At 39.2% G+C, this 115,343-nt stretch carries 128 protein-coding genes, 1 other RNA gene, 1 pseudogene, 1 riboswitch and 1 other annotated feature (1 of these 132 only partly in view); of the genes and pseudogenes, 94 read left to right on the forward strand and 36 right to left on the reverse strand.

Going from position 1 to position 115,343, the window contains the following annotated elements; all coding sequences use genetic code 11:
• The 4 genes from J2S05_RS01875 to J2S05_RS01890 all read left to right on the forward strand — a co-directional run.
• Positions 1–350, forward strand: the 3' end of a protein-coding gene (locus J2S05_RS01875) for an MFS transporter (protein ID WP_306979352.1). 943 nt of this gene lie to the left of the window's left edge; only the last 350 of its 1,293 coding nucleotides appear in the window; the start codon falls outside the window, past its left edge; its stop codon occupies positions 348–350.
• Between the two features lie 49 nt (positions 351–399).
• Positions 400–580: non-coding RNA, 6S RNA (gene ssrS, locus J2S05_RS01880), on the forward strand.
• Positions 581–642: 62 nt separating this feature from the next.
• Complete coding sequence (locus J2S05_RS01885; protein ID WP_306979354.1) at positions 643–2,796, forward strand: peptidoglycan D,D-transpeptidase FtsI family protein; 2,154 nt, start codon at positions 643–645, stop codon at positions 2,794–2,796.
• A gap of 221 nt (positions 2,797–3,017) precedes the next feature.
• Entirely contained in the window at positions 3,018–4,349 is a 1,332-nt protein-coding gene (locus J2S05_RS01890; RefSeq protein WP_306979356.1) for a CitMHS family transporter, read from the forward strand.
• A gap of 99 nt (positions 4,350–4,448) precedes the next feature.
• On the opposite strand, the gene J2S05_RS01895 is transcribed toward J2S05_RS01890, so the two are convergent.
• Positions 4,449–4,982, reverse strand: a complete 534-nt coding sequence (locus tag J2S05_RS01895) for a hypothetical protein (protein WP_306979358.1) — start codon at positions 4,980–4,982, stop codon at positions 4,449–4,451.
• Positions 4,975–5,361, reverse strand: coding sequence for a hypothetical protein (locus J2S05_RS01900; RefSeq protein WP_306979360.1), 387 nt, complete (start codon positions 5,359–5,361; stop codon positions 4,975–4,977). Before J2S05_RS01900 ends, J2S05_RS01895 begins: the two co-directional genes overlap by 8 nt.
• 303 nt (positions 5,362–5,664) lie before the next feature.
• On the opposite strand from J2S05_RS01900, the gene J2S05_RS01905 reads away from it, so the two are divergent.
• From J2S05_RS01905 to J2S05_RS01950, 10 genes are all read left to right on the forward strand, one after another.
• Positions 5,665–6,264 carry a DUF4912 domain-containing protein gene (locus J2S05_RS01905; protein WP_306979361.1) on the forward strand — a complete coding sequence of 200 codons (600 nt, stop codon included), beginning with the start codon at positions 5,665–5,667 and terminating at the stop codon, positions 6,262–6,264.
• A 22-nt stretch (positions 6,265–6,286) separates the two neighbouring features.
• A complete protein-coding gene (locus J2S05_RS01910; RefSeq protein ID WP_306979362.1) occupies positions 6,287–9,055 on the forward strand; it encodes a 1,4-alpha-glucan branching protein domain-containing protein in 2,769 nt (922 codons plus the stop codon).
• A 22-nt stretch (positions 9,056–9,077) separates the two neighbouring features.
• Entirely contained in the window at positions 9,078–9,830 is a 753-nt protein-coding gene (locus J2S05_RS01915) for a hypothetical protein (RefSeq protein WP_306979364.1), read from the forward strand.
• Positions 9,831–9,929: 99 nt separating this feature from the next.
• Positions 9,930–10,079: a 50S ribosomal protein L33 gene (rpmG, locus tag J2S05_RS01920; protein ID WP_054712094.1), complete on the forward strand. Its 150-nt coding sequence runs from the start codon at positions 9,930–9,932 to the stop codon at positions 10,077–10,079.
• 59 nt (positions 10,080–10,138) lie between these two features.
• Positions 10,139–10,702: a 5-formyltetrahydrofolate cyclo-ligase gene (locus J2S05_RS01925; RefSeq protein ID WP_306979367.1), complete on the forward strand. Its 564-nt coding sequence runs from the start codon at positions 10,139–10,141 to the stop codon at positions 10,700–10,702.
• Positions 10,699–11,487: a DUF92 domain-containing protein gene (locus J2S05_RS01930; protein ID WP_306979369.1), complete on the forward strand. Its 789-nt coding sequence runs from the start codon at positions 10,699–10,701 to the stop codon at positions 11,485–11,487. The genes J2S05_RS01925 and J2S05_RS01930 overlap by 4 nt, the downstream gene beginning before the upstream one ends.
• Before the next feature lie 15 nt (positions 11,488–11,502).
• On the forward strand, positions 11,503–12,522 hold the full coding sequence (locus J2S05_RS01935) for a ThiF family adenylyltransferase (protein ID WP_306979371.1): 1,020 nt from the start codon (positions 11,503–11,505) through the stop codon (positions 12,520–12,522).
• 139 nt (positions 12,523–12,661) lie between these two features.
• Positions 12,662–13,546: a helix-turn-helix domain-containing protein gene (locus J2S05_RS01940; RefSeq protein WP_306979373.1), complete on the forward strand. Its 885-nt coding sequence runs from the start codon at positions 12,662–12,664 to the stop codon at positions 13,544–13,546.
• 397 nt (positions 13,547–13,943) lie between these two features.
• A complete protein-coding gene (locus J2S05_RS01945; RefSeq protein ID WP_306979375.1) occupies positions 13,944–15,473 on the forward strand; it encodes a rhomboid family protein in 1,530 nt (509 codons plus the stop codon).
• Between the two features lie 76 nt (positions 15,474–15,549).
• Complete coding sequence (locus J2S05_RS01950) at positions 15,550–17,010, forward strand: spore germination protein (protein ID WP_306979378.1); 1,461 nt, start codon at positions 15,550–15,552, stop codon at positions 17,008–17,010.
• A 2-nt stretch (positions 17,011–17,012) separates the two neighbouring features.
• On the opposite strand, the gene J2S05_RS01955 is transcribed toward J2S05_RS01950, so the two are convergent.
• Positions 17,013–17,414, reverse strand: coding sequence for a YueI family protein (locus tag J2S05_RS01955; RefSeq protein WP_306979381.1), 402 nt, complete (start codon positions 17,412–17,414; stop codon positions 17,013–17,015).
• Positions 17,415–17,513: 99 nt separating this feature from the next.
• Between J2S05_RS01955 and J2S05_RS01960 the strand changes: the two genes are divergently transcribed.
• The 13 genes and pseudogenes from J2S05_RS01960 to J2S05_RS02020 all read left to right on the forward strand — a co-directional run bounded on the left by J2S05_RS01960 (position 17,514) and on the right by J2S05_RS02020 (position 27,367).
• Positions 17,514–18,026, forward strand: coding sequence for a hypothetical protein (locus tag J2S05_RS01960; protein ID WP_306979383.1), 513 nt, complete (start codon positions 17,514–17,516; stop codon positions 18,024–18,026).
• 17 nt (positions 18,027–18,043) lie between these two features.
• Positions 18,044–18,235: a YqgQ family protein gene (locus tag J2S05_RS01965; protein ID WP_306979385.1), complete on the forward strand. Its 192-nt coding sequence runs from the start codon at positions 18,044–18,046 to the stop codon at positions 18,233–18,235.
• A 12-nt stretch (positions 18,236–18,247) separates the two neighbouring features.
• On the forward strand, positions 18,248–19,219 hold the full coding sequence (locus J2S05_RS01970; protein WP_306979387.1) for an ROK family glucokinase: 972 nt from the start codon (positions 18,248–18,250) through the stop codon (positions 19,217–19,219).
• A gap of 66 nt (positions 19,220–19,285) precedes the next feature.
• On the forward strand, positions 19,286–20,698 hold the full coding sequence (gene aspA, locus J2S05_RS01975) for an aspartate ammonia-lyase (RefSeq protein ID WP_306979389.1): 1,413 nt from the start codon (positions 19,286–19,288) through the stop codon (positions 20,696–20,698).
• 130 nt (positions 20,699–20,828) lie between these two features.
• Positions 20,829–21,899, forward strand: coding sequence for a YqgU-like beta propeller domain-containing protein (locus J2S05_RS01980; RefSeq protein ID WP_306979391.1), 1,071 nt, complete (start codon positions 20,829–20,831; stop codon positions 21,897–21,899).
• Between the two features lie 59 nt (positions 21,900–21,958).
• Positions 21,959–22,064: riboswitch (TPP riboswitch) on the forward strand.
• A 68-nt stretch (positions 22,065–22,132) separates the two neighbouring features.
• Positions 22,133–22,771, forward strand: a complete 639-nt coding sequence (gene thiE / locus J2S05_RS01985; protein ID WP_306979393.1) for a thiamine phosphate synthase — start codon at positions 22,133–22,135, stop codon at positions 22,769–22,771.
• Entirely contained in the window at positions 22,768–22,965 is a 198-nt protein-coding gene (thiS, locus tag J2S05_RS01990; RefSeq protein WP_306979394.1) for a sulfur carrier protein ThiS, read from the forward strand. Before thiE ends, thiS begins: the two co-directional genes overlap by 4 nt.
• Positions 22,966–22,967: 2 nt before the next feature.
• Entirely contained in the window at positions 22,968–23,747 is a 780-nt protein-coding gene (locus tag J2S05_RS01995) for a thiazole synthase (RefSeq protein WP_306981051.1), read from the forward strand.
• Between the two features lie 17 nt (positions 23,748–23,764).
• Complete coding sequence (gene thiO / locus J2S05_RS02000) at positions 23,765–24,874, forward strand: glycine oxidase ThiO (RefSeq protein ID WP_306979396.1); 1,110 nt, start codon at positions 23,765–23,767, stop codon at positions 24,872–24,874.
• A gap of 15 nt (positions 24,875–24,889) precedes the next feature.
• Positions 24,890–25,690, forward strand: coding sequence for a bifunctional hydroxymethylpyrimidine kinase/phosphomethylpyrimidine kinase (thiD, locus tag J2S05_RS02005; RefSeq protein WP_306979398.1), 801 nt, complete (start codon positions 24,890–24,892; stop codon positions 25,688–25,690).
• Positions 25,691–25,776: 86 nt separating this feature from the next.
• Positions 25,777–26,346, forward strand: coding sequence for a hypothetical protein (locus J2S05_RS02010; RefSeq protein ID WP_306979400.1), 570 nt, complete (start codon positions 25,777–25,779; stop codon positions 26,344–26,346).
• A 31-nt stretch (positions 26,347–26,377) separates the two neighbouring features.
• Positions 26,378–26,932 (forward strand): annotated as a pseudogene (locus tag J2S05_RS02015) (DUF1385 domain-containing protein); the annotation flags it as partial.
• Between the two features lie 126 nt (positions 26,933–27,058).
• Complete coding sequence (locus J2S05_RS02020) at positions 27,059–27,367, forward strand: MTH1187 family thiamine-binding protein (RefSeq protein ID WP_306981053.1); 309 nt, start codon at positions 27,059–27,061, stop codon at positions 27,365–27,367.
• Between the two features lie 415 nt (positions 27,368–27,782).
• Here J2S05_RS02020 and J2S05_RS02025 read toward each other — a convergent pair whose 3' ends face one another.
• The 3 genes from J2S05_RS02025 to J2S05_RS02035 are packed head-to-tail and all read right to left on the reverse strand — an operon-like array spanning position 27,783 to position 29,496.
• Positions 27,783–28,220, reverse strand: a complete 438-nt coding sequence (locus tag J2S05_RS02025; protein WP_306979402.1) for a GNAT family N-acetyltransferase — start codon at positions 28,218–28,220, stop codon at positions 27,783–27,785.
• 7 nt (positions 28,221–28,227) lie between these two features.
• A complete protein-coding gene (locus J2S05_RS02030) occupies positions 28,228–28,740 on the reverse strand; it encodes a 2'-5' RNA ligase family protein (protein WP_306979404.1) in 513 nt (170 codons plus the stop codon).
• A 24-nt stretch (positions 28,741–28,764) separates the two neighbouring features.
• On the reverse strand, positions 28,765–29,496 hold the full coding sequence (locus J2S05_RS02035; protein WP_306979406.1) for an esterase family protein: 732 nt from the start codon (positions 29,494–29,496) through the stop codon (positions 28,765–28,767).
• 138 nt (positions 29,497–29,634) lie between these two features.
• Here J2S05_RS02035 and J2S05_RS02040 point away from each other — a divergent pair, with 138 nt between their 5' ends.
• Both J2S05_RS02040 and J2S05_RS02045 read left to right on the forward strand, forming a co-directional pair.
• Positions 29,635–30,186 carry a phosphatidylglycerophosphatase A family protein gene (locus J2S05_RS02040; RefSeq protein WP_306979409.1) on the forward strand — a complete coding sequence of 184 codons (552 nt, stop codon included), beginning with the start codon at positions 29,635–29,637 and terminating at the stop codon, positions 30,184–30,186.
• 71 nt (positions 30,187–30,257) lie between these two features.
• On the forward strand, positions 30,258–30,446 hold the full coding sequence (locus J2S05_RS02045; RefSeq protein ID WP_306979411.1) for a hypothetical protein: 189 nt from the start codon (positions 30,258–30,260) through the stop codon (positions 30,444–30,446).
• 11 nt (positions 30,447–30,457) lie between these two features.
• Here J2S05_RS02045 and J2S05_RS02050 read toward each other — a convergent pair whose 3' ends face one another.
• Positions 30,458–30,778, reverse strand: a complete 321-nt coding sequence (locus J2S05_RS02050; RefSeq protein WP_306979412.1) for a helix-turn-helix domain-containing protein — start codon at positions 30,776–30,778, stop codon at positions 30,458–30,460.
• Positions 30,779–30,947: 169 nt separating this feature from the next.
• Here J2S05_RS02050 and J2S05_RS02055 point away from each other — a divergent pair, with 169 nt between their 5' ends.
• Positions 30,948–31,193, forward strand: coding sequence for a helix-turn-helix domain-containing protein (locus J2S05_RS02055; protein WP_306979414.1), 246 nt, complete (start codon positions 30,948–30,950; stop codon positions 31,191–31,193).
• A gap of 27 nt (positions 31,194–31,220) precedes the next feature.
• Here the strand turns inward: J2S05_RS02055 and fumC are convergent, their stop codons facing one another.
• From fumC to J2S05_RS02085, 6 genes are all read right to left on the reverse strand, one after another.
• Positions 31,221–32,609, reverse strand: a complete 1,389-nt coding sequence (gene fumC, locus J2S05_RS02060) for a class II fumarate hydratase (RefSeq protein WP_306979416.1) — start codon at positions 32,607–32,609, stop codon at positions 31,221–31,223.
• Between the two features lie 180 nt (positions 32,610–32,789).
• Entirely contained in the window at positions 32,790–33,230 is a 441-nt protein-coding gene (msrB, locus tag J2S05_RS02065; protein ID WP_306979418.1) for a peptide-methionine (R)-S-oxide reductase MsrB, read from the reverse strand.
• A complete protein-coding gene (msrA, locus tag J2S05_RS02070; RefSeq protein ID WP_306979419.1) occupies positions 33,230–33,766 on the reverse strand; it encodes a peptide-methionine (S)-S-oxide reductase MsrA in 537 nt (178 codons plus the stop codon). Before msrA ends, msrB begins: the two co-directional genes overlap by 1 nt.
• A gap of 133 nt (positions 33,767–33,899) precedes the next feature.
• The gene (locus tag J2S05_RS02075) at positions 33,900–34,061 is read right to left on the reverse strand and encodes a YvrJ family protein (RefSeq protein WP_370873595.1); all 162 of its coding nucleotides are present in this window, start codon (positions 34,059–34,061) and stop codon (positions 33,900–33,902) included.
• Positions 34,061–34,282: a DUF2922 domain-containing protein gene (locus J2S05_RS02080; protein WP_306979421.1), complete on the reverse strand. Its 222-nt coding sequence runs from the start codon at positions 34,280–34,282 to the stop codon at positions 34,061–34,063. The genes J2S05_RS02075 and J2S05_RS02080 overlap by 1 nt, the downstream gene beginning before the upstream one ends.
• Positions 34,283–34,317: 35 nt before the next feature.
• The gene (locus tag J2S05_RS02085) at positions 34,318–34,524 is read right to left on the reverse strand and encodes a DUF1659 domain-containing protein (RefSeq protein ID WP_306979423.1); all 207 of its coding nucleotides are present in this window, start codon (positions 34,522–34,524) and stop codon (positions 34,318–34,320) included.
• A gap of 136 nt (positions 34,525–34,660) precedes the next feature.
• Between J2S05_RS02085 and J2S05_RS02090 the strand changes: the two genes are divergently transcribed.
• Positions 34,661–36,358, forward strand: coding sequence for a BCCT family transporter (locus J2S05_RS02090; protein ID WP_306979426.1), 1,698 nt, complete (start codon positions 34,661–34,663; stop codon positions 36,356–36,358).
• A gap of 368 nt (positions 36,359–36,726) precedes the next feature.
• Here J2S05_RS02090 and J2S05_RS02095 read toward each other — a convergent pair whose 3' ends face one another.
• Both J2S05_RS02095 and J2S05_RS02100 read right to left on the reverse strand, forming a co-directional pair.
• Positions 36,727–37,098: a PilZ domain-containing protein gene (locus tag J2S05_RS02095; RefSeq protein WP_306979428.1), complete on the reverse strand. Its 372-nt coding sequence runs from the start codon at positions 37,096–37,098 to the stop codon at positions 36,727–36,729.
• A gap of 51 nt (positions 37,099–37,149) precedes the next feature.
• Positions 37,150–37,788, reverse strand: coding sequence for a LysE family translocator (locus J2S05_RS02100; protein WP_306979430.1), 639 nt, complete (start codon positions 37,786–37,788; stop codon positions 37,150–37,152).
• A gap of 204 nt (positions 37,789–37,992) precedes the next feature.
• On the opposite strand from J2S05_RS02100, the gene J2S05_RS02105 reads away from it, so the two are divergent.
• The 3 genes from J2S05_RS02105 (at position 37,993) to J2S05_RS02115 (ending at position 39,843) form a co-directional block, all read left to right on the forward strand.
• Complete coding sequence (locus tag J2S05_RS02105; RefSeq protein WP_306979432.1) at positions 37,993–38,163, forward strand: hypothetical protein; 171 nt, start codon at positions 37,993–37,995, stop codon at positions 38,161–38,163.
• Positions 38,164–38,313: 150 nt separating this feature from the next.
• Positions 38,314–39,297 carry an aromatic acid exporter family protein gene (locus J2S05_RS02110; protein ID WP_306979434.1) on the forward strand — a complete coding sequence of 328 codons (984 nt, stop codon included), beginning with the start codon at positions 38,314–38,316 and terminating at the stop codon, positions 39,295–39,297.
• Positions 39,298–39,321: 24 nt separating this feature from the next.
• The gene (locus tag J2S05_RS02115) at positions 39,322–39,843 is read left to right on the forward strand and encodes a L,D-transpeptidase (protein WP_306979436.1); all 522 of its coding nucleotides are present in this window, start codon (positions 39,322–39,324) and stop codon (positions 39,841–39,843) included.
• A 49-nt stretch (positions 39,844–39,892) separates the two neighbouring features.
• Here J2S05_RS02115 and prli42 read toward each other — a convergent pair whose 3' ends face one another.
• A complete protein-coding gene (prli42, locus tag J2S05_RS02120; RefSeq protein WP_306979438.1) occupies positions 39,893–39,994 on the reverse strand; it encodes a stressosome-associated protein Prli42 in 102 nt (33 codons plus the stop codon).
• Between the two features lie 95 nt (positions 39,995–40,089).
• Between prli42 and mce the strand changes: the two genes are divergently transcribed.
• Both mce and J2S05_RS02130 read left to right on the forward strand, forming a co-directional pair.
• A complete protein-coding gene (gene mce / locus J2S05_RS02125; RefSeq protein ID WP_306979441.1) occupies positions 40,090–40,536 on the forward strand; it encodes a methylmalonyl-CoA epimerase in 447 nt (148 codons plus the stop codon).
• A gap of 32 nt (positions 40,537–40,568) precedes the next feature.
• Positions 40,569–41,687: a M20/M25/M40 family metallo-hydrolase gene (locus tag J2S05_RS02130; RefSeq protein ID WP_306979444.1), complete on the forward strand. Its 1,119-nt coding sequence runs from the start codon at positions 40,569–40,571 to the stop codon at positions 41,685–41,687.
• 62 nt (positions 41,688–41,749) lie between these two features.
• Here J2S05_RS02130 and J2S05_RS02135 read toward each other — a convergent pair whose 3' ends face one another.
• Positions 41,750–41,956 carry a hypothetical protein gene (locus tag J2S05_RS02135; protein ID WP_306979447.1) on the reverse strand — a complete coding sequence of 69 codons (207 nt, stop codon included), beginning with the start codon at positions 41,954–41,956 and terminating at the stop codon, positions 41,750–41,752.
• 151 nt (positions 41,957–42,107) lie between these two features.
• Here J2S05_RS02135 and J2S05_RS02140 point away from each other — a divergent pair, with 151 nt between their 5' ends.
• The 7 genes from J2S05_RS02140 (at position 42,108) to J2S05_RS02170 (ending at position 48,391) form a co-directional block, all read left to right on the forward strand.
• Positions 42,108–43,343, forward strand: a complete 1,236-nt coding sequence (locus J2S05_RS02140) for a DNA polymerase IV (RefSeq protein WP_306979449.1) — start codon at positions 42,108–42,110, stop codon at positions 43,341–43,343.
• Between the two features lie 89 nt (positions 43,344–43,432).
• Positions 43,433–45,712, forward strand: coding sequence for a hypothetical protein (locus J2S05_RS02145; RefSeq protein WP_306979451.1), 2,280 nt, complete (start codon positions 43,433–43,435; stop codon positions 45,710–45,712).
• Entirely contained in the window at positions 45,709–46,005 is a 297-nt protein-coding gene (locus tag J2S05_RS02150) for an EscU/YscU/HrcU family type III secretion system export apparatus switch protein (RefSeq protein WP_306979452.1), read from the forward strand. Before J2S05_RS02145 ends, J2S05_RS02150 begins: the two co-directional genes overlap by 4 nt.
• Positions 46,006–46,057: 52 nt before the next feature.
• Entirely contained in the window at positions 46,058–46,477 is a 420-nt protein-coding gene (gene fliS, locus J2S05_RS02155; protein ID WP_306979454.1) for a flagellar export chaperone FliS, read from the forward strand.
• 23 nt (positions 46,478–46,500) lie between these two features.
• A complete protein-coding gene (locus tag J2S05_RS02160; RefSeq protein WP_306979456.1) occupies positions 46,501–47,313 on the forward strand; it encodes a flagellin N-terminal helical domain-containing protein in 813 nt (270 codons plus the stop codon).
• Between the two features lie 104 nt (positions 47,314–47,417).
• Positions 47,418–47,855: a YaaR family protein gene (locus J2S05_RS02165; protein WP_306979457.1), complete on the forward strand. Its 438-nt coding sequence runs from the start codon at positions 47,418–47,420 to the stop codon at positions 47,853–47,855.
• Between the two features lie 104 nt (positions 47,856–47,959).
• Positions 47,960–48,391 (forward strand): SRPBCC family protein, encoded by a 432-nt coding sequence (locus tag J2S05_RS02170; protein WP_306979459.1) that lies wholly within the window; start codon positions 47,960–47,962, stop codon positions 48,389–48,391.
• Between the two features lie 51 nt (positions 48,392–48,442).
• Here J2S05_RS02170 and cbpB read toward each other — a convergent pair whose 3' ends face one another.
• A complete protein-coding gene (gene cbpB, locus J2S05_RS02175; protein WP_306979461.1) occupies positions 48,443–48,880 on the reverse strand; it encodes a cyclic-di-AMP-binding protein CbpB in 438 nt (145 codons plus the stop codon).
• A 217-nt stretch (positions 48,881–49,097) separates the two neighbouring features.
• Between cbpB and J2S05_RS02180 the strand changes: the two genes are divergently transcribed.
• The 5 genes from J2S05_RS02180 (at position 49,098) to cysC (ending at position 52,109) form a co-directional block, all read left to right on the forward strand.
• Positions 49,098–49,349, forward strand: coding sequence for a hypothetical protein (locus J2S05_RS02180; protein ID WP_306979462.1), 252 nt, complete (start codon positions 49,098–49,100; stop codon positions 49,347–49,349).
• Between the two features lie 128 nt (positions 49,350–49,477).
• Positions 49,478–49,621, forward strand: coding sequence for a YezD family protein (locus J2S05_RS02185; RefSeq protein WP_306979464.1), 144 nt, complete (start codon positions 49,478–49,480; stop codon positions 49,619–49,621).
• Between the two features lie 19 nt (positions 49,622–49,640).
• Positions 49,641–50,351: a phosphoadenylyl-sulfate reductase gene (locus J2S05_RS02190; protein WP_306979466.1), complete on the forward strand. Its 711-nt coding sequence runs from the start codon at positions 49,641–49,643 to the stop codon at positions 50,349–50,351.
• 16 nt (positions 50,352–50,367) lie between these two features.
• Entirely contained in the window at positions 50,368–51,510 is a 1,143-nt protein-coding gene (sat, locus tag J2S05_RS02195; protein ID WP_306979468.1) for a sulfate adenylyltransferase, read from the forward strand.
• Positions 51,507–52,109: an adenylyl-sulfate kinase gene (gene cysC / locus J2S05_RS02200; RefSeq protein ID WP_306979470.1), complete on the forward strand. Its 603-nt coding sequence runs from the start codon at positions 51,507–51,509 to the stop codon at positions 52,107–52,109. Before sat ends, cysC begins: the two co-directional genes overlap by 4 nt.
• 36 nt (positions 52,110–52,145) lie before the next feature.
• On the opposite strand, the gene J2S05_RS02205 is transcribed toward cysC, so the two are convergent.
• Together J2S05_RS02205 and J2S05_RS02210 are read right to left on the reverse strand one after the other, a co-directional pair.
• Positions 52,146–53,906 (reverse strand): S8 family peptidase, encoded by a 1,761-nt coding sequence (locus tag J2S05_RS02205; RefSeq protein ID WP_306979471.1) that lies wholly within the window; start codon positions 53,904–53,906, stop codon positions 52,146–52,148.
• 126 nt (positions 53,907–54,032) lie between these two features.
• Positions 54,033–54,335 (reverse strand): MerR family transcriptional regulator, encoded by a 303-nt coding sequence (locus J2S05_RS02210; protein ID WP_143848559.1) that lies wholly within the window; start codon positions 54,333–54,335, stop codon positions 54,033–54,035.
• A gap of 176 nt (positions 54,336–54,511) precedes the next feature.
• Here J2S05_RS02210 and cobA point away from each other — a divergent pair, with 176 nt between their 5' ends.
• From cobA to J2S05_RS02225, 3 genes are read left to right on the forward strand one after another with little or no spacing between them, the layout of a single operon-like run.
• Positions 54,512–55,963, forward strand: a complete 1,452-nt coding sequence (gene cobA, locus J2S05_RS02215) for a uroporphyrinogen-III C-methyltransferase (RefSeq protein WP_306979475.1) — start codon at positions 54,512–54,514, stop codon at positions 55,961–55,963.
• Positions 55,960–56,733 (forward strand): sirohydrochlorin chelatase, encoded by a 774-nt coding sequence (locus tag J2S05_RS02220; protein ID WP_306979477.1) that lies wholly within the window; start codon positions 55,960–55,962, stop codon positions 56,731–56,733. The genes cobA and J2S05_RS02220 overlap by 4 nt, the downstream gene beginning before the upstream one ends.
• Before the next feature lie 6 nt (positions 56,734–56,739).
• Positions 56,740–57,366 (forward strand): precorrin-2 dehydrogenase/sirohydrochlorin ferrochelatase family protein, encoded by a 627-nt coding sequence (locus J2S05_RS02225; RefSeq protein ID WP_306979478.1) that lies wholly within the window; start codon positions 56,740–56,742, stop codon positions 57,364–57,366.
• 41 nt (positions 57,367–57,407) lie between these two features.
• On the opposite strand, the gene folE2 is transcribed toward J2S05_RS02225, so the two are convergent.
• Positions 57,408–58,301: a GTP cyclohydrolase FolE2 gene (gene folE2, locus J2S05_RS02230; protein ID WP_306979479.1), complete on the reverse strand. Its 894-nt coding sequence runs from the start codon at positions 58,299–58,301 to the stop codon at positions 57,408–57,410.
• Positions 58,302–58,707: 406 nt separating this feature from the next.
• Between folE2 and J2S05_RS02235 the strand changes: the two genes are divergently transcribed.
• Both J2S05_RS02235 and J2S05_RS02240 read left to right on the forward strand, forming a co-directional pair.
• A complete protein-coding gene (locus tag J2S05_RS02235; protein ID WP_306979481.1) occupies positions 58,708–59,349 on the forward strand; it encodes a hypothetical protein in 642 nt (213 codons plus the stop codon).
• A gap of 176 nt (positions 59,350–59,525) precedes the next feature.
• Complete coding sequence (locus J2S05_RS02240) at positions 59,526–60,896, forward strand: aspartate kinase (protein ID WP_306979483.1); 1,371 nt, start codon at positions 59,526–59,528, stop codon at positions 60,894–60,896.
• A 66-nt stretch (positions 60,897–60,962) separates the two neighbouring features.
• On the opposite strand, the gene J2S05_RS02245 is transcribed toward J2S05_RS02240, so the two are convergent.
• The 4 genes from J2S05_RS02245 to proB form a co-directional block, all read right to left on the reverse strand.
• Positions 60,963–61,766: an ion transporter gene (locus tag J2S05_RS02245; protein WP_306979485.1), complete on the reverse strand. Its 804-nt coding sequence runs from the start codon at positions 61,764–61,766 to the stop codon at positions 60,963–60,965.
• A 140-nt stretch (positions 61,767–61,906) separates the two neighbouring features.
• Complete coding sequence (gene proC, locus J2S05_RS02250; RefSeq protein ID WP_306979487.1) at positions 61,907–62,737, reverse strand: pyrroline-5-carboxylate reductase; 831 nt, start codon at positions 62,735–62,737, stop codon at positions 61,907–61,909.
• A 13-nt stretch (positions 62,738–62,750) separates the two neighbouring features.
• Positions 62,751–63,998: a glutamate-5-semialdehyde dehydrogenase gene (locus tag J2S05_RS02255; RefSeq protein WP_306979489.1), complete on the reverse strand. Its 1,248-nt coding sequence runs from the start codon at positions 63,996–63,998 to the stop codon at positions 62,751–62,753.
• The gene (gene proB / locus J2S05_RS02260) at positions 63,991–65,121 is read right to left on the reverse strand and encodes a glutamate 5-kinase (RefSeq protein ID WP_306979491.1); all 1,131 of its coding nucleotides are present in this window, start codon (positions 65,119–65,121) and stop codon (positions 63,991–63,993) included. The genes J2S05_RS02255 and proB overlap by 8 nt, the downstream gene beginning before the upstream one ends.
• 43 nt (positions 65,122–65,164) lie before the next feature.
• Positions 65,165–65,372, reverse strand: a binding site (T-box leader).
• 271 nt (positions 65,373–65,643) lie between these two features.
• Here proB and asnB point away from each other — a divergent pair.
• Positions 65,644–67,494, forward strand: coding sequence for an asparagine synthase (glutamine-hydrolyzing) (asnB, locus tag J2S05_RS02265; protein ID WP_306979493.1), 1,851 nt, complete (start codon positions 65,644–65,646; stop codon positions 67,492–67,494).
• 311 nt (positions 67,495–67,805) lie between these two features.
• Here asnB and J2S05_RS02270 read toward each other — a convergent pair whose 3' ends face one another.
• Entirely contained in the window at positions 67,806–67,997 is a 192-nt protein-coding gene (locus J2S05_RS02270; RefSeq protein WP_306979494.1) for a hypothetical protein, read from the reverse strand.
• 236 nt (positions 67,998–68,233) lie between these two features.
• Here J2S05_RS02270 and J2S05_RS02275 point away from each other — a divergent pair, with 236 nt between their 5' ends.
• The 13 genes from J2S05_RS02275 to J2S05_RS02335 all read left to right on the forward strand — a co-directional run bounded on the left by J2S05_RS02275 (position 68,234) and on the right by J2S05_RS02335 (position 80,232).
• Positions 68,234–69,211 carry a YncE family protein gene (locus J2S05_RS02275; protein ID WP_306979496.1) on the forward strand — a complete coding sequence of 326 codons (978 nt, stop codon included), beginning with the start codon at positions 68,234–68,236 and terminating at the stop codon, positions 69,209–69,211.
• Positions 69,208–69,891, forward strand: coding sequence for a response regulator transcription factor (locus J2S05_RS02280; protein ID WP_306979498.1), 684 nt, complete (start codon positions 69,208–69,210; stop codon positions 69,889–69,891). Before J2S05_RS02275 ends, J2S05_RS02280 begins: the two co-directional genes overlap by 4 nt.
• Positions 69,888–71,294 (forward strand): sensor histidine kinase, encoded by a 1,407-nt coding sequence (locus J2S05_RS02285; RefSeq protein WP_306979501.1) that lies wholly within the window; start codon positions 69,888–69,890, stop codon positions 71,292–71,294. The genes J2S05_RS02280 and J2S05_RS02285 overlap by 4 nt, the downstream gene beginning before the upstream one ends.
• A 115-nt stretch (positions 71,295–71,409) precedes the next feature.
• Positions 71,410–71,988, forward strand: a complete 579-nt coding sequence (locus J2S05_RS02290; RefSeq protein WP_306979503.1) for a copper resistance CopC family protein — start codon at positions 71,410–71,412, stop codon at positions 71,986–71,988.
• Between the two features lie 144 nt (positions 71,989–72,132).
• Positions 72,133–72,816, forward strand: coding sequence for a GntR family transcriptional regulator (locus J2S05_RS02295; RefSeq protein WP_306979505.1), 684 nt, complete (start codon positions 72,133–72,135; stop codon positions 72,814–72,816).
• Between the two features lie 53 nt (positions 72,817–72,869).
• Positions 72,870–73,877 carry a TRAP transporter substrate-binding protein gene (locus J2S05_RS02300; RefSeq protein WP_306979507.1) on the forward strand — a complete coding sequence of 336 codons (1,008 nt, stop codon included), beginning with the start codon at positions 72,870–72,872 and terminating at the stop codon, positions 73,875–73,877.
• Positions 73,874–74,353, forward strand: a complete 480-nt coding sequence (locus J2S05_RS02305) for a TRAP transporter small permease (protein ID WP_306979509.1) — start codon at positions 73,874–73,876, stop codon at positions 74,351–74,353. Before J2S05_RS02300 ends, J2S05_RS02305 begins: the two co-directional genes overlap by 4 nt.
• Entirely contained in the window at positions 74,350–75,624 is a 1,275-nt protein-coding gene (locus J2S05_RS02310; RefSeq protein ID WP_306979511.1) for a TRAP transporter large permease, read from the forward strand. Before J2S05_RS02305 ends, J2S05_RS02310 begins: the two co-directional genes overlap by 4 nt.
• 13 nt (positions 75,625–75,637) lie before the next feature.
• Positions 75,638–76,654 carry a zinc-binding alcohol dehydrogenase family protein gene (locus tag J2S05_RS02315; protein ID WP_306979514.1) on the forward strand — a complete coding sequence of 339 codons (1,017 nt, stop codon included), beginning with the start codon at positions 75,638–75,640 and terminating at the stop codon, positions 76,652–76,654.
• A 24-nt stretch (positions 76,655–76,678) separates the two neighbouring features.
• A complete protein-coding gene (gene uxuA, locus J2S05_RS02320; protein WP_306979516.1) occupies positions 76,679–77,770 on the forward strand; it encodes a mannonate dehydratase in 1,092 nt (363 codons plus the stop codon).
• On the forward strand, positions 77,754–78,602 hold the full coding sequence (locus J2S05_RS02325) for an SDR family oxidoreductase (protein WP_306979517.1): 849 nt from the start codon (positions 77,754–77,756) through the stop codon (positions 78,600–78,602). Before uxuA ends, J2S05_RS02325 begins: the two co-directional genes overlap by 17 nt.
• Before the next feature lie 17 nt (positions 78,603–78,619).
• Entirely contained in the window at positions 78,620–79,597 is a 978-nt protein-coding gene (locus tag J2S05_RS02330; RefSeq protein ID WP_306979519.1) for a sugar kinase, read from the forward strand.
• Positions 79,594–80,232 (forward strand): bifunctional 4-hydroxy-2-oxoglutarate aldolase/2-dehydro-3-deoxy-phosphogluconate aldolase, encoded by a 639-nt coding sequence (locus J2S05_RS02335; RefSeq protein ID WP_306979521.1) that lies wholly within the window; start codon positions 79,594–79,596, stop codon positions 80,230–80,232. The genes J2S05_RS02330 and J2S05_RS02335 overlap by 4 nt, the downstream gene beginning before the upstream one ends.
• 158 nt (positions 80,233–80,390) lie before the next feature.
• On the opposite strand, the gene J2S05_RS02340 is transcribed toward J2S05_RS02335, so the two are convergent.
• Complete coding sequence (locus J2S05_RS02340) at positions 80,391–80,816, reverse strand: MarR family winged helix-turn-helix transcriptional regulator (protein WP_306979523.1); 426 nt, start codon at positions 80,814–80,816, stop codon at positions 80,391–80,393.
• 118 nt (positions 80,817–80,934) lie between these two features.
• Here J2S05_RS02340 and J2S05_RS02345 point away from each other — a divergent pair, with 118 nt between their 5' ends.
• Positions 80,935–81,522 carry an NAD(P)H-dependent oxidoreductase gene (locus J2S05_RS02345; protein WP_306979525.1) on the forward strand — a complete coding sequence of 196 codons (588 nt, stop codon included), beginning with the start codon at positions 80,935–80,937 and terminating at the stop codon, positions 81,520–81,522.
• Between the two features lie 46 nt (positions 81,523–81,568).
• Here the strand turns inward: J2S05_RS02345 and J2S05_RS02350 are convergent, their stop codons facing one another.
• On the reverse strand, positions 81,569–82,468 hold the full coding sequence (locus J2S05_RS02350; protein ID WP_306979526.1) for a tetratricopeptide repeat protein: 900 nt from the start codon (positions 82,466–82,468) through the stop codon (positions 81,569–81,571).
• 484 nt (positions 82,469–82,952) lie between these two features.
• Between J2S05_RS02350 and catA the strand changes: the two genes are divergently transcribed.
• Positions 82,953–83,600, forward strand: a complete 648-nt coding sequence (gene catA / locus J2S05_RS02355) for a type A chloramphenicol O-acetyltransferase (RefSeq protein ID WP_306981059.1) — start codon at positions 82,953–82,955, stop codon at positions 83,598–83,600.
• Positions 83,601–83,655: 55 nt separating this feature from the next.
• Here the strand turns inward: catA and J2S05_RS02360 are convergent, their stop codons facing one another.
• The 3 genes from J2S05_RS02360 to J2S05_RS02370 form a co-directional block, all read right to left on the reverse strand.
• Entirely contained in the window at positions 83,656–83,889 is a 234-nt protein-coding gene (locus J2S05_RS02360) for a hypothetical protein (RefSeq protein WP_306979528.1), read from the reverse strand.
• Between the two features lie 143 nt (positions 83,890–84,032).
• Complete coding sequence (locus J2S05_RS02365) at positions 84,033–84,710, reverse strand: VOC family protein (RefSeq protein WP_306979530.1); 678 nt, start codon at positions 84,708–84,710, stop codon at positions 84,033–84,035.
• Positions 84,711–84,832: 122 nt separating this feature from the next.
• Positions 84,833–85,393, reverse strand: a complete 561-nt coding sequence (locus tag J2S05_RS02370; RefSeq protein WP_306979531.1) for an isochorismatase family protein — start codon at positions 85,391–85,393, stop codon at positions 84,833–84,835.
• 715 nt (positions 85,394–86,108) lie between these two features.
• Here J2S05_RS02370 and J2S05_RS02375 point away from each other — a divergent pair.
• From J2S05_RS02375 to J2S05_RS02430, 12 genes are all read left to right on the forward strand, one after another.
• Positions 86,109–87,011 (forward strand): DMT family transporter, encoded by a 903-nt coding sequence (locus J2S05_RS02375; protein ID WP_306979534.1) that lies wholly within the window; start codon positions 86,109–86,111, stop codon positions 87,009–87,011.
• Positions 87,012–87,040: 29 nt separating this feature from the next.
• A complete protein-coding gene (locus J2S05_RS02380) occupies positions 87,041–87,577 on the forward strand; it encodes a GNAT family N-acetyltransferase (protein ID WP_306979536.1) in 537 nt (178 codons plus the stop codon).
• A gap of 84 nt (positions 87,578–87,661) precedes the next feature.
• The gene (locus tag J2S05_RS02385; RefSeq protein WP_306979538.1) at positions 87,662–88,504 is read left to right on the forward strand and encodes a DUF1835 domain-containing protein; all 843 of its coding nucleotides are present in this window, start codon (positions 87,662–87,664) and stop codon (positions 88,502–88,504) included.
• On the forward strand, positions 88,501–88,971 hold the full coding sequence (locus tag J2S05_RS02390) for a hypothetical protein (RefSeq protein WP_306979540.1): 471 nt from the start codon (positions 88,501–88,503) through the stop codon (positions 88,969–88,971). The genes J2S05_RS02385 and J2S05_RS02390 overlap by 4 nt, the downstream gene beginning before the upstream one ends.
• A gap of 65 nt (positions 88,972–89,036) precedes the next feature.
• Positions 89,037–89,819, forward strand: a complete 783-nt coding sequence (locus tag J2S05_RS02395; protein WP_370873596.1) for a sugar phosphate isomerase/epimerase family protein — start codon at positions 89,037–89,039, stop codon at positions 89,817–89,819.
• A 47-nt stretch (positions 89,820–89,866) separates the two neighbouring features.
• Positions 89,867–90,568, forward strand: coding sequence for a nucleotidyltransferase domain-containing protein (locus J2S05_RS02400; protein WP_306981061.1), 702 nt, complete (start codon positions 89,867–89,869; stop codon positions 90,566–90,568).
• A 175-nt stretch (positions 90,569–90,743) separates the two neighbouring features.
• Positions 90,744–92,375: a hypothetical protein gene (locus J2S05_RS02405; protein WP_306979545.1), complete on the forward strand. Its 1,632-nt coding sequence runs from the start codon at positions 90,744–90,746 to the stop codon at positions 92,373–92,375.
• 177 nt (positions 92,376–92,552) lie between these two features.
• Entirely contained in the window at positions 92,553–93,107 is a 555-nt protein-coding gene (locus J2S05_RS02410; RefSeq protein WP_306979547.1) for an RNA polymerase sigma factor, read from the forward strand.
• A complete protein-coding gene (locus tag J2S05_RS02415; protein ID WP_306979549.1) occupies positions 93,104–93,850 on the forward strand; it encodes a hypothetical protein in 747 nt (248 codons plus the stop codon). Before J2S05_RS02410 ends, J2S05_RS02415 begins: the two co-directional genes overlap by 4 nt.
• A gap of 2 nt (positions 93,851–93,852) precedes the next feature.
• Complete coding sequence (locus J2S05_RS02420) at positions 93,853–94,725, forward strand: ABC transporter ATP-binding protein (RefSeq protein ID WP_306979551.1); 873 nt, start codon at positions 93,853–93,855, stop codon at positions 94,723–94,725.
• Entirely contained in the window at positions 94,722–95,981 is a 1,260-nt protein-coding gene (locus J2S05_RS02425) for a hypothetical protein (RefSeq protein WP_306979553.1), read from the forward strand. The genes J2S05_RS02420 and J2S05_RS02425 overlap by 4 nt, the downstream gene beginning before the upstream one ends.
• Before the next feature lie 10 nt (positions 95,982–95,991).
• Positions 95,992–97,134 carry a hypothetical protein gene (locus J2S05_RS02430; RefSeq protein WP_306979555.1) on the forward strand — a complete coding sequence of 381 codons (1,143 nt, stop codon included), beginning with the start codon at positions 95,992–95,994 and terminating at the stop codon, positions 97,132–97,134.
• Between the two features lie 42 nt (positions 97,135–97,176).
• Here the strand turns inward: J2S05_RS02430 and J2S05_RS02435 are convergent, their stop codons facing one another.
• A complete protein-coding gene (locus tag J2S05_RS02435; RefSeq protein WP_306979557.1) occupies positions 97,177–98,343 on the reverse strand; it encodes a DUF418 domain-containing protein in 1,167 nt (388 codons plus the stop codon).
• A 199-nt stretch (positions 98,344–98,542) separates the two neighbouring features.
• On the opposite strand from J2S05_RS02435, the gene J2S05_RS02440 reads away from it, so the two are divergent.
• On the forward strand, positions 98,543–99,433 hold the full coding sequence (locus J2S05_RS02440; protein WP_306979559.1) for a TetR/AcrR family transcriptional regulator: 891 nt from the start codon (positions 98,543–98,545) through the stop codon (positions 99,431–99,433).
• 24 nt (positions 99,434–99,457) lie between these two features.
• Here the strand turns inward: J2S05_RS02440 and J2S05_RS02445 are convergent, their stop codons facing one another.
• On the reverse strand, positions 99,458–100,138 hold the full coding sequence (locus J2S05_RS02445; protein WP_306979561.1) for a YdcF family protein: 681 nt from the start codon (positions 100,136–100,138) through the stop codon (positions 99,458–99,460).
• A gap of 401 nt (positions 100,139–100,539) precedes the next feature.
• Between J2S05_RS02445 and nirB the strand changes: the two genes are divergently transcribed.
• The 5 genes from nirB to J2S05_RS02470 all read left to right on the forward strand — a co-directional run bounded on the left by nirB (position 100,540) and on the right by J2S05_RS02470 (position 107,356).
• Positions 100,540–102,882, forward strand: a complete 2,343-nt coding sequence (nirB, locus tag J2S05_RS02450; protein ID WP_306979563.1) for a nitrite reductase large subunit NirB — start codon at positions 100,540–100,542, stop codon at positions 102,880–102,882.
• Positions 102,883–102,909: 27 nt separating this feature from the next.
• Complete coding sequence (nasC, locus tag J2S05_RS02455) at positions 102,910–105,054, forward strand: assimilatory nitrate reductase catalytic subunit NasC (protein WP_306979564.1); 2,145 nt, start codon at positions 102,910–102,912, stop codon at positions 105,052–105,054.
• 24 nt (positions 105,055–105,078) lie between these two features.
• On the forward strand, positions 105,079–106,293 hold the full coding sequence (locus J2S05_RS02460) for a nitrate/nitrite transporter (protein ID WP_306979566.1): 1,215 nt from the start codon (positions 105,079–105,081) through the stop codon (positions 106,291–106,293).
• A 149-nt stretch (positions 106,294–106,442) separates the two neighbouring features.
• Positions 106,443–106,913 carry a winged helix-turn-helix domain-containing protein gene (locus tag J2S05_RS02465; protein ID WP_306979568.1) on the forward strand — a complete coding sequence of 157 codons (471 nt, stop codon included), beginning with the start codon at positions 106,443–106,445 and terminating at the stop codon, positions 106,911–106,913.
• A gap of 35 nt (positions 106,914–106,948) precedes the next feature.
• On the forward strand, positions 106,949–107,356 hold the full coding sequence (locus J2S05_RS02470) for a cytidine deaminase (RefSeq protein WP_306979570.1): 408 nt from the start codon (positions 106,949–106,951) through the stop codon (positions 107,354–107,356).
• A 49-nt stretch (positions 107,357–107,405) separates the two neighbouring features.
• Here the strand turns inward: J2S05_RS02470 and J2S05_RS02475 are convergent, their stop codons facing one another.
• On the reverse strand, positions 107,406–108,287 hold the full coding sequence (locus J2S05_RS02475; protein ID WP_306979572.1) for a LysR family transcriptional regulator: 882 nt from the start codon (positions 108,285–108,287) through the stop codon (positions 107,406–107,408).
• A gap of 145 nt (positions 108,288–108,432) precedes the next feature.
• Between J2S05_RS02475 and J2S05_RS02480 the strand changes: the two genes are divergently transcribed.
• From J2S05_RS02480 to J2S05_RS02490, 3 genes are all read left to right on the forward strand, one after another.
• Positions 108,433–109,638, forward strand: a complete 1,206-nt coding sequence (locus tag J2S05_RS02480) for an MFS transporter (RefSeq protein ID WP_442319997.1) — start codon at positions 108,433–108,435, stop codon at positions 109,636–109,638.
• 28 nt (positions 109,639–109,666) lie between these two features.
• A complete protein-coding gene (locus tag J2S05_RS02485) occupies positions 109,667–110,116 on the forward strand; it encodes a pyridoxamine 5'-phosphate oxidase family protein (protein WP_306979574.1) in 450 nt (149 codons plus the stop codon).
• A gap of 243 nt (positions 110,117–110,359) precedes the next feature.
• Positions 110,360–110,992: a helix-turn-helix domain-containing protein gene (locus J2S05_RS02490; RefSeq protein ID WP_306979576.1), complete on the forward strand. Its 633-nt coding sequence runs from the start codon at positions 110,360–110,362 to the stop codon at positions 110,990–110,992.
• A gap of 107 nt (positions 110,993–111,099) precedes the next feature.
• On the opposite strand, the gene J2S05_RS02495 is transcribed toward J2S05_RS02490, so the two are convergent.
• Complete coding sequence (locus J2S05_RS02495) at positions 111,100–112,311, reverse strand: GNAT family N-acetyltransferase (protein ID WP_306979578.1); 1,212 nt, start codon at positions 112,309–112,311, stop codon at positions 111,100–111,102.
• A gap of 134 nt (positions 112,312–112,445) precedes the next feature.
• Entirely contained in the window at positions 112,446–112,946 is a 501-nt protein-coding gene (locus J2S05_RS02500; protein WP_306979580.1) for a membrane lipoprotein lipid attachment site-containing protein, read from the reverse strand.
• Between the two features lie 232 nt (positions 112,947–113,178).
• On the opposite strand from J2S05_RS02500, the gene J2S05_RS02505 reads away from it, so the two are divergent.
• The 4 genes from J2S05_RS02505 (at position 113,179) to J2S05_RS02520 (ending at position 115,217) form a co-directional block, all read left to right on the forward strand.
• The gene (locus J2S05_RS02505; protein ID WP_306979581.1) at positions 113,179–113,733 is read left to right on the forward strand and encodes a Rossmann-fold NAD(P)-binding domain-containing protein; all 555 of its coding nucleotides are present in this window, start codon (positions 113,179–113,181) and stop codon (positions 113,731–113,733) included.
• Between the two features lie 59 nt (positions 113,734–113,792).
• Positions 113,793–114,113, forward strand: coding sequence for a hypothetical protein (locus J2S05_RS02510; protein ID WP_306979583.1), 321 nt, complete (start codon positions 113,793–113,795; stop codon positions 114,111–114,113).
• 29 nt (positions 114,114–114,142) lie between these two features.
• Positions 114,143–114,694, forward strand: coding sequence for a YdcF family protein (locus J2S05_RS02515; RefSeq protein ID WP_306979585.1), 552 nt, complete (start codon positions 114,143–114,145; stop codon positions 114,692–114,694).
• 76 nt (positions 114,695–114,770) lie between these two features.
• Entirely contained in the window at positions 114,771–115,217 is a 447-nt protein-coding gene (locus J2S05_RS02520) for an 8-oxo-dGTP diphosphatase (RefSeq protein ID WP_306981066.1), read from the forward strand.
• Positions 115,218–115,343 lie beyond the last annotated feature (126 nt).

Here is a 115,343-nt window from a genome sequence, read left to right on the forward strand (position 1 = left end):
TTCTTATCTCAATCGCATACCCTATGCTACTAGTTCCCTACATCTCACTAACCTACGATGTAATCGGTAAGGCGTGGAATGCTGGTGAGATGCGTGTTGAATATATGGTCGTTCGTGAGTTGTATTTAAACAGTGGAAGAATTGTTTCCGTCCTTTCTTTTATACTCGCCATTCAATTCTTTACTGAAGCCTACTCGATTCCTGTCTTGCTTTTAATCCTTGGAGCTGGACATGCATGTATCTATTGGTGTGTACGTCCCATTCAATTTAATGTTTCTAAAGCTTCAACTAGTTCTGGTGTTGAGGCACAGGCAAAAGAAGAAGGAGGAACGGGTGGTTCCAATGCATAAAAGATTTCCATCCCTTTGACAGCGCCGTTCTATATGCTATAATTTATCTATTCACCTGCCATGTCCGTGAGCTTCATTTTTGTTTTGAACCTTAATCAAGAAAAGGGAGCCTTATATTGATCTTTAGACAGTATGCCGCTTCGTGCGGACACTGAAAAAAGCTCTGCGGGCACCCACCTGCGAGTAGTAGGTTCTTGAACGATGGGAGTAACGGCATACGCGGGGAATTAATTTTAAATAGAATTGTGACAAAGTAGTGAATCCAGACACCCTTGTTGAGGTGTCTATTGGTATGTATACATATAGAGATAAGGGAGCGGAAAATATGGGGAAAAAGAACAAGAAACGTCGTCATGTCCCGGTTCGATTAAATGTTCTATTTTTGATCGTCTTTCTGTTATTTTCAGCATTGATTCTTCGATTGGGTGTTGTACAGATTGTACAAGGGGAAGAGTATGAAAAGGAACTGACACAAACGGCTAATCAAACGGCACGAATTGATGCTCCACGAGGTGTCATGTACGACCGTTACGGTTATACCGTAGTTGATAATGAGATGGAGCTGTCGGTCACGTACACTAATCCAACCGAGCAATCATCGCAAACGAAAACGCAAGAAATGTTACGAATTGCTAATGAATTAGTGGATATGATTGAAGTAGATACTGAGAAAATTACTGAACGAGATCGAAAAGATTATTGGTACGAGAACTCAGAAGAAGAAGAACGAAAAGCTTTACTAGATGGCATTGATACGTCTGATATGGAACCAGGCGAAGAGTACCAGGAGATTATTAACCAAATTGGAGACGAACAGTTAAATACCATCTCTGATGAGGAACTTGAGGTCATTGCCATTTACCGTGAAATGACCCGTGGTTACGCAGGTTCGCCTCAACGTATCAAACGAGCTGTTACGGATGAAGAGGCGCATAAAGTGTCTGAAAATCTAGACAAACTTCCAGGAGTTGAAATCCTACGTGACTCACGCCGGAGCTATACCTATGGTGATACGTTCAGAAACATCCTTGGAAATACAAGCACAATTCCAGCTGAAAGTATTGATTCGTATCTAGCGAGAGGATATGATCGCTCTGATTTAGTTGGAAACAGCTACTTAGAGGCTCAATACGAAGATGTGCTGCGTGGTCAAAAAGCTGAGATAGAAAGAAGCTCAACTAGAAATGGCTCGGTTACAGAAAACACAGTCAATGAGAAGCCAGGAAGCCGTGGCAATGACTTAGTACTAACGATTGATATGGAAATGCAGCAACAACTTGAAGAAATTTTGGAAAGTACTGTGAGAGCTAATGCTGGAGCATTTATTGATAATCGTGAGGCATATGCTATCATGATGAATCCTCAAACAGGTGAGATTATTTCAATGGCCGGTTATAAGGATGATCCATCCAATCCTGATGCAGTTAAAGTAAATGATACCGGTGTAGTAAATGATCAATTTGAAATGGGCTCCTCTGTGAAGGCAGCATCTGTTTTAACTGGTTTTGAAACGGGAGTAATGAATCCAAGTTCTGTTATTTATGATCAACCACTTAATATTAAAGATACACCTCAGAAAAGCTCAATTGGTGGAAGATCAATGGGGAACGTAAATTATCTTACGGCATTGGAACGGTCTTCTAACGTTTACATGTACTATATTGCCATGCGCTTGGCACAGCATGAATATCAAGCTGGGGCTCCATTCCGTGATCTGAACGCAATTAGAGATGGGTATGAAAAAGCTCGATATAATTTTAATCAGTTTGGTTTAGGGGTTAACCCAGGTATTGACCTACCAAATGTATCAACAGGTTATGAGGGTGATAATAGAAATGGCGGGACCTTGATGGACTATTTTATTGGACAATACGATACGTATACACCTTTACAAATGGTACAGTATATCTCAACCATTGCAAACGATGGACAACGAATGAGACCTCATCTTGTGTCGGAAATTCGTGAAGCATCTACTAACGGAGAAGATGGTGCAATTGTTACGCAATTCAAGCCTGAAGTTTTGAATCAACTAGATGTAGATAAAGATGAAATTCAGTTAGTGAAAAATGGGTTAAGGCGTGTAGTTTATGGACAACAAGGCACGGGACGTCACCTCGTCAATAATCAAGGAGATGTACCTAGAGTCCAGTTTACAGATGAATTCCCTGACGTAGCTGCAAAAACAGGTACAGCTCAGGTAACTGTTAATGGGGCAAAAGGTAACAATCAGACTATTGTTGGTTATGCACCTACTGATAATCCTCAAATTGCATTTAATGTGGTGGTGCCTGGCGTATATGCAAGAGATGGAAACGCAAATATCGTTCAGCAAATCACTTCAAAAATGCTCACTAGCTACTTCGAAATCAACGAAAACCGTGAAGGTCCAGAAGATGTCGATACAGTTCTTGAAGATGTTGACACAGATCCTGAAGTTGAATAGATTCATAGCTTAATAAATTGTAGGTCGTTCCATATCAAATGGAGCGGCTTTTTTTATTGAATAACATGTACCAATATCGACATTCGTCTCACGTTAATCATTTTTATGGTTTTTATCGGCGTAAATTGTAATGCTTATATGAAATCGGTTACAGTGAGTGAAAGATAAATTAAAGCGCTTCCAATTTAAGGTGGAAGTATGGAGAGCAGGAGGATTTTAGAATGTTAACTATTATTGGACTACTTATTATTATAACAATCGTTGGACTATTAATGTGGGGCAAAATTAGTCCCGTTGTGGGTATGGTGTTAATTCCAATTATTGGGGCATTTGCTGCTGGTTTTAGTCCAACAGAGATTGCGACGTTTTTTGAATCGGGAATAGGTACAGTGATGAATGTTGTGATTATGTTTATTTTTGCCATTCTCTTTTTCGGGATTTTACAGGATGCTGGTTTATTTAATCCTTTAATTTCAGGACTAATAAAGGTATCAAAGGGGAACGTTGTAACCGTTGCGACCTGTACGGCCATTGTAGGAGCTGTAGCCCATTTAGATGGGGCTGGTGCGACTACATTCTTATTTACGATTCCGGCGTTATTACCGCTCTACAAGAAGCTGCATATGAGTCGGTATTTGTTGCTATTAATTATCGCAACGAGTGCATCTGTAATGAACATGGTACCATGGGCGGGACCAACAGGACGTGTGGCGTCTGTTCTTGGAGAAACGCCAGCTGATGTCTGGCGTCCATTGATTCCTGTTCAAATCATTGGTTTGGTAATGGTTATTATTCTAGCCTTTTTCTTAGGGATTCGAGAAAAGCGACGGATTGCTCGTAAGTTTGCAAATGGAGAAATTAAAGAATCAGAGCAGAATTATTCCAATGTATCTATGCAAGAACAGGCGGCTACAATGAGTGATGAAGAGAAAAGCTTGCTTCGTCCTAAATTAATGATCGTCAATCTAGTTATTCTACTTCTAACCGTAGCAGCTCTTCTTGAGGCTACTTGGGAGCCTGGTTTAATCTTTATGGTTGCATTAAGTGTTGTTCTTGTGGTGAACTATCCAAATGTAAATATGCAAATGGATCGTATCAAGGTGCATGCACCAAGTGCTTTGTCTATGGCATCGGTTATTCTCGCAGCAGGAGTGTTTTTAGGTATTATTCGGGAGACAGGCATGCTTGAATCCATTGCCTTATCTATGGTAGCTATTCTACCTGCTATGGTCGTTCCTTATCTTCACATTATTATCGGTCTTCTTGGTGTACCATTAGATTTATTAACAAGCACAGATGCATATTATTTTGCGCTACTTCCGATTGTGGATGGAATTACAACTGAATACGGAGTATCATCAGCATCTACAGCTTACGCCATGTTAATCGGAAATGTTATTGGAACGTTTGTTAGTCCGTTCTCTCCAGCATTATGGCTTGGTATTGGTCTTGCTGGCGCTGAGATGGGTAAGCATATTCGTTATTCGTTTTTATGGATGTGGGCTTTCAGTGTCGTACTTGTCCTTATTGCAATGGCGATTGGAGTCATTTAATAGATAGAAAAAAACCAGCGGAATTAAATTTCCGCTGGTTTTTTAAAATAATTGAAGGATATGAGTAGTTATTGACGAATAATAAGGTTTAGAGTCTACTTATGTAATTAAAGCAAAGATGTCAGCAGTAGACATTCCACTTGTAATTTCATAGGCGCCAGGCTTCAGAAAGCCAGCTAAATTTTGTTGCTCTGCTTGGACAACAAATTCTTGCTTATTATCAATGATGTTGCCACGAATGAGCTCATCTGCTACATCAAAGCTTGTCATACCATTGCGAATGATCAATAGAAAGACACTTTCTTCTTCCTGAGCTTCCTCTTCTTCAGCAGGTTCTTCCTCTTCTTCCTGACCTTCTTCTTCCTCATCAGCTTCTTCTAATTCAGCATACTCAGCTTCAACTTCTTGGCGGGTTGTGTCGATTACTGTATTCAGTTCATCTTCCCACTCTACAGAATTACGAACGAGATAGCCTTCATTTTCAAGCTGTAGGATCATTTCATCATTGGTGATGTCTTCTTCAGCCTGAACTCCATCAGCCAGTTGATCAGAACCCCCTACGTAATAAACAACTCCACACGAAACGGTTGCAACCAATAATCCAATGGAAAAGCTTCTTAGAGAATTAGCCATGTGTCATCACCTTTTTACCTTCTTCAGGACGGTCGAGAAAAGGGGAGAGAACACGATCTACTTCCATTGAAGTTAAGCCTGTTTCGGAAGCAATTCCTTCAGATGAATAACCTCGTTTGTGCAAATCTAGAACATCTCTCATAATTTGCAGTTGTGTTTCAGAACGGGTAGCAAGCGGTGTATGTTGTGCAATAATTTCCGCATCTAGTTCTAACGTTCGAATCTGATTTTTTAACTGATAAATCTCCTGCATGAATGAAATTGACATGTTCTCAATTTGTTGTTCATACTTGGAATTTCTTTCTTTGCGAAAGAAGGACAGTATGATTAGCAATACGGCTATTCCTAGCAGACTAGCTAATGTCCATTCCATCATCATGTTAACGCCTCCTTACATAGTTGAATCGTTCCTATTATACATGTGTTTTCGAGACATTTCGATCGATTCAACAATTTTTATAGAGAAAAGGGTGATAATTAGTTGAAATGTCACATATGAAAGCAGTAGTTGGCTTCGAAACGAGTAAGTTTGAATTTTTTTTGTAGTGTCTGCCTGCCTTTACTGACTTAAGACAAATTAAGACAATTTACCCTTCTTGTTCATAATGAGTGCAAGCGATATGATTTAATCACTACTTGAAGCATAGCAAAATGCTTACTACTAGAAAGAAGGGACAAGAGTATGGCAGATCAGTTAAAGCGAAAGTTTGTTCTATCGTTATATTCAGCAGCTAATGCCAGTCGCTTAGCTCGACCCTTCTTAATCAAGCGTGCGTTACATGATAATCAAATTGAAGCAAAGCGGCTAATCTCTTGGACGCCTATGAATAAATGGGTAGAAACCGATCAAGTATTTTTACTTGTTCAAGGACCTTATAACTTAACCATGAACTTCACTATCCAAAAAGAGACTAGGGATATGGTTACTCTACATTTTGGCAAGCGGTGGGATCAATTAAGTAAAAAAATTAGATTACATGATGTCACAGATATGATCTACAAAGGTACCTACTCACACAAATTTCTAGAAGTTACGTTACCTGAGATGACTAATAATTGGCACTTTCATGGGTTAGAGTGCAATCGTTCTTATTTAGCGGAGTTTGGAGTAGGAGCTGAAGAATCTCAATTTATCCCATTGTTTCGCACAGACCCTGTGCAAACACCCAATTCGAAGATTCATCAAACAGCACGTAGTGAAAATGAGTTAGATTGGAAGGAAATAAGCGATGTTGAGGAGAATTGGCATAGACATTTTAGTGCCTATACATTTTATGAATAGCGACTAAGAAAGGAGTGTTGTGATGAAAGAAGGATATTACTCACTGGTCCTACATGCCCATCTACCATATGTCAGGCATGAGGAGGATCATAGGTTAGAGCAGAATTGGTTGTTTGAAGCCATAACGGAATCCTACATTCCACTACTTGATGCCATTGATCGCTCGAATGTTACTCAAGCAGTAACCATTTCTTTATCACCTCCTTTAATGGAAATGCTTGCAGATTCATTATTAAAAAAAAGGTACCTCAATTATTTAAAGAATACTGAAAAATTATTAAAAAAAGAGCAGCGGTTTAAGAAACAACATAATGTGACAGATCAGTTGCTAGATTTTTATAGAAAACGATATGCCTTAATTAGAGACTTTATAAAAAAGTGGGAAGGTAATATCCTCGATGCTTTTGTTGATCTTCATCAAAGAGGAATAATCACGTGTATAACATCATCGGCCACTCATACGTTTCTTCCTTATCTGATGTCTGAGGAAGGAGTACGACTTCAAATTCAAGAAGGCATCTATTGTTTTGAGAAATACTTTGGATCCCGTCCCGGTGGATTCTGGGTACCTGAATGTGCATTTAATGAAAGAGTGGACAAGATACTTGCTGAAGAAGGAATAAGGTATACCTTTGTAGATGAACACGCTTTATTATCAGCCCGGCCAATCCCGGATAAAAGAAGTGGTGCACCGGTATTTAGTCAGTATGGAGTTGCATTATTTCCTCGACATACAGTGTTATCGGCTCAAGTATGGAGTTCAACGGACGGGTATCCTGGCGATGATTGGTACAGGGAGTTTTATCGAGACGTCGCTTACGAACGAGAGTGGTCTTACATAAAACCCCATATGCACCCTGAAGGAATTCGCTTAGACACGGGTTTGAAATTTAACCGCATAACAGGGAGTCAAGAGAAAAAAGACCATTATGAACCGAAAATTGCTAACCATCGTGCCAAAGAGCATGCGGATCACTTTATCCATAAGATAGTTGAACAAATTGAGAATTTTGGCGATCAGAGTTTTCCTCCATATTTAATGATGACCCCTTTTGATGCAGAACTGTTTGGACATTGGTGGTTTGAAGGACCGACCTGGATTGAATACTTGCTCACTGCGTCAGTGGACATATTAAAATGGACAACGCCTGAACAGTATTTAGAGATGCATCATAGGGATTTGCAATCTGTAAATATATCCTTTACTACATGGGGACGAGATGGCTACGGAAGTGTCTGGTTAAATGAATCTAACTCATGGATCTATCCAATTTTTCATCAAATGGAAGAAACACTTCTTACATTATCTAAACGATTTGAAAACGAAGCGACGGATTATGAACAACAAATATTTAAGCAACTTCTACGCGAATGGATGTTAGCGACGAGTAGCGACTGGGCATTTATTATGGATGGGGATACAGCGTCTCAATATGCAGAGTCACGTTTGAGGGAACACAAACAACGTTTTGAAAAACTATTAACCAGTTATAGTACGGGTACTCTATCTCAAGGGGATTTAACAAAAGCACAAAGAGCTTTCCCTTTTCTAAAGGAATTACGCGGTTCAGCCTTCTTACATGAGACAACACTACCTGTCGTTAAGGCAAGGCAGAATAACGAGCCGGTTATTCTTATGCTAAGTTGGGAATACCCTCCTGTCATTGCAGGTGGACTTTCAATCCATGTATACGAGCTGGCGCAAGCTTTAAGTAAGAAAGGCTATGAAGTACACGTGTTAACTAGTCACGTCAGTGGTCAACCCGATTATCAAGAAGAGGGTGGTGTATTCGTTCACCGAGTACAAAGCTTACAACCAGAAGCGGCAAGTTTTGATGATTGGATAGGTGGCTTAAATTTTGCCATGGTAAAGGCAGCAGAAGAGCTAGCTAAGTACCGAAGGATTGATGTTATTCATGCACACGACTGGTTAGTAGGCGTTGCTGCTATCGGCCTAAAGCATAAGCTTTCTTTGCCACTTCTTGCTACCATTCATGCGACTGAATACGGTCGGAATAAAGGAGTATTATCTTCTAGACAAAAGCTGATACAAACCAAAGAGCTACGGCTAATGCAAGAAGCCAAACGAATTATTGTTTGTAGTGAATCAATGAGAAAAGAACTCACACACTATTATTTAATTTCTAAAGTGAAAATTTTGATTATTCCGAATGCGTCAAGGCTTGTTCAATCAACGGATGATACGAATAAAGTTGAAAAGAGAAAAGAACTCGATGTATTTTGCTTTGGACGCTTAGTTCCTGAGAAAGGCTTTCAGTATCTCTTAGAAGCACTTCATTTAATAAACGATAGAGTTGATGGTTTTCATGTATCCATAGCGGGAGAGGGACCGTATAAAGAAATGCTCTTACAAAAGGTACAAGAATATAAGTTAACCAGCGTGGTTACATTTGTAGGATTTATGAATCCAGATGAATGTTTAATGAGTATGCAAAGGTCAGATATTGTTGTTGTACCTAGTTTGTATGAACCGTTTGGTTTATCTGCCCTTGAAGCTATGAGTGCAGGAAAAGCAGTGATCGCTTCAAAAGTAGGAGGATTGGAAGAATTGATCTCTCATCATCATACAGGCATTCATGTTCCACCAGGAGATGCTAAGTGTCTGGCACAAGAGCTTGAGAAGTTACTGGAGCATCCAGAGGACATTAGTAGACTTGGTCAGAAAGCAAAAGCTTATGCAAATGAGACGTTTAATTGGAAAAGAACAGCAGAGCTCACAAGTGTGGAACTTACAAATATACTTACTACAAAATCTTTATCAGTCAACTAAAATAGGAAAAGGAGTGCTTACAATGAATCCCATTCGCACAGAACATTTTTTATGGAGTGAAGAAAGACACTTATCTCGAATTCAACCAACAGCTATGGAGACAAGCGCGACGTTTAGTGTCGATGGACATCTGAAGCTGGGATCGAATCGACAAGCAATGTTAAAACATAAAGGTGATCTAGCAGTACCGAAGACGAGGCTTGGCATTTGGACAGAGCAAGGAACATCATGGTTTTCGGCGAATGAATGGGATCTGTATCCTGGATACTACCAAAGAGATTCCTTATTAGTGAGTCATGCTTATCATCGTCAGCAGCACTTACTAATTACGGCGTTTGATCGTCCTGATGAATTGGATTTTGGATTCATAAGAATGCTAACAATTAAAAATCAATCGAATTCACCCAAGTCTTTTAAGTTACTTCTACATCAACAATCTCTTCTACCTAATTCAGATGATCAGACGACATTCTACGTACCAGAAGAGCGAGCTCTTATACATCACCAGGAACATATAAGTACTCTAGTAGCAGCGCGTTTCGATGAGGATGTTCCTGTTCGATATGAAGCGGGATCATTCGATAAAAACTGGAACAACGAGTTAGGGACGATTCGTTTCTCACCACTTGCTGTTGGCTCAGCAGAGAGTATGATTGTTATCGAGATGAACATTAAAGAGAATCAGGAATTAAAAGGTGCCATGTGGGTCGTTCACAATCAAAGCCTTTCAGAGCTTGAAGACGCCCATTTTCACATCAAAAATGAATTTATTTAATGAATATAGGCAGTGTAAAGAAAAAACACTTGATTAGTTACCTGCGATTTGCTATCATAATCAAGTATGAAAGTAAGGAATGTTTGGAGGGATAAATTTATGCGTGTACAAGTTACTCTTGCTTGCACGGAAACTGGTGATCGTACGTACATCACTTCTAAAAACAAGCGAACAAACCCTGAACGTATTGAGCTTAAAAAGTATAGCCCGCGCCTTAAGCGCCACACACTTCACCGCGAGACAAAATAAGCAGGCGATTTTCGCTGCTTATTTTTTTTTGATTCCAAAAGTAAAGGGGAACGGGTTGAATGAAATCGGAGAAGCAGCGTATTCGGTCAGCTGTGTTGAATAAGCTTTCTACACTTTCAATGGAAGATCATCAACAGCTATCCGAACTCATTGCACATACACTTTATCAGCAACCTTATTGGAAGAAAGCGAGAACAGTTGCACTAACAGTTTCTAGGATGCCTGAAGTGGACACAGAACCCATTATTGATAGAGCGTGGCAGGAGGGCAAAAAGGTCGTTTTGCCTCGTATAAATAAAGAGACGAGAGAGATGCGCTTCTATGAAGTGGACACTACACAACAACTTGAAGAAACCATCTTTCAATTAAGAGAACCCATACCATCTTTAACTATACATAGATTACCTTCTGAAATTGATTTGATGATTGTCCCCGGAGTGGCTTTTACTGATGAGGGACATCGATTAGGACTTGGGGGAGGATATTACGATCGTTACCTCCCTTACTTCGAGGGAACAACGGTTTCCTTACTATTTCCTGAACAACATATTGATTCTATTCCAATAGAAGCGCATGATTCACTCATTCATCATCTTGTGTCTACGATGGGGGTCCTAAAATGACCGTACTCTTATATATTGGGGTTGTCTTGCTAGCTGTAGCTGCATACAAGCTGAAAAAACTCTCAAAATCGGGGGCTCTTACGTCTATTTTAGTTGGATTTTCGATTGCTTTAGGCATGGGATTAGGTGGATTGATCATCTTAGCTCTATTTTTTGTGAGCTCTTCGGCATTAAGTTCGATATTCAGAACGAATTCAGGGGCAGCAGTTGAAGCTAAGGGTAGTAAGAGAGACGCTATGCAGGTACTTGCAAATGGTGGAGTAGCGGCCATTATTGCCTTATTACATGCGATGGAGCCTTCTATCACATACCAGGCAGCCTTCATCGCAAGTCTTGCCGCAGCTAACTCTGATACATGGGCTTCGGAAATTGGAAAACTAAGCAAATCCAGACCGTTTCATGTGTTAACGTTTAAACGAGTTGAAGCAGGTACGTCTGGTGCAGTGACACTTTTAGGGACATTGTCTGCAGTGGCCGGAAGTGCTGTGATTGCATGTGGAGCGTTGTTTGTTCATAGTGAAGCAGTTGAATGGCAATTTCCATTGATATGTGGGATTATAGTGGCAGGATTTGTTGGTAATATAGCAGATACTGTTTTTGGTGCGACGATTCAAGTGACATATACCTGTGAAATATGTGGAGAATCTACGGAAAAACAGTTGCATTGTCAAGAAGAAACGGTTCACAAAAGTGGATTGACATGGGTCACAAACGACACGGTTAATGCACTATGTACTTTAATGGGAGCAGTAACGGGTGCTGGGTTTTCTTATATGATTCTGTAGTGTGGAGTGAGTCAAATGGATACGATTAATGAACGTTATTCAAGACAGATATTGTTTTCAGGAATAGGTCAAGATGGTCAATCTAAATTAGCTGGAGCATCCGTCCTCATTGTTGGAATGGGAGCACTAGGCACAGCCATTGCGAATCATCTTGTTCGTGCTGGAATAGGGCACGTAAGTATGGTAGATCGTGACTATGTGGAGATGAGTAATCTACAGAGGCAAATGTTATATGATGAAGATGATGTTCGTGATCACCTTCCGAAAGCTGAAGCAGCTAAAGCGAAGCTAAGTAAAATTAATTCAACAATTAAGATTACCTCTACGGTTGCAGATGTGAATCCACAAAATATTATGGAGCTACTTCAAGGTATCGATATTGTATTAGATGGTACAGATAATTTTCAAACGCGTTTTTTGCTTAATGATGCGTGCTTTAAATTAGGGATTCCTTTTGCATATGGTGGAGTAGTTGGAGCATCTGGTCTAACGGGGTTATTCATCCCCGGGGAAACAGCTTGTTTATCTTGTTTGATTGGATCAGGTAGTTCATCAGGAGAGACATGTGATACAGTAGGAGTAATTAGTCCTATTGTAGATATGGTTGCGTCTATGCAAAGCATAGAAACGTTAAAGTGGTTAACTGGTAGTCACGAGAAGCTCAATCATGTTCTTATGTCTACGGATGTCTGGAATAATAGACAGCATCAGATTTCTATCTTGAAGGCCAAATCTAACTGTCCCACTTGCCAGCTGAATGAATTTCCGCACTTGTACAAAGCGAGTGATGAAGCTACAACGATGTGTGGTCGTGAAACCGTACAAATTAATCGAGGGGTTCCAATTGATCTGGATGAGTGGAGTGAACGACTAAAACCGGTCGTAAGTGAATTAAAGAAAACACCATTTCTAATTCGAATACATTTGTTCGAAGGTGAAAGAATGGTTATGTTTCCTGATGGTAGAGTACTTGTTCAGGGAACGGAAGAGATTAGTAGAGCAAAAAGTCTCTTTAGTCGCTACATTGGGAACTAAGTGAAACGGATAGATAGTTGATGGAATACGTACAAATTACAATTTGTGCGTATTTTTTGTTTATTCAATTAAAACAAGTTCCTATATATGAACCTAGTGGTATACTATGAAGTATAACTGGGTTTAAGGGGGGATTTTTATGTTTCGTCAAATGGGGGAAAAAGTACGTGAATTAAGGTTATACCATCAATTCACTCAGAAGGAGTTAGCACTTGATATTTGTTCCCAGGCAACAATAAGCAAAATAGAAAAAGGAGAAATCCAACCTACGTCTATTATTGTTCATCAATTGGCTATGCGTCTTGGTGTCGATGCTAATTACTTTTTCTCAGACTATGAAGCGCCTCTTCTTAATGACGCTCAAAACTCAAGTGATCAAATACTTAGGATGATTAGAAAAAGTCAGTACAAACAAGCAATGCGTTTAATTGAGCATGAGATACATAATCCCTTATTTCAAACCAATCCATTAAAAAAATTTATACTTTGGGCACATGGTGTCTGTTATTATTATTTGGAGAATAGCGAAAGAGTCGCCTTAGCTTCACTTAATGAAGCACAACAAATTACTCTTCAACAATCGAGCCCTGACTTCGCAATGGAGGCAGAGATTTTGGTTTCAAAAGCTATTATTGAAAGTGACAAAAATAATCATCAACAGGCTGACCAAATGTTTTGTCAGGCATTAACAATTTCTAACCAGGTTTCTCCATCTCAATTGACTTTATTTGTGCGTATTCATTATCATCACAGTAAAACGCATATGAAACTTCAACAAACGAAACAAGCTTTTTCCCTAATTGATGATGCAATTGATGAAGTCATTCGTGCTCGCTCTATGTATATGCTTGGCGAACTATATGTTCAGAGGGGTTATTGCCGATATTTACTAGGTGAAAACCGAGAAGCGATTAATGATTATAAAGATTCTCTATGGGTCTTCGAGAAGCAAAAGAATGACATTCTATATGATGATGCAGTTAGATACCTGAATAAAATAGAAAAGAATGAGCAATTTGTCTAACCAAATGGATAAAATCGCTTCCTTTTTCACATCGTAATGTAAAAGGAGGGGATTCATATTCGTAACCTATTGACAGTACTAGCTCTTGTTACTGCATTGTACATTGTTATTACGTACAGATATCGAATGATTAACAGTATCTTTAAGTATCAGTTTCTTCGGAAAACCGTGATCCATTTGGCACTTAAGCTTCCTTTTGTTCGAGATAAATTGTCTGGCATTGTCTTTCAGAAAGAAAACGTACCTTCAATGGAATAGGAAACGTAGTCTGGTTATGATGGGACCCATTCATAATCAGACTTCTTTATGTTGTGAGTGTTTTAACTATTAACTATAGCTAGTCTCTTGTTATACTTATGTGAAAATAAATGCAGGATTCCTTCTAAGGAGTGCGGATATGAATGTAAAAAAATATGATGCGTATTATTGGAAACTGGTTTATACGTTAGTTGTCAAACAGCAATATCGTATTGTATCTCTTCAAAATCACGAAGTATGGTTAATAAATGAAAAATCTAAGTCTAAAAAAATGATACGGTTGGTTCGGACAGATCTTGATTGGGCGAATCGCCTTAAGCAGGAAATGGATCTGACTTTTCGAAAGCTAGACCCATTAAGAAGGCAGCTAAAGAGGCAGAACCTCCACGTGGATAACATCTATGTGGCTGTGCTCCCGCCGGTTGATGACTGGGAATATATCATAAATGAACGAATGAAGCATCCGAATGGAAAGACGTCGATGCACACATTTCTTTTGGATAGTGATTACCAACGTCAACTGAACCTTCTACAAGGAGAGCTGGCAGAGTATAAACTCCCAGAAATCCAGAATGATGGATCTGAAGATGCCTATGAGCAAGAAGTTGCAGCTTATCAGCATGCGGTTAAGCAGTTTGTAAAAGCAAAGCATGATGAGGAGCAGAAGACGTTTAGCAGAGGAAAACCAGTGGTCACGTTTACCATGCTAACAGCTATTTTTCTGATGTTTATCTGGTTAGAATATGTTGGGGGAAGTACCTCTACCTTAACGTTAATTGACTGGGGTGCTAAATACAATCCAGCTATTGTCGATGGCGAATGGTGGCGTCTGATTAGCTCGATGTTTTTGCATATTGGTTTTCTACATTTATTTATGAATTCATTGGCTCTGTATTTCTTAGGTACGCTTGTGGAACGGATTTACGGGTCTATTCGATTTTTTGTTGTGTATATGATTGCTGGGTTAACAGGGTCCTTAGCTAGTTTTGCTTATATGGATGCAGTGTCTGCCGGGGCGTCAGGTGCTATATTTGGTTGTTTTGGGGCTTTGCTTTATTTTGGGATCATTCACCGGGAACTTTTCTTTCGGACCATGGGCACAAATGTTATGGTCATTCTTGCTATCAATTTAGCTTTGGGGTTTATGGTTCAAGGAATTGACATGGGTGCTCATCTTGGAGGCTTGGCAGGTGGATTTTTAGCAGCTGCGGTAGTTCAACTCCCTAAACAAAAAAGTCATTGGTTGCGGTACATTGCAATGTTGGCGATACTAGCAGGCTCAATCTTTCTATGGAGCACTGGGGAAAGAAATTTGGCGTATCAGCCGGAAACAGATTTACAAATTGCCGCTGAACGAATTGAAAACGACCAGCTACAGGAAGCCATACCTTATTTGGAACGGGCCCTTGATAACGAAATTACCCAACCAGAGGCTCATTTCTATTTGGCTTATATCTACCTAAATGAAGATCGAGCTGAAGAAGCGATTCCATTGCTAGAAGAGGCGATAGACATTCGTCCTGATTTTCATGAAGCCATATATAACCTAGCACTTGCTTATGCGATCGAGGGAGAAGATGAAAAGGCGCGTTCTCTATTGGAAGATGCCCTTGAATTACAACCAGAAGAACAGCTGTATCTCGATCTACAAGAAGAATTGGAAGGCTAACTTCTTTATCATCTTTGGGCTTTATACATGTTTGTAGCAGTATCTGCAAATAATGTGTAAGGACAGGGGTGATAACATGGAGCATAAGGGAACACCAATCTCAGATGATTTTAATGAGAATCTAGCTTATCTAAAAAAAGAACTTGCCGTTGATGAAAGCTTTGATTTAATTTGTCTGGAGCTAGTCCATGGTGGACGTAAGATGGCGCTATTTCTTGTAGATGGTTTTGGGAAGGATGCAGCAATTACAGAGATTCAAAAGCAGTTACGCTATCTGGATGAAGACGAATTAGCAGATAAAGATGTAGAGGATTATCTAGTCAAACATGTAATTCCGTATGTAGAGCTTTCAAAAGCACAGGATCTTGATCAAGTAATCGAGGAAGTTCTAGCTGGTCCATGTGCCCTATTGGTGGAGGGTATTAAACATGTCATTATCATGGACACACGTGAATACCCTGTCCGGTCACCTGAAGAGCCAGATACGGAACAAGTGATTAGAGGATCAAAAGATGGTTTTGTTGAAACCATTGTTATGAATGCGGCGCTTATTAGGAGAAGAGTAAGGGATCGGACGTTGAGGGTTAAGTACGTCAAGGTGGGGCGCCGTTCAAAGTCTGATTTGGCCATAATGTATATTGAAGATATTGCCGATCCAGACTATGTAGAGAAGATACATACTGCCCTGCAGAACATTCATACGGATGGTCTCCCAATGGCTGATAAATCAATTGAAGAATTTGTGTTTGGTCAGCACTACAATCCCTATCCATTGGTTCGCTATACAGAAAGACCAGATGTTAGTGCCACTCATTTGTACGAGGGCCATCTCATTGTGTTAGTTGATGGATCACCAAGTGCTGTTATTACCCCAATTAGCTTTTGGCACCATTTACAGCATGCAGAAGAATACCGGCAGAAGCCTATAGTTGGGGCTATTCAACGAATGGTGCGCTTTATTGCTGTATGGGCCTCTTTATTTCTTCTACCACTTTGGTATCTATTGGCTGTCACACCGGACTTATTGCCCCCTGCGCTTTCATTTGTTGGTGCTGAGACATCCGGACAGATTCCATTGATTGTTCAATTTCTCATTGCCGAAACTGGGATAGAGATGTTGAGAATGGCATCCATCCATACACCGACGGCTTTAGCGACTGCATTAGGCTTAGTTGCAGCCTTATTAATCGGGCAAGTGGCCATCGATGTAGGGTTGTTTTCTCCGGAAGTCGTCTTGTACTTATCCATGGCGGCAATCGGTACATTTGCCACTCCAAGTTATGAGCTTAGTTTAGCTAATCGGATCATCCGGGTCGTGTTTTTAGCCATTACGGCTCTTTTTGGAGCACCGGGTTATATCATTAGCCTGACACTCTGGCTGTTATTGTTAACGGGTATGTCTGTGATCAATGTGCCTTATTTATGGCCGTTCATTCCATTTGATTATCGAGCGATGCGAGATGTTTTATTTAGAGCGCCAATGCCTTTAAAAAATCGACGCCCTTCTGTATTACACCCGAGAGATCCGGATCGTTAATCTTAATTAAATTCAGCCATATCTTTTTCGTATAAGGTGTCTTCAATAAAGACAGAGTTGACGGCCGGTGATAGCGCAGATTGGGAATCGGCTAGTACAAGACCAGTTGGAATTTTTTCTGTTGGTGTCACAATTGTAAAGGGGATATTTGCTTTTGTAGCTAGCTTCGTATAACGGGAATAAAACTGATAAGAAAGATGTCCATTTATATAAAGGTGGAGGTCTTTTTTTGTATTCATTACGTCTTCAACCTGCTTGTAGGTAGATCCTGATACCACTTGCTTAATGGTTAGAGCAACATGAATACGCTCTAAGATGGTAGAGAGAAACAATTTCCGTTCCTGTGGTCTAATTTCTGGCTTTCCATAAATGGCTTCTTCAAGAATGTCATTCACTTTTTTCATGATACGTAGTCCTCCTGTAAGATTGATTGTCCTTAATTCAAAGATGTCCACATAAACATACCATATACGTCTGTACTTTGTGAAAGGAGACACATAATAATGTGGACATTTTTAATCATTTTTTTATTTGTGTTTTCAATTGGGTTTGCAATTGGTGGATTATTGGCAGGTCCTAGAGTGTTACCTCCATTTACACAGCTATTTATTATGACAGGTTTATTTTTACTTTTTGCTTACGCAGGGATGTTTGTTGGTGTTGTTTTTCCTCCGTTTATTAGCTTTGGACTGGTGGATTTTTTTCTTGCTATAAGTTGTATACTGGTCGTTGTCTCTATCATTACTTGCTTTCATCCGATCTATGGATTTTTTCCTCCAAACGATAAAAAAATTATATTCTTATTATGTGTTTTATTCTTTTTGATGGGTTTTCAATGGGGTGTGATTGGCTATCGAACATTTTTCACACTATGTATGACCGTTGTTTTTTTTATCGCAGCATCGTGCGGTTTATTTGTACAGATACAAATACGTCAAAAATTGTGGAGATTTGCTTATATTTCTTTTGTTCCGTTAGTTTGGTTACTTTTCGTGACGCTATTTAAGCTGTTATAATATAATTGAGGTGGGCTATGTACACGTATTATGATTTGTTACAACAAATCAAAATTTATGGAACGTTTATTTATACGGGTGATCGTGAATCGGATTTAGCTTTAATTACGGAAGAAGTAAAAACATTAAAGTCAAATGGGCTATTCAGTTCAAAGGAATATAGCCAGGCTATGGTCATTATTATGCAGGAGAAAACTAGGGTACAATAGGGGGGATCAGTTTTGATTAAAGAGAAGTGGCTAGCGGGTATTGATATAGGTGGTACAACAATAAAACTGGCATTCTTAACAGAATCAGGTGAGCTTAAAACAAAGTGGGAAATTCCAACAGATGCCAATCAAGGTGGTTTGAAGGTTGTTAAAGATATTGGAGAGACCATTCGTGAAAAGCTACTAGATCTTAATAAAGAGGCGGATATCTTACAGGCTATTGGAGTCGGAGCACCAGGTTTCTTGGAGATGGAGACTGGTTTTGTATACGAAGCCATTAATTTAGGGTGGAAGGACTTTGCTTTAAAAGATGAATTAGAGCATGAACTTGGCGTTCCCACTGCCATAGATAATGATGCCAACTTAGCAGCGTTAGGAGAAAGATGGCTTGGTGCTGGTGATGGAGCAAAAGATGTTCTGTTCATCACACTTGGTACAGGCGTCGGTGGAGGTGTTATTGCTAATGAGAAAATCCTTCATGGTGCAAATGGAATGGCTGGAGAACTTGGTCATATTACGGTTATACCTGAGAACGGAAAGCAATGTAACTGTGGAAAGACCGGCTGTTTAGAGACGGTTTCATCGGCTACTGGAATTGTTCAGCTAGCAATGGAGATGATTCCTGACTATCCTTCTAGCACGTTAGCGCCGCTAATGAATGAAAATAAAATAACTGCACGAGATGTACTTGTTTTCGCTGGAGAGGGAGACGAAGGCGCAAAAGCAGTGGTTGCAAAGAGCATGTTCTATTTAGGCTTTGTTGTCGCTAATTTAGCAAATACGTTAAACCCAAGTCGAATTGTTATTGGTGGAGGCGTCTCGAAGGGTGGTCAAACATTACTTGATCCGTTAATTGAGACATATACTAAATTTGTCTTGAAAAGGGTCGGAGAAGCGGCTGATATTAAGATTGCAGAGCTTGGCAATGATGCGGGTGTTGTTGGTGCAGCATGGATTGCGTTAGCGGCAAAAAGGCAAGCATAAACATTCGTTACACATAAGATAAAGTATGATTTGGTTTATCGCAGAACAAAGGAGAACTGTACGTATATGGACTACCGAATTGAACGAGATTTATTAGGTGAGAAAGAAGTACCAAAAGACGCCTATTATGGCATTCAATCTATGAGAGCAAGAGAGAACTTCCCTATTACGGGCTATCCGCCACATCCGGAGTTAATCCGTGCGTTTGGTTATGTGAAAAAAGCAGCCGCGATGGCAAACCGTGATGTGGGAGTGTTACAACCGAAAATAGCTGATGCCATAATTCAAGCAGCAGATGAAATAATAGATGGACATTGGGTAGAGCAATTTGTTGTAGATTCCATTCAAGGGGGAGCAGGGACTTCATTTAATATGAATGCAAATGAAGTAATTGCTAACCGTGCAATTGAACTACTTGGAGGAGAGAAGGGTGAATACTTACGTGTTAGCCCAAATACCCATGTGAACATGGCTCAATCAACCAATGATGCTTTCCCAACTGCTATTCATATCGCCAGTCTACGTCTAGCTCATCAATTGCAGGACTCATTGTCTCGATTAATTCAAGCAATGGAAGTAAAAGAAAAAGAATTTGATTCCGTGTTGAAAATGGGTAGAACACATTTGCAGGATGCGGTACCCATTCGATTGGGACAAGAATTTGGTGCTTACAAGCGTGTGTTGATGCGAGACTTAGAACGTGTCAGACGTTCTGTTGGACATCTATACGAAGTGAACATGGGAGCAACGGCTGTTGGTACGGGACTCAATGCGCTTCCTGAATACATTGAGAAGGTTTCAAAGTATTTAGCTGATATTACAGGACATCCATTCAAAAGAGCAGAGAATCTTGTGGATGCGACTCAAAACACAGATGCTTACACAGAAGTATCAAGTGCGTTAAAAATACTTGCGATTAACCTATCAAAAATGGCTAACGATATTCGATTGATGAGTTCAGGACCACGTACTGGTTTTAACGAAATTAATCTTCCGCCAAGGCAACCAGGTTCATCTATTATGCCAGGTAAAGTCAACCCTGTAATGTGCGAAGTGATTAATCAACTTTCATTTCAGGTTATTGGGAATGACCATACGATTAGCTTAGCTTCAGAAGCTGGACAACTAGAGCTAAATGTAATGGAGCCTGTTTTAGTCTTTAATCTTCTACAATCGCTCTCCATTCTAGATAATGGGATGAAGGTATTTAGAGAGTATGCAATTGAAGGGCTCACAGCAAACGTGGAAAGATGTCTTGGTCTAGTGGAAGGTAGTGTCGGTATTGTGACCGCTATTAATCCTCATGTAGGCTACGAGGTTGCAACCAGAATTGCTAAAGAAGCGATTCAAACCGGGCGACCGATAAGAGAGATTTGCTTAGAAAGAGGCATTCTATCTGAAGAAGAATTAAATGAGATCTTGAATCCAAAGGAAATGACGAATCCTGGTATTGCCGGGTCTCGATTTATTTCAATGTAAAGTGATTTGATTGCTGAAAGGGATAATTTATCTCTTTCAGCTTTTTTTTGTAAATGTGAGAAATCAGTTGAGGGAAGGAAAGCTGACATGTCATAATAGAGACAGAGAGAGAGAAAAAGGTGGCCTATTAATGAAGAAGGTATGTGCCGGTTTTGTGTTGCTTGTTTTTGTAACTGGTTGTCAAGGCGAGATGAAACCTACATCGTTTGCAAGTGAACCAATTAAAGGGGAAAAGATTCATTTTATTGATTCAGAAGGAGACGGTCAATTAGAAGTGATTGGCTGGCTGGATGATCACACATTGCTCTACCTTTTATCAGAAGACGATTCATTTGAGTTACATACGCATGATATTTTTACTGGTGATGCAGAACTTTTCTATTCTGAAGATCGTACATTTTATAGTTTAGATATTAATAAAGACCAAAGTCTTTTTGCGTTGCAAACGTTGGATGATCAAGACCAAGCAGAGCTAACGTTTCTCGATTCGGATGGAGAAATTGAATTGAAGTCTGAAGTTAAAGCAGATGAATATACGATTTATTGGAGTCCATATGAAGTAGCGGAATGTATGGTCATTGCTTTTTTACCCGAATGGACCCAAGAGGTTTACCATGTGTCAGTTGACCGTGACGTCATAAACAGGACGTCCATTCCAAGTAGCTACATACAGTGGAATTCATCTGATTCGGTTAGCTATTTAGATTGGGCTATCATACCTGAGATTGAAGCGCCTTTAAAACAATATCAACTAAGTTCAAATGATGTTAGTGATTGGTATGGAACGGCGTTATTTTTTGCCAACTTATTTGAGGATCGATCGCTTTTAGTGAAATATGAACAAATCCATGCAAATGAGATCTTATACGAGTTTACAGATGGAAAAGAAAAGCTAGCTGCCATTACGATTCCGGTCTTAAATACATTCTCAGAGCAATGGTGGATTACATCTTTTGCTTTTGATGGGGCAAACGATTTGTTTTATTACTTACGTCCACATTTTTCAGCTGATTATGTGTCTTATAAGGATGGCTTTGAACTACTTTCCTATAATTTAAAAGATGATACATATACTCACCTAGGGCAAATGGACACACAGGATCCCCTATTAATTTCAACGGATGGTCAATGGCTTTTAACAGGACATAGCAAACAGAAGCTTGTTGATACAACGGATGGAACCGTTTTTACGCTTTTTTAAACCTCATGACTTTGCAAGGTTATTATTTTCTGTCATACTAATACTATAAGAACTTGATATGGATAGACTAGGGGTGCCGGTAGCGGCTGAGAATGAGGAGTACGTCCTTTTACCCTTGTACCTGATCTGGATGATGCCAGCGTAGGAAAGTCGACTAACTAAGCTTAATTACTTTGTAGCCGTACTCTAAACGTTGGAGTATGGCTATTTATGATGATACTAGGAGGATTTACATGAAAGATTTTAGGTTGTATGCAATTACAGGAGAAGAATTTCATTCTGGGAGAAGTATGGTGGACGTAATGGAGAAAGCCATTCTTGGTGGTGTCGATATCATTCAACTTCGAGATAAAAAAAGCAGCAAATTAGATGTCTTAAAGAAAGCCCAAAAGCTTCGAAAACTAACAGAAAAGCACCAAGTTACATTTATTGTGAATGATCATATTGATGTAGCCCTAGCGGTAGGAGCTGACGGCATTCATGTGGGGCAAGATGATCTCCCGCTTGATGAGGTTCGAAAAATAGTGGGTCCAGATATGATCATTGGGATTTCCACACATCATATCGATGAGGCGAAAGCTGCAGAGCAGGGAGGGGCTGACTACATTGGTGTTGGACCGATCTTCCCGACTAACAGTAAAGAGGACGTTGTAGACCCCGTCACAACAACGTATATTCAACAAATTGAAGAAGAGATTACCATTCCTTACGTAGCAATCGGAGGAATTAAGCGGCATAACCTGAAACAGGTAATGGAGGCTGGTGCGAGAAGAGTATGTATGATTACTGAAATCGTACAAGCTGAAGATGTACAAGCTCGTTGTGAGGAGATTATTCAAATCATGGATGAGCAAAAGGAGGCGTTATCATGACCATCCAAGTAAATGGGGAACAGGTTACAGTTGAAGAGCAAAGCCTACAGGACCTTTTGGAGCATTATAAGCTGGAGCCTCAGCTTGTGGTGACGGAAGTTGATGGCGTCATAATAGGTCTAGAAGAACGTAGTAACTTGCAAATTAAAGATGGTATGACCATTGAATTGGTTCATTTTGTAGGAGGCGGTTGATGATGAGACACGATTCTTTAGTAATTGCGGGTAAAACCTTTTCTTCACGTTTTTTATTAGGTACAGGAAGGTACCCGAATCCATTTGTTCAAAATGAAGCGATTAAAGCTGCGGAGGCAGAGATTTTAACCTTTGCGATTAGACGAGTGAATCTGGAGAGTCCCGATGAGGATGCCATTCTTCAACATTTAGATTCTGATGCATTTACGTATCTTCCAAACACCTCAGGGGCGAGTAATGCTGAAGAAGCGGTTCGGATCGCTCGCTTGGCCAAAGCTTCTGGTATAAGTGATTGGATCAAAGTAGAAATCAGTGCAAATGAAAAGACGTTACTCCCAGATCCAATCGAAACTTTAAAAGCAACAGAGATTCTCGTTAAAGAAGGATTTACTGTATTGCCTTATACCTCAGATGACCCCGTTTTGGCTAAACGTCTAGAAGAGGCCGGGGCAGCAGCTGTTATGCCTGGTGGGTCACCTATCGGAACGGGACTTGGCATTTTAAACCCTTATAATATCGGTTTAATTGTGGAAGAAGCGAATGTTCCCATTATTGTGGATGCTGGTCTCGGTTCAGCGAGTGATGTGACAATGGCAATGGAGTTAGGGGTAGATGGTGTCCTAATGAATACGCCAGTTGCAAAGGCGAAGGACCCTGTGCAAATGGCACGTGCAATGAAGCTTGCGATAGATGCAGGGCGTATGTCTTACAAGGCAGGACGAATCCCTAAAAAACCTTATGCAACCGCAAGCAGTCAATATGAATCATTAATCGTTAAATAGAAAAGAGTGAGTTATGGATGTCAGAGCGTGTGATCGTTCTCGGAGGCGGAGTCATTGGGCTCGCTACAGCGTTTGAATTACGGCAGCGGGGGATGGAAGTTGCTGTTTTAGAAATTAAATCATTTGGCGGTCAGGCATCTGGTGCGGCAGCAGGTATGCTTGCTCCTTACTCTGAAATTGGCGAAGATCCCGATGATTTCTTTCGCTTATGTTTAAAGAGTCTACGTCTGTATCCTGAATGGCAGGCCCAGGTGAAAGAAGCGTCTGAGTATGAATTTGAATATACGGAATCAGGCAGTCTTCATTGCGTTTATCACGAAGCTGATTTGCTGTCCTTATCTTCTCGTCAGGGCTGGCAGAAAGAGTTTGGCGTGGAAGCCACGATTCTTAATCAAACAGCAGTAAAGAAAATGGAGCCCGAAATTTCAGATGAAGTGATAGGAGCGATACACTATCCAGAAGAAAGCCATGTGTATGCCCCTGACTATGTAAAAGCTCTTGAGCTGGCATGTGCTAATAGCGGAGTAGAGCTCTATGACCATTTAGAACAAGTTGACTTAGAAGAATGGGAGTCTACCGTTCGACTAAGATCAAAAGATGGACGAGTATTCGAAGCTGATCAACTTGTCATTTCTTCCGGAGCTTGGGCAAAGGAGTACGAGGATGTGTTCTCTTTATCTTTTCCTATCTACCCAATACGTGGTCAAATTTGTGCATATCAGCTTGTTCCAGAACGCATTAACCATATTCTATATTCTAGCCAAGGATATTTGGTTGCTAAAGCAGATGGGACGCTTGTTAATGGGGCATCAGAAGATATTGCTGGTTTTGAAACAACAGTGACAGAGAAGGGCATCCATCGATTAACTAATTGGAATCATCACATGCTTCCTTTTCTTAAAAGTCTTACTCCCTTTCATCAATGGGCTGGCTTACGTCCGGCAACTCAAGATGGTTCTCCATTAATTGGACGCTTGCAGCAAGCTAAACGAGTGATTTTTTCCGCTGGACATTATCGCAATGGTATTCTGCTTAGTGCGGTAACAGCTAAAGCAGTGGCAGATATTGCGGTCAATCAAAAGCCGCTCATTTCACTAGATCGCTTTACACCAGAGCGTTTCTCATAAAGGAGGTGCATCGACTTGGCGGTAGCTAAAGTATTAACAATTGCTGGATCTGATAGTGGGGGTGGCGCAGGAATTCAAGCAGACCTTAAAACATTTCAGGAATTGGATACGTATGGTATGAGTGCAATTACTGCAATCACTGCACAAAATACACTCGGGGTTCAGTCGATCTACCCTGTTCAACCAGAAGTATTACGGGAGCAATTGGAATCTGTGTTAAGTGACATAGGAGCTGATGTCGTTAAAACAGGGATGTTAGTTTCGGCTGAGCATATTCAAGTGATCACAGAGATGCTCTCAAAATATGCTGTAAAGCAAGTAGTTATAGATCCAGTATTAGGATCAACATCTGGTTCAGAGCTGACTAAGAAAGAAGCCATCAGTGAGTTGATACATACTCTCTGGCCAATGGCGACTGTTGTGACACCAAATCTTATTGAAGCTGCACGAGTGCTTTCTTGTCCACCAATTGAAACGGTAGAAGCGATGGAAGAGGCAACTTATCGATTACACGAGCTTGGCTCAGCCAACGTCCTACTAAAAGGTGGGCACTTGCCTGGAGATGAGTCGGTTGATCTCCTTTATGATGGGAAAACCCTTCACCATTTCACACAGAAACGTTTAAATGGTACGAGTACACATGGGACTGGCTGTACGTTTGCCTCTGCCATTGCGGCAGAGCTTGCAAAAGGATCCTCTATGTATGATGCCGTACAAACAGCGAAAACCTTTATCACGTGCTCTATTAAAGAAGGACTTGCTATCGGAGAAGGAATTGGTCCTGTTTTTCATTCTGCTTATCGCCGTCGGAGGTAAAGTGCCGGCGGTTTTTGAAGGTTTTCTTTCTCAAACAAGCGTTTCGTGATAACGTAGAAGATAGAATGCAATTTGGGGGAAAAAGGATGAAGAGTCGCAGCAATCATTTTATCGTTTTTTTATTGCCTGTACTGTTGATGATTGTTATGGCAGTGGGTGGTTATCTCTATTTGAAGGATGATCAGACTGATGAGTGGAGTAATGCGGATCTAAAGGGCAATATGAACTGGTCTGGAAATCAAGACGCACAAACATTGGAGCTATCATGGGAGTGGCCAGCTATGCCTACGGACGGTATGTTTGGAGATGACTATATTGGTGTCACTGGGCCAGTAGAGGGTCTTAGCATAGAACTTTATTCTTCAGAGGACATTTTTTATGAAGCGGTTGGGACAGAAGTAGATAATGGATGGGTTGTTGCTTTTCCAACTGAATTAGATGAGAACCGAAGTCTTGGAAATAGAGGGCGTGTGTTTATAGAACTTAGTGATGATGAACAAGCGATGGAAGATGTTCAACTGTTCTTACTTCACACCTGGTCTCACCATTCACCTCTAGAATTCGAAGATGCAACATTTAGTGAGCCGACCTTTGGTCCAGCTACAGATGTTCCTTTTTGGGTAGAACAAATAGAGGCAAGATCCTATGTTAATTAGGGGTATGTCCTTCCAAGCAGGAGTCTTTTATATGACTGGTCGCTATGTGGCATGTGCTAGTCATAAAAAAGGTGAACTACGTTCTTGGGTGGAGCCTATCTCAATAAAAGCAGGAAGAATGATCGCTAAAGAATTACTTGGATCAGCACCGATTCGATTTTGGGTGTTACCGATTTTGTTGATGATAGGTATTGTTGCTCCTCCTATCCTCTGGGGTGCACAGGGGTTACCAATCTATTCCGTTTTATATCTGGCATTTGGTATGCATCTGCTTTTTCCGAAGTCCTTACGTCAATATCATGGCGCGGAGCACAAGGTCTTCAGCTATAAGGGTTTAATAACCCAGATCAGAATCAAAAGAATTCAAAAAGCCTCCATTGTGAACCGCGGCTGCTCGACGAATGTCATTGTCGTTTATTTTACTAGTGTTGTTTTAATCACTCTTATATTGTTGGCTACGCCAATAGGACTAGCTGATGCCATGATGATTGCTTCCTATTCCGCATTAGCCCCAGCAATCGTAACGGAGCGTTTAGTGAAGCACTGGCCAAAGCACTATATCTTACCTGCATCAGCTTTTTTGCAACGTCACATAACCACATCAGAGCCAGAAGACAGACATGTGAGGGCAGCTATTAAGTCATACGGCTTATTAGCGGAGAAAGAATTTCCACATCGAATACGAAGAATGAAGAAAGAGGGGAAGAAAAAGTTGGCTATAGTAGATGTTACAATTATTCCAGTTGGAACGGAAGGCCCAAGCGTAAGTGATTATGTAGCGAGTATTCAAGAGGTTCTTCAATCTTATGAAGGAAAAATTACGTTTCAACTTACTCCAATGAGTACACTGATCGAAGGGGAACTACCAGTTTTATTTGAAGTGATTCAAGCGATCCACGAAGTACCATTTAAAAATGGAATCAAACGAGTTGCAACAAACATACGAATTGATGATCGACGTGATAAACAGCAGACAATGGAAAGCAAGGTTGCTTCTGTTCAAAGTAAATTAGTACAGTAATTGTTTGTAAGAGTAGTCATGAAAAAGAGAATCTGAGAAATAACTAGTTACTTATTATAAAACCAGAGTCATTATGCTCTTAAAAACAGTATAATGATTCGGGTTTTTGTCCGATCATAACAAGAGAGTAGGGCTACCGCTCTGGACAGTCACTCCGCACCCGCGGGCTGGCTGGTGAGGCTCCTTGTGCTGAAAGTGGAGATTAGGTGTGCTTTATGTTCTTAATCATTTGTAGTCAATCGGCCGCCTACCACTAAAAAAGCGGATGAAAATGGAGGACCGACACCCTGAGCCCTTTTTTGTTGGCACTGCATTTGATTTTATTTATACAAAAGGCCGAAAAATGATGTGTCTTACGACGTCATTTTTCGGCCTTTATTGTGATAAAAGGGGATATGTCCCAAACTATTTTTAGTTAACCAATCGATTTCTCCATCGTGATGTGAGGCATTCCTGCATCCATAAACTCGTTGGAGCAAGCTGTATAGCCGAGTCGTTCGTAAAAGCCAGCTGCTTGAGTTTGAGCATTCAGCTTTGCCAGCTGGAAACCCTGCTTAGAAATTTCAACTTCAATGGCTTTCATCAATGCAGAACCTGCGCCTGTTCCTCTTGAATTGCGCAGTGTACATACACGTTCAATCTTTGCATAAGTATCTAGAAGCCGAATGCGTGCTGCACCCGTTGGTTTTTGATTATGATAAAGCACAAAGTGGATGGCATGCTCGTCTTCGTGATCACGTTCGAGTTCTATCGAGACCTTTTGCTCCTCGACAAATACTTGAGTTCTAACTGAGAACGCATCCTCTAATTCTTGATGGGTTGAAGCAGTAATAATAGTCTGCGTGTGAGTCATGGTGCAGTTACTCTCCTTTTAATTCGAAGGTCCGAACAATAACCCATTTCTCATCATCTTTTTTCTCAATAAGGTGAAATTCAGAAATCACTTCATTGTGTGAGAAGCCTCTCATTTTTAGCTGACCCATCAGATCATCATTTTCTGCTTTGGGCAAATCCTGAGCAATCGTGATATGGGGCACAAATGTATGAGTCATCTCAGAAGAAAATGGAGCAGTATGAAGTCGCTCGTGTAATGAAGTGAGGGTTTCGTGCTCACGTATCTTCAAAAAAATCTTATGATATAAAGGGATAAAAGAATCTGCTTTATACACTTCAATCACAACTTTTGGTTGTGTGTTTGCTAATTCTTCAAGAGATTGAAGAAAGCTTGCTAACGCCTCTTCGTCTAATTCAAAAGAGTCCGTCAGCGTAATATGCGGAGGAATGGATGCATAATGTGAATCAAACCTTTTTCTATACGAATTCGCCTCATCTTGAAGTTCATTAGATGGAAAAAGAGCAATACCATAAGTCATAGTTGTTCCTCCTCATTTGTCATGTTAAAAAGGCAGTAATGTTTTTAATCCTGTAGGCAAATCTTTCTGCCAATAGGTCCATGTGTGGTTCCCTTCGAATATCCTAAAGCTATAAGTAAACGATGAAGATTCTATTAGCTCTGATAATTCTTGATTCGGTGTTAGAAAATCAGCTTCTTGCCCGTTTGTCATCTTCACGGTTGTTTCCTCTGACCCAATCACATGGTAAATCGAAAGAGAGTGCTTCTGGTTATGTTCTCGGACAGCAGATAAGACGTGCTCATCAACATAGGGGGAATGCATCATAACTTGGCCGAACAGTGTTGGGTATTCCAGTGCGGTTAATAGAGAAATGGTTCCTGCAAGTGAATCCCCTGCTAGTGTCCGTGCCGATGGTAGCTGGTGAGTCGGAAAGTGCTCATCCAAGTACGGAAGCAATTCGAAAGCGAGGAATCGTCTGTAAGCTTCTGAACGTTCTCCTTCCGGATGATAGCGTTCTCTTCTTTCTGAGACACTCGGATAAGGGACACCTATAATGATGGTTTCACGAACTTCATACTCTGTTATTAGAGCTTCCATTTGTCTGGGTATTCTACCTAACTGAAAAAAATCCTTACCATCCTGACATATTAACAAGTCATAGGAAGAGAGAGGAGTGAAGTTAGGAGGAAGATAGACCAAAAGTGGAACTTCATCATTTAGATAGTTACTTTGAATCACAAGATCCTGTAATGTTCCTTGGAGTGTTGTGCTCATGATGAAATCACCTTTCTTCTAGAGGCATACAGCCTAATCATATAGTTATAGCGTACGTAAGCCTAGTTTATCATATATTGTTCAAAAAGCGATATTTATGCCTATATGGTAGAATAGAAAATAAGGGAGGCGGTTACAATGTTAGAAAGAGTTCCGTGTGAAACTGTTGAGATGGCTGCCAGAAAGAAGCTTATAGATCGTGGAGTCACAATTGAAGCCATTGCTGAGATTGTGTATGATCTTCAAAAGCCGTACGCAGCAAATCTTGATCTGGCTTCTTGTATAGAAAGTACAGACGCAGTGTTAAATAAACGTGAAATACAACATGCGATTCTAGTAGGTGTTGAATTAGATGAATTAGCGGAAAAAGGACTGTTAAGCGAGCCTTTATTAAGCATGGTTAAACAAGATGAGGGTTTGTTTGGTGTAGATGAAACGATTGCACTTGGATCTGTGTTTGGCTTTGGAAGTATAGCTGTCACAACATTTGGATACCTTGATAAACAAAAGGTTGGCATTATAGATGAGCTAGACAATAAGAAGCACCAAGTTCATACGTTTCTTGATGATTTAGTGGCCAGCATCGCAGCGAGTGCATCTGCAAGACTGGCACATCGAATTCGCGATCTCGAGGAGAACAGACGAGTAGTTGATATTCAGAAAAGAGAAGAAGAAGATTTAATTGGGTAACCATTTTCTTTGTGATTAAAATGAAAATTTGATTTAATTGTGGGTAAGATAAGGAAGAAAGGTATGGGAAGATGAAATCACAGCTGACAAGGTGGATCTATTATAAGCAGGTTTTTTATTCTAAGTTTCAAGCAGGTTGCTTGAAGGCGAAGCTAGAAGATAATTGGGACAACGGGTATGAAGTTGGTCCTCTGGTAGAGATAAAAAAGCTTAAATCAAACCGTTATGTCGTTAGATACACCTATGATGAAAAGTTTTAATTCTTTATAGGTTATCCTTGTCTGTATTTTCTGAATACGAGTAAGCTTTCTTTTAGATATTCCATTTCGTCCATACTAACAATTAATGTTTGATCGCTTGGTGCTTTAACAACTGCTGGAGGGGGTAGTTGAATATCGTTTGTTCGTCCAAGTAAATAATCAAGAGATACATTAAATGTATCTGCAAAAAGATATAAGGTATCCATATCTGGCTTTCGTGTTCCATTCTCATAGCCTGAAATGGTGGAGGCAGCCAAATTCATTCGTTCTCCTAATTGTTTCATTGTTAAGCGGTACTTTAATCTTTGTTCGCGCAGGCGAGAGGCAAACATGAATGCATCTCCTCGTTTCATTGTCTTATAGATACATTATACTTTGCGTTGTGCAAAGTGCAAATATTTTACGTGTTATACTCGTATTGAATTGACGATTACGCAAAATGCATTATAATACATTGAAGGAACGTTTCGATGATTATCAGGAGCAGGATGTGAACATGTGATGAGCTTGGTTAAAAAGGCGCGGCAAGAGCTTGGGTATAGTTTGGAATTGGCCGCAAGAAAAATTGGTATTTCTGCCGGATATCTTTCTCAAATTGAGTCTGGAAAGCGACAAATCAGTTCCGAACGAGCGCTCCTCATCGCCAACGTCTACAATGTGAGCCTAGAAGAAATTTTTACAGCAACTAGATACGGAAGAAAAGAGACAGAAACTACGATAGATACACAAAAAACAGGCGGTGACTAATCACGCCTGTTTTTTTTGTGTGTTAAATTATTTTGGGTGGATCATCTCTTCAGGACGTACAGCAGCATCAAATTCTTCCTCAGTTAAAAGACCTGATTGAATGGCCGCTTCTTTTAGTGTGGTACGTTCAGCATGAGCTGTTTTCGCAATTTTTGCCGCATTTTCGTACCCAATATGCGGGTTAAGTGCAGTTACGAGCATTAATGAATCATTTAAATACTGAGTCATTTTCTCTTCATCTGGTTCTAGTCCTACTAGACATTTATCATTAAAGCTTTGTAGGCCGTCCGTTAACAATCTTAAAGACTGTAACACGTTAAAAATAATGACTGGCTTAAATACGTTTAGCTGGAAGTGTCCTTGACTTGCGGCAAAGCCAACAGATGCATCATTACCAAAGATTTGCGTAGCAACCATTGTTAAGGCTTCGCTTTGAGTAGGATTCACTTTTCCTGGCATAATTGAACTACCGGGCTCATTAGCTGGGATAATCACTTCACCAATTCCACAACGAGGGCCACTTGCTAATAAACGAATGTCATTTGCGATTTTAAAAGCATCGGCAGCTAACGCTTTTAATGCACTGTGCAAATGAACAAGTTCATCATGGCTTGTTAAAGCATGGAAATGATTTTGAGCTGCTTTGAAAGTAGCTCCAGTCTGTTTAGAAATCTGAGCTGAAACTTGTTCAGAAAACTCAGGTGGTGCATTTAATCCAGTTCCAACAGCAGTTCCTCCAATAGCAAGCTCTCTAACATGGTCGGTACTTTGTTGAATCATCAATTTACATTTCTCTAACATTCTTCTCCAACCGCTAATTTCCTGACCAAAAGTCAATGGTGTGGCGTCTTGAAGGTGAGTACGTCCGATCTTGATCACTTGTTCAAATGCTTTTTCTTTTTCAGCTAGTGTGGCTGTAAAAGTATTCACAGCTGGAAGTAAGTGATTCTCTACATATAACACAGTCGCTACATGCATAGCTGTTGGGAATGTATCATTTGAACTTTGAGAACGGTTTACATCATCATTCGGATGAACCTTAACCCCATCATGTCCATTTTCATTCAGCCATTGGTTTGCTATGTAGGCGATAACCTCATTTACATTCATATTCGATTGAGTTCCGCTTCCTGTTTGCCAAACAACAAGAGGGAAGTGGTCGTCATGCTGTCCATCAAGAATTTGATCGGCAGCGACTGTAATCGCATCAACTTTCTCTTTTTCTAATCCTTTTAATGAGCCGTTAACAATAGCGGCGGCTTTTTTTAGATGAACAAACGCATACACTACTTCTAATGGAATTTTCTCCTGACCAATTTTAAAGTTCTCTAAACTACGTTGCGTTTGAGCACCCCAAAATCGATCTGCTGGAACTTGAATTTCACCAATTGTGTCTTTTTCTGTCCGTGTTTGCACAATGCGTCACCCTTTTTTCAAGTATTTATAACACTATAATCATAACAGAAAGATGATTTCACTTAAATGAAAACGTTATACTATCTCATAGTTCGTACCATTTATAGGATTCCGTCTGTACAAAGAGCAAAAATTAAAAAGCCACCTCTGCCATTTTACTGGCATAAGGTAGCTTAATTTTTATTCATCAAAGAGCTTTGTATACAGAGTATATCCTTCTTTTTCTAAATCTTGTTTGGGTACAAAACGTAGTGCTGCTGAATTAATACAATATCTCAATCCATTTGCCCCAGGTCCGTCATTAAACACGTGACCAAGGTGAGAGTCAGCTTCCTTGCTTCTTACTTCAGTGCGTACCATGAAATGACTACGGTCTTCTTTTTCGAGTACTTCTTCTTCTACGATCGGTTTTGTGAAGCTCGGCCAACCACACCCTGCATCATATTTGTCCGTTGAACTAAATAATGGTTTGCCTGAGATGATATCCACATAGATGCCATCTTCTTCATGATCGTGGTATTCATTTCTAAAAGGCTGTTCTGTCCCATTGTTTTGTGTAACTTCATATTGAATAGGGCTAAGCTTGGCTTTTAATTCTTCTTTAGATGGTTTTTGTGACATTATGATTCCTCCCAGTGCGATTGAATAAAGGCTTCACGCCCAGATCCTTTTCGATACATCTTATAACGAAGTGGATTTTTTTGATAATATTGCTGGTGATACTCTTCAGCTGAATAAAATGTGGAAGCAGGTAAGATGTCTGTAACGATTGGTTTTGAAAATCTTCCGCTAGCTTCTAGTTGCTGACGAGAATCGAGGGCAGCTTGTTTTTGATCTTCAGAGTGAACAAAAATCGCCGTTTTATATGAATGTCCTCGATCAAAAAATTGACCTCCAGCATCCGTTGGGTCTATTTGTTGCCAGAAGACTTCAAGCAGACGCTCATAAGAAAATTCTTCGGGATTAAATGTAATCTGTACAGCCTCAAAGTGACCAGTTGATTCACTGCATACTTCTTCGTAGGTAGGGTTCTCTGTATGTCCTCCCGTATAGCCTGATACGACTGATTCAATTCCTTGATAGGAATCAAAAGGTTTAACCATACACCAGAAACAACCACCAGCAAAAGTTGCTTTTTGAAAAGTTGACTCTGTCAAATTAAATCATTCCCTTCATACGTCTTCCAATGCTTTTCTGAGATTTTACTATAACATAGTGTACCTTTAATCTTCGAAGAATACGCCTATAACATGCAAATGCCCTTCCTATATATAGGAAGGGCGAGTGTATTTAAGCAGAAGGTGACTGATTTAGTTTGGCTGGCAGCGTTTCTACAGCTTCAGTAACCTTATCTAGCTTCCGTTCAAGACGGTTCAGCAGGTAAAGAGTTACCATGACCGGAAAACCATATTCACTTAGTAAAGGCACCCACAACTCAACACTACTCATCATTAAGTTCCAACTGGGATGGCTGTAACTTGGTGATCAACAAGGCGAGCTCCTTTAATTGCCGCCAAAGTTCCACCTGATGAAATAAACACATTCTCACTTAAAATGGATTCCATAACGGTTTGAACCAGTTCTGCATCTACAGGTTCAATTGGATTGTCAAGAGAAATAGTTACTTGATTACCTTGCTGGTTCTCAAATAATAAATCAATTTTTTTACTCATAATGAATCCTCCTTTTTTATCAATAAGTTAGCTGATTAATCGATTTGATACGTGTTCTGACGAGAGATGCTGAAAACTTGGTGCTGTTGAAGACTTATAAGTCCCTCAGCTACTGTTGTTAGAGAGAGATCACTGGCATCTCCGGCAATGTTTTGAAATGATTTTGATGAAATTAAATCTTTGCCATTCTCATCTTGACCTACATGAAATTGCAAGACTAATCGAGTGCGTTGGTTGTTCACATTATCACCTCCTATACTTTATAAATCGAAAGTGATTTGAAAAGAGGGGAGATAAAATTATAATTTCTGTTTTAATCACACAAAATTAAGGGTAAGGAGAAGAGATGTTTTGATGAAAAGGAGATGAATAGTACATATGGAAGGAAAAAACCATAACGATTCTAACCCTAAAAGTGTGCTATATGTCTCAACTGGTATTATGGCGTTACTTATTATGTGGGGTGCATTTTTTCCAGACCTTCTAGCGAGTGCAGCGGGTAATGCGCTAGATTGGGTCATTGAGACCTTTGGCTGGTTTTATATGCTTTTGTTATCTGCATTTGTATTGATTGGACTTGGATTAGCCGTTTCACCCTTCGGCAAAATTAAACTAGGGAAAGAAGAGGATGAACCTGAACACTCTTGGTTATCTTGGGTGGGGATGTTGTTTGCATCAGGATTAGGTGTAGGGTTTGTCTTTTTTGGTGTAGCTGAACCACTTCTTTACTATTTGGATACACCTGTTGGAATTCAGCCGGAATCAGTCGAATCAGCAGAAGCAGGATTACGATACGGTGTTTTTCATTGGGGACTACATGCATGGGGTGCTTTCTCTATAGTGGGTCTAACTCTTGCTTACGTACAATACCGTAAAAACAGACCAGCATTAATTAGTTCAGCTTTTTATCCGTTACTCGGTAATAAAGTAAATGGATGGGCAGGTCGCGTGATTGACATTCTAGCAGTAATCGCAACGTGTGCTGGTGTTGCAACAACATTTGGGCTAAGTGCACTACAAATATCAGGTGGTCTTTCCTATGTGACATCACTACCAAATAATATTTATGTACAACTTGTTGTTATTGCGATCGTAACGGTACTCTTTATCTTTTCAGCAGTCAAAGGAATTGATAAAGGGATTAAGAGGTTAAGTAATATTAATTTGGTCCTAGCAGGTTTATTGTTATTATTTGTTCTATTTACTGGGCCTACACTGTTTATACTTGAGAACCTTGTTAATACGTTAGGCGGATATGTTTCAAATATTGTATCCATGTCATTAACAATGACACCTTTTAGTGAAAGCGCATGGCTAGGAACAAATACAATCTTTTTCTGGGCGTGGCATATGTCATGGTCTCCATTTATTGGACTGTTTATCGCTCGGATCTCTAAAGGGAGAACGGTTCGTGAATTCATGGCTGGTGTTCTTTTGGTACCGACTTTACTTGCTGTCATTTGGTTTACAACATTTGGAGGCGCAGGCTTATTCTTTGAAATGTATGGAAATGCAGGTCTAGCGAATATCGTATCAGATGAAGTGGAAGTGGCAATGTTTGTTCTGCTTGAACAATTACCTTTAACAGCATTCATAAGCGGAATCGCCATTATTTTGATTCTAATCTTTTTTGTGACCTCAGCTGACTCAGCGGCCTTTGTACTTGGTTCTATGACTTCAGGTGGGAACTTGAACCCAAGCTTGAAGCTGAAAGTATTGTGGGGAGCATTAATTGCTGGTACTGCGGCAGTGTTATTAATCAGTGGAGACGGCGGACTAGACGCATTACAAACGGCCGCACTTACAGCTGCGTTACCATTCGCGTTTATCCTAATATTTATGATTGTCTCTGTATTTATCATGATGGGGCGTGATTTAGGATACGAGAAACGTAAAAGACGTAGCGAACAGCTTGATTATCTTAAGTCTGAAATTCGAGATGACTTAAGAGAAGATTTATATGATGAATTAAAAGAAGAAGTATTTGAAGAAGTAAAACAAGAGTTACAAGAGGAAGAACGTACTGAAACAGAAACGAAAACGGAAGAAGATCATAAAAAGAACAAAGACTCATAACGCTTAAAAGAGTTTGAGACACAATGACGCACAAACACTAACCGGTAAGTAACTAGTAACTGCTCTATTTACTAGCGATCAGCTTAAACCAGCGTAGGACATACATGGAGACTCCAATGGGAGTACAGGCCTGGGTGAGACTTCGCAGTGCGCCAGCACAAGAAGGCTCACCAGCCGCCCATGGAAAGCGGAATGTATGTCCGAAGCGGTCGGGTAGCTACTCTCTTACTATGATTAAACCAAAAACCGAAACATTTTGCTCTTTAAAAAGCATAATGTTTCGGTTTTTATAATAATTAAAACAGTTCTATCCCAGCTACTTTAATAAAATATATTACGCATAACAATACTACAGTCATACATAAGGGTTATATCAATTTTTGATTGGACGACTGACGTTTTAACAGGTTAATCATTTCTGTTTTTGACTGCTCAGGTAAAGAAAGCTCAAGACCATAACTATATCCAGTAGATAAAGGACGTTTCCACTGAATAGCCCCTTCAAAAGTTAAAGGTTGTTCTTCCAGTGTGCATTCAACTTGAAGAGTTACAGCATAGTTGTTTGGATCTGGGAGATCATATTGGGTTTCTATTCCAATCCCTTTAGGACTTAGGTTTGTAATGGAGAGTTTCCCGTTAGAAGCTTTCACTTCTTGATGATTTACTTGGACAATGCAAAACGTTCCATCAAGAACAGGCTGAAAATCATAACGAAAACTCTCATCACGTTTGTAACGCATAAAAGACCCTCCTGCGAATGGTTTGCTATATACCTCAATTATCGACAGACTTTACGAGGAAATCAAGTAATAAAATTGAATGCCAAAATGAATTGAAAAATACGCAAGCATACTAGCCGCTGAAAAGTTAAGCCATTTTAGAACCTTTGGTTTCATTAAAAAAGATGAGAAATGAGCAAGGAACGACAAGTTCAAGTTCCAAAGTAAAATACCGGTAAATATTAAGATACTATGTCCGATAATTAAGGTCTCACTTGAACTCTCAACTAATTCACTTAAAACGGATCCATATATACCAAACCAAAACATAATATTTATGGGGTTAATAAGAGCAATCATAAGACCTGTGTAAAAGCACTTCGCAAAAATAGTTTTCTTAGGACGTACTAAGTGTCGATCTTTCCATAAAGATTGTGGTGCTTTTTGAAAAGTACGGATACTTAAAAACCCTAAAAATAAACAACCACACAAATAGAGGATCAGCTGAGTCGTTTCGTGAGTAAGCAATGACCCAAGGCCAAAATAGATAGCCGCCATAAATAACGCATCCGCAGTCATGCCACCAATACCTACAGCAATACCACCTAAAAAACCGTTTCGTAACGTACGATTGATGATTTCCAAACAAATAGGACCAACTGGGGCGGCTAAGGAAATTCCTAACACAATAGCTGAGATTGCAGTTATCACATCACTCTTCCTTTCTATCGCAAGCAATTTGCTCTCTTACTAATACATGAACTTGTCCATAGAAATAGACATGGTATTTTTTTCTTAATGTGAAAAAAACTAAAGAGATCTCTAAAATCCATGTGAAAGCGATTACTTCTATGTAGGCCGGGTACAGATTAGTAAGCAAGAAATAATAATTACAATTTGAAGGAGGAAGTAAAAATGAGTAAAAAGTTAATGTACAGTATGATGGCAGGAATCTTTTCAGTTGGAATGTTGGCAGCTTGCGGTGATGGTGGTACAGATGAAATGGACCCAGCTGATCCGGTAGAACCAACTGAACCAATGGATCCTGAAGGTGATGAATTAGGAGAAGAAGATTCTGATATGTAATCAACGAAAGACCAAACATGATGTCATGATACAACCATTGGCTAACAAGCCGCAGCTTGTTAGCCAATTTTGTGTGCATTCAAGGCTATCCGTTATGTTTCGTTTACAGTCATGGTAAAATAATATCTATGACAAGGAGATGAAAAGCGGATGAGATTTAAAATTGGCTACCGTACGATTAAAACAGCTATTGGTGTCTTAATGGCAACCGCCATTGCCCAAGCTTTGCAATTAGATTCATTTGGTTCGGCGGCCGTTATTACAATTTTATGTATTTCAGTTACAAGGAAGAATTCCTTGCGTGTGTCCTGGCATCGGTTTGCGGCATGTATGCTTGGTATGGTTACGTGTATGGGGATGTTTGAATTACTGGGTTATCATCCAATCATCTTAGGTTTGTTTATGTTACTATTTATCCCTATCGTTGTTGCTCTTAAGTTGAGCTTAGGCATTGTGACTAGTTCCGTTATCGTGCTCCATATATACGCGCATGGTAATGCAAGTCTGGACTTATTTATTAATGAATTTCTATTAGTTGTCATTGGAATAGGAACTGCGTTATTAATGAATTTATATATGCCAAGCAGTGAGCGACAACTTCGTACGTATAAAAAAAATATAGAAGAGAATTTTAGTTTGATCCTTTACGAGTTTTCTACGTATATTCGGCAGGGTGATAGCGAGTGGAACGGAGCAGAAATTTCTGATACGGTTCGTTTATTAGAGCAAGGAAAGAATGTAGCGATTCGTGAAATGAATAATCAAATCCTTCGAGATGAAGATCAATACTTTCACTACTTTCAGATGAGGGAAAAGCAATTTGAAATTTTAGAGCGATTAATGCCATTCATTACGACGATTCATGGATCGGTTTCGCAAAGTATTGATTTTGCAGATTTCTTAGAGGAATTAAGTAAGGCGGTTAGTCCAACAAATCATGTACCGTATTTTCTCGGAAGATTGGAAGAAATGCGGGAGAATTTTAAACAAATGGAGTTGCCGACAACCAGAGAAGAATTTGAAGTCCGTTCAGCACTTGCTTACATGATGCACGAACTGCAGCAATATCTACTGATTAAAGACAGCTTATGGAATGATAAAAAGGATAAATTATTAAAAAAACGTGCACTCTAACCTTTATAAGAAGGGGGAGTTTGCATGTTACAGGCCGTGCTTGCCATCTTTATTTTGGCTGCCTCGCCTATCTGGCCAATTGGTGAGAACCCAATAGATGGCGATCCTTTTGTGATTGTGAATGTTGACCGGAATCAATTGGCTTTTATCGAGGATGGGCGGGTTAAAGAAGTGCTGCCTGCTGCAACTGGCAAGCAACAGTCCAAAACACCACTCGGTTTATTTACAATAACTGTTAAGGCGGAGCAACCGTATTATCGAAAAAAAGACATACCCGGTGGTGACCCTACAAATCCACTTGGAAGCAGATGGATCGGGTTTGATGCTGAAGAAACAGAGGGTAGAACATATGGAGTGCATGGAACGAATCAACCATCTTCAGTTGGTTATGCTGTCACTTCAGGCTGTATTCGTCTAACAAATGAAAATATAGTAGAACTTTATGATCGCGTTCCAATTGGCACCAAAATCTTAATAACTACTAAGCAGCTTTCCTTTGAAGAGCTTGCAATCGAATATGGAGCTATACGAAGTGCCCCTAAATAATAACGCAAAAAAAAGAAACGCCTAAGGGCGTTTCTTTAAACAGTGCGATTTATAATCCTCCTATACCAGCCACTCCCATAAATACTCCACTAAGAATAATGGCAACAAGCATGACATAGATAATCACTTTTTGAACACCTTTTCTTTGCAAAACAATCAACCTCCTCAAAATACTAATGACTTATCAACTATTTTACTTGCCTTTGCCTAATCGGACAAGGGTAACGAGTGAAAAAGGAGAAACTTATGTCAAATCAATGGCAACAGGCCGAGACCCATATTGCAATTGCTGTATACTCCATTCAAGCTGCAAGAGGTTTTTACGAGCATAAGCTGGGTCTGAGTTGGGTGAAGGAAGAGGTGGTCCAAGAGCAAGGGGTGAAGCTGGCTTTATTAAAAGCAGGATCTACTAACATTGAACTTCTCGAACCATTAACGGAGGACAGTCCTGTAGCGAAATTCCTTCAGAAAAATGGTGAAGGAATCCATCATCTTGCACTAGGTACGTCCGATCTTCATACACAGATGACTAGTCTGAAACATACTGGAATATCATTTGTGTCAAATCAGCCAGTAAGCGGGGCGAACGGAACAAATATTGCGTTTATTCCTCCTAATCAAACACATGGTGTGTTGTTAGAACTTTGTGAGAAACAAGGCTTTAAGCGTGAAACAGAGAATGAAATGCTGTAGGATAAGAATGGAAATGGAGGGTTACATAACAGATGGTGAATGAAAATAGACTAAAAGACGAATTTATAGAATTGGTACAAATTGATTCAGAAACGGGTTCAGAGGGAGAAATAGCAAAGGTATTAAAGCAAAAATTTGAAGCCCTTGGTTTAGACGTATACGAAGATGCAGCAGCGGAGAAAACGGGGTATGGAGCTGGAAATATCATTGCTACTTTAGCTGCTTCAGATGAAAACGGTACTAACTCACCGATTTATTTCACATCTCATATGGATACTGTATTACCGGGCATTGGTGTAAAACCTCAGGTTAAGGATGGATATGTCATAACTGATGGAACAACGATTCTTGGAGCTGATGATAAAGCAGGTATCGCAGCGATGTTTGAAGCCATTCGTTTGTTAAAAGAACAAGGTATGTCTCATGGGGTCATTCAATTTGTTATTACAGTGGGAGAAGAGTCTGGTCTGATTGGAGCAAGGGTGCTTGAGCGTGACCGCCTCCTTGCGGAATATGGCTACGCGTTAGATAGCGATGGCCCAGTTGGAGATATTATCGTAGCGGCTCCAACGCAAGCGAAGATTAACGCGAAGATTTATGGACGGACAGCGCATGCCGGAGTAGAACCAGAGAAAGGAATTTCGGCTATTACTGTTGCTGCAAAGGCTGTATCGCGTATGCCACTCGGAAGAATTGACAAGGAAACGACTGCGAATATTGGGCGTTTTGAAGGTGGAAGTCAGACGAATATCGTTTGTGATTACGTTGAAGTGTTGGCTGAAGCCCGGTCGTTAGAGGAGTCCAAATTAAATAAGCAAGTCCAAAAAATGAAAAAAGGATTTGAAGAGGCAGCTGAGCTTATGGGAACAAGTGTTGAAGTTGACATTCAAATCACGTATCCAGGATATAAAAAGTCTGAAGCAGATCAAGTGGTACAAACAGCTCAAGCTGCACTGACATCAATTGGCCGTAATCCTAAGCTGCTTGAAAGTGGTGGGGGAAGTGATGCTAATATCATTTCTGGTTTAGGCATTCCAACTGTGAATTTGGCAGTAGGGTACGAAAAAATTCATACGAAAGAAGAGCGTATGCCTCTTCTTGAATTAACGAAAACCGTTGAAGCCATTGTTGCAATTACGCAGCATGCATAAATTAGTTTTATCTAAAAAAGGACATGATCCGCTACCAGTCGGGCCAGTCCTTTTTTGTGGTTTTAATGCAGAATCGTAGGTGCTAATGCATCGGTTTGACCGAACTCGAGGCTCTCTAAAATCATTTCTTCGGAATCACCAATGTTATTTGCTATTTCAGGAATCGTTGGTGAATATCCTTTTCTTTGTTTGTGCAGTCGGAGATAGTTGAATACTTTTTGTAGGATATCATCATACCGTGTATTCATGTCATGAATAAAGTAGGTCATATTCTGCTGCACCTCCATTAATGCGGGACTTAATACGAATGGTAACTTTGTATAATACCACTTTATCGTAACAAGTATCAAGTTGCAAGACATCTATGTTTAAAAAACGAACATTCTTTCGTATAATAGAGAGAAAGGAGGTGGTGGTGCTATGCGAATTTTATTCCATGTCGACATGAACAGTTTCTTTGCATCTGTGGAGCTTTCGTTCAGACCTGAGCTAAAAGGGAAACCAGTTGCTGTAGCCGGAAGTGTTGAAGACCGTCGAGGTATTATCGTTACAAGTACATATGAAGCACGAGCACGAGGTGTTAAGACAGCGATGCCGGTATGGCAGGCCAAAAAGCTATGTCCTGAGTTGATCATACTCAAATCAAATTTTGAGCGCTATCGGACCGCCTCCAGGAACATGTTTGACGTGTTAAGGTCATACACATCGTTGGTCGAACCTGTTTCCATAGATGAAGGCTATATGGATGTGACTCAGTATCACGGGCAGATTCATCCATATAAGCTTGCTGAGCAAATACAAGAACAATTAATTCGGGATATGAGTTTACCTTGCAGTATAGGGATCGCCCCTAATAAATTTCTCGCCAAAATGGCAAGTGATATGAAAAAGCCTAATGGCATTACAATATTACGAAAAAGAGAATTGCCTGAAATGCTGTGGCCATTAGCTATTAGCGAAATGCAGGGCATTGGAAAAAAGACCATAAGCAAATGGGAAAAGGCTAATATCAATACGATTGGAGAACTAGCAACAGCGGACTCTGGTATGATCATTGAGAAATTTGGATCGAGTGGATTGAAGCTGCAAAATAGAGCGAAAGGAAACGATGATCGTCCTGTGAACCCAGACTCCGTTCATGATTTTAAAAGTATCGGACATTCTACAACCCTGCCTATGGATACAAAAAATGAGCAAAAAATAGACACGATCCTTCAACAGCTTGCTGATTCAGTCAGTCACCGCTTAAGTAAAAAAGAAGTGGTCGCCTACGGAATTCAGATGACGATTAAATATCACGATTGGAAAGTCACAAATAAGAGCGAAAAGCTACGAAACCCTAGTCATTCATCAAACGATATCTATCAAAGAGCTAGAGCACTTTTCAAGCGTGCATGGAATCAAGAACCAATTAGATTATTAGGCATCAGTACATATGATTTGGTAGATAAAAGGCATGCCTATAAACAACTAAATCTTTTTTCACAAGAAAAGGATGTAAAGGACCTTCAAATTGAGCAAGCTGTGGAAAGTCTTCAGAAACGCTTCGGCCAACATGCTCTTGTAAAAGGAGCAAATGGTTATGAAGCAAGGAGACGATGGATTGAGCAACGTTCATTGCGAGGAACTAGTCTTGAGAAACCAGATGATAAATAATACATGTTATTTTTGAAGTCGCACTGTTAATAGTGCGACTTATTTTACCGATAAAAGAGGTACAAAGAACGTGACCGGGAGTGTGTATCATGCAGATTAGTCAACTATTAAGTGGGAATAATGTTCAACCTGAGCGGCAAGTAAAGAAAGGTGAGATTATACGAGGGGCAACAATCGAACCGATTTCTAATTTCGAAGCTAAAGTGACGTATAAAGGAAAAGAAATGAAGGTCACGGTAGACGGTCAAATGCCAAAATCAGGTGCAGTCTCTCTTCAAGTAACTGAATCTGGTGAAAATGGAATTCGTGTAAGAGAATGGACCTCTGAGGATCGGAAACAAAAACCAGCTCAGATAGATCCATCAGTTGAATTGGCTCAAAAAGCAGGTATTAAAAGACCCTCTCCCCTATTAGTACAGGCGATAAAAGTCGCAGAAGCGAATGGTCAAGCTGTATCTAGTGAATCCATTCAAGCCTTAGATAGATTTATCGGCTCATCAAACGATCCGTCTAAATTGAATACGTTACGCGCGTTACTATCTAAACAGTTACCCATTACAGATAGTCACATTAAAGCTGTTCACGAAACGTTACATGGGAAGCCTTTAAATCAAGTATTAACTGAGCTTGATAAGCAATTAACAACTCAACCTGAACGCAGCCAATCAACGTTATCAAAAGATCAGGTTTTAAAGCTTATTAATCAGTTGACTGAAGGGAAAGAACTGAAAGGTCCAGAAAAACGATTTATCGATAATGTTCGAGATCGAGTTATTGAAGGTGCCTTGACGGGGAAATATGAGCAGTTACTTACTTTAGTGAAAGAAACAATAAGTGGGAAAACGGGCCCAGATATTACTGCGCCTCAAAACCGACCAACTATTGAAAAGCATCCTGAAGAACCAATGAACCAAAGGCCGGCAGGGGCAACCCAACCGAAAGACCAGTTACAGGCAGTTCTTCTTCAACTCAGTCAATTCGTGCAGACAGAGGGAAACCCACAGAAAGCAGTGGAAGCTATTCAAACTACACTTCAATCAAACAAAGACTTACCAGCTGAACAAGTACACAGAATGAATGTTGAAATTAGTAAAGCTGTGGAAAAAATTCATAGTGGCAGAGAGCTTGCTGCGAGGCAAATTCTATCTACTAGTATTGAAAATGAAGTAAATAGACTTTCACAAGAAGAAGCACAGTTAGTCATGCCTGCCGTATCATCATCCGTTCAACCATCTTCTCAACAACAAAGTAGTAAACAAATAGCCGTTACAACGGTGACAGAGAAAATGGCTAGCCTAACAACAGAATTTAGAGAGTTTCAAAGAGAGGCTTCTAGAACACTTAGACAACTAGCCATAGATTTAACGCCAACTAGACCAGTGGATACGCATCAAACTAAAAATCAACTTGATTCAATCATCCGCAAACTGGATCACTCCATTTTAAGAGGAGAATTGATGCAGTTTGCAGATATGAAAACGGAGAAAAGCTTGATGATGGCTAGTAGTAAGCTTGGTGAAGCGAAGCAACTACTTGAATCTGGTCAAGCACAGAAGGCTGCTCAAATGGTTTCACAGGTACAAAAACAAGTAGATCAACTTGTGTTCAAACCGTCTGAAACAAAGGTTGTGTTTGCGACGAATCAATCCCAACTAGACCTTAGCTCAAAACTTGCAACACAAGCATCGCCGTTACAGTTGTTTGAAGAAGCAGGATTAAAAGCACAAGAAGGCACAGCTCGTGGCGTCTTTGACATGGTAAGGAAGATGGGCATGAATCATGAAACAGAGGTTGCCCAACAACTTACAAGGCTAGATACAAGCAAAGATCCACAGGTTTCAGAACGAAATATAAAACAATCGTTGCTCCAATTAGTACAGCAACATGAAGAAGGTAGTAGAGCGTCTCAGTTGGCAAATCAAGCCTTAAATAATGTGACCGGACAGCAACTATTAAGTAAACAAGACGCCCAACCTATTCAGAGTTTGTTTTTTCAATTGCCTCTCGTATTAGAACAAAAGGTAGAGCAACTTCAATGTTTCATTCAGTCTAAAAAAGAAGGGGAACAGGTAGATTGGCAAAATTGTAGCCTTTACTTTCTAATGGAGACGAAAAAAATGGGAGACATAGGCATATCTGTGAGAGTAGCGCAAAGACAACTTTCTGTAACATTAAAAAATGACCAAGAAGATTTTAAACTTAAGATGGAGCCCCTTGTTTCAAAGGCGATAGCAAAGGTTGAAGATATTGGCTACACAATCTCTGGCATTTCTTTTGCTCCATTCTCAGATAATAAAGAACAAGAGCCCGTTCCTTCAACTGCCAAACCAGTCTATACGTCAGAGAAAGGATTTGATTTTAAGATATGAGTACCTTTCATTATTATAATGATTTAAAGAAGAGACAAACGAATGGGGCTTCAGCGGCCGTGATCCGTTATGAAGATGAAGGCTCTGTTCCGAAAATAGTGGCTCAAGGGAGAGGCCAAGTGGCTAATCAAATTATGGAACTGGCAAAGCAACATGATGTGCATGTACAAGAAGACGCCGGACTCCTCTCGAACTTACTAGATATGGATTTAGGTGATAATATTCCGCCGCAGCTTTATTCGGTCATGGCAGAAATTCTTTTATTAATAGAAGAGATGGAACAAAACTATTAATGAATAAGCCAATCCTGTCGATAGTATAAGTAGAAGTAAAGGAGTGAAAGTAGTGCCACTTATTTCACAAGAAACTCTTCATAAAAAAACATCTCAAGAATTAACATTGTTACTTTATGAAGCTGCATTAAATAATCTTGAATTAGCTAATGATGCATTGGAACAACGGCAGTTTGAAAAAGTTAACCATCATCTGCAAAAAACAAACGATATTTTGCACCGACTTGGTGTAGGCTTAAATTATGATGCGGGTATACTTTCTGATCAGTTGGAACAGCTTTATAACTATTTAGCTGATGAAGTCGTTATCGCTAATTTTTTGAAGGACAAACAGCGTATTAATCATGTACATGCTATCCTACACTCATTATTTATTGCTTGGATCGAAGCAGTGAAAGAAAAAAAAGAACCATCTGATCGAATGAATATAAAACAAACAAATGCCTATGAAAAAAATGCATTTTACGAATAAACCCTTATAAGGAGAGATTACTTTTGAAGATTAATAATAATATACAGGCACTTAATGCCTATCGGAACCTCAGTCAAAACCAAGTACATACATCAAAGAATCTAGAGAAGCTTTCATCGGGACTTCGAATTAATCGTGCAGCTGATGACGCTGCAGGTCTAGCTATCTCTGAAAAGATGCGTTCTCAAATTCGCGGGTTAGAAATGGCTGAGCGAAATGCATTAGATGGTGTTTCTCTTATGCAAACTGCAGAAGGAGCGATGCAGGAGGTTCATTCCATGTTACAGCGTATGCGGGAGTTAGCTGTGCAGGCATCAAATGACACAAATGACAGCTTTGACCGCGAGCAAATTCAAGCGGAAATCAAAGAGCTATCTGATGAAATTGATGAGATATCTAAAAAAACAGAGTTTAACTCTAAAAAGTTATTAAATGGTACGTTAAGTGGAATTCAATTTCAAATTGGACCTAACGCCAACCAATTCGTAACCTTTGAAATACCACAAATGGATTCTGGAACATTAGGTATTACTGGAATCGATGTTTCGACAAATGAAGCAGCTAATCAAGCGATTGAAGATTTGGATGAAGCAATTAAAAGAGTCTCACAAAGTCGATCAACACTGGGAGCCATTCAAAATCGTTTGGAGCATACGATCAACAATCTTCAAGTCACAAAAGAAAACCTGACGTCATCCGAATCAAGAATACGTGATGCGGACATGGCGCTTGAAATGACTGAGTTCACACGAAATAATATCTTAAACCAGTCAGCAACGGCTATGCTTGCACAGGCAAACCAGTTGCCTCAAGGTGTGCTTCAACTTCTACAATAAGACTTAGACGAAAAGGAGTAAGTCCTTTTCGTTTTTTCTCTCTCTACTAAGTAAATGTGGTAGACTAGAACGATATAAGTAAGTAAGGAAAGGCGTGAAACGCAGTGGATGTAGAGCGTATTATGCGTACTGGTGTTCAAAAGGTTGAGCGAAAGAAAACGGACATTCAGCCATCAACAAGCTTCTCAGAAGTCATCAATAAACAGCGATCAGATAAAGCAATGGAGCAGTTAACGAAATTGATGCAACAAGTTGAGGACCAGGGGAAGGTACTTTCTGAGTCACGGACAGTTGATGAACTTCGGAAGTACAAAAAGCTTGTGAAGGACTTTATGGAGGATGCTGTGGCGCACGGTCTTAGCTTAGAAGAGCGACGAGGATTTAATCGTCGTGGTCGGACGAAGATCTACAAGCTTGTGCAAGAGGTGGACAGTAAGTTAATTGATTTAACGAATGATGTATTAAATAAGGAAAAAAATAGTTTAGATATTTTGCAAAAGGTTGGCGAGATTAAAGGCTTACTGGTTAACATCTACGCTTAGACTAATTAGTTTGATGCACATCACGTGTATCAGACTTTTTCTTTTTAAATGTGAACATGATATACTGCATAGAAGAAAGTTGATTGAAAAGGGGGTTCGAGAAAATGGATAGACTAGTCTATACCTATAGGACAACCATCGATGCACCAATGAAAAAAGTGTGGGATTTCTTTCAAGATCCAACTAATCTCGCTCGAATTCAGAGATTTCCTAAGGTAAATGTGAAGGAATCAGGATCTGATGAAGGTAGTAAAGTCAAGTTGAAGATTGGTTACTTAGGCGTGGGGGTTAACTGGGATGCAACGATTGAAACAGTTAAGAAACCTCATTACTTTGTAGATACGGCAGAAAAACCTCCATTTCCGTTTACATATTGGCGTCATACGCACCGATTTGAAAGAGAAAATGGAAAGAGTGTGATCATTGACGAGCTAGAATTTGCAGCAAGAATTCCAAGTGCTATATCAAGTAAGCTTCTGACCTATATGTTCCAATCAAGAGAGAAACAAATAATGAAGGCTTTTCAAGAAAATTAAATAGAAAAGCAACAAAAAAGAATGACCACATGCATGTGGTCATTCTTTTTTTTATTTATGCAGATATTTACTAACTAATGCGAGGATAGAGCGCCTTGTTAGTATGCTAACAAACGAGCCTTGCTCATCTACGACACACATAAAGGGATGGTTGATTGAGAGTGTTAAAGCTCGGGCAAACGTCGCATCTTGTTGAATTGTTGGAACATCTTTTTCCATGATATCTGCAACCGTCTTATTTTGAAGCTTATCGACTTCAATGAATTCCAAGCCTAGCAAAGAGTCTAGAATGATCGATTTGCTAATTAATCCGTGTAGTTTATCTTTATTGTCTAATACAGGAATAGCTGTATAGCCTGACTTAACCAATACAAGCAAAGCATGTTCAAGTGGATTATTTAACTGAACATGAGCCACTTTCTCAGCAGGAATGAGTAGCTCTTCAATTTCATTATCCATAAGTTGTTGATTTTTTAAGATATCAAACAAAGAAATCACTTCTTTTTTAGGTTATTTTTTAGAGATTATACTCGCTGGGTAATCAGTAATTATTGAGGGGAAAAGCTTAGCAGCGGAATAGTTCTTTCTTTTATCCTACTAATAATTTAAGCTCTTTGTCAAGAGATCTGAAACGCTTCCAAGGCATATGTGACAGTCGCATAAAGCGAGGATAACGGGGCACACTGAAAAATAAAAGAGGTGTGACATGCATTCAAAACAAACCGTGAAATATATATGTGAAAGATACCCTTCTGGCCAATCATATTATTACAAACAAGAAATCATTACTCATGATAGTTGGGATAATATTGACTCGATCGCTTGGTCGACACCACGTCCAATTACAAAGAAGACATTTGAAAAAAGAAAGAAGGATCAGTACCGAGTGGAGATCAGAGTTAAGCATAAGCTACCTGCGGAGGTCATTCGTATAGAGAGCTATAGAAGTCAGTCATAAGTAGGGTTGGTTTTTCTTTTGAGTCATTGACATTAGAATATGAAACGGCTAAAATGACATTAATCTAATAAAGCATATGTATTTACAGGGAATTGTCTTTCTTGCTTTATATTCTAAGGAGGCAATACATGGATAAAACAGATGGCGAGGTTCTTGAGAAATTGTCAGATCTTTTAGAAAATCTTCAATATGGGTCTGTTACTATTTATGTGCAAGATGGAAAGGTTGTCCAGATGGAGAAAAATGAGAAGGTTAGAGTGGGTAAAAGGTAAGTGAAGGGAGAATAGGACGTTGAGTCAAGTACTCTATGAAAATACAAATAATCAAGGCTTTCAAGATATTAACGAATCATTAGTTAGCTTAGATAGTTTAGATGTTCTAAGATGGGCGTTTGATATGTATGGTGATGAACTTGTTTATGCCTGTAGCTTTGGTGCCGAGAGCATGGTACTGATTGATTTAATCAGTAAAGTGAAACCAAACGCTCACATCTTGTTTCTTGACACCCATTTTCATTTTATTGAAACGTATCAGCTTATTGAAAAAGTAAAAAAGAAATATCCCTCATTACAAATTGATCTGGAAGAACCTCAGCTTACCCCGTTAGAACAAGCTGAAAAACATGGAGATCAACTTTGGAAAACAAACCCTGATCTTTGTTGTAAGATTCGTAAGCTTGATCCATTAGAAGGTAGGCTAAATCAAAAAGCTGCATGGATATCTGGTTTACGCAGGGAACAATCACCTACAAGAGCGAATACACAATTTATTAATCAAGATAATCGCTTCAAATCAGTAAAAGTATGTCCCCTTATTCACTGGAAAGAAGACGAGATATGGATGTATATTAAGCTGCACAAACTTCCATATAATAAGCTTCATGATCAAAACTATCCTAGTATCGGCTGCACACACTGCACAAAGCAGGTAGCAGATGGTGAGGATAGCAGAAGTGGTAGATGGTCCAATACAGACAAAACAGAATGCGGATTGCATCAATAAAGGAGAGACAGTGACTATGACAAGTATTGCAGCACATGGTGGAGAACTCGTTCAACGATACCATCCAGAGTATAAGATCCCAAACGATCTAACAGAAATTGAACTAGACACATTTTCGTTATCAGATTTGGAACTTATAGCAATTGGTGGTTTCAGTCCAATCACTGGGTTTATGAATCAAGCAGATTATGAATCTGTTGTTTCTACTATTCGTCTTGAAGATGGAACGGTTTGGAGCATCCCAATCACACTACCTGTTACCGAGGAGCGAGCTGCTCAGCTTAGCAAAGGTGAAGAAGTGAAGTTAGTTTATAAGGGAGAAGTATACGGACTCATTACAGTAACCGACTGGTTTACTCCTGATAAGACCTTAGAGGCCGAACAAGTGTATCGTACATCAGATGCTGCTCACCCAGGTGTAAAAAAACTGTATGAGAGACCCTCTGTCTATGTATCTGGTCCCATTATCTTAACGAAAAGACTTGAACGAGAGCGTTTTGAACAGTACCATCTTGACCCTAAAGAGACAAGAGCGATTTTCAAAGAGAACGGATGGAAAACCATTGTAGGTTTTCAAACTCGGAATCCTGTACATCGAGCCCATGAGTATATTCAAAAGTCTGCACTAGAAATTGTGGACGGCCTTCTGCTGAATCCATTAGTTGGTGAAACGAAATCGGATGATATCCCAGCCGATGTACGGATGGAAAGTTATGAAGTCTTATTGGACAAATACTACCCAAAAGACCGTGTTTCTTTAGCTGTATTCCCTGCGGCGATGCGATATGCTGGACCACGTGAGGCAATTTTTCATGCATTAGTACGCAAAAATTATGGCTGCACACACTTTATTGTCGGTCGTGATCATGCTGGAGTAGGAGATTATTACGGAACGTATGATGCACAGACTATTTTTGAACAATTTATAGAAGAAGACCTTGGCATTCGACCATTATTTTTTGAGCATAGTTTTTATTGTAAGGCGTGTGGGAACATGGCTTCTACTAAAACATGCCCTCACGATGCTGACAGTCGCGTCATCTTATCTGGAACGAAAGTACGTGAGATGTTAAGTAACGGGGATGTACCTCCTCAGGAATTTAGCCGTCCAGAGGTTGTGGAAGTATTAATCCGCGGAATGAAGAAGGTGGGCGTATGACAAAACCTTCAGCAAATCTTTTTTGGCATGAAGCAGAAGTCACGAAGACTTCTCGCCAAGAGCAAAAAGGACATCGGAGCACAGTCATCTGGTTTACGGGTTTGTCCGGAGCGGGAAAATCAACTATAGCCAATGCAGTAGAACAACGACTAGCGCAAGAACAAAAGCATACGTATCTTTTAGATGGTGATAATATTCGATTAGGTTTAAACAAAGGGTTAGGTTTCTCGGAACAAGATCGTAAGGAGAACATCAGACGAATTGGAGAAGTGTCCAAGCTTTTTGTAGATGCTGGTGTAATTGTTGCGACGGCTTTTATTTCACCTTTTAGAGAAGATCGTGATTCAGTTCGTGCGCTATTAGGGAAGAATGAATTTATTGAGGTGTATGTACGTTGTTCAATAGAAGAATGTGAACAACGAGATCCCAAAGGATTATATAAAAAAGCAAGAGCTGGTGAAATTCCTGAATTCACTGGAATCAGCTCCCCGTATGAGGAGCCGAACCAGCCCGAACTCGTTTTGGATTCGGATAAAGAATCAGTAGATGTGCTTGTTGAAAAAGTCATTGCATACCTTAAAGCGAATCAAATTATCTAATGACACATGGAGGAGGGATGGTACTCTCCTCTTTTTTTATGGTTTCGCTTCATCTATAGCTGCTTGGGCATTAATTTCACCGTAACCATAATACTTATCTTTTCCTGGCATGCCAAGATCGGTTGCTGTGTTGCGAATAATTTCATACACTTCATCATTGGTTAGCTCTAGATTGACTGATCGAATTAAGGCGGCAAGTCCTGCAACATGTGGACTGGCCATAGAGGTTCCAGACATGACTACATATTGATTGTCGACAAATAAGCTGGGTATGCTTGTCCCTGGAGCGGCAACATCGACATGTTCACCATAATTAGAATAAAACGCCCGTTCCTTTGATTCATCTAGAGCGGCGACTGTAAGAACCTCAGGATAAATGGCTGGATACATTGGATCGTCGACATTGTCGTTACCTGAAGCCGTTACAATGATCACGTCGTTCTCGTAAGCGTATCGAATAGCATCATACAGAATTTTTGAATCATGATAATCACCAAGACTCATGTTAATTACATCAGCTCCGTTGTCTACGGCCCAGTAGAGACCTTTCGCAACGGCATAGGATGAGCCTTCTCCATTTTCATCTAATACTTTTATAGGAAGAAGCCTGCTGTTCCAAGAAACGCCTGCTATTCCATCCTGATTATCTGTAATGGCGGCTGCAATACCGGATACGTGAGTACCATGGCCATGTTCATCTTTAATATCATCGGAATCATCTATGGCATTAAAGCCTTCTTCTATTTTATCGCTTAGCTCAAGATGACTTGGATCAATGCCAGTATCAAGAATGGCGATCGTCACATCGGATCCATCGGAAGAATTCCATGCTTTCTCAAGCTCAAGCTGTTTTAAATTCCATTGATAAGGCTCAAAGAACTCATCATTTGGAATTGCATCCTGCTTCGCAATTCGATAATCGGGTTCAACATAAACAAGGTATGGATCGTCATTTAACCGTTCTATTAACTGTTGAGAAGTGACGTTGTTATGTTCGACAAGATAAAAGGGTGAATTGTTTTCAACAATGGTTAGGTCAGAGTGATTCTCAAAAAAAGCATGTGCATCATCAGCTTTTTTAAACTTAATAATCGCACGATTTTTGGTGTAGTGCTCAGAATTGATTTTTGGTTGCTGATCTTTTGAATGAACAACAATTTTCCAATCAAGTTCTGATACAGTTTCCACATGTTGTCCATTTGGTACATCATCTAATGTTGTCCATTCTACCGTTGCACTATCACTTGATGCAAAAAAGTTTCCACCTGCATCAGCAACAGATGCAAGGTCTTTTATAAACGTTCGAACAAATGATAAATCAATTTCTCCAACAACCTTGGACCCGTCATTTAACTTCTTTCCAAGGAGCATATACTGTGTTCCATCCTTTTCATAAGGGAGGGAATATTCATGGTCAGCTTTTGATTGATTTAATTTGGAATAGTCTGGAGTGTTCAAAAAGCCAATCCGTACTTGTTCATTGTTCTCCTTCAAATGTGCAAATCCAGTGATATGAGGATGTTCGTTGAGCTCAGCTTCCAATGAAGCTTTTGTTATTTGCTCAGAATCAGCCCACGTTTCAAGCTGATGGTTCATTTGTTGAATAAACAATGAGGTCGTTTGTTTTAAATCACTGGCCAACAATTTATCCATTGTGTGAGTGTCGTATTGTTGGTCAATGGATAATCCTTGTATATCAGCTGATTGATTTTTAGGAAAGGCATAACTTGCTACTATGATTAGCAAGGCGACACTTGCAATGATCATAAGTGGTTTAACAAATCGTTTGATATTCATGTTGTAGCCCCTTTTAATACGATAAAAATTGATTTATCCTTAGTAAAGGTAGTATAACTCGTACAACATAAATCAATCTTGGTAATACTAGGCACAAAAAAACAGGAAGCGGTCGCTTCCTGCTACTTATTTACGAATATTAAATGCTGCGTTAATTTGGCCTCGAAGCATACGTTCTCGAACTTCTTGCTTTTTGATGGCCTTCTGTTCCATTTTCCTGATTTCAAACGTCTGCATACCATCCTCCATCTTATTGGCGATGTCAATCAGGCGTTCAACATCAAGGAATGAATATTTACGAGTGCCGCCCTTTGAGCGCTCTGGAAACAATAGTTTTCGTTCTTCATAATATCGGATTTTTCGTTCAGATAAACCCGTAAGCTCACTTACGATTCCAATGGTGATGACTTTCTTATCTTTATAAGACAACTTCTCCACCTCACTAAAAATCACTAATACGATTTACTTTGTAATAATATATCACATTCATTTTGTACTGTCTGAGAAGTAGTTAGATTATCTGACATTATTTATGGGAATGCATTCCCAAATATCATCATAGCGGTCTATCATACGATTACGTGCATAGAGAAGGAGAGATTATTTTGGAAAGAGCTGGTTTCGTTTCCTTTGTAGGTGCAGGTCCTGGAGATGTTGGCTTAATTGCCGCAAAAGGATTAGATCGTATACAGGATGCAGATGTCATTTTGTACGATCGTCTTGTGAATCCTTTACTTCTCGAAACATGTGGTACTCACACTTCATTGGTTTATTGCGGTAAACTACCTGATCGCCATTTATTAAGACAAGAGGCGATTAATGACTTACTATTAACGTATGCGTTAGAAGGAAAAAAAGTCGTTCGTTTAAAAGGTGGAGATCCTGGAGTATTTGGACGAGTAGGTGAGGAGATTGAAGCTTTAGACAAACATAATGTAACATATGAAATAATACCAGGTGTCACAGCTGGTATTGGTGTACCATTATATGCAGGAATCCCTGTTACACATCGCAATCTTAGTACTTCGTTTGCAACAGTGACAGGTCATAATCAGAAAGGCACACAAACGATTAATTGGCAGGCATTATCTGAAGGGGTAGACACGCTTGCTTTTTATATGGGTGTAAAAAACCTGAAGGAAATCGCCACAAACCTCATGAAGTTTGGTCGAGATCCGAATGAACCGGTAAAAGTTATTCAATGGGGAACGATTGGCAAACAACGTACATTAACGGCGACCTTAGCTACTGTTGCAGAGCAAGTAGCGTCGGAGAATCTATCGAATCCCGCTATAACACTTGTTGGACAAGTTGCTGGGTTAGGTTCTGGTCAGAAAAGCTGGTTTGAGCGTCAGCTTTTGTTCCAAAGTCAGGTCTTATTAGCTCGAAGTTCCGCAGTGGAAGGCAATCTTGCTACGAGACTTCAACAATTGGGTGCAGAAGTTTTTCAGTATCCACGTTGGCACGTTCAATCTAATTCGTTTCCAGTTCAAGATGACATTAACGAATTTGATCAGATTTTGTTTCAATCTCATGATTCGGTCAATTGGTTTTTCGATTGGTTAAAAGAGATGAAAATCGATATTAGGCGAATTCAGGCAGAGTGTTTTGGTTCAAGCTTTTCCATTCAACAGTCACTTAATGAAAAAGGAATTCAATCGCAGCAATTGACAGAGTGGAAAACAGAGGGGAAATCACTTATCTTAGGTGAACAAAAACCGGATAAGCTAGATACAAATAGTACGTTTGTGAAGACGCATGATATGAAACGATACGATCAATCTAACCAAACATTAAAGCGTATGCTTGAAGAGGATCGAATTGAGGTCATTGTGTTTCCAAATGCAAAATCAGTAGCTGGTGTTGTGGATGGAGCATTGGAAGCGGGCATGACAGCGCAACAGTTGAGTCAAATAGCCAATGTTGTATGCTTTGGTGAAGCCTCTAAGAGGGCAGCAATCGAAGCTGGATTCTTAGTTTCTTATGTCATGCCAGAACCGAATTTTCAGTCACTTTTCAATTGGCTTATCGCGCAAAAAGAGGTGGTTTATAAATGAGGGGTATTCTTTATGTAGGGCACGGAAGTAGAGTGGAAGAGGGAAATCGCGAATTACGTACATTTATTGAAAAAGCAAAACAACAGTTTTCAGAAGTGCCTATTCAAGAAATTGGGTTTATTGAACTGACTAGTCCAACGATTGTAGAAGCTATAACAAACTGTGTAGAGCAAGGCGCCACTGAAATAGCTGTAGTACCTGTACTCTTATTAACTGCGCAACATGCTAAAGAGGATATTCCAGAAGAAGTTGAAAAAGCAAAAGAAATGTATCCTCATGTTCGGTTTGCTTATGGCAGACCTTTCGGAATTGAATCAGCCATTATCGATCTCGTTAAGAAAAGAACTGAACAAGCTGGATTAAAAAAGGTGAACGGACGCCCAAACATGGAAGAAAGAGAAGCAGCCACATTGGTTGTAGTAGGGCGGGGTAGCAGTGATCCCGATCAAACAAGTGATTTATTTAAAATCACTCGACTTGTATGGGAATATACACCAGTTACGGATATAGAAGTTTGTTTTATTGCGGCTACTCACCCGACTGTCGATGAAGGCTTAATGAAGGCAGCGAGGCTGGCTTCCGATACCATCTATGTGATTCCTTATATATTATTTACGGGAGTGCTAATGAATGGATTACAAAAACAGTTGACTGAGCTAAATCAGCAAACAGATAAAACATTTATTTTAGGTGATTACCTAGGCTTTGATGATCAATTAATTCACGTATTAGCGAAACGAACGAAGGAAGTCTTAGATAAACTGGAGTGAGGGCACGTGAGCGATTGGATGCCATTAATGATCAATGTTCAGGATAAAACGGTTACGTGCATTGGTGGGGGACAAGTGGCTGCGCGTAGAATTCCTTTATTGATAAAAGGCGGAGCGAAGATCACATTGATTTCTCCGATACTTCATGAGGACTTACTAAAATGGGTAGATTCTTTTCAATGGGAACAACAAAAACTCAGCCAGGCTAAAACGTTCCATAGTCATATCCTTTTTATTGCGACAGATGACCCGGTTTTAAATGACGAACTATTAATGAAAGCTCGTGATGGTCAATGGGTGTATGCAGCTCATAATGCTCAGAAAAGCGATATCCACTTTCCTGCCGTTGTATCTGAGCCGCCTGTTACATTTAGTATCAGTACAGGTGGGGCGTTCCCAGCTTACTTACCAAAGCTTAAGCAAATGATACATCAGGTATTCATTGATGCCCATGTAGCTGATGATCTGACATTTCTCGAAAAGATTCGTAAACAAGTCCTTGCGTCGCCTTTTACAGCGGATCAAAAAACGAGGCTACTCCGTTCCTGTGCAAAAGATGAGTTTCTAAGGAGTCCAAATAGAGACCAGCTATTGAACCAATGGATCGAAGAGTTGCAAAAGAATGACACGTAAAAAGCGTCCAGCAGCTACTTATAGCTTCTGGACGCTTTTTGTTAGTTCTGATCTTTATTATAGTGAAGTTTTGCTACTGCATCATGTTGGTGAATAGACTCTTCATTTCGGCAATGAATGGTGAATTCACGAACCTCGTCATGCTCATATAGGTCGGCTGCCACTAAACGAGCTAGGTCCTCAACAAAACGTGGATTCTCATATGCACGTTCCGTCACCGCTTTTTCATCAGGACGTTTTAGAACAGGATATAGAATGGAGCTTGCGTTAGATTCAGCAGCTTCGATAAGAGCTGTTTTCCAGTCTGTTTGTGAATCCTCTGTCGTGCGAATGGTCATGGTGACAAAACCACGTTGATTGTGAGCACTGTATTCGCTAATCTCTTTTGAACACGGGCAAAGAGTCGTAACAGCTGCTTCTAAGCTAATCTCCGTTTTCCATCCTGTTGCTTCATCAAATTCAACTCGATACGTAACCTCTGCATGAGCAAGTCCTTCTTTTTTAGAGGAAGGTGCTTCTTTAAGGAAAAACCAAGGGAAGCTCACTTCGATTTGGGCACCAGTTTGGTCCATTTCACGGGCCAAAATAGCTGCAAGTTCACGTAATGTTTCAGGTGAGAGCAGATGAACTTGATAAAAGGCATGAAGCTGTTCGGTTAAGCGGCTCATGTTAATCCCTTTATAGTCAGCTCCAAGATTTGTTGTTAGCTTAAACTCCGCTGTTGCCGTTTGTGTTTCTGGTGCCCATGTCGATTCTACCATCACGGGGTATTTTACTTTTGAAATCCCTACTTGTTGAATTGGGAAAAAGTAATCAGCTGGTTTGTTTTGCAAATCAGTCATTTCATCTTTAGTTTTTGGTTTGGTTCCTTCTATAGGTTCAACTGAGCCAAATAGACGATGGCGCTCAGCTTTTGATGGTAATACTCGTGTCATGTTGTTCACTCCGGTCTCTCAAATATTCCAAGTGTGCTTGGTCTCTTTTTTATATTTTACAACATCTTAGGAAGGACAAACAAGAAAAGGTGATTGAGTTCGTTTAATTCTTTCTAAAATCATTCTAAATAATCTGCATTAATGCGTACGTAAGGCGCTCATTCATGTAAAATAAGATGATGATTTCAAGGAGGAACGGAATGAAAAATAGTTTAAATAGGATCGTTCGCTTATTTTTTGAATCCGATAATAACGGTAGTAAAGAAAATAAGAACAACAAAAAAACGTTTCTCAGCTACTTCTTTGAAGAAAAAAGTAATAGGAAACAATCAAAAAAGTAGAGAAAATTTTGAGTTTGTCTTTTTAAAACCGGCTATTTAGCAGAAAAATGAAGGAGTTGTATGTATTGAAATTATTTAATTATATCTATTTAGTTGCTTTCGTTTTTATTTTAGCTGGTTGCTCAGAAGATGCGTCTCTCACGTTAAAAGATGCAGAGTTAACAGGAAATGAAGAAATTTTGTTTTCGGCCATTGCGAAGGAGACATACCTTTTTGACTTGGAAGGAACCATACCTCAAGGAACAGAAATGACAGTTGGAGTTGACTATTATGAGTTTGGTGAACTAAGCGAAGAAAATCAACTTTTTGGCGTTAGTCGTGCTATAGATGAGGAAAGCGAGTATACGGATGATTACCAAAAGCTATTTATTATGATGGAGGAACAAGAATATTCGTCTAATGTCATGCTAGATGTAATCTTAAACACTGAAAATGGTTCTTATTCAACATATGGTTCTGAACTAGAGGGAATCAATCTTCAAGATAGAGCTTACTCATCAGGGAGCATATTTCTTGAAGAGGAAGATCTAGATGAGATCATCTTGACTAATGAAACGATTAATGAAAAACAGTACATAGCTAGGTATATCATAAGTGCTGATAACTCATTTAGAAGCTTTGACCTTGAACATGCCACTCAGCCTAATCAAGATTATGAATTTCTCTATCTATTTTATGTTCAGCTTCAAGATATTGATGAGAACTAGTGGTTATAGTAGGGATTAATCAGCTCCTTTAGCTAGCGTCCTCTAACCGTTTGTAAGCGGCTCTTAAAGGGATCATTCCCTTTATAGCAACTTTGCGGAACATGCATAAGTATGCTATATTTGGAATGTTAAAAAAACGGATTAGAGAGAAAAAGTTAGGAGCTGGAGAGGCAGAGATGAAGGTTGCAAAATTTGGGGGATCGTCTGTAGCTAGTGCGGAGCAAATCCGTAAAGTTGCAGCAATCATAGCAGAAGATAGCGAAAGAAAAATTGTAGTTGTTTCAGCTCCAGGTAAGCGTGATAAAGATGATTCTAAGGTTACTGATTTATTAATCGAACTAGGTGAATTAAGTCTTGCATCAGGTGAGGCAGAGGCTGAATTACAAACAGTACTAGAGCGATATACGTTAATAGCTGAAGACTTAAATGTAAATCAAGAAATTATAAGTGTGATTGAAGCTGACTTGAGAGAGCGCCTTGCCACGAATCGCGATAAACCAGGTGTTTTCATGGATGCGATCAAAGCAAGTGGAGAAGATAACAACGCCAAGCTCATTGCAACTTTTTTGAAAAGTGAGGGCATGAATGCTACGTATCTAAATCCTAAAGACGCAGGGTTGCTCGTTAGTGATGAGCCAGGGAATGCACAGGTTCTTCCTGAGGCTTATGACAATCTTATTAAACTGAGAGAACGAGAAGAGATTATTGTTTTCCCTGGATTTTTCGGATACTCAAATGAGGGAACTCTTGTAACATTTCCACGCGGTGGTTCAGATATTACAGGGGCTATCCTTGCTGCGGGAACTAAAGCAGAGCTTTATGAAAACTTTACGGATGTGGACTCGGTTTATGCGGCGAACCCGAATGTCGTTGAGAACCCGGTTGAGATTAAACGAATGACATACCGTGAAATGAGAGAGCTATCCTATGCCGGATTCTCTGTTTTCCATGATGAAGCTTTAATTCCTGCGTTCCGTAATGGAATTCCGGTGTGTGTGAAAAATACAAATAATCCATCTTCATCAGGTACAATGATTATCGCGGAACGTGAATATTTCTTCAATCCAGTCATCGGTATTGCCGCTGATGATGGTTTCTCAACCATTTATGTTCGTAAATACTTAATGAACCGTGAAGTAGGGTTTGGACGTCGTTTGCTACAAATTCTTGAAGACGAAGGACTGTCCTATGAACATATTCCATCGGGTATTGATGACACGTCTGTTATCTTGCGCGAACATCAACTAACAGATGAGATGCAAGATCGAATTATAGAGCGAATCAAAACAGAGCTCCATGCAGATGATGTGTATATCGAAAAAGATTTTTCTATGGTGATGATTGTAGGGGAAGGTATGCATAATACAGTTGGTGTTTCAGCTCGTGCTACTGCCGCTTTGGCAAGAGCACATGTGAATATTGAAATGATTAACCAAGGATCATCAGAAGTGAGTCTTGTTATGGGTGTGCAACATGAAGATGCAGATCGAGCTGTACAAGCTTTATATGAAGAATTTTTTGGTGCGTCAGATGGTACGATTCAATAAAAGATCACTAAAAAAGATCCAATCAGTTCTGAACTGATTGGATCTTTTTTGTGTACCAGTTTTGGTTTATTTACTTTTGAGAAGTTCTTTAATCTCTTTTAATTCTACCCGCATTTCATCAATCGTTTGCTCCAAATCTTTTTCTTTTTGATTTGAGTCTTGATCAGCTTCATTTGCTTTCTCGACATTATTAACAATGACCCCGATAAAAAGGTTGAAGATGACAAATGTACCGATTAAAACAAATGAAATGAAGTAGATCCAAGCCCACCAAAATTCATCTAGAATCGGACGCATAATACCACTTGACCAAGAATCGAGAGTAACGATTTGGAATAAGGTCATAAGTGAAAGGTGTAGACTGCCGAAGAATTCAGGAGCAACTCCAGAAAAGAGCATCGTCCCTATAACGGCGAATATGTAAAAGAAAATCGACATAAGGATAAAGATGTTCCCCATGGATGGTATGGTAAGTAAAAGTGCGTCTACAAGCCTGCGTAATGAGGGAATGACAGAGATTGCACGTAATACCCGGAGGACTCTCAATACACGTAATACTGTGACAAAATGTCCACCAACAAAAATATGACCAGCACCTACTATAAGTAAGTCAAACCAATTCCAACCTCTCGTGAAGAACTGTTTAGGTTTAACTGCTAGAAAACGCATCACCAGTTCAATAGTGAAGATATAGAGAAGGACCCGATCCACAATCATAAAGTACTGTTTATAATCTGAATAGATCGATGGGAATGTCTCTAAACCAACAATAATCGCATTGATTAAAATTAAGGTGATTATTATTCCTGTAAACCAAGATCCTTCTACGATTAAATTTAGACGTTTTCTTACTTTGTAAAATTCACTCATCTTAAGAAAAAGACTCCTTTACTTGCAATATGATAGTGTATCCCCTTACTTAGTTTACTAGACTATCCATGAAAAGAACAATTATCAATTCAAAAAACAGCCTCTCAATCGAATTGAAAAGGCTGTTTTATGTGAGGATGTTAATTTTTAGATAGGACCTGCCCGAGCTCTTTTGAGCGATGTACGGCTTTTCCTACTGCACTTTGAACAGTCTGTTGAAAGCTGTGGTCACGAAGCGTATGAATGCCGGCTTCCGTTGTGCCACCAGGACTCATGACCTCTTGATACAATTCACTTGGTGACTTTTTTGTGTTTTGTAGACGTTTGCCTACACCCACAACTGTTTGAGTAACCAACTCATGCGCCTGCTCCTCAGATAATCCTGCTTCACATGCGGCTTTTTCCATGGCCTCAATCATATAATAAAAGTAAGCGGGTCCGCTTCCTGCAACGCCTGTAACAGCGTCCATCTGCTCTTCTTTTACTAATGAAACAGAACCAATCGCGCGAAATAAGGTTTCAACTGTTGCGAGGTGAGCATCTGTTGCATATGCACCACGACAGATAGCAGAGGCTGATTCGCCAACCTTAGCTGATGTATTCGGCATCGTTCGAATAACAGGAATTGGGGCACCAAGCTCTTCCTCAATTAAGGAAGTCGGGATGCCTGCGATCACTGAAACAACTAGTTGATCATTGGTGAGAACAGGTTTAATATGAGCAATCGCATCGTGAAGATTTTTAGGTTTCATGGCAAGAATAATGATATCCGCTTCTTTTACAGCTTCTAATCGATCTGATTGTACGTTAACCTTATAGGTTTCTTCTATATATTCTAATCGCAATTGATCCTGAAGATTAGCGGCTGTAATGGAATGTGGAGAGACAATATTACGTGAGATTAAGCCACCAATAATTGCCTCGGCCATTGAACCGGCTCCTAGAAAAGTGATTTGTTTATTGATTTGCATTGAACTTCATTCCTTATGATTTAATTTGACCTTCACCAAAGATCATATATTTTGTAGAGGTTAGCGCTTCAAGACCCATTGGCCCACGGGCATGAAGCTTTTGTGTACTAATACCGATCTCTGCTCCGAACCCAAATTCAAACCCATCAGTGAATCGTGTAGAGGCATTGTGATAAACGGCTGCTGCATCAATACCATTTAAGAAAGCAGTGACATTCTGAGCAGATTCGCTAATGATCGCTTCCGAATGATGAGTGCCATATGTTCTAATATGAGCAATCGCTTCTTTGGTAGAATCAACGAGCTTAATAGCAATCTTTAAATCAAGATATTCTTCAGCCCAGTCTTTATGCTTGGCGACGGTCACATCCGGGTCCCATTTTAAAAGCTCTTCTTCACCAAAAAGGTCAACCTTATGCTTTTTAAGTTGATCTAATAGGGAAGAGAGGTTTTTATTGGCCCATTTGCGATGAATTAACAACGTCTCAGCTGCATTACATACAGAAGGGCGTTGGGTTTTGGCATTAATCGTAATGGTAGATGCCATATCAAAATTGGCGGTTTCGTCAATGTAGATATGACAGTTGCCCACACCTGTTTCAAGGACTGGAACTGACGCATTTTCCACGACGGCTTTGATTAACGAAGCACCGCCACGAGGAATTAAGACATCCAGGTACTCTGTTAATGTAAATAGCTCAGTAGCAGATTCACGACTTGTATCCTCAATTAATTGGATGGCTTCTTTTATAAATCCAATTCCTTCTAAAGCTTGTTGTAAGCTATGAACGATGACTTGATTTGAATGAATAGCTGAACTACTTCCTCGCAATAGCACTGCATTTCCTGCTTTTAAGCAAAGTCCTGCTGCATCTACGGTTACATTCGGGCGCGCTTCATAAATAATGCCGATAACGCCTAAAGGCACTCGTTTTTGTTCTATTTTTAAGCCGTTTGGCCGTTGAATCTCTTGTAAGACTTCGCCAATGGGGTCGGTGAGAGTGGCAACTTGGCGTAAGCCATCAGCCATATCAGCAATGCGTTCACGAGTGAGAGTGAGTCGATCAAGGAGCGTGTCGGAAAACCCTTGCTCTTTACCGTTTGTAATATCCTTTGCATTTGCATTCAAAATCAAGTCTGTATCCTGTTCGAGCTGCTTAGCCATTGTTACCAATGCTCTATCTTTTTCCTCGGTGGATATAGTAGCTAGATCATAGGTGATCTCTTTTGCTCGTTTGGCTTTTTGCTTAATTTCACTCATGGTTTGTTGGCTCCTCTCTTATAGCTACCCATTGGTCGCGATGAATAATCTCTTTTCGTTGCTGATTTGTTAACGTACGTGCTTTTTGACTATCTAACCCTTTGACTAACTGAATTTGGTCAGAACCTAAGTTTGTTCGGCCTCTGCCAAGAAGCACTCCTTCTTTGTTACGGACGTGTATGACTTCTTGTGCTGAAAATGTACCTTCAACAGACACGATTCCAGCAGGTAGTAGACTTTTCCCTTTTTGAAGCAAGGCATCCTCTGCGCCTTCATCAATGATGATCGAACCAGAAACAGGCGAGTGTAAGGAGATCCATTGCTTCGATGCTGGCATAACTGGTTTATGTGAGAACGAACCTAAGTAGGTACCGTCTCCATCTCCAAGTAAAATCGTGAGCAATGTATCATGTCCGGACCCTTTTCCAATAAACGTATTCACGCCAAAGGAAAGAGCTGTTTGAGCCGCACTGATCTTTGATTTCATTCCACCTGTTCCAACAGTTGATCCGGACTCCCCAGAAAGCTCAAGTAATTCCTGTGTGATCTGTGGAAGATGAGTATACCTTGTAGCCGTAGGGTCTTTTACCGGATTCGCGGAATAGATTCCATTTACGTCTGTGAGAATGATCAGCATATCTGCGTGAACAAATCCAGAAACGAGCGCTGAGAGCATATCATTATCGCCAAATGTAAGTTCATCAACACTTGTTGAATCATTCTCATTAATGATCGGGATACATCCTCGTTTTAAAAGCTCTGTAATAGCTCGGCTGGCATTAGTGAACCGTTTATGATCAGCAAAATCATCTCTAGTTAGCAGTAGTTGAGCAGGTGTAATTTGAAAAGGAGCAAATTGCTCTGTATATCCTTGCATTAACAGACCTTGACCTACAGCAGCGGCTGCTTGCTTGCCTGCTAATGTAACAGGTCTATGCGGGTAACCCAGTCCGGAGAATCCAGCTGCTACTGCACCAGATGAAATTAAAATGACCTCATGGCCTTGTTTGTGTAGATGTGCAAGAGCTTCAACATGTTGACTTAATTTCTCAACACTTAATGAGCCATTTGTTTGGGTTAGTGAACTGCTACCTATTTTGACGACGAACCGCTTGCGACCCATACTATTCCCTCTTTCTATAGAAATAAAAAAACTCCTCCGTCCTAGAAAGGACGGAAGAGAGTTCCGCGGTACCACCTTGATTGACATACGATCATGTCCACTTTAGCTCTCGTAACGTGAGAGACACGTCTAGCATTGCTAGAAGCTCAAAGGCAGGTTCTTCTGATTAAAGCGGTGATGGGTTTTTCAGCCGGTGAACCCACTCTCTGTGCACATTTTCTCAGAGTACTAATCCTTATCTACGCGATGTTATATAATGTGTCAAGTATAAGGGGATAAAAATGAGAAGTCAAGAGGCAGGAGCACTTGTTTTTTGTTTAATCAGATTATTCAGACTAATGGAATGATAACTCTTCGAATAAATAGGCATGTATGTATTCTCTTATGTTTGAGGCGTTTCAACACATCATTGATAAATTCAAAGGCACTCTTGCCAAAGACAGTGAATAGCATAGGTTATGTACAAATGATGTTCGGAAGAGCGAGTTCATTTACAAAGAACCCAAAAGGGGCTGATTATGGATGTGCGGCATTACAGGGTGGATAGATTGGCGAAGTGATATGCGGGCGGAGTCGGCTGCAATTCATAAAATGGCTACAACATTAAATCGGAGAGGACCAGATGATCTTCGAATTTGGACTTCACCACATGCTGGATTTGGTCACGCGCGCTTAGTGGTTGTAGACCCAGCTGGTGGCATTCAGCCAATGACTAGAACTGTAAAAGAAAAGGACTATACACTAGTATATAACGGTGAACTCTATAACACAGAGGATATTCGAAAAGAATTACTAAAGCAAGGTCATACGTTCTCTGGACATTCTGATACAGAAGTACTTCTCAAATCATATATTGAGTGGGGAAGTGGATGCCTAGAGAAATTTAATGGCATCTTTGCCTTTGCTATTTGGAATGAACAAGATCAAAGTTTATTTATGGCAAGAGACCGATTAGGGGTCAAGCCACTTTTTTATGCTGTTTTACATGGAGCACTCATTTTTGGCTCTGAATTAAAGGCTTTGCTTGCAAATCCAAAACTGGATGCTGTTGTGGACCGTGAAGGGTTAGCAGATGTCATGGGATTAGCACCATCAAGGACACCTGGCCAAGGCATATACAAAAATATATCTGAACTACGCCCGGGTCATATGCTCAGTTATGATCGTAATGGAGCAAAAGTTAGCCGCTATTGGTCATTAAAAAGCAAAGAACACACTCAAGGTGCTGACGAAACGGCAGAACATATCCGCGAGCTTCTCTTTGATACGGTTAACAGACAATTATTCGCAGACGTACCTGTGGGTATGTTTCTTTCCGGTGGGTTAGATTCAAGTGTGCTAACGGCTTTAGCTGCCGATATTTATAAAAAGCAAGGCAAGGGACCAATCCGCAGTTACTCCATTGATTATGATGAAAATGATAAGTATTTTAAATCAAGTGCATTCCAACCTAATTCTGATGCACCATGGATTAAGAAAGTATCAAAGGCATTACAAACCGAACACAGAAATGCTGTTATTTCAATTGATACTCTTGCAGAACAATTAAAAGAAGCAGTAAACGTTCGTGACCTCCCTGGTATGGCAGATGTCGATTCCTCCTTACTTTGGTTTTGCAAAGAAATCAAACAAGATGTGACGGTTGGATTGTCTGGAGAATGTGCGGACGAAATTTTCGGTGGATATCCGTGGTTTCATCAACCTGAGATTATGAACATTGATGGTTTTCCATGGATGAGATCAATTGATGAACGTGAAGATTTATTAAATGACTCTTGGAAAACAAAGCTGAAATTAAAAGAATATGTACACAGTCAATACCGCAAAACAATTAATGAAACCCCTCGTTTTGCTGGAGATTCTAAAGAAGAAGCAAGACGACGTGAGATCTCATACTTAAATATTATCTGGTTTATGACTAATTTATTAGATCGTAAAGATCGTATGAGCATGGGAGCAAGTCTTGAGGTTCGAGTGCCTTTCTCTGACCATCGATTAGTCGAATATGTGTGGAATATCCCTTGGGAGATGAAACGCTACGGCGGAAAAGAAAAAGGAATTTTACGAAAAGCAATGGAAGGCGTACTTCCAGACGAAGTCCTATATCGCAAAAAAAGTCCATATCCAAAAACGCATCATCCCAAATATACAGAAACCGTGAAACAACTGATGGACGGTGTACTCGCCCAAAAAGATGCCCCGCTATTTGAATTTGTGAACAAAGACAAACTCAAAGCAATCAACGAAAGCGGCGGATTCGATACGGGTACGCCTTACTTCGGGCAATTAATGGCCGGACCTCAACTCCTTGCTCACTTTGTGCAAATGGATTATTGGTTGAAGGAATATAATGTGAAGATTGAAGATTCGTAAGTAGTAGACCTTTCTGGTGAGTGCCGGAAAGGTTTCTTTGATAGGAAGAGAGACAGCGGTCTTGGTATTCTCTTGTTTTTAGTTTGTTCATGAGTGACTACGCAGTGCAGTCTTACTAAGGTAACGTTTGCTGTTGGTGAACGTATTGATTGCCTTGGTAACGAGGGCAAGATCTTGGTATAATCTCAATGCTCTGTATGAAAAATGATCACTCTTGATATCGCACTCTACCTCTTATTACATCACTGTTCCATCTTGATGTTTCGCAATCCTTCTTAATAAAGGTAGTTGGTACGTTTATTTTTGAATGGCTATTTAGTACTGCTTTTTGTAATAAGAAACCCTAAAATGAAAGAAGTGTGTACGAGCAATAAACTCAGTAGAATAAAAACATACCCAAGCTCAGTTGAGATGTCTTCTAATAAAAGAGAAAGTAAAAAGAATAAAATGAGGGTAATTAAGGCAATGAGTGTAGTAAGAGCAAGTGGGTGTGGTTTTTTCATAAAGATACCTACTTTCTTATAAAGTGATGTTCGCATTTTATTCTCTATAAATAGTAAAAAACCTTGTTATTCAAAAAAAAGGAGCGTGGGATCAAAAATCTTTTTGATTTTTAGCTCCTTCCAGAGTTGGATGACAATCTAAGGAACACAATGCCTATGTTCACGTGGATTTCACAAATAGATGATATAACGATTTGGTATACTACAGGTAAAAACAGTAAGAGGGGGTGTATGAGATGAAGCGTATTTGGGTGCTTAGTATGGTGGTAGCTAGTTTTGTTTTTTTAAATGGATGTAAGGAAGAGGGCATTACTGTGCCTGAGTCTGAGGATCCGATGCTTCTCGTTTCGCATGCGAAGGAAGCCACATTGTCGTTTGTTGACTCCAAAACCGATGAAGATTTGGGTTCTACAACGATTCCATTTACATTTACAGATATGACGTATATTTCTGATAAGACGATTGTAGGGATGAACCCAAGCGAAGATCGTATTCTTGAGATAGATTTAGATCAACAGGTAACACGCCCTTTTTTAGAGGTCGGATCTGGTATCACTGGACTTACATATGACTCATACACAGATACATTATTTTTAAAAGACACGTTTGATCACGCAGTGCGTGTTGTTGATGGAAGCTCTAAAGAAGAAGGTGCCACTATTCAATTAGATTCATCTCCAAGTGAGTTGGAAGTAAATAAAGAAGGGCTACTTTTTGTGCTAACATCTGATCGGAATGAAGTGAGTGTTGTTGATATCATGAAAGAGGAAGTCATTCGCACATTTCCTGTAAATGATACGCCAGCTGGAATGTATTTTGACGGGGCGTTATTGTGGGTTGGCGGGCATGGGTCTAATGGGCAGCTAAATCAATCCGTTTATGCCTATGATCCACAAACAGGAGAAAACGTCATGACTGTAGATGTTGGTCTGATGCCTATCGCAATGATTAGCAGTGAGAATTCGGAGAAGCTATTTGTGCTTTGTCATGGGGATCATTCACTATATAAGGTAAATACAGAAACACAAGAGGTTGAGTCAAAAGTAGATGTTGGCCAAAATCCGAATGATCTTCAATTGTCAGAGGACAAATTGTTTGTAGCGAATTTGGATAGTGATAGTATTTCGATTGTGAGTAAGCTAGATCTAAGTCTGATCAAGACCGTTCCAGTTGCATCAGGACCGTATCTACTGCTTTCGGAGGTGGAATTATGAACCAAGCAGCACATGTCCTGGTTGTAGACGATGAGCAAGAACTCCTACAATTAGTCGTCACCTACCTAAAAAATGAAGAGTACGTTGTGTATACTGCGACGGATGGGCACGAAGCATTGCAAACACTTGAACAACAATCAATTGATTTAGTCATCCTAGACATTATGATGGAAGGGATGGATGGATTTGAGTTGTGCAAAAGAATTCGAACAACTTCTCAAATCCCTGTGGTGATGCTAACGGCAAAAAGTAGTGAGGATGACCGTATTCGAGGGCTTAAGCTTGGAGCGGATGACTATGTGGTTAAGCCATTTAGTCCGAGAGAATTAATGGCACGAGTCGAAGCTGTCCTTAGACGAATGAATGTAGGACAGACTGATGTGAATAAAATAGAGATTGCAGAATTGGTTATTGAGAAGAATGGGCGAAAGGTTTTTGTCGGAGGACATTTAGTTAATCTAACTAGAAAAGAATATGATTTGCTTGTTTTTCTACTTGAATCAAGCGGACAGGTATTTACTAGAGATCATTTACTTATGCGACTTTGGGATATTGATCATAATAAAACAGCTCGAACGGTAGATACTCACGTAAAAACCCTGAGGTTAAAGCTTCAAACAGCTGGACGTTTTATCCAAACAGTCTGGGGAGTAGGGTATAAATTCGAGGATCCATCATGAAACATTGGTCAATCAAACATAAGGTATGGAGCACGATTTTAGGTGTCATCGTATCGATTGTGATAGCGGCTGTAATCTTAGTATTTTTCCTATATGATCGGTTATATGTAGAAAAACAAATCGAGACACTGATGCTACAAGGGGACCAATTGACGTCCGTATTTTATGGTCAAGGCAATGAAGCGTATTTTCAAGATCGATTAGCATGGGCAGATGAAAGTACAGATGCTGATATCTTATTTACTGATAATCCAATGCTGCTCGCTAGTGGAGATCCACTTGATCCTAATTCACAGTACAACTTAATAACCTTTGAAGAGCGACAACAGCTGTTAGCAGGTCAAACTGTTGTGATGCAGAGGCCTCATCCAAGGTTTGATCAGGACATATTAGGTGTGGCTATCCCACTATTTGAACAAGAAAATTTATCAGGTGCCATCTTTCTATCCCAACCTTTATCAGATATTTATGAGCCTTTCTCGGATATCCAGTGGCTTTTAATCGCAGCCCTTATTCTTCTGATTTTGTTTGTGTTATTTATGGGGAATAAGATGGTTCGTGATGTCGTCATTCCGCTTATTACCATGAAAAATGTGGCCCATCATATTGAGCAAGGTGATTATAGCCAGTTAATCGATCTCACTGATAGTAAAGATGAATTGGGACAGCTTGCTCGTTCCTTTAATAGTTTGTCTTCTTCTCTAAATGAGGTTGAGCAGAATCGTAAAGAATTTCTCGCGAATGTGGCTCACGAGCTGCGCACACCATTAAGTTATATGAAAGGCTATGCTGAAGGGGTAGAAGAAGGCATTATATCAAAAGAAAAGGGTCTAGGTATTATTCAAAAAGAAGCAAATCGGCTTGATAGACTTGTGCATGATCTGCTTGATTTAGCACAGCTTGAGGGAGATTCCTATCAAATGATTCATGAGCCGATTGCCTTTGCAGAATTAATCGATGATGTAGTAGACCAGTTTAGCTTAGCAGCAGATAAAAAGAATGTACGTATGGAACGTTTTCTAGATGACGAATGTATCATCATGGGGAACGCAGATCGACTTGGACAAGTGATTCGTAACTTGTTAGACAACGCGCTTTCGTACACGCCTTCAGGCAAATGTATCTATATTACCCTTTCAAAAAATGAAAAAGACGTTTCACTTGAGATTAAAGATGAAGGAATTGGAATTCCTAATGAAGATCTTGCGGCTGTGAAGCAGCGTTTTTATCGTGTGAAAAAAGCACGTGAGCGTAAAGATGGAGGCACGGGTCTTGGGTTATCCATTGTCTCGCAAATTATTCAAAAACATGAAGGTACGTTCCTTCTTGAATCGACAGAGGGCCAAGGAACGTCTGCAAAAGTTACCTTAAAAAGCATGAATGAAAATGTGTTTAATTCTTGAACATTAGGAGATCAGATCTGATTTCACCGTAATTTCACTTTTATTCGGTACAGTAACTATGAACTCAAAGTTGAGTTTGTGAAGGACATTATATAGATTATTTGGGAGTGTTACGATGAAAGCAAAAGTAGCTAGTTTATTTTTAGTGGTTGGACTTATTATTGGGGGAGCACCTGCTGTTACTTATGCTCACTCACATCTTGAATCAACGGTACCAGAGGATGGACAAACTGTTGATGAAGCGGTTGAAACAATTGAGCTTTCATTTGATGGAGGTATTGAGCAAGCAAGCGATGTTCAGATTTTCACAGAGGCAGGCGATGAAATTGAGCCAGCTACTGTAAATATTAATAGTCCTGAAATTGAAGTTGAATTAACTGAACCACTTATGAATGGCGAGTATAGAGTCACTTTTAATGTGATAAGCGCAGACACACATCCGGTTGATGGTGAATTTACATTTTCGGTAGATGCTGAAGAAGTTGCTGAGCCTGCAGAAGAGGCTACTGAAGAAGAAGCAACAGAAGAAGAAATTACAGAAGAAGAGCCAGCAGAATCAGTTGAAACCGATCAACAAACGTCGGATGAGCAACAAGATAATGAAGAGAACTCTTCCATGCTTTGGATAATTGGTGGAATCGTTGTCCTTGTTGTGATCATCGGTGCAGTCGTTGCGATGAGAAAAAAGAAATAAGGAAGTAGAACATCCGTAAACTTGCGGGTGTTCTACTTCCTTATTTCTTGAAGTTTTAATGAGCGTAAAGAAAAATGTCGAAAAAACACTACCATACTTGTATGGTAGTATGGTAGTATTGAAATCGAAAAGGAGGACATTTCATTGAATTCATCTTATAAAGGTAAAATGGCATCGGTTTCATCGCGAGTTTATGTGTATCAAACACTGCGTGAAAGTATCACTTCACTAAATCTTAAACCAGGTGCAGCAATATCAGAAAAAGAAATTGCAGATGAACTTGATGTAAGTAGGACTCCTGTTCGAGAAGCTTTTCTACAACTTGCCCATGACCAGCTATTAGAGATTCTGCCTCAACGAGGATCTTTTGTTACTCTTATTGATTTAGAGCAAGTTGAAGACGCAAGGTTTATAAGAGAACAGCTTGAGGTTGGCATTGTGCGGTTAGCATGTACAACGTTCACAGAAGATGAACGTCAGGACATGGAAACGAATCTGATCCTTCAAGGTCAAATGATGAAAAATCAAAAGTACGATGAATTATTTAAGCTTGATGGCGCTTTTCATCGACTGATCGCATCAAGTTGTGGAAAGCTCAAAGTAGCTGAAATGATACAGCATATGAATGTTCATTTTGATCGATTAAGAATGCTAAGTCTTTCTTCGAATTTAAATTGGCCCGCTATCTATAAACATCACCAAGAAATACTTGCGGCCATTACGGATCGAGATGCCAATCGTGCAGAGCAAATTATGAAAGAACATTTATCTCTAATAACAGTTGATCAAGTAGCATTAAAAAAGCAGTTTCCGATTTATTTCAAATAGACTTGTCTATTTGTGAAAATGATGTAAGCGTATTCTATGTCAGGAGGGTTCGTATGATTAGAAAAACTATGTTGGCTGCTTCCTCAATGATATTTCTCATGGTAGGCTGCTCAACACAAGCTCAAGAAGATGATATAACGCATTGGAAGATGACTCATATATCAGACGCAAGTCATTTATGGCACAAAACCGCTTTAGAGTTCTCAGAACGTGTGGAAGAAAAAACAGATGGTAAGGTTCAAATTGAAGTGTTTCCGAATAGCCAGTTAGGTAATGAAGTGGATAATATAAATAGTATTAAATTTGGAGCAACTGATTTAACCATCACAGGAGAAACACTCGAGGTATGGACACCAAATGCTATTTTGTTAGCGGTACCATATGCGTTTGAAGATGAAGAGCATATGCGAGACGTAGTAGAAGGTGACATTGGACGTACGATTGAAAGCGATATCACAGAAGACGTTGGATTAACTCCTTTATTCTATATGGAGCGTGCTCCTCGTAATTTAACATCAAATGCACCGATATCACATCCGGATGATTTAAGTGGTTTTAGCATGAGGGTCCCAAATGTACCGTTATTTTTAGATACATGGGCAGAAGCTGGAGCTAAGCCTCAAGTAATCAATTTAAATGAAGTATTTACTGGACTTCAACAGGGTGTCATTGCTGGTCAAGAGAATCCAAATGATTTGATTTATAGTAATGGATTTTACGAGGTACAAGATTATTTGAACTTAACGGAGCATGTTCGCTCTTGGATCTATGTAGTTGTTGGAAATGAACAACTTGAAAAGTTACCTGAGGATCAGAGACAAGCTGTTGAAGAAGCAGCATTAGAAGCTCAGGAATTTGCTCGCGATCTACAAGAAGAGGAGCAAGAAGCCTTATCGGATCTTTTAAAGGAACGTGGAATGACTTTTAATGAAGATGTCGATCAGGAAGCTTTTCGTGAAGCCATGCTACCTGCTTTAGAAGAAAATCTAGGTGAAGAGCAGTACGAACTGTACCTAGAGATGGTTGAGCAAGGAACGGGAATTGAGGTGGACAGTGAATGAGAACAGCAGCGAAGTTAGATAAACTATTAAATTATTTAACCATTATTCTTTTTACTAGCTTACTACTTGTGGTAGTCATACAAATCATGAGTCGATACCTTCCTTACAGTGCTATTTGGACGGAAGAATTATCAAGATATTTATTTGTCTATTCGATCACCGTAGCTGCACCTCTTGCGATTCGTAAGAATGAGTTTATTAAGGTAGATATGTTGTTAATGATGCTACCGGAGAAAACGAGAAGAATCTACGAGTGTGTGACGTATGCGATTGTGGCCGTATTTGGAATCGTTCTATTTATAACAGGTATCCAATTCTTTCAGCTAGGATTGGAATTCTCATCTCCCACAATTGGATTTCAAATGAGCTATGTGTATATATCTGTACCGATTCTTGCCTTTTTAATTGTGCTTTATTCGATTTTATTTATCATTGATCAATTTACTTTACCGAAGTCAGAAGGTGAGCAACTATGATGTCACTCCTATTGGTAGGAACGTTTTTACTGTTAATTATGATTGGTATTCCTATTGCCTTTAGTTTAGCCCTCGCATCTCTTTTGTATCTAGTAATCGCGGGCATTCCATTAACTATTATTCCGCAAACCATGTTCTCTGGCATTAACTCTTTTGTTCTATTAGCGATTCCTGCTTTTATTCTCGCAGGTAATCTAATGAACGCTGGTGGAATTACTGAGCGAATCATTAACTTCGCAAATGCAGTGGTTGGACACATACGAGGTGGATTAGCGTTGACAAATGTCGCTTCATCTCTAGGTTTTGCGGGGATTTCTGGAACAGCCCTTTCTGATACAGCAAGTATTGGTTCTGTTATGATTCCAGCTATGAAAAAACAAGGGTATGGATCTGGATTCTCTGCTGCTGTTACATCCATTTCATCAACAGTTGGTCCAATGTTACCTCCATCTCTACCAATGATCATTATTGGAACTCTTGCAAGTGTGTCCATTGGAGATTTGTTTTTGGCAGGTGCCATTCCTGGAATTTTGCTAGCAATTGGTTTCCTCATTGTGACGTACATCATTTCAGTAAAAAGAGGATATCCAAAAGGCGAGCGTCAGGCGCTTTCAGTGGTTGGTAAGTCATTTTTAGGTGCATTTTGGGCATTAATTATGGTTGTTATTATCCTTTGGGGAATTCTTGGTGGGTATTTTACGCCAACAGAAGCAGCTGTCGTATGTGTAATCTATGCTCTAATCATTGGTGGCTTTGTCTATAGAGAATTGAAGCTAAAAGACATTCCAGCATTGTTAACGAACACGCTTAGTTCAACTGCTTCTATTCTACTATTAGTAGGATTTGCAAATCTATTTGGGTGGATACTTGTAAGTGAGGGTGTGCCTATTCTCATTGCAGACGGCATTCTGTCGATTACAGATAACCCATTCTTCGTTATATTATTAATTGTGATTTTGCTGCTTACAATTGGAATGTTCATGGAAACAATCGCAGCTTTGGTTATTTTGTTCCCCGTGCTTCTACCTGTGGCAACAAGTGTAGGCATGGATCCTGTTCACTTTGGTGTTGTGATGGTTCTAACATTAATGATTGGATTATCTACACCACCAGTAGGTGTCTGCTTGTTTGTCGCCTCTAGCTTTGCTAAAGTTCCGATTGGGAAAACAGTAAAAGAACTGATTCCATACTTTGCAGTCGCTATATTTGTTTTACTATTAGTGAGTTACATTCCGCAATTGTCACTATTTTTACCAAGCTTATTTGAATAAGGAGCTGTTTTAAATGCAAGCCATTACAGTACAAGAGCCAGGAAAGCTAGTCTTAGAAACAAGAAACAAACCCGAATTGAACCATACGACGGATGTATTAGTAAAAGTAAAAGCAGCTGGTATCTGCGGGTCAGATATGCACATCTATCATGGGAGTAACCCATTCACTGTTTATCCAAGAGTCATTGGTCATGAAGTGGCAGGAGAAGTGATGGCAGTTGGTGAAGAAGTAACAGACCTCAGTATAGGAGACACGGTTGCTCTTGAGCCTATCTCCTTTTGCGGAAGCTGTTATGCCTGCAGAAAAGGCCGCCAAAATGTATGTGATAAGCTAGAAGTATACGGAGTACATCAAGATGGTGGCATGCGCGAATGGATGGTTGCACCAGCAAAGAAATGGCATAAACTTCATTCATCTATTTCCTTTGAAGCAGCCGCTCTCATTGAGCCATTAACAATTGGTGCTCAAGCAACCTCACGAGGCGGAGTTGAAGCTGGTGATACAGTTCTAATCATGGGAGCGGGTCCTACTGGATTAAGCTGCTTACTTATGGCAAAACAAAAAGGTGCAAAGGTCTTTATCTCTGACTTTAATCAATCAAGACTTGACTATGCGCAAAGTGTTGGTGCAGACTTTGTGGTAAATGCTGGTGATGAGGATGTAGAAGAAGTCATAGCGAGAGAAACAAATGGCGAACTGGTGAATGTAGTGATTGATGCTGTTGGGACTGCAGATACGTTTGCTCAAGCAGTGACTTTAGCTTCTGTTGCAGGTTCCATTGTTGCTCTTGGATTTAATGAAACACCATCACCAATTGCTTCATTACTAATCACTAAAAAGGAACTAACCATTGTAGGGTCTCGTCTGCAAGCGAACAAATTTCAAGAAATTGTACAGAAAGTGAATCAAGGAGAGCTAAAACCTGAGGAAATGATTTCGCATCGTTTTCAAGCAACGGACGTTCATGATGCCTTTGAATTACTAGAACAACAACCTGACAAGGTTCGTAAAGTGGTCCTAACATTTTAATAACAAAGAGAGGATGAATACAGGATGAAAATGACATTTAGATGGTACGGCGAAAATAATGATTCAGTTACATTAGAACAAATCAAACAGATTCCAGGTGTAGAAGGACTGGTTTGGGCTTTACATGACTTACCTGCTGGAGAGGTTTGGCCAGTGGATAAGATTAAAGAGATCAAACGTCAAGCAGATGAGTATGGATTTCATCTTGATGTTGTTGAAAGTGTAAATGTACATGAGGATATTAAGTTAGGCCTTCCTTCAAGAGAACAGTACATTGAGAATTATAAGCAAACGATAGCTAATCTTGCAGAAGTAAATGTTAAGGTCATTTGCTATAATTTCATGCCGGTATTTGATTGGACAAGAACGGATCTTTTCAAAGAAATGGGTGATGGATCTACAGCATTATTCTATGAAAAGAGCAAAGTAGATTCAATGGATCCGAAAGAATTGATTCGTCAAACAACAAGTAATTCTGCTTTTACAATGCCTGGATGGGAGCCAGAGAGGCTTGCAGGAATTGAAAAGTCTTTTGAAGCATATAAAGGGATGTCAGAGGATCAGCTATGGGACAATCTGCAGTATTTCCTTGAACAGATTCTACCGATCTGTGAACAGCATGATATAAAAATGGCGATTCACCCGGACGATCCACCTTGGTCTGTTTTCGGATTGCCACGTATTATCACAAGCGAGAAGAATATTGAAAGACTGCTTTCTCTTTCTGATAGTCCTTCGCATAATGTTACGCTGTGTAGTGGTTCGCTAGGAGCAAATCCTGCAAATGATGTACCAAAAATCATCCGTCGTTTCCACGATCGTATCCCATTTGCGCATATTCGTAATGTGAAGATCTACGACAACGGAGACTTTATCGAAACATCTCACCGATCTCAAGATGGATCTGTAGATATAGCTGATGTTGTAAAGGCATATCATGAAAACGGATTTGAGGGATATGCACGCCCAGATCACGGAAGACATATTTGGAATGAAGAATGTCGACCTGGCTATGGCTTATATGATCGTGCTCTTGGTATAATGCACTTATGGGGCTTATGGGATGCATATGAGAACGTCAAAAAAGGAGGCGGCTCACATGTTACCAAATCATAAATCATTAGCTGGAAAAGTTGCTGTTGTCACTGGTGGGAGCGGTGTCTTGTGTAGTGAGATGGCTAGAGAACTTGCGAGGCAAGGAATGAAAGTAGCGATTTTAAATAGAACGGCTGAAAAAGGGAAAAAGCTTGAAGCTGACATTCATGAGCAAGGGGGAACAGCATTGGCTGTTTCCTGCGATGTGTTAGATGAATCTAGTGTTCTTTCAGCAAGTGAGAAGATTCTAGCAGAACTCGGACCTTGCCATCTTCTTATAAATGGTGCTGGAGGCAATCATCCAGATGCTATTACAAGTAAGGAGACGTTCTCAAGCGATGATATCGCAGATCCTGAAGTGAAAAGTTTTTTTGATATGACCATGACTGGATTTGATCATGTCTTTAAGCTGAATTTACTTGGAACCGTTTTACCGACACAAGTCTTTGCAAAACAAATGGTCAATCAAGAAGGTGCAGCTATTATTAATGTATCATCTATGAGTGCGCCATCACCTATGACAAAGGTTCCTGCATATAGTGCAGCAAAAGCTGGTATTGATAACTTCACTCAATGGTTAGCAGTACATTTTGCGCAATCAGGAATTCGTGTAAATGCCATTGCACCAGGCTTCTTTTTGACAGAACAGAATCGTAATCTCTTAACGAATTCAGATGGTAGTTTAACGGAACGTGCAGAGAAAATTATTGCGCATACACCAGTAGGTCGCTTCGGCAAACCCGAGGATCTACTTGGAACCGTATTATGGCTAGCTGATTCGGAAAGCTCTCGTTTTGTCACAGGTATCATTGTGCCAGTTGATGGCGGATTTATGTCCTATTCAGGTGTATAGAGAGGAGCAATAAGAAGATGAGTGCTGATGTCGTAACATTTGGGGAAACGATGGTACTGCTTGAAGCAGGTAGTAGCGGCCCACTTCGATATGTGAATACCTTCAACAAACGATTTGGTGGAGCAGAATCTAATGTAGCCATTGGTTTATCGAAGCTTGGACACCAATCATTATGGATGAGTAAGGTTGGACAAGACGAGTTTGGTGAATTTCTGATTCAAAAGATAAGAGGAGAAGGCGTGAATACTGACCATGTGACATCGTATTCAGGTGCACCTACAGGTTTGTACTTTAAGGAGATGCGTCGTCCAGGGGATCAAAGGGTGGCTTATTACCGTAGTGGTTCGGCAGCTAGTTTCTTTACTGAAACGGATTTAGATGAGGAGCAAATTGCTCAAACTAAAATTCTTCATCTAACGGGAATCACCGCATTGTTAAGTGAGTCTTGTCGAACAGCTATATTCAAGGCAATTGAAGTGGCAAAAGCACATAATGTTCTCGTTTCCTTTGATCCAAATCTACGATACACATTAATGGGTCAGCTTGGTGAAGATGGAGCGCGTCAAGTGATTCGTGACATCGCTGCAAAAGCAGACCTAGTTATGCCAGGACTTGATGAAGCTGAGTGGTTATATGGAACAAGCGATGAGACGGAGGTCGCTGATCTTCTGTTTGCAGAGGGTGTTCAAAAGGTTGTCATCAAAAATGGAGGAGAATACTCCTTTTATGCTGAGAATGGTGGGGCGCAAGGACGTGTACCAAGCTTTGAAGTAAAACAGATTGTTGACGCCATTGGTGCAGGAGATGGTTTTGCTGCCGGCGTTTTATCTGGTTTATTAGATAAAAAAAGCTTGGAGGAATCCGTACATTTCGCTGCAGCAGTTGGAGCCCTTGTCATAAGCTCACCTGGTGATATCGAAGGATTACCTACACGAAGTGAAGTATTAACATATATTGAACAAAAAGAAGGCCATTCAGGAGGCGTTTTACGATGAGTAGATTTGATACATTAATTAGTTCAGGTGTGGTAGCTGTTATTCGCAAGCAGCCAAGAGAACACATCCTACCAATTGCAAAAGCATTGGTAAACGGTGGGGTTTCTGGACTTGAAGTAACGATGGATTCTGAGGATGCGCTTGGTGCAATTGCTGAGCTTCGTACTCATTTTGGTGAGGAAGTTGTTATTGGTGCAGGTACTGTATTAGATGCAGAACAAGCTGTAGCAGCGATCCAAGCTGGGGCAGAGTTTATCTTTGCTCCGATTTTAAACGAACCAACCATTCGTGCAGCAAAACGTCACGGTAAAATTATGATTCCGGGCATTTTCACACCGACTGAAGCCCAGCAGGCAATTGAGTGGGGAGCAGATATGGTCAAAGCATTCCCATCAGATGTACTAGGGCCTGCGTTTATCAAAGCTGTGAAAGCACCACTTTCTCATATCCAAATCATGCCTACTGGTGGAGTGAATCTTGATACCATCGATGAGTTCATTAAGGCCGGTGCAACGGCTGTTGGAGCGGGTGGACCACTTGTACGCAAAGACTTGATCGAAGCGGGCGATTGGACAGGGCTTGAGCAACATGCTGCAGCCTTTGTTGGACAGGCTCAGAAGAGTTTAGGTAAATAAGTAATAGGATTAATATAACCTTCCGTTCAGTGAGATCTGAGCGGAAGGTTTTTTTGAGCAATGGGAGAGAAGGGGTGAATCAGAATTGTATAGGAGAAAAAGAAAGTCAACTCAAAGTATACCCTGATTGGTATACGAATTACCGTTACTCTCTAAATCTAATAAAAGACCTTTTTCTCCAGCACATTTAAAGCTTTTTCAATTTCCTCCAAATCCTCAGAGGAGGCTTGTTCCATTCTATTATTAAAAAGTAGCTCAACCTCGGCAAATATTCCTGACATCAGCCGATCGCCTTCCTCTGATAAAATAATCGTGTGCTTTCGACCATCTTGATTATCCATCACTTTTTTTATTAACTTCATATCATGTAATTTTTTAAGTTCTCGGCTCGTATTTGGTAGGGAGATATGTTGGCAATCACTAATTTCGCTTGGGTTCACTGGTTGGGAGACGAATACATATTCCATAATTCCATATTGTACTGGTGTAAGGGAACGGTTACGAACATCCTTCGTTAGTTCATGAGTTACTTCATGAACGGATGCTGTGAATGTAATAAATCGTTTAAATAGAGTACTTTTCACAAAAATCACCTCTAAAATAATGTATCAAAATAATTATCAAAAAACAATTATCAATTGACAACTAAAAGGGGTGTGATATATGATCTAGTTATCAAATGATAACTAATTGAGGTGAGTCATGAATCTATTAATTATATATACCCATCCAAATCACCAGAGCTTATCCTACTCTTTCTTAGAGAAAGTTCTTAAAGGTGCGGAGGAAAATTCAAACATTAATCGTGTTCAGGTTCTTGATTTATATGAGGAGCAATTTGATCCTATTTTACGTTTTAATGAAAAGAAAAGGCGCAGGGATATGCATAGAGATCCTAATCTTGAAGCGTATCGGCATCAGCTTCTATGGGCAGACAAAATCATGTTCATTTACCCCATATGGTGGGGACGTCCTCCTGCAATGCTATTAGGGTTTATTGATCAGATGTTTGCTTCAAATTTTGCATACAAAGATATAGGGAAGATACTACCGGAAGGTCTCCTGAAAGGAAAGTCAGTTGTATGTATTTCATCAATGAAAGGTCCTAAACACTATCCATTATTACTGTTGAATAATGCCCATAAAGCACTGATGAAAAAAGCACTTTTTAGTTTTGTAGGAATTAAGAGAGTGAAATTTTTTGAGTTTGGTAATATGGAGGCACCCAATAAAGGTCATTCTAAGAAGCTAGAACTAATTTATCAATATGTTAAAAGACTTGCAGTATAAGATTCATCTTCTAAAAAGGGAAGCCCAATAGGGGCTTCCCTTTTTACTAATCATCATCAAATTCACTATGCACTTCATCCGTTTCTAGATCAACCAGATAATGACCCAATGTTGCGGTATGGGTCGCTTGATCCTCACCTTCAGGCGTCACGGATTCTACAACTTGAACACGATGATACCCGTCGTCATCTAGTCCATTATACATATATTGAATAACCATCTCATCTGAGTCATAGTCAACTTCGTCCATCACTAATGAAATAGCATTCCGCTCATCCTCTTCTGATTCATTCTCTGATTCAGCTTGTTCCGTTTCTTCTTCCACTTCCTCGATCTCCTCTTCAATCTCTTCCTCACGTGCTTCAGCTGCACTTATTAACTCTTGAACTTCTTGTTCCTGTTCATCGGTTATATCAGGCATTGTGAGAACGTCAGTGGACTGTTCAAGAAACGAGTCATCTGGAATTGATTCGGAATCATCAGGATCGTATAACGAGTAAAGGTTTTCAATTTCCTCGTCAATTTGATCAACATGATTTTCATACTCGTCTAGCCTTTGCATGTCTGCCTGAACGTTACTTTCAATTAAATTGTAATGTGAGGTGTCCTCTAAATTTGAACGTTCCTCAAGAGCTGTATGCCAATCCTCTTCTACAATCGCCTCTGTAAAAGTGTCGGTAGATTGTGCCAAAGCAAGTAGGTCAAGTGCTTCATTAGTTGAATGTTCGGCATCCAATACAATTTGAAAATGGTCTATCGCTTCCGCGTATTCTTCATTTGATAAAGCTTGTTTCCCTTCATCTAGGGCTGATTCAATAAAGCGATCTCTTTCTTCAACCTCAGTGTCATTGGCTTGAGGAGCATCTTCAATTTGTAGGTCATCCGTTTCAGTCGAGCACCCACCTGCCAAAGCCAAGGCAGTGACCGCAAAAAAATACCTTTTCATTTAAGGTTCCCTCCTAAAAACATTAAATCCTTAAATAGGGTACGATGGAATAAGTTATATTTTTATGAACACCCAACCCAAATAGATTGAAACAATAAATTTAATTGAACCTTTTCGGGCTCTCGTTTGTATTAGGAGTAAAGAGATAAGGGAGAGTTGTCCAATGCCATGGGGATATATGGAGTAGATTTATTGATTATCTTGCTTCACCAACAAAAGATCCTTTTGAATGTATGATCACTTCATCTGGCGCTTCCATGTTTGTTAGTATTGGGACAATTTTAGTACCTATAATTCTATTTGTTGCACAATACTTTTTCTTCATGTAAAGCAGAGAGTATTCACCGTTGCGTTAGATTACAGCTATATGTAAACTAGATGTAAGGGACATAAATCCCTTTACAAACATTAAGGGTGAAACATATGAAGAAATCAGATGAACAGGCCTTCTAAAATAGATTAATTATTTTAGGAGGCGGTTATGATGAAGTTTATAAAAATAGATCGAAGTGCTTGGAATCGCGAACAGTATTTTACACATTATCTAAAGCAACAAACTAGTTTTAGTTTGACATGTGATATTGATGTTCAAAAAATTCTACAAATACTTAAGAAAAAAAGAATGAGGTTCTACCCAGCTTTTATTTATATGGTAACTCAGATTGTGAATGGTGATGAAGTTTTTAGAACGTGTTTTAATGAAAATAAAGAATTAGGCTATTGGGAGCAAATGATACCTAGTTATACAATTTTTGATAACGAATCAAAAATGTTTTCAAGTATTTGGACAGAAACTACTAGTGATTTTGCAACGTTTCACAAACAATATGAACTAGATGTCCAAAAGTGGAACGGAACAGAAGAATTATTTCCAAAGATGCCTGTGCCACCGAATACTTTTCCAATATCAATGCTGCCCTGGAGCCACTTCACAGCATTTAACCTAAATATCAATCAAATGGATGATTTTCTTTTACCTATTATCACAGCAGGTAAATACATTGAGAAATATGGTGTGCTCACTCTACCAGTTACGATACAAGCGCATCATGCAGTGTGTGATGGGTACCACGCAACGACTTTTATGAATAAACTTCAATTTCTTGCAGATCAGTGTGAAAATTGGGTGTAAAAAAAGAAGCTGTCCTTTCAGGGCAGCTTCTACTACTTAAATCGTGGAATGATCATTATTTATCACAAGAATCTTCTTCCTCTTCACGTTCTTTACATTTCTTGTGTTTGTCGCATTTATCTTTGTCTCTGTCTTCATCTTTATGCTTATCGCATTTATCTTTATCCTCATGTTTGTCCTCTTCTTTTTCCTTATCACACGTACACTTTTTCTTGTCCATTTCCTTGTCATGCTTATCTTTTTCATTTTTATTATTTGGCTTACCAAACATAATATGATCCCAGATCAAAGCTTTCCCTCCTTTACGATAAAACTTTGTTACTCTACATCCTATGAAATTGGCGGTTGAATGATTGGGGAGACATACTGGTTGAAGGAAGTGGATGGATTTTTGAGTAAGGTCAACACATTTCAAAAACTAAAAAAGACATCTCAAATTTGAGATATCTCTTTAAATAAAACTTCATTCACTTGATAAAATGTAAACTGACCAATATTTTCTACTATCACATGTACAGGAAAGAAAGCCGCTGGTTTATCTGAAAAAAACCATATTCTTTTGTTCTTAACTACAATAAAAAGACCTTCTACATCTCCAAGTGGAGCAAAATATTCGCTACCAGGACGAGCTTCTTTCAAACCTTTACTCAATATCTTCTGAACCATAGGTTGCACTTGATTCGTAACGATTCCTATTTCACTAATATTCATAATTAGCTTTGAGTTAAAAGGTAAGTGACCATCAGGAATTTGGTCATCATGTCTCGCAATAAGTTCTACAATATTACCAGCTGGATCTGTGAAATAAATAGCATGTGCATTCCAGTTTTCAAAAAATACCTCATCCTCTCCATAATGGGTGTTGAGCGTAATGATAGAGTTGAGCCAAGCTTTTGCTTCTTTCATAAGATTTTGAGGTATATTCATTGCAAAGTGATAAAATGGCTCAACGGGATCTTCCGTTTTCTTAAAAACTAGGAGGGATGCACCTATTTGCACAGAAAAAGAATGAGCTTCATCATGAACCAAATCGAAATCTAATGTATGATGATAAAAATTTTTCATTTCGTTTAAATGATTGGTTAATAAAGTTAGTGTTTGTATCTTCATATGATGATCTCCTCAAATCGTTATTTGATTCATATCATCATTATAAGTTTGCCACTTTACTATGGAACCGGTCATTCGATTGTTTTGGTCTACATCTTTTGAATGAGACAAGAAGAGTACATTCAACGATACTGATGATGAATAGGATTAAATAATGAATCGTTTGTTTGTCGAACAACAGAAAAATGGTCCACATTATAGTGTCCATGAAGTGTTGCATTATGGTGAGCAATGATCTGTTCAGCTGTTAGAACCGCAGAGTCCTGTGTAGAATGACCATCTCCAACCAGCGTGACATCAAAACCGTGTACAGTTGCTGTACGTACAGCTGTATCAATACAATGCTCCGTTTTACAGCCCATTATAACGAGATGATCAATGGTATGTTCCTTTAGAGTAGATAGTAAATTCGTATTATAAAAAGAGTTGGTTGCTTCTTTATCGATGAACACTGCATTTTTATTAGGTAATTGGATATCTTTATGAACGTGAAACCCTGCGCCCTCACCATTCGCTACTTCTTTGTCTCGCACAAAAACGATTAAATCAGCTGCATCTATTGCTTGTTGAATCACAAGGTTAATATTCATGAGTAATCGTTTTTTCTTAAATACTTGTGACTCCTCGTGATTTCCATCAATTAATTCCTGCTGTGCATCAATAATAACTAAAGCCTGTTTCATTTTCTTCCTCCTCGAATTCTAAAAAAATGAATGAAATAAATCAAGATCTTTAATGGAAAATGTAGTAATATAAATGAAGATTGAGATTATTTATACAGTTAGTATACGCCTCTGTAGCTCTAGAAGGGAAGAGCGCCGGAAAACAATTGTGCAGCCGGGTCGCAAGGTAAGGGTTTCAGAAGCACCGAAAAGCAAATGAGCTGAGGCAGGTGAAATTCCTAGCCGGTGAAAGTCCGTAGGGAAGCGTGTTCCCCCTAGCCTATGCTTACGAGAGGAGTGCGGGTTCGAATCCCGCCGGAGGCATTTACTGAAGTGGAACGAAGAGGTAGTGTTCGTTCCTTTTTTTGTTGTATAGTTTAGAGTGAAACGATAGAAGGTCGAATTGGAGCGATAGAGCTGAAAGTGAAGCGATAGAAGTCCGAATTGGAGCGATGGAGCTGAAAGTGAAACGATAGAAGGTCAGATTGAAACGATGGAGCTGAAAGTGAAACGATAGAAGGCCGAATTGGAGCGATGGAGCTGAAAGTGAAACGATAGAAGGCCAGATTGAAACGATAGAGCTGAAAGTGAAACGATAGAAGGCCAGATTGAAACGATGGAGCTGAAAGTGAAACGATAGAAGATCAGATTGAAACGATGGAGCCAGAAGTGAAACGAAACGATAGAAGACCAGATTTAGAGTAATCTACATGATCTTGTTCAAGCAGGAGGAGTTATGTCTACATTAAAAGCATACATATATACTATTTTAGGTGCGTCATGCTGGGGACTAATTGGTCTCTTCGTTGATCCGCTTTATCAAGAGGGGTTCACTGCGTGGGAAGTAGTGGCCATTCGAGGCATTTTTACATTTGTCTTTTTAATTATTTTCATGTCTATTTGGTTTAGATCTCATCTAAAAACAAGAATACGAGATCATTGGATCTTTGCCGCTTCAGGCATTTGTAGCATTGCATTTTTTAATTATTTTTACTTTGAAGTCTTTGCCCGCTCAAATTTATCTCTCGCCGTGACTCTTTTATATACTGGACCGATGTTTGTGGCATTGCTTTCCCGAGTTTTCTTTAAAGAGCTGCTAACAAAGAATAAAATAGCAGCACTTGTCTTATCTCTAATGGGCTGTGCGTTTGTTGTACAACTATTGCCATCTGGAACATCAAGTATTCCAGGTACTGTCATCTTAATGGGTGTTCTTTCAGGGTTCTTCTACGCTCTATATAGCATTTTCACCAAACCTATTACAAAACGGTATTCACCGTTAACGATCACGACTTATACCTTTTTATATACAAGTGTGTTTATGTTGCTTACAAGTCCTATTACTGAAAAAGCCTCACTATTCGTGAGTCCATCTGTATTAGTACCGGCTATTCTACTTGCACTCGTATCAACAGTGGGTGGGTATGTATTTTATACAACGGGACTTAAGCATCTTGAGGCAAGTAAAGCCTCAATTCTTGCAACGATTGAACCAGTTGTAGCAGTTATTTCAAGCGTTCTATTTCTTAATGATTACTTAGATGTATGGCAGCTTGCTGGAATTTTGGCTGTGCTATACTCTGCTGTGCTTGTAAGTAGGAGAAGACGAAGGGTGGTTGCAGGAGAAAAGGTAGCTTAGGATTTACCGAAAAGAAGTGAGGGTTCAATTTGGAAAGAGTTAAAATAAGGCGACCGCTAAACTCTGATAGACAAGAGATTCATAATCTTTTTAAAGATGTCATCAAAGACACGTTTGCAAGAGAGGGCCTTTCCAAACTTGTTGATGATCAACAAGAAGAACTAAAAACAAAAATTCAATATCTAAAAAGCGATTTAGAAAATTGCAAAGAAAAGCGTCGATTTCTACTTGCGATAGATAATGCAAAAGGTAAAATCATCGGAACGATAGAATATGGGAAACCGAATGAACTCATCCAAAATATAATAAATGAAGATCTGGCCAAATACCCTGAGATTGGCACTATATTCGTTCTTCCCACATTTCAAGGAAATCATATAGGGTCTAAATTAATTGAATCTATAATCAAAGACATAAATAATTATGATTTCCACGGGTATTGTTTAGACAGTGGATATAGACGATCACAACTCATTTGGACAAAAAAATTTGGAGCTCCTAATTATGTTTTGAATAATTATTGGGGAGAAGCAAATCACCATATGGTATGGAAGAAAGACTTGTAGTGATTCGAGAAGCAAATCTACTAACTCATGTGGTGAGTTATGGAACCATTCCTAATTAAAATGATCAAAAAAGGAGACAACATCATGCCACAACCAACTAGTCATACTTACCATATTGCTATGACAGAGACCATTGCTGGAAGTCTTAGATACGGTTTTAAAGGAGCAGGTCGAGCAAATCATACATTTATTGCTTTTGATGATTATTTTGCTTATGGTCCGATTTGGAATCTTCATGAAAAAGCAGGTGTCATAGCACGTTACAAATGGATGGAACGAATGCGATATAGTACTAGCTATAAGCAGGGCTACACAAGGTTTTATGAAACTCAGAACGATATTCAACAAATTCCAGCAGGTTCAGATGTAATGATTTGGACAGGAAATAATGCAACGGAGCAGGTTGGTTATTTGTTTGCCATGTATCTATTAAAAAATCATACTTCAAATGTTAGAAGTATAAATACATCAGATTATTATCACGAGCTTTTTCCGCAAATGCGTGATGAGCAATTTTATCCACAAATAAGCTCAGAAATATTGCCTGAGCAGCTGCGAATGATGTTTGCAGAGCATAAATTAGATTCAATCGCTATAGAAATCAGGAAGAAACTTGAAGATGAATGGCTGAGGAGATCTGAATCAGAAGATGTACTCAGAGTCTGGAGAGAAAATTCATTGTTGAATGTACCAGAAGATGCACTGGACGAAGACATCTTAAACATAGCTTGGTTATTACATCATGAAAATGATCAGGAAGAATTTATGAAAGCAATTAAATTAATTGCTCATGCGGTAGGTGAATTCGATCAATTACCTAGTGATACATTTATCGAATATCGGATAAAAGCGCTTATTCATCAAGGTAAGCTGTTAATGAGAGGAACATATCATCAAATGTGGACGTACGAAGTGATGCCTTTATGACTGAACTGGAGAGATCTATTTTATCTGCCAATTATGATTCAGCTGAGTTACTTTATCGTGAGATGAGCTTTGATACGTTTTCGAGTACAATGATTGTGGGTGCATTTGATCAACCATCATTTAGTTATTATACTTTTCTTGCTAGTTTACTTATCAAACAAGAAGAGGTAAGGATTCACCATTTGGCAGTAGAATTGCTTATTCTTCCTCTATGCCACATAGAAGGAGCCTACTTTTCAGCACTTTACCATGTGAGAAAAATCCTATATTTAACGAATGGTAAGGATTTAGCAGGCATGGAAATGTTACTTTTCTTAAGTGAAGTTCCTGATCAGGTAGTGGCGAAAGAAGAAGCTTCTCAAGTTGCGCAGGTACTTCTTACGTTGGATCATTCAAATCAAATAGCACGTGAGTATGTAAAAAGTTTAAAGACACAAGAAAAAAAGAATAGAAGGCGACCATTTTAAAAACAGTAAATGAACTGACCATACTATCTGAATTTTGTTAATCTATGATAAAGGAGATGTTCAAATTGATCAAAACTGGTGTATGTTCCGTGACCTTCCGAAAAGAGTCAGTTGATACAATTATAAAGAGAACAAAGCAGGCGAATTTAGATGGCATTGAATGGGCTGCTGATGTACATGTTCAGCCTGGAGATAGCCAGCAAGCAGAATGTGTAGCTAAAGAGATGAAGGAAGCTGGTCTAGAGGTGTTGTCTTACGGTTCGTATTATCGTGCGGGAGCTACGGAGAATGGCAACTCGTTTGAAACGATTCTGAAAACAGCTAAACAGCTTGGAGCCCCATCTATTAGAATATGGGCGGGAATAAAGGGATCTGAAGAAGCATCTGAGAAAGATCGACAACAAGTAACAGCTGACATTCAACGTATTGCTGAGCTAGCTCAAGCACAAAAAATTGCTGTACATATTGAGTATCATGGTGGAACACTTACCGATACAAGTGAAAGTGCCAAACAATTAGTAGAGGATATTAATCATAATAACGTTAAGCTGTATTGGCAACCAGCTGTTGGTATAGAAGTATCAGAACGAGTAAAAGACATCCAAGTAGTAAAACCATTCTTAAAGCATGTTCATGTTTTTTATTGGAAAGAACAGGATAGGCTTCCTTTAGCAGAGGGAGTGGGGGCCTGGAGACAATACTTGCATCATCTTCACTTAAAAGATCCTCATGAAGACCAGCATTTTCTATTAGAGTTTGTCCAGGATGAAGATCCCGAGCAGTTTCAAGAGGATGCACAGGTGCTCTTGGAGCTTATATCAGAATTCGAATTGAGAGCGCATTCATAAAATTTGATGTGTAAGAAGAGGTGAATGTAATGAGTGAACTGAATAAGCTGAGCCCGATCAAGGCAGCAGAACAATTTATCAATGACTATTTTCGAGATTGTCAAGGAGCTTTGTTAGCAGGTAGTGTTGTTAGAGGTGAGGCAACAGAAACCTCAGATCTTGATATCGTGATATTTGATAAACATCTTACATCATCTTATAGACAGTCGTTAGTGAAATATGATTGGGCGATAGAGATCTTTGTTCATAGTCCAACCTCTTATAAACATTTTTTTAAATTGGATTTTGAACTAGCGAGACCATCTATGCAAAGAATGGTCTCGGAAGGAATAGTCATAAAAGATGATGAAATCCTTGCATCGATAAAACAAGAAGCTACGGATCAATTAAATAAGGGACCTGAAGAATGGTCAATAGAAACAATAGATACAAAACGTTACTTTATTACGGATGCATTAGATGATTTTATAGGTTGCTCTAATCGAGTTGAGGAATTATTTATAGCTAATACACTTGCTGAGTTAGTAAGCGAATTTGTTCTAAGAACTAACAAACAATGGACTGGTGCATCAAAATGGGTGATTCGTTCATTGAGAAACTATGATGGGGTGTTCACTGATCAATTTGTCAAGGCGTTTGATATGTTTTATAAAAACGGAGACAAAAATCTAGTAATCCATCTAGTCGATAAAACATTGGAGCCATTTGGAGGTCGATTGTTTGATGGCTTTTCACTAGGTAAAAACTAAATTAAAAGCGGGCAATAACTGTGATTAAACGGCTATGATAAGGTAGTCGTTTTTAAATGACCTGAAAAATATAAGCTGAAACGCTCTGCTAACTTCGCACGTATACTAGTTTGACCATTTGATTCGTTTTTATAAGATTAGTTAATTGGAAAATAATCGTTTAGGAGATTAGTTGATGAGGCAATTAAAACCACAAAAAGGGAAATCAATTGTGATTCCTTTAGGCGGCATTCTGGTTATGATCCCTGTAATTATTTTAAGTGTCATACTTATTATTGGTTTGGTTCAATACAATCCAAATCTTGAGCAAGCGGATGCATTAATAGAAGAGGCTCAGCTATCACAACAACAAGCAGAATCGATTGATCAATATTTTCTCTTACCTAATGGTCATGCGCTTTCAGTCTCGTATGAGCATGAAGAGATGATGCTTCACGAGATTGATCCAAAGACAAGTACGCTCATTCATTCTGAAAAATTAGATACTGATATCTTTAATCGTTTATTTACTTCTTATCAACAAGATGGATTAGTTTTGATCACAAAAGCAGCAAAGGATCATAGACTATTAGCCTATTATTATGAAAGTGGGCAAGGCTTGGTTACATTAGATATTCCAGAAACAAAAGTAGATGGTTTTCTAGAAAATCATGTTCTTGTATCGGGAAATTCAATATACATAACAGGTCTCGATGATTCAAATACCCATCTTGCTTTTATGATTAATAATACTACATTCGAGAACATCCCACTTATGGATGATGAACGAATAGTTGATCTAGTGGAGGTTGCTTTCTATAAAATTGGTTCGTTTAAGAACTTACAGCCAGCATTGGAGCTGACACTTTATGATCGATCTTCATACATCATGAGCTTATCAGATAATGTAGATGAAAGGTTTCTAGTCTCTGCCTCTAATTCACAGTGGGAAACGGAGCAGAAGCTGTGGTCTCATTATTACCAATCAGGTGATGCTGCCATGCGATTGGATGGTGAGAAGTTTGCTCAATTTGATTTACTAACTGGTCGTTATATAAATGATATTGAAACACCACAGCTTATCTATTATCCAGAGTTGTTTCCGCTTGGTGAGGACCATACGCTAGCTCTTGGTCGAGAGTCGGTGAATGAAACAGCTCCAATGATTGGATACCTTTATAATCGATCTGGTGAAAAGCTTCAAGCAGATCTAACACCACAGCTACAAGAGGTTACCTCACAGATTCTTTTCACAAAGCCGGTCTTCTCAGCTCAACTAGTAGATGATAACCTGTATCTTTCTTCATCGGACCAAGCTAGTGTCATCAACATCAAAGAGCAAAAGATAAACTACGTAACAGATTTCACATTTCAACAAACATTTTCGAATGTAGCTTATGAAAAAGAAAAGCAGGCAGAACAGCTAATAAACGAAGGTAGCACATTTTCATTAGACAAAGTGGTAGCGTACGTAAAAGATGATGAAGCTGTTCAAGTAATGGGAATTTTTATGATGATGTGGATTGCCGTACCATTAGCTATTATTCTTATCATTACTCATTTGATGAAACGCAAGTCCCGTAAAATACAAAAGATTTATGATAGTGGGGGCGTGGTGGTGCAAGCGACAATCCTTCAATTAAGACAAACTGGTCTATTTATTAATGAACAGCCTCAGGTCCTCATGCGTGTTCAATTTGTTCATCTAAACAAGAAAATGGAACAAGAAATAAAAAAAGTTGTTAATCTCATTTCACCACCTAAACTAGGAGATACAATTGAATTGTTATATGACCCAAGGAATGAGAAGGTTTATGTGATTGATTAAATGCCTTCTACAATTAGATGATTAATTATAACCCGAACAATGGACGATACAGTTCATATTCGGGTTATTTTTATATAAAAAGAAAAAATTGAATGAATGTAAAACTATTTGATCTTACTTTTCGCATATAAAGGTGAGAGGCAATTAAGCGTTAGTCAGCTGGAGGATACATAAAGAATGAGTCTATCAGAAACCAAATTAATCAAACGAATAGTAAGGAAGAACGATAAGCAGGCAGCAAATGAATTAGTGCATCTACATTATCAATCTGTGTATTCCTATGTCTATAAACAGACAATGGACAAAGAGCTAGCGATGGATCTAACACAAGAAATATTCATACAAATGCTTGGCTCCTTACATTCATTTGATGTCGGAAAAGCCTCATTCACAACTTGGCTCTATCGTATAGCTACTTATCGCTCAATTGATTACTTTCGTTCAAGATATCATAAATATGAGAAGCATCGAGTTGAAGTCCAAGAGCATATGTTTAGTGACCTTGAAGATACGGCTCTGTTGATTGAACGTAAGGAAGAGGCAGAAGCATTAAGTACTTTAATTTCTTCATTAGATACTACTTCAAATCAAATTGTCAGGTTGAAATCATTTGCTGACGCAACATTTTCAGAAGTAGCTGCCTCACTTGAGATGAAGGAGTCTACAGTTAAAACGAAGTACTATGCAGCACTAAGAGAGATGAAAAAAAGATGGGAGGAGCATCTATATTGAAATTTAACGTTGATTATCCTAACGAAGAAGAAGTGAAAAATCATATTACTCAAATTGTTAATGCTGGTATGCCTGAAAAAGAAAACTTTATAGATCGTCTTTTTAGGATGTATAGACATGTTGGTTTTGGTCACCTGTTCAAAGATAAAACAGAGATTATCTTTCTTGCCATCATTGGGTTTTTGGTTATGTGTTTTTTATCTTTATCCCTTACACACAAACAGTTTTCAGATAGCGTATATATTTTTATTTTCACAATTTCTCCTTGTATCTACTTCATACTAGCTTTAAGAAGTTTTGTACACAAGTTTAATAAGAAAGCGGAGATTGAGCATACAACAAAATACAGTTTTACTCAGATGTCGGCTTTTCGTATGTTGGTCTTTAGCATTTTTTCATTCCTACTAAATACAACATTCATTGCATTAATTTCTTTATTTATCACTGAAATTAGTATCCTTAGAGCGTTCCTCGTTATGAGTTGTTCATTATTGTTTTTTTCGGTGTTATTTCTTTTTATTTTTAAACACTCAACTAAATCATGGGTCCAATCATATGGGTTAGGATTGGTTTGGATATTTGGGAATATAGTACTTTATTACATAAATCCTAATGGCTTTAAAGTCATCCTTCTGCAGATCCCATTGTTTGGTTATATGGTTATTAGTTTGATTGGTTTTATATTATTATTCAGAGCAATTCAATCCTTATTTTTCTACAACATTCACAAGGAAGTGGGTTAATCATGTTAACTGTTCAGAATGTTACTAAAACATATAGAGAGACTACCGTTTTAGAGGATGTATCTCTTGAATTTGAAAATGGAGTTTATGGTTTATTGGCACCGAATGGGGCGGGAAAAACAACACTTATAAAAATGCTAGCAACTCTCATTTTTCCAACAAAAGGGGAAATTCTTTATAACGGTCGTGAAATTATCTCAATGGGAGAATCCTACCGCGATATGCTTGGTTATTTACCTCAACAATTTGGCTATTATCGCAATGAGTCAGCCACTCAGTATTTGTTATATATTGCTGCTTTAAAAGGACTTAGTAGGAAGGTAGCAAAGCAAAAGGTAGAAGAACTATTAAAACTAGTTGCACTTGAAGATGTAGGGCGCAAAAAGCTAAAAGCATTTTCAGGTGGCATGATACAGCGTGTTGGTATTGCTCAAGCTTTACTTAATGACCCGAAGCTTCTCATTCTTGATGAACCTACTGCAGGTTTAGATCCAAAGGAAAGAGCTCGATTCCGTAGCCTAATCTCAAAATTATCTCGTGATCGTATCGTGATCTTATCTACCCATATTGTGGCAGATGTTGAATCTATTGCGAGAGAGATCATTATGATTAAGGATCACAAACTATTATACAAAAAATCTGTCTCCTCATTATGTGAAACACTTGATGGCAAAGTCTTTGAAGTACGGCTATCTCATGAGGAGTATTCTCATTTTATAAATCATTATTTGGTTCTCAGTGAAAGGCAACTTGATGGAAGAGTTTCTGTTCGGTTTTACAGTGAGGATGAAACATGTGGTAAGTGGTTACCTGTTAAGCCTCAGCTTGAGGATGTATTTTTAACCATCTATAGAGACGTGGGTCAAGGAGAATGATAAATGTTGAACTCTTAAAGATTATACGATCCCCCGTTGTTATAGGATTATTTATTATAGCATTGCTTCTAAATGTACTTATTATTTCAGCTAATTGGTATATACAGGATGATGTACGAGTTGTTAGCAATCTTGCTGATGAAACTGGGTACCAAATAAATGATACTTTTATGAAGCAAGCAGATCTTAAATTGAAAGATCAAACTGAACAAATTAATGAAATTGTTTCACCAATTATAGGTAAAGAGATCGAAAGTGTATTTGAAATAGATCAAACATTACGAGAAGGTCATTTCCTTGATCAATTTAATGACGATGAGTTTACATTAATCTATGAAACTTCGCTGATTGCAACTTATTTAGAGCTTATACCTGAATTGGACCTCGCATATCAAGAGCTTACTCTTACAGATTTTCTAAAGGTTCAAAGTCGTACTAACGGACTAACGGATAAACAAGAAGCGATACTTCAGGATACCTTTACACAATACGAACCACGGTTTAGCGAGATTAAAGAGACAAAGGAGTATAAATCTCTATATGTTCTAAATGAATATCAGATGCACGAGAATTTATATCGAACGTTATGGGTGGCGCTATTATTTGAACTCTTATTAATAGGTGTGTTAATCACAGCTTTTTCTATGAAGTACGAATTTGAACAGCGTACACACCTTCATACATATGCAACAAAAAGAGGTAGAAAGCTTATGGTTGACAAAGCCTTTGCTTCATTAACTGCTGTTGTTCTTGTTTCTAGCATCTTAATCATCTCCACAGTATTGATATACGCCGTGTCTGTACCAATGGGAGATTTGTGGCATACACCAGTCACTTCTTTTTTTAACTGGAATTCATCTATGAATTATCCATACTTTACATGGTGGAATCTATCTGTGTGGCAATTTCTAGTGTTAGGTATTGCTGTAACTATTTGTTTACAGCTTATCTTTTCTGTAATTACTGTGGTTTTCTCAATATTTATAAAACATACCTATATGATCGTACTACTTAAACTTCTGTTTGTAGGATTGATGATTGTTACTCCATTCGTTCTGTCATTAGAAGGATGGGGGTATTACGCTCTTTTTTACCAACCTTATTGGTTACTATTTAATCCCCATATGTGGTTCACGATTAATTTTGCCCCGTTAAGTAGTGAAACAGCAGAATTAATGATCATCTTAATTTGGGCTTTGGCTGGAGTAATAGCGGTGACTATCGGGTTGGAAAGATTTAAAAGACAGGATATATAGGAGGTTTAATGTGATTATTTTCTTTCAAGAATTAAAGCGAATTTTTAATTGGAAGCTACTAATTCTGCTCGTTCCTGTTACGTTTATCATCTATTTTCTCTTTATTGAGTGGGAAGTGAAATACTTTCCAAATGGTCGTCCTGCTGGTGATATCGATTTACTTACACGCGAAATGGTTAGTAATTATGATCCGGCGTATGTAACGGAAGATGATCTTCAGGATTTTGAAGCAAAGCATAAAAATGATATTAGTCGCGCAGATGAATTTATAAAAAATGATCAAAGAGCACAAGACCTTGGAGTTTCAAGCTATTCAGAGGTATGGAATGGTCGTGATGATGAACAAATTGATTCTTTTTACACAGATATTATATTTAATGATAATCATGAAGCTCAGGATTTATTTTGGAGGATCGAAGCAGGAGAATACATTGTAGAGAGTGGGCAAGATTTCACTTACTTCTTGGAAAATTCTAAAAACGATCCGCGTACAAAAGAGCGTGTTACGGATATTCAAAATCAGGATGAACATATGTCTATTCTTCCAGATCATGTTCTGTCACATTTAAACCAATACATGATCCAAATCACTCGTTTAATTCTAGTAAGTTTATTAATAGTACTAGCTCCGGTTTTTATTCGCGATCGTAAGCAAAATTTATTAGAGCTTCAATACTCGAGCAAAGTAGGGCGGAAGACTTTTCTAATAAAAGCATCTGCAGTCTTAACGGCAGCTTTTATAATTATTACCGCATGGTTAATTATTTGGATAAGTGTCTATCTTCAGTTTGATACACTAGTTTTTGGTGAAGGACGGCTAAATTCCTATTTGAATTCTTCTCTTTTTTGGTACAACTTATCATTTAACAATTATTTCATTATCATGATCGTAGCTGTCTACCTTTTATGTCTGTGCTTTACGACATGGATCATCGTTGTTTCACGATTTTCGATTATGTATTTCACTCTACTGGGTATCTTGCTTCCTAGTTTGATACTGCTTATTACACAAGGTCAGCGTAGAATTATGACCAACTTTTTCAATCTAGAACACTGGCAGTATTTTACCCCCACCTTGTTCTTTACGATGATAGTTGTTGCACTTGGTATTCTAGTTTGGAGAATAAAAAGAGAAAAATCTATAGCTATCTAACAAGAAAAAACCATACTGAGATTAGTATGGTTTTTCCTGTATTTAATCTATTCCTTGCTTCTCTTCCCGAGGTTTACGATGAACAAGTTTTCGAAATAGGTGATCCATCGGTCCGTTTAATTGCTTTTTCTCAAGTATAGTGGCAATTAACAGAGCCAACAGCCAGATACCAAAAGCTACGGACCAGCTTACTGTTAATCCAAACGTCTCACCTAAATTAAGTGTATAGGTAGAAAGAAAGACAACGAGTAAGGCTTCGTTTAGCATGAAAAAGGTAAGAGATCGTTTACCAAGGGCTGTAATTGGACGGACAAACACTTCCTTCTGTACAAGCTTTGGACCGAGTAAGCCAAAGATGGCAGCGTAACTGACTCCGCCAATAATGCCGGTAATCATATGCAAGGAGAAGATCAATCCACTAAGCAGTGGGCTTAGCTCAATGATTCCATTGCTATACAGGGCTTGAGGGATTGCGCCTATCACTGAAATAGTTAGCCCTACGATCGCTACTTTTTTTAGAAATGGCTTATGGTCAGGTTGTTCATTTAAGAGTTTCTTTCTTCCTGCCCATATGCCTAATAGAATGGAAACGACAATAGGTAAGGCAAGGTTCCCAAGGAAGGGGCCACCAGTAATGAATTGTATAAATTGGCTGCTGAAATTTTCAAGATAGGAAGTGTGGGTAAGTTGAAGTGCATTTTCATTCTGTTGCATAACGGCCATACTTCCCCACATAACTGGTAAAATGACAACAAAGAGTGCTGAAATGATTGTAATCGCACGTATGAGAATTTTATCACTTTTAAAGATGAGCCATGTTATACATAACAATGCTGCTCCATAGATAGCTAGAATATCTTGGCCACCAACGATAACAGATAAGAAAAATCCAAAAATGAGTAAGTATAATGCGCGTCTATAAAGAGACATTTTGGCATCACGTGTTGTTCTATTTCTTTTAAGGTAACTTGCAACAATAAGGGTCAAGCCATAGCCGAAAAGAAAGGCAAACATGGGTCTTGCGCGGTTATCGACTACAAATACGGAGACATAATTTAAAAACGTATCCATTGAATGCATGCTTTCGGGACGACTGAGTAAGGTGCTACCTGCATACAAAGAGGCGTGAGCTAGTGCAACTAACAGCAGCATCATACCACGAGCTAAGTCTAATGAGATAAAACGTTTTGTGTTCAATGAGTGATTCATGTTGTGTGGACATTCCTTTCATACGATGAGATTAGACATGCTCGTTGTAGAAAACTATAATAGCACTAGTAAGATTTCATAGTCAGAAACTTCAGGGTACTATTGATACAAATGATATTTATGAACTGAGTACCTAATAGTACTATTATCACATGAGGCATTTTAGATCATGACAATCGATAGAAGGAGACTGATAGAAATGAAAAAAACACAGATTATCCATACAGCTTTTGAACTTTTTACGGAAAATGGATATGCTGCTACCAGCATCCAAGAAATAGTCAGCATTTGCAAAATGTCGAAAGCAACCTTCTATCATTATTTCTCTTCTAAAAAAGAGTTATTTTATGAACTGTTGCAGTTTCGGGATGAACTATTTGAAAGTCAATTGCAGGCATTAGATGATAAGTCAATCAGTTCAGAAGAGAAGTTTCACAAACAAACAGAATTATATTTAGAAACACTCTATGACAATAGAACGCTATTTCTTTTGGCGCCTTTTGTGATTGAACAGGAAGAATTCGTTGAATTAGAGCAAGGAATTAAGCGATTTAAAATAAAAACCTATAAACGAGTAGAGAGGATGATCGGAGGCGCATATCCAATAGAGAATGTATCTAATCGGTGGGACCTTGTTTTACTATATGATGCGCTAATAAGAGAATATATTGACATAGCTTCATATCAATCTGATCATCTAAATATTCCTCATGCGGCACATTGCGTGAACAACTATCTGGATCTTTTGGTGACAAAGCATGAGGATATAGAGCCGTTATTGTCCAGTCTGATAATGAAGGATTTTATTGAATCTAATGAAACGAGTTCAAAGGAGATTGAAAGTAGAGATCAATTGATTCATTTTCTATTCGTATTAGACGAAAAAGTAGGGAAGATAATGGGTTCAGAGACTGAAATAAATGCGTATAAAGCCAATTTGACTTTATTAAAAGATGAACTAAATCAGCTTGAACCGCGAGTGGCAGTTATTCAATCAATTTTAGCCTTAGTTAGTCAGCAAAAAGAACTTACAGATACAGTAGAGCGGATAAAAAGTCTTCTTAAAGTGGAAAGAGATATGGATCTCTAACAGGTGGATAGATTCGGCCCTAGATTAATTCCTTCTGTCGAGATAGTCTAACGTGTGTTCAGTTAATCCATGGATCTCCTGCTCTATAGGGAAGATCGCTCCTGATGAACCATAAGAAATAATTCTTAGATATTCACCAAAGACAAGAGATCGGCTTTGTTCTCGTTCATACCAGTTTGATCGAGTCATGATTGGCTCGTTATTGAAATTAGTGTCGAAGGGAAACGGTATACATTCGATGTGAGCAGGAAGATATTTTTTTAATGTAAGATACTGTCGTCCTGTCCCATAGCTTTTGCATACGAATAATAAGCGGTCTATTTTATCGAAGTCGAAAAGCATAAGAGCTTCTTGGACATTTTCTATAGAATGCCGAGACGTATTTTCATAATGAATGGCCTTTTCAGGTACTCCATACTTGATTAATTGTGAGGTGATAAATTCAGACTCTGTTTTATTCTCTTTTTTCCATTCAGAATGAGTGATTCCCCACGAACTTGATCCACCTGTAATAATCAGTGTCTCTGCAAATCCCTCATTATATGCTTTTAATGGGTAGATCCAATTTCCAGAGTGAGATCCTCCGAAGACAAAGATGGCATCACTTTTTTTAGGTGCAACCTCTTTATAAAAAGTAATGCTAGTCATTTCTTCTATCTGAGATCTAGTCAACGGTGGAACCGTTGGATATTTTGGAATGCCCATCACAGCTTACCCCCTTTAGTCATACTGAATTTTTTCATCTACTTCACCGTCTTGTTTATGAATAATTAGCTGTGTTCCCTTGCATGACAAACTCTCCTCATCTCTTTTTTTGATTTATATTCACTATTTCCGATTTTAAATTGTATAAACCACGATCTCATCTCTAAAGTGGACTAAATCGAAGCGATTTACTATTTCCGCAACGTAGCTAAATCAAGCAAAGAGACCTTCGTACTTTTGGCACAGTGTCTTAATCATAGTAAAGGACTAAAGCGTTACGATTCTCGCAGTTTTTGATAAAAACTATGTCACTTTATATAACATAATCGCCCAAGGGATTTAGTTGTCTCGATATGATTGAGAAAGATTGGATAGATTCTGAATATTTAAGGAGTTTACTCATGTCATTACAGAAAAAGAGACAACAACTAGTTTGGATTGGAAATGGAATGGCAGGCATGCGATCTGTTGAAGAGGTCATAGCTCTTTGTCCAGACTCCTTCGATCTAACGATTATAGGGGAAGAGCCTGTACGGAGCTACAATCGAATACTGCTGTCTTCTGTTCTGCAGGGGGATGAATCATTAGATCGTATCTATACTCAATCAGATGAGTGGTTTAAGGAGCATCATATTACGGTACACACAGGCGTAAAAGTCGAATGGATTGATACAAATAAGAAACGGATCAAGACAAACACTGACGTGTATATTCCTTACGATAAAGTCATCATTGCAACGGGATCTACTCCTTTTATTCTACCAGTTCTCGGAATTGAAAAGGAAGGAGTCACTGCGTTTCGAACAATAGAAGAGTGCAAAGAATTGCTGACTACTGCATCTTCTTATACGAAAGCCGTTGTGATTGGAGGAGGTTTGCTTGGTCTTGAAGCTGCTAAAGGATTAATCCATCTAGGTATGAAGGTAGATGTCGTTCATCGATCGTCCTGTATTATGGAACGACAATTAGATGAACCTGCTGCTAAGCTCCTACAGAAAGAATTAGAATCACAGGGAATGAATTTTCACTTAGGCAAAGAAACATCAGAATTAATAGGCGATCATCGAGTGAAAAAGGTCCTTTTTTCAGATGGAACCTCTGTTGAAGCCGATATTGTTGTTATGTCGGCAGGGGTAAGGCCTAATTGCGAACTAGCCATTAAAAGTGGGATTATGACAAACCGAGGGATTCTTGTAGATGATCGATTGCGAACGTCTGTCAACGATGTATATGCAGTTGGAGAATGTGTGGAACATCGAGGGACTGTATATGGAATGGTGAAACCTTTATATGAGCAAAGTAAAGTCCTTGCGCAAGAGCTTTGTGGGATAGAAGGTTTGCAATTTAGAGGGACAATTCTTGCGACACAATTAAAGATAGCAGGTGTTGATTTATTTTCAATCGGTGACATCACGACTAATGAAACGAGTAAAGCGATCTCTGTAATGGATGAGTTAAATGGTCACTATCGAAAGTTGATTTTTGAAGCAGATCGACTTTCAGGAGCTATTTTATATGGGAATACACTTGACCGTTCAAAGCTACAAGACCTTGTAGTGAAACAAACAGATCTAACTGATGAGGAGAAACAACAGCTACTGATTTCTCAAGGAAGTCAGACTGGACAAATTGGAGAGATGCCAGCATCACAATTAATTTGCCAGTGCAATGCAGTAACTAAAGCGGACATTATCAAAGCTGTTCAAGTGGAAAATTTGGAAAGTGTCGAAGAGATTAAGTCCTGTACAAAAGCTGCTAGCTCGTGTGGTGGGTGTAAACCAATCGTTTCTGACCTTCTTGCCTATATTCAAAGTGATGAATTTGAAGAAGTGGTAGAAGCTCCATTATCGTTGTGTAGCTGTACCAACCTAACAGAAGCAGAGGCAATAGAGAGTATCTATGAAAAAGAACTCAGCTCTTTATCAATGATCTTTAACGAGCTCTTATGGGATACAAGCGAAGGGTGTGAAGTCTGTAGGGAGACACTTTCTTATTACCTAGGTATGATGCACCCGAATTATCACTTGAAGCAACATATTCAGCATAATGCAATGAAACAGTCAGATGGTTTATATGCTGTTTTAGTAGGATGGGGCGACACGCATACTCAGGCTGAGCGCTTCAGTGATGTCTCACAACTACTCAAACAATACACGCATGTATCGGTTCATCCTACAAGTCATGACAAGCTTCAAGTTTCTGGGATTAGAAAACAGGAGCTTACGTCAGTTTGGAATCAGTTAAAACTCCCTGAGATCACGTTTTCAGGAAGTCGTTTGTGGATTCGTTCGCAAACTGACATGAGTCAATGTGGTTGTATACAGGATGTGGCTAGGGAGCTGTCTTTGAAATTACATGAGCGCTTTCAATTTCTACAAATGCCAGCTGAAACAGTCCTAACCATTCACGCCTGTTCTCACGGGAAATTTGATGGAGATTTATTATTAATACAAACGGCTGTTGGCTGGGAGGTCTATATAGGAGGACAGGAGGATACACAGCTTTTTTATGTTATGCCTAGTCAATTAGAGCTGATGGAGGCTGTCAGTGTCTTGTTGCAATATTATCGCCAAACAGCTAGTTATCGTGAAGTGATGGTTAGTTGGCTAAACCGAATAGGCATGGTCCATGTAAGGGAAGTCGTTTTCGATGCTGGTTGTCGTAATGACCTATTACATGAATTAGATGAAACGCGTAGAAGAAATGCAGAGACTTTTCAGCTAGATCAAAAAGAACCTGTTTAAAAGAAGAGAGTATGGGAGTGGATGAATGTGGCAGATATGCTGTTAAGCTACTTTCGAGAGAAACAGAAACAGACTCAAAAAGAAAAAGTAAGTGATACCCAATGCCCTTTCTGTAGTGTTCAATGCCGAATGCAATTAGTAGAACAAACAAGTGTGACAAGAAAAACCTATCGAACGGTTGGACTCGATAATCCAACCTCAAAGGGACGACTTTGTATTAAAGGATTACATGCCCATCAGCATGCCTTTCATAAAGATCGCCTCACTCAACCGTTAATGAAACGGAACGGTGAATTTGTTCCTGTAAGCTGGGATAAGGCTCTATCTTATATTGCTGAACAAATTCAACGTATTCAGAAAGAAGACGGAAAGAATGCGATGTCCGTGTATGGAAGTGCATCAATTACCAATGAAGAGGCTTACTTAATGGGTAAGTTTGCACGAGTGGGACTTGAGACAAAATATATTGATTACAACGGGCGGTTGTGTATGTCTGCTGCTGCATCAGCCGGTGCACTAACATTTGGAATGGATCGAGGGCTAACTAATAAACTTGATGAAATCTCTTATTCTGAATGTATTATTCTCGCTGGTACAAACATTGCAGAGTGTCAGCCTACGATTATGCCTTATTTTGAGCAAGCGAAAGAAAACGGGGCCTTTATTATTGCGATTGACCCTCGCGAAACCGCAACAACTAAAGTAGCTGACCTGCATTTGAAGCTAAAACCTGGAACGGATGCAGCTCTAGCAAATGGCATTCTTAAAATAATAGTAGATGAGAATTTAACTGATCAGGTGTTTATTCAAAAAAGAGCAAATGGATTTGAAGAGGTTAGAGAGCACCTTGCTGGGTTATCTCTTTCAGAAATTGAAGAGAAAACAGGCGTGGCCCTTAAGGATATTCGCAGAGCAGCCATTTCTTTCGGTAAAAAAGCAACAGGTATGATTCTAACGGCACGAGGGGTAGAACAGCAGACGGATGGATCGATTGCTGTGCGTAATTTCCTAAATATTCTGATTGCAACAGGGAAGATCGGTAAGCCAGGCAGTGGGTATGGTGCCATTACTGGTCAGAGTAACGGTCAAGGCGCAAGAGAACATGGACAGAAGACAGATCAGCTACCGGGCTATCGTTCAATTGAAAACGAAGAACATCGTGCTCATGTCGCAAAGGTTTGGGGAGTCGAGCCAGATCGATTACCTAGAAAAGGTGTATCGGCTTTTGAGATGATTCAGAAGATGGATCAAGGCGAGATAAAAGGGTTGTTTCTCTTATGCTCTAATCCGATTGTCTCTAATCCAAATGCTCGATTTGTCAAAAAAGCATTAAGTAAATTGAAGTTCCTTGTAGCTGTTGATTTGTTTGTATCAGAGACTGCCAAGCTAGCTGATGTGATTCTACCTACAACCTCATATCTAGAGGATGAAGGGACGATGACCAATTTAGAAGGTAGAGTGACTTTACGTGAAGCGAGTAAATCAGCTCTAGGTGAAGCAAGACATGACTGGCAAATAATCTGTGATGTTGCGAATGCGTTAGGCAAGGAGCAATATTTTTCGTATTCCTGTGCTGAAGATATCTTTAATGAGCTTAGACAAGCAAGTAAGGGTGGAACAGCAGATTATTATGGTATCACGTATGAAAGGCTTCGTGGTAAAGAGGGAATACTTTGGCCATGTCCAACGCTTGATCATCCAGGGACTGGGCGTTTATTTGAACAGTCTTTTGCTCATCCAGATGGGCGTGCCGAGATGACCGTTGTTCCAAATGAACCTGCTATACAAAAAGAGAAGCCTTGTGATGAATACCCGCTTTATCTTACGACTGGGAGAGTCATGGCCCATTACTTGACGGGTGTTCAAACAAGAAAAAGCTCCTCCTTATCGGCTCGACATTTTGAATCGTTTATGGAAATTCATCCCGAGACAGCTAAAAACCTTGGTATTTCAGATCAAACACTTGTCCAAATCACCTCTAGACGTGGCTCTATCATCGTTCGCAGTAGGTGGTCTACTCAAATAAGAACCGATACAGTCTTTGTACCTTTTCATTGGGATGAATCACAAAATGTGAACAGACTTGTAGAAGACAAACTTGATCCAACCTGTAGAATGCCGGGATTTAAAGTAAGTGCGGTTCAAGTAGAAGCACTAGATAACGTACGCTGATTTTTATACCGAGGAGTGAGAGAGATGAAACTATCCGATCTACGTAAAAGTGGCCATGCGCCTTCATTATTTTCTGCCTTCTTATATTTTGATATTAGCTTTATGATTTGGGTGCTGCTTGGAGCACTAGGGGTTTATATTACAAATGACTTTGGTTTATCGGCCTCTCAACTTGGATTAATTGTCGCCATCCCTATACTTACTGGTTCATTTTTTAGGATTATCATGGGTGTGTTAACGGATCGATTTGGACCAAAGAAAACAAGTATTGGTGGAATGATTGTAACGATGATTCCATTACTATGGGGGTGGTTGCTTGGTACATCCATAACCGAGCTCTACTTGATTGGAATTCTTCTAGGTGTGGCTGGGGCGAGCTTCTCGGCATCATTACCTATGGCAAGCCGCTGGTATCCTCCTGAATTACAAGGACTCGCTATGGGTATCGCTGGCGCTGGGAACAGTGGTACATTATTAGCTACTTTATTTGGTCCGCGTCTTGCTGAAGTAGTCGGTTGGAATGGAGTGATGGGTCTCGCTTTAATTCCGCTTTCTCTTGTATTGCTCTCATATACACTAATGGCTAAGGAACCACCAAACCAGCCAAAACCAAAACCACTCAAAGAATATTTTGCTGTATTCAAAGAACGTGATACATGGTTTTTCTGTCTACTTTACAGTGTAACCTTCGGAGGATTCGTTGGACTAGCTAGCTTTCTAAGTTATTTCTTTGTTAGTCAGTATACATTATCTCCAGTACGAGCTGGAGAGTTCGTTACAATTGTTGTCGCTGCGGGTAGCTTCCTTCGACCTGTTGGTGGGTTAATCTCAGATAAGATTGGTGGGGCGAAACTGCTTTATTTCTTATTTATTGGCATGACCATCTGTATGCTGACTGTCAGCATGTTACCACCTCTGATCTTAGTAACAGTCGCTTTATTTATTGGAATGGGTTGCCTAGGAATGGGAAATGGAGCTGTCTTCCAGCTTGTTCCGCAACGATTTCAAAAGGAGATCGGAATGGTTACAGGCATTGTTGGGGCAGCTGGAGGGATCGGTGGATTTTTCCTTCCAAACATTCTTGGATTACTAAGAGATTGGACAGGGACGTATGCCAGCGGGTTCATTGTATTCGCTATGGTAACTCTTCTATCTGTAGGTGTTCTTGCATTAGCACAAGCATCTTGGCGAAAGGAATGGCGTGTGAAGAACCCATCTAAAAAAGCAGTACAGTTATAATAAGGTAATGAAAAACGAGACGATATGGATCTTTCGTCTCGTTTTTTGATGTGCTGGTTTCGTTTAGAGTGAGGACTTTCTTTTTGTTTTATCGTCCTTAAAGGTATAATAGAAGCAAACCCAGTGCTAGGAAAAAAGGTGTGATCTGTGTGAAGTTTGAAAATCGCAAATCGATGTCCGTTACTTTGCAACAACAAAAATTAATCTCTACCCCCTTACGCTCACAAATTATCCTTCTGCTTGCAGAAAAAAATATGACGGCTAAACAGGTAGCAGACTCATTAGGAAAAACAGCTGGCAGCATCCATTATCATATCCAGCAGTTATATAAAGGTGACATTCTAGAAATTGCAGAAACCAAAGAAAATAAAGGAATTATCGAAAAATATTATCGCTCAAAGGCAATCGAATTTCATTTAGACCAAAATAAGGGGAATGAAGACGAAGCGAGTTTCAGATCAGCCTTTATTTCGTTAACTGATGATGAGCTTGAGGAATTTCATGAGGACATAAATCAGCTAATCTATAAGTATGTGAAATCAACCAGTACAGAAAGAGAACATAGTCACCCATATGAAGTTAGGTTTTCATTTCTTAAATCAAAGGATGCTGAAAAATAAGCGTGGCTTTATTGAATGGAATAGGGGAGAATACGATGAATCTTGAGAGAAAACTATTTGAAGCTGTCATGGAACTTATAGAGAAAAGATATCCATCAGGTTGGGGCGGGGCTGCTGCGGTTGCACTTGAAGATGGAAGTATTCTAACGAGTATTGCACCAGAAGTGATTAATGCTTCTACAGAGCTATGTATGGAGACAGGTGCCATTCTTGAAGCTCATAAGTTAAATAGAAAAGTAACTCATTCCTTATGTGTCGTTCGAGATACCGAGCAGGCAAAACCAAAAGTTTTGACCCCGTGTGGTGTATGCCAAGAACGACTTTTTTACTGGGGACCAGACGTCAAAGTAGCCGTTAGCCTGCCTGTTGAACCGATCGAATATAAAACATTGTCAGAGGTGCAACCATTTCACTGGTCAAAGGCGTATGGTGAAGAATTGTAGAACTTTCGTTAAGAACTTTAACCCGTAACAAGCATAGCCTTGTTACGGGTTAGTTGTGTTTGTATGTTTCTAATATGTGAGAAATGAGTTTTTGTGATGTGGCAGTTACATGATGATCTTCGTTCCAACATACGCCAATTTTTCTGCGACATTCGGTTGATTGTACAGGGATTTGTACGATTTTATTTTCCTTAGCTTCTGCAATTTTAGGTAATAAAGAAATGCCCAAACCCGAGGCAATTAGGCCAGCAATGGTCTGAACTTCTTCCCCTTCAAATGTCACGGTTGGGGAAATGCCAATCGTATGAAAGATTTGATCTGTCGTATGTCTCAGTGAATAACCTTCTTTTAAGAAGATAAATGAATCATGCTCAACTTGTTTAAGCTTTACTTCTACTTCATTTGCAAGGGGATGAGATGTGGGAAGGGTAATAAATAATTCCTCACTTTTCAAGAGTTCCCAGCGATTTTTTTGTTGTAATGGTACTTCAGATAGTAGGCAAACATCGATCTGTCCAGCATCAATAAGCTTTGTTAATGTATGAGAATTATTTTGGACAAGGTTTAATTTAATTTTAGGAAAACGAATCATGAAGGATCGAATGAGCACAGGAATGAAGTCGGGACCTAATGTATGTAAAAATCCTAGTGTCACTTCACCACTATTTGGGTCTAGCAGTTCGGCTAGCTCTTTTTTTGCCTCGTTTAATTCAAATGTAATCCGATTGACTCTTTCTAAAAATAACTTGCCGTACTTATTTAAAACGATTGATCGGCCTTTACGATCAAATAAAGGAACACCTAATTCTTCTTCTAAACGTTGAATGGAACGACTTAATGCTGGCTGAGAAACAGATAATAATTCGGCCGATTTTGTCATGTGTTCCGTACGGGCTAGTGTCTGAAAATACTCGAAATGATGCCACTCCACAATAAAACCCTCCACTCATTCATACCTTTTATGCATTGATTCTATATTTATAATACATTATACAGCATCTGTCATGACTGATAGGATGAATAGGAAGCCAAATAGAACAGATGAAGGAATGTTTAATGTGCGAATGAATGATGTTATGAAGGACACACAGTATATAAAAAAAGGGACAAAGCTTTATCATAAAACAAACTTGGCATTTTTTGTTGCAGGGTTTAACACATTTACCATTTTGTATTGTGTTCAGCCATTACTTCCTACCTTCACTCACCATTATGAGATTAGTCCAACCGTAGCAAGTTTATCACTTTCTTTGACAACTATTGCACTTGCCATAGCCATGCTTTTTTTTGGCTCACTTTCAGATGCGCTTGGTCGAAAAAAAGTAATGTTATTCTCAATGATTGCAGCCTCAATTATTTGTCTCGTCATCCCATTTAGTCCAACGTTTCAATGGTTACTTATTCTAAGAACCATACAAGGGATCGCTCTAGCAGGGTTACCTTCAATCGCTATGGCCTATCTTAGTGAAGAAATATCCCCAAAAAGTTTGGGCGCGGCAATGGGTTTATACATCTGTGGAAATGCGTTAGGTTCTACATTTGGACGCATGTTTTCAGGAATGGTGTCAGGGGTAGCTGATTGGCAGACTGCTATATTTTTAGTCGGGATCATCAGCCTTATTGCAAGCATCATATTCGGGCTCTTTTTGCCTCGATCGTCCAATTTCCGCCCTTCTAATCTTGATGTGGGAAGAATGGGTCGTTCATTAAAAGGTCATCTGTTAAATGGTAAGTTAATTTGTTTATTTATCTTAGGTTTTATCTTACTGGGAACGAATGTAGCCATGTTTAATTACATGAGCTTTACGTTGCTTGAAGAACCGTATTCACTGAGTCAATCTGTTGTTAGCTCAATCTTTCTATTTTTTATCCTAGGTATGGTAAGTTCAATTATTGCTGGGAAAATGGTAGACTCTTACGGGAAAAAAAGAACGGTAATTATAAGCCTAAGTATTGTTTTAGTAGGGGTAGCCTTAACACTTAGTTCTAATCTACTTTTGAAGTTGGGTGGAACTGCTATATCTGTTTATGGAATTTTTAGCGGTCATTCAGTGGCTAGCAGTTGGGTCGGCGCAATCGTTAGTCAAAACAAAGCGCAAGCAACCTCTCTATATCTATTCTTTTATTACGCAGGATCAAGTGTGATTGGTACACTTGGCGGAGTGATATGGTCAACAATAGGATGGAATGGTGTAGTATGGATGAATATACTTTTTATTGTCATTGCTTTCTTCATCATGAACATTTTATTTAAGAAGAGTGAAAAAGATGCAGTGGCTTAAATCGAATTAAAAGATTGGGGTAGATAGAATGAGAATGATCCAAGAGAACAAATCTTCTAGATCTCTGCTGCAAGACATTCTGACTCGACCACTTTTTGCACACTTATCTACAATGGATGAAGGTGGGCCGCGTGAATCGCCCTTATGGTTTTACTGGGACGGTGAGTTCATTTGGATGCTGGGGAGTTACCAAACAAATTCCTTTCCAAAACGAATAGAGGCAGAGCCAAGGTGCGCAATTGGCATCGTAGATTTTAAGGTTGAAACAGGGCTTGTCCATCATGTAGGCTTACGGGGAAAAGCTCATCTTGAGCCTCAGTATGAGAATCTAGTAAAACGATTGTTAAGCAAATATATGGGGGAAGTAGAGAGGTGGGATCCTAGATTTCATGCGGTTTTGGGTGACAAAGACTGGATATTTGTCAAATTTTCACCAGAGACCGTTGTGGTTAGGGATCAATCGTATTCTCTTCAATAGATGGAGTTAAAAAAAGATACAGACGATGGGTGACTGCAGCCTGATATAACTAAGTTTTTCAGTTTTATATCAGTATGTGTGATTGTTTAAAATGATATATCCCAATGTGACTTATCACTATCACAGTACTGAAAACCATCAGTTGAGAAGTTTAAAAGATTTTATTGGTATGATTCTTCTTTATCTCACAACCATTAAAATAATAAAATGACAACAATCATATTGAATAAGGAGCGTTGTATAATGTCATTAGGTTCTAATATTAGCCATAAAAGAAAATCACTAAAGTTATCTCAAGAATATGTAGCTGAACAACTGGGGACTAGTCGAAAAGCACTATCAAAATGGGAAACAAATCAATCAGAACCCTCCACGAACAATCTAATAAATTTAGCTGAATTATTCGATAGTGATATTAAAGAATTAGTTTCACCTGAGGAATATGTGAATGAAAAAAAAGACGCAGAAAATCAAATAAAACAAGATAGAAAAGATATAAACATGCAAATGTCAGCTGCCTTTGGTCGAATACTTATGTTAACTAGCTTTTTGGGTTATATTGGTGCGTTTTCTGATCCTTCTTCCTATCAACTTCCTAATTGGTATTTAACCATTTGGTGGGGTGGGATATTCTTGATTGGAGCAGTCTTAACATTTATCGGGGCAAGGGATTACTTTATTAGAAAATCAGGTCCCAAAAATGTTATATGGCTTGATTTATTATTTGTTTTTTCTTATTTTCTCTATGGACTATTGCCTTTTGAAACTGGTATAAACGGATTTATTATAATGTTTTATGGTATTGGAATTTTGAGTATCCAAAATATCAAATTTTTCATACCTACGTGGAGAAAATCAAAGTCATTTATTGAATAATTTTCCGGGTGGAAAGCTTCTGACAATAAAGGAATATTAGAGCGAATAAAAAGCAATCAGATGAAAGGGGGTGCCTCTCATTTGATTGCTTTTATTGTTGTGAAATCTTAAAAATAATCCGAGAACCAAGGTTCATTATCAGGAATAATTCGTTCCAAATACTGAATGGTTTCTTCTGAGGCAGTGAGTCGGCCAACTTCTTTTAAATTGGATGCGCGTTTGTAATTAAGTAACATGGTGCATAGCGTTTGAACATCTAGTTCAATCACATGATGCTGGGTTTTATCAGCTTCAGAAATATCTTTAGTTGTATTCCATTCAAATGAGAAGGTTCCATTATTCCACTCTAGCATAGGGTCAGTGAGGTGAATCGTTAAGCCTTCATCAACTTGTTTAGTAAAAGGAAAATCTAATAGAAATTGCTTTGCATCAACTAATCTCGCCATATAATAAGGTGAGATTTTTTCTTCAATTTCACCATCATCTAAGAAAAAGGATAGCGGTTCATTTTGAAAAATTTTACCTTCAACATAATAGACCATTGAAAAATGGGCACCAATAAAGTTCCAAAGACCTCTACGTGCATCTTCGTTGTTAAAGATCATCTCACGAACATAAAACGTTTCATTCTCAACCTTGTAGTACATATAGCCAGTAGGACGGTGTGCTTCGTCATAATAAACACACGCTGAAAGATCGTCCCGTTCCCAACGGAAATGTTCATCCCACGCAAGTTCATTTCGAATCATCGCAGCATTTTCTTTTTTTGAGAAATCCGAGTACGTTTGTTTGATATCTGAGTGATCCCACTTTACTCGTTCCATTCTTCCTTTTACTTCATAGGATTTAGGAATCTGTGTATCTCGTACTTTATACGTGATAACATCTGAAATAATTTCCCAGCCTTTTTTACGATAATAAGGAATGGAGTAAGGGTAGAGGTAGGAGATCGTCTGACCGGATTCTCTCATCTTTTGAAGACTTTGTTTCATTAGATCATTCATTAAACCGAGGCCTGCGTACTCTGGATAGGTACCTACACCAGTGACTCCACCCATTTTAAAATTCTTACCATGAATATTGACGCTAAAAGGGTATACAACCAGTTGTGAAATCAATTTTTCACCGGAAAACCACCCAAGACCGTCACATTGTTCAAGTACAGGTTTCTTCCAATCATTCGGACTTTGTCCTCTTATTTGAGCTAAGTCTTGATTAGTTACCTGAAATACATATGTTAATAAATCCGCAGACTGGTCCACGTGCTGGACTCCTATAGGTCGAATATCCAACGATCGCTTAATCTCCTGCATTGACATTCTTTTCACTGTCCTTTTTTATCCGTTTAACCTTAATGTAACACAAGTATATACAAAAACCTATCGTGTTTAAGCGATTTTACTAGTCAGAGGAAAGGATTTCATACATGTTATTAGCAATTTAGAGTCTAGTCTTAATCCGCAGTTTCTGTTTCAGTACCGAGTATAAGCGATGATGTATAGATACTATCATCATCTTCATCACTAAAAAGGTGAACTGTGAAGAGCTGAGCTTCTAGTTCTTCATCAACTTCTTCAGGTGGCGAATCAACGAAGCTTTCACTGCGGAAATCAATTTCTTCACCAATCTCAGATGAACGTTGGTCCAATTCTTCTGAATCCGCAGGGATATGTTCCTTGATTAGATCCATTGCTTCCTCATATGTTCGTTCAGGATGATCAGTTGCGGAGAAATTAAGTTGAAGGAATGCAGCTGTGTCTACTACAAATCCTGCAGCTACATATCCGGTTTCATCCGCGTAAGTGAACATAAATGTATCCTCATCTTCACCTATTTGATTTTCTCCATATTCACTTATAAATTCTTCTTCACTATCTCCAAGGCCTACCATACTGCCTCCACTACAAGCGGTTAAAGCAAAAGCTGTCCCAACGATAAATATATACTTCTTCATGCTCATCCTCCTAAAATCTGTTTTATTTATCTTTACCTGTAAAGGGGAGAGCTCAAACCTTTTTACTGGATAGAAGGAATTGAAATACTAACCAATAAGTATTGATTGAAAAATAATGCATTATCCTAAATTATGATAAAATATTCATATATATCTAGATTGATTGAACGAAGAGAGATAGCTACCTCTGTCATTTAGTTATAAAAATCTATCCTTAAATGGAGGTTGTTTAATGAATCATGTTCTTATCCTTGGTGGAACCGGTATGCTTCTTAAAGCAACGAAATGGCTAGATGAAAAGGCAGATTCCACTGTTGTTTACGGCAGGCAGATCCATAAAGATCCATGGTTGCTTCAAAGGTCAAATCAGGATGATGGATTTATTTTTAGTGAACTAGATTATAAAGATATAGGTCACTTAAAGGCGTCTATTCGTGAAGCTATAAGTGCCAATGGACCGGTTGACTATGTAGTAGCTTGGATACATGGCACAGAGCCGAATGCTTTACATACAATCCTTGCAGAATTGAACATGCTTCAAAATGAGCAGTATCGTTTATTTCATATAAAGGGTAGTGCCAGTAAGGACCCTAAAGGAATACAAAATAAAATGAACATACCAGAAAATTGCTTATATCGTGACGTTATACTGGGTTTTTGCATTGAAGGTCAGCAATCAAGATGGCTGACACATGCTGAAATATCTGCTGGAGTTATTGAAGCCATTGAATTTGATGCTCAGACGAAGGTCATTGGTACGGTTACACCTTGGGAGAGAAAACCTTAAGTCAAAGTAGCTTTGGTTTAAACTGTGAGTGTTAATTTATCCTTCAGGAGCTGAGTCTAGTGGAATGTATATGTAACAGAGATATTTTTAATATAAAAATTGAAGCTGATATAGCGGCGGACCCTTTTTGGTGTAGCCATTGCGGCTGTAATTTAGATATAGATGATTTTCCACTCTCACGTTCTCTAAAAAAAGAATTAATTAATTGGGTAACTGAATATGGAAGGTGGTTAGATTGGAGCACAGAAGAGTGGCTTCCTGGAGGAAAAAAGCTCGAAGTGGAGCATAACAGTTATGGCTTACTCTTAACTGAAAAAGTAAAGAGTGAGCTAGGGGAAGCATATTCCATTCATTTTTCTTCATCGAAAATGATTATTTAATTCGATGAAGTCTTTAAAAGGGGATTAGAATGATTAATACAATTGATTGTATAACAAGATTTATCTTTGTTGAGACAGACATAGGACAAGCCGATGTCATACTTATTCCAGGTGCCGATCACCCGCCGTTAATGGAGAGGGCTTCTGAACTATATCGAAAAGAGTTAGCTCCATTTATTCTCCCATCAGGTGGTGCCAAGCCCCATGTGAAAATGACAGAGTGGCAATACTTACGAGATATCGGGTTATCACTTGGAATTCCAAAGTCCATTATTTTAAAGGAAGACCAGGCGCAGCACACTCTAGAAAATGCAGAATTCTCTTGGCAAGTATTAAGAAAAGAAAAGATCTGCCCTAAAAAGGTTATCTTAATTTGTAAAGCGGGACATTCGCGTCGGGCATTATTGTCGTATCAGGCAGTTTTTCCAAAAGAGACAAAATTTTATATCTCAAGTGTCACTGATCGGTTTGACATTACAAAAGATAATTGGTATTTATCAGACGTAGGGATCAAACGTGTTATGAGTGAAGTGGAGAAGATAGGTAAGTTTTTTGGGCCGCTTATTTCAGGTATGTACTAAAAAATTATAATTAACGTTCGAGATTACATATAGAGAAAAGGAGGGTGATCGTTTGTCAGCTATTAAATTGTATACGATGTGTATCGTTCAGAATGAAAAGAATGAAATTCTCCTTTTAAATCGTCCGGATAATCGTGGATTTCCAGGATACATAGGACCTGGTGGAAAAGTAGATTTCCCAGAGAGTCTCACAGAAGGAGCTATTCGTGAGGTAAGAGAAGAAACAGGATTGCAGGTCACTAACCTGGAGTATAAAGGGTTGGATGAGCATGTGGATCCAAAAGAGAATGAGAGATATATGGTGTTTAATTACCTGACAAAAACGTATGAAGGTGAATTATTGGAGTTACCACCAGAGGGTGAACTGCGTTGGGTCTCAATAGAAGAAGCGATGGAGCTACCGATGCAGTGGTGGTTTAAGAGAAGATTGCCTTTATTCTTTAAACCAGAAACATTCGAAATCTATTCAAAATATGACAGTGAGTTAAAGCAAGTGCTAGAACTTTCAGTTAAGCATACTTAATAATGGGTTACATATAGCTTAGCTTACATGATGCTCAGGTGTTTTTATGTGCGGTAATTTAGAGTGGGATATAAACCCATAGTTTTGGTACTATTTAAGTCTGGCTTTCATTCAAAAATTCTCTTA

Source organism: Alkalicoccobacillus murimartini, assembly GCF_030813245.1.
Classification (GTDB): domain Bacteria; phylum Bacillota; class Bacilli; order Bacillales; family Bacillaceae_D; genus Alkalicoccobacillus; species Alkalicoccobacillus murimartini.

Coding starts and splice junctions, on each gene's coding strand:
- J2S05_RS01885 (WP_306979354.1), top strand. CDS start 643: ATGTATACATATAGAGATAAGGGAGCGGAAAATATGGGGAAAAAGAAC.
- J2S05_RS01890 (WP_306979356.1), top strand. CDS start 3,018: ATGTTAACTATTATTGGACTACTTATTATTATAACAATCGTTGGACTA.
- J2S05_RS01895 (WP_306979358.1), bottom strand. CDS start 4,982: ATGGCTAATTCTCTAAGAAGCTTTTCCATTGGATTATTGGTTGCAACC.
- J2S05_RS01900 (WP_306979360.1), bottom strand. CDS start 5,361: ATGATGATGGAATGGACATTAGCTAGTCTGCTAGGAATAGCCGTATTG.
- J2S05_RS01905 (WP_306979361.1), top strand. CDS start 5,665: ATGGCAGATCAGTTAAAGCGAAAGTTTGTTCTATCGTTATATTCAGCA.
- J2S05_RS01910 (WP_306979362.1), top strand. CDS start 6,287: ATGAAAGAAGGATATTACTCACTGGTCCTACATGCCCATCTACCATAT.
- J2S05_RS01915 (WP_306979364.1), top strand. CDS start 9,078: ATGAATCCCATTCGCACAGAACATTTTTTATGGAGTGAAGAAAGACAC.
- rpmG (WP_054712094.1), top strand. CDS start 9,930: ATGCGTGTACAAGTTACTCTTGCTTGCACGGAAACTGGTGATCGTACG.
- J2S05_RS01925 (WP_306979367.1), top strand. CDS start 10,139: ATGAAATCGGAGAAGCAGCGTATTCGGTCAGCTGTGTTGAATAAGCTT.
- J2S05_RS01930 (WP_306979369.1), top strand. CDS start 10,699: ATGACCGTACTCTTATATATTGGGGTTGTCTTGCTAGCTGTAGCTGCA.
- J2S05_RS01935 (WP_306979371.1), top strand. CDS start 11,503: ATGGATACGATTAATGAACGTTATTCAAGACAGATATTGTTTTCAGGA.
- J2S05_RS01940 (WP_306979373.1), top strand. CDS start 12,662: ATGTTTCGTCAAATGGGGGAAAAAGTACGTGAATTAAGGTTATACCAT.
- J2S05_RS01945 (WP_306979375.1), top strand. CDS start 13,944: ATGAATGTAAAAAAATATGATGCGTATTATTGGAAACTGGTTTATACG.
- J2S05_RS01950 (WP_306979378.1), top strand. CDS start 15,550: ATGGAGCATAAGGGAACACCAATCTCAGATGATTTTAATGAGAATCTA.
- J2S05_RS01955 (WP_306979381.1), bottom strand. CDS start 17,414: ATGAAAAAAGTGAATGACATTCTTGAAGAAGCCATTTATGGAAAGCCA.
- J2S05_RS01960 (WP_306979383.1), top strand. CDS start 17,514: ATGTGGACATTTTTAATCATTTTTTTATTTGTGTTTTCAATTGGGTTT.
- J2S05_RS01965 (WP_306979385.1), top strand. CDS start 18,044: ATGTACACGTATTATGATTTGTTACAACAAATCAAAATTTATGGAACG.
- aspA (WP_306979389.1), top strand. CDS start 19,286: ATGGACTACCGAATTGAACGAGATTTATTAGGTGAGAAAGAAGTACCA.
- J2S05_RS01980 (WP_306979391.1), top strand. CDS start 20,829: ATGAAGAAGGTATGTGCCGGTTTTGTGTTGCTTGTTTTTGTAACTGGT.
- thiE (WP_306979393.1), top strand. CDS start 22,133: ATGAAAGATTTTAGGTTGTATGCAATTACAGGAGAAGAATTTCATTCT.
- thiS (WP_306979394.1), top strand. CDS start 22,768: ATGACCATCCAAGTAAATGGGGAACAGGTTACAGTTGAAGAGCAAAGC.
- J2S05_RS01995 (WP_306981051.1), top strand. CDS start 22,968: ATGAGACACGATTCTTTAGTAATTGCGGGTAAAACCTTTTCTTCACGT.
- thiO (WP_306979396.1), top strand. CDS start 23,765: ATGTCAGAGCGTGTGATCGTTCTCGGAGGCGGAGTCATTGGGCTCGCT.
- J2S05_RS02010 (WP_306979400.1), top strand. CDS start 25,777: ATGAAGAGTCGCAGCAATCATTTTATCGTTTTTTTATTGCCTGTACTG.
- J2S05_RS02025 (WP_306979402.1), bottom strand. CDS start 28,220: ATGACTCACACGCAGACTATTATTACTGCTTCAACCCATCAAGAATTA.
- J2S05_RS02030 (WP_306979404.1), bottom strand. CDS start 28,740: ATGACTTATGGTATTGCTCTTTTTCCATCTAATGAACTTCAAGATGAG.
- J2S05_RS02035 (WP_306979406.1), bottom strand. CDS start 29,496: ATGAGCACAACACTCCAAGGAACATTACAGGATCTTGTGATTCAAAGT.
- J2S05_RS02040 (WP_306979409.1), top strand. CDS start 29,635: ATGTTAGAAAGAGTTCCGTGTGAAACTGTTGAGATGGCTGCCAGAAAG.
- J2S05_RS02045 (WP_306979411.1), top strand. CDS start 30,258: ATGAAATCACAGCTGACAAGGTGGATCTATTATAAGCAGGTTTTTTAT.
- J2S05_RS02050 (WP_306979412.1), bottom strand. CDS start 30,778: ATGTTTGCCTCTCGCCTGCGCGAACAAAGATTAAAGTACCGCTTAACA.
- J2S05_RS02055 (WP_306979414.1), top strand. CDS start 30,948: ATGAGCTTGGTTAAAAAGGCGCGGCAAGAGCTTGGGTATAGTTTGGAA.
- msrB (WP_306979418.1), bottom strand. CDS start 33,230: ATGTCACAAAAACCATCTAAAGAAGAATTAAAAGCCAAGCTTAGCCCT.
- J2S05_RS02075 (WP_370873595.1), bottom strand. CDS start 34,061: ATGATGAGTAGTGTTGAGTTGTGGGTGCCTTTACTAAGTGAATATGGT.
- J2S05_RS02080 (WP_306979421.1), bottom strand. CDS start 34,282: ATGAGTAAAAAAATTGATTTATTATTTGAGAACCAGCAAGGTAATCAA.
- J2S05_RS02090 (WP_306979426.1), top strand. CDS start 34,661: ATGGAAGGAAAAAACCATAACGATTCTAACCCTAAAAGTGTGCTATAT.
- J2S05_RS02095 (WP_306979428.1), bottom strand. CDS start 37,098: ATGCGTTACAAACGTGATGAGAGTTTTCGTTATGATTTTCAGCCTGTT.
- J2S05_RS02105 (WP_306979432.1), top strand. CDS start 37,993: ATGAGTAAAAAGTTAATGTACAGTATGATGGCAGGAATCTTTTCAGTT.
- J2S05_RS02110 (WP_306979434.1), top strand. CDS start 38,314: ATGAGATTTAAAATTGGCTACCGTACGATTAAAACAGCTATTGGTGTC.
- J2S05_RS02115 (WP_306979436.1), top strand. CDS start 39,322: ATGTTACAGGCCGTGCTTGCCATCTTTATTTTGGCTGCCTCGCCTATC.
- mce (WP_306979441.1), top strand. CDS start 40,090: ATGTCAAATCAATGGCAACAGGCCGAGACCCATATTGCAATTGCTGTA.
- J2S05_RS02130 (WP_306979444.1), top strand. CDS start 40,569: ATGGTGAATGAAAATAGACTAAAAGACGAATTTATAGAATTGGTACAA.
- J2S05_RS02135 (WP_306979447.1), bottom strand. CDS start 41,956: ATGACCTACTTTATTCATGACATGAATACACGGTATGATGATATCCTA.
- J2S05_RS02140 (WP_306979449.1), top strand. CDS start 42,108: ATGCGAATTTTATTCCATGTCGACATGAACAGTTTCTTTGCATCTGTG.
- J2S05_RS02145 (WP_306979451.1), top strand. CDS start 43,433: ATGCAGATTAGTCAACTATTAAGTGGGAATAATGTTCAACCTGAGCGG.
- J2S05_RS02150 (WP_306979452.1), top strand. CDS start 45,709: ATGAGTACCTTTCATTATTATAATGATTTAAAGAAGAGACAAACGAAT.
- J2S05_RS02170 (WP_306979459.1), top strand. CDS start 47,960: ATGGATAGACTAGTCTATACCTATAGGACAACCATCGATGCACCAATG.
- J2S05_RS02180 (WP_306979462.1), top strand. CDS start 49,098: ATGCATTCAAAACAAACCGTGAAATATATATGTGAAAGATACCCTTCT.
- J2S05_RS02185 (WP_306979464.1), top strand. CDS start 49,478: ATGGATAAAACAGATGGCGAGGTTCTTGAGAAATTGTCAGATCTTTTA.
- sat (WP_306979468.1), top strand. CDS start 50,368: ATGACAAGTATTGCAGCACATGGTGGAGAACTCGTTCAACGATACCAT.
- cysC (WP_306979470.1), top strand. CDS start 51,507: ATGACAAAACCTTCAGCAAATCTTTTTTGGCATGAAGCAGAAGTCACG.
- J2S05_RS02205 (WP_306979471.1), bottom strand. CDS start 53,906: ATGAATATCAAACGATTTGTTAAACCACTTATGATCATTGCAAGTGTC.
- J2S05_RS02220 (WP_306979477.1), top strand. CDS start 55,960: ATGAGGGGTATTCTTTATGTAGGGCACGGAAGTAGAGTGGAAGAGGGA.
- folE2 (WP_306979479.1), bottom strand. CDS start 58,301: ATGACACGAGTATTACCATCAAAAGCTGAGCGCCATCGTCTATTTGGC.
- J2S05_RS02240 (WP_306979483.1), top strand. CDS start 59,526: ATGAAGGTTGCAAAATTTGGGGGATCGTCTGTAGCTAGTGCGGAGCAA.
- J2S05_RS02245 (WP_306979485.1), bottom strand. CDS start 61,766: ATGAGTGAATTTTACAAAGTAAGAAAACGTCTAAATTTAATCGTAGAA.
- proC (WP_306979487.1), bottom strand. CDS start 62,737: ATGCAAATCAATAAACAAATCACTTTTCTAGGAGCCGGTTCAATGGCC.
- J2S05_RS02255 (WP_306979489.1), bottom strand. CDS start 63,998: ATGAGTGAAATTAAGCAAAAAGCCAAACGAGCAAAAGAGATCACCTAT.
- proB (WP_306979491.1), bottom strand. CDS start 65,121: ATGGGTCGCAAGCGGTTCGTCGTCAAAATAGGTAGCAGTTCACTAACC.
- asnB (WP_306979493.1), top strand. CDS start 65,644: ATGTGCGGCATTACAGGGTGGATAGATTGGCGAAGTGATATGCGGGCG.
- J2S05_RS02270 (WP_306979494.1), bottom strand. CDS start 67,997: ATGAAAAAACCACACCCACTTGCTCTTACTACACTCATTGCCTTAATT.
- J2S05_RS02275 (WP_306979496.1), top strand. CDS start 68,234: ATGAAGCGTATTTGGGTGCTTAGTATGGTGGTAGCTAGTTTTGTTTTT.
- J2S05_RS02280 (WP_306979498.1), top strand. CDS start 69,208: ATGAACCAAGCAGCACATGTCCTGGTTGTAGACGATGAGCAAGAACTC.
- J2S05_RS02285 (WP_306979501.1), top strand. CDS start 69,888: ATGAAACATTGGTCAATCAAACATAAGGTATGGAGCACGATTTTAGGT.
- J2S05_RS02290 (WP_306979503.1), top strand. CDS start 71,410: ATGAAAGCAAAAGTAGCTAGTTTATTTTTAGTGGTTGGACTTATTATT.
- J2S05_RS02300 (WP_306979507.1), top strand. CDS start 72,870: ATGATTAGAAAAACTATGTTGGCTGCTTCCTCAATGATATTTCTCATG.
- J2S05_RS02305 (WP_306979509.1), top strand. CDS start 73,874: ATGAGAACAGCAGCGAAGTTAGATAAACTATTAAATTATTTAACCATT.
- J2S05_RS02310 (WP_306979511.1), top strand. CDS start 74,350: ATGATGTCACTCCTATTGGTAGGAACGTTTTTACTGTTAATTATGATT.
- J2S05_RS02315 (WP_306979514.1), top strand. CDS start 75,638: ATGCAAGCCATTACAGTACAAGAGCCAGGAAAGCTAGTCTTAGAAACA.
- uxuA (WP_306979516.1), top strand. CDS start 76,679: ATGAAAATGACATTTAGATGGTACGGCGAAAATAATGATTCAGTTACA.
- J2S05_RS02325 (WP_306979517.1), top strand. CDS start 77,754: ATGTTACCAAATCATAAATCATTAGCTGGAAAAGTTGCTGTTGTCACT.
- J2S05_RS02330 (WP_306979519.1), top strand. CDS start 78,620: ATGAGTGCTGATGTCGTAACATTTGGGGAAACGATGGTACTGCTTGAA.
- J2S05_RS02335 (WP_306979521.1), top strand. CDS start 79,594: ATGAGTAGATTTGATACATTAATTAGTTCAGGTGTGGTAGCTGTTATT.
- J2S05_RS02345 (WP_306979525.1), top strand. CDS start 80,935: ATGAATCTATTAATTATATATACCCATCCAAATCACCAGAGCTTATCC.
- J2S05_RS02350 (WP_306979526.1), bottom strand. CDS start 82,468: ATGAAAAGGTATTTTTTTGCGGTCACTGCCTTGGCTTTGGCAGGTGGG.
- catA (WP_306981059.1), top strand. CDS start 82,953: ATGAAGTTTATAAAAATAGATCGAAGTGCTTGGAATCGCGAACAGTAT.
- J2S05_RS02365 (WP_306979530.1), bottom strand. CDS start 84,710: ATGAAGATACAAACACTAACTTTATTAACCAATCATTTAAACGAAATG.
- J2S05_RS02370 (WP_306979531.1), bottom strand. CDS start 85,393: ATGAAACAGGCTTTAGTTATTATTGATGCACAGCAGGAATTAATTGAT.
- J2S05_RS02375 (WP_306979534.1), top strand. CDS start 86,109: ATGTCTACATTAAAAGCATACATATATACTATTTTAGGTGCGTCATGC.
- J2S05_RS02385 (WP_306979538.1), top strand. CDS start 87,662: ATGCCACAACCAACTAGTCATACTTACCATATTGCTATGACAGAGACC.
- J2S05_RS02390 (WP_306979540.1), top strand. CDS start 88,501: ATGACTGAACTGGAGAGATCTATTTTATCTGCCAATTATGATTCAGCT.
- J2S05_RS02405 (WP_306979545.1), top strand. CDS start 90,744: ATGAGGCAATTAAAACCACAAAAAGGGAAATCAATTGTGATTCCTTTA.
- J2S05_RS02410 (WP_306979547.1), top strand. CDS start 92,553: ATGAGTCTATCAGAAACCAAATTAATCAAACGAATAGTAAGGAAGAAC.
- J2S05_RS02420 (WP_306979551.1), top strand. CDS start 93,853: ATGTTAACTGTTCAGAATGTTACTAAAACATATAGAGAGACTACCGTT.
- J2S05_RS02425 (WP_306979553.1), top strand. CDS start 94,722: ATGATAAATGTTGAACTCTTAAAGATTATACGATCCCCCGTTGTTATA.
- J2S05_RS02435 (WP_306979557.1), bottom strand. CDS start 98,343: ATGAATCACTCATTGAACACAAAACGTTTTATCTCATTAGACTTAGCT.
- J2S05_RS02440 (WP_306979559.1), top strand. CDS start 98,543: ATGAAAAAAACACAGATTATCCATACAGCTTTTGAACTTTTTACGGAA.
- J2S05_RS02445 (WP_306979561.1), bottom strand. CDS start 100,138: ATGGGCATTCCAAAATATCCAACGGTTCCACCGTTGACTAGATCTCAG.
- nirB (WP_306979563.1), top strand. CDS start 100,540: ATGTCATTACAGAAAAAGAGACAACAACTAGTTTGGATTGGAAATGGA.
- J2S05_RS02460 (WP_306979566.1), top strand. CDS start 105,079: ATGAAACTATCCGATCTACGTAAAAGTGGCCATGCGCCTTCATTATTT.
- J2S05_RS02470 (WP_306979570.1), top strand. CDS start 106,949: ATGAATCTTGAGAGAAAACTATTTGAAGCTGTCATGGAACTTATAGAG.
- J2S05_RS02480 (WP_442319997.1), top strand. CDS start 108,433: ATGAAGGACACACAGTATATAAAAAAAGGGACAAAGCTTTATCATAAA.
- J2S05_RS02485 (WP_306979574.1), top strand. CDS start 109,667: ATGAGAATGATCCAAGAGAACAAATCTTCTAGATCTCTGCTGCAAGAC.
- J2S05_RS02490 (WP_306979576.1), top strand. CDS start 110,360: ATGTCATTAGGTTCTAATATTAGCCATAAAAGAAAATCACTAAAGTTA.
- J2S05_RS02495 (WP_306979578.1), bottom strand. CDS start 112,311: ATGTCAATGCAGGAGATTAAGCGATCGTTGGATATTCGACCTATAGGA.
- J2S05_RS02500 (WP_306979580.1), bottom strand. CDS start 112,946: ATGAAGAAGTATATATTTATCGTTGGGACAGCTTTTGCTTTAACCGCT.
- J2S05_RS02505 (WP_306979581.1), top strand. CDS start 113,179: ATGAATCATGTTCTTATCCTTGGTGGAACCGGTATGCTTCTTAAAGCA.
- J2S05_RS02515 (WP_306979585.1), top strand. CDS start 114,143: ATGATTAATACAATTGATTGTATAACAAGATTTATCTTTGTTGAGACA.
- J2S05_RS02520 (WP_306981066.1), top strand. CDS start 114,771: ATGTGTATCGTTCAGAATGAAAAGAATGAAATTCTCCTTTTAAATCGT.